Origin of the sequence: Rhodovulum sp. BSW8 (genome assembly GCF_003314725.1) — a bacterium.
GTDB classification, from domain to species: Bacteria; Pseudomonadota; Alphaproteobacteria; order Rhodobacterales; family Rhodobacteraceae; genus Rhodovulum; species Rhodovulum visakhapatnamense.
In genome coordinates, this window is sequence record NZ_QNVX01000036.1 from 166,280 (window position 1) to 267,746 (window position 101,467).

The 101,467-nt window shown below is 69.0% G+C and carries 95 protein-coding genes, 1 tRNA gene and 1 pseudogene (1 of these 97 only partly in view); 45 read left to right on the forward strand and 52 right to left on the reverse strand.

The features are described 5' to 3' along the window. The 3 genes in view from paaK to paaG are tightly spaced (at most 24 nt apart) and all read right to left on the reverse strand, a layout consistent with a single transcriptional unit that may run on beyond the window. Positions 1-639, reverse strand: the 5' end (the start) of a protein-coding gene (gene paaK, locus DSD19_RS14970; RefSeq protein WP_113670159.1) for a phenylacetate--CoA ligase PaaK. 672 nt of this gene lie to the left of the window's left edge; the window shows 639 of its 1,311 coding nt (coding positions 1-639); it begins with the start codon at positions 637-639; the stop codon falls past the left edge of the window. Positions 640-663: 24 nt separating this feature from the next. Then, positions 664-1,110, reverse strand: a complete 447-nt coding sequence (gene paaI / locus DSD19_RS14975; RefSeq protein ID WP_207802475.1) for a hydroxyphenylacetyl-CoA thioesterase PaaI — start codon at positions 1,108-1,110, stop codon at positions 664-666. A 16-nt stretch (positions 1,111-1,126) separates the two neighbouring features. Further along, the gene (paaG, locus tag DSD19_RS14980; protein WP_113670161.1) at positions 1,127-1,921 is read right to left on the reverse strand and encodes a 2-(1,2-epoxy-1,2-dihydrophenyl)acetyl-CoA isomerase PaaG; all 795 of its coding nucleotides are present in this window, start codon (positions 1,919-1,921) and stop codon (positions 1,127-1,129) included. Between the two features lie 215 nt (positions 1,922-2,136). Here paaG and DSD19_RS14985 point away from each other — a divergent pair, with 215 nt between their 5' ends. From DSD19_RS14985 to DSD19_RS15010, 6 genes are all read left to right on the forward strand, one after another. Continuing rightward, complete coding sequence (locus tag DSD19_RS14985; protein WP_113670237.1) at positions 2,137-3,279, forward strand: ABC transporter substrate-binding protein; 1,143 nt, start codon at positions 2,137-2,139, stop codon at positions 3,277-3,279. Positions 3,280-3,361: 82 nt separating this feature from the next. Next, the gene (locus tag DSD19_RS14990; protein WP_113670162.1) at positions 3,362-4,234 is read left to right on the forward strand and encodes a branched-chain amino acid ABC transporter permease; all 873 of its coding nucleotides are present in this window, start codon (positions 3,362-3,364) and stop codon (positions 4,232-4,234) included. 5 nt (positions 4,235-4,239) lie between these two features. Continuing rightward, positions 4,240-5,196 (forward strand): branched-chain amino acid ABC transporter permease, encoded by a 957-nt coding sequence (locus DSD19_RS14995; protein ID WP_113670238.1) that lies wholly within the window; start codon positions 4,240-4,242, stop codon positions 5,194-5,196. Next, positions 5,193-5,984 (forward strand): ABC transporter ATP-binding protein, encoded by a 792-nt coding sequence (locus DSD19_RS15000; protein ID WP_113670163.1) that lies wholly within the window; start codon positions 5,193-5,195, stop codon positions 5,982-5,984. The genes DSD19_RS14995 and DSD19_RS15000 overlap by 4 nt, the downstream gene beginning before the upstream one ends. Further along, entirely contained in the window at positions 5,971-6,672 is a 702-nt protein-coding gene (locus DSD19_RS15005; RefSeq protein ID WP_113670164.1) for an ABC transporter ATP-binding protein, read from the forward strand. The genes DSD19_RS15000 and DSD19_RS15005 overlap by 14 nt, the downstream gene beginning before the upstream one ends. A 6-nt stretch (positions 6,673-6,678) precedes the next feature. Continuing rightward, positions 6,679-8,613: a 3-hydroxyacyl-CoA dehydrogenase NAD-binding domain-containing protein gene (locus DSD19_RS15010; RefSeq protein WP_113670165.1), complete on the forward strand. Its 1,935-nt coding sequence runs from the start codon at positions 6,679-6,681 to the stop codon at positions 8,611-8,613. A 6-nt stretch (positions 8,614-8,619) separates the two neighbouring features. Here DSD19_RS15010 and DSD19_RS15015 read toward each other — a convergent pair whose 3' ends face one another. The 7 genes from DSD19_RS15015 to DSD19_RS15045 all read right to left on the reverse strand — a co-directional run bounded on the left by DSD19_RS15015 (position 8,620) and on the right by DSD19_RS15045 (position 15,696). Further along, positions 8,620-9,150: a 2-oxoacid:acceptor oxidoreductase family protein gene (locus DSD19_RS15015; RefSeq protein ID WP_113670166.1), complete on the reverse strand. Its 531-nt coding sequence runs from the start codon at positions 9,148-9,150 to the stop codon at positions 8,620-8,622. A gap of 3 nt (positions 9,151-9,153) precedes the next feature. Then, positions 9,154-9,999 carry a 2-oxoacid:ferredoxin oxidoreductase subunit beta gene (locus DSD19_RS15020; RefSeq protein ID WP_113670167.1) on the reverse strand — a complete coding sequence of 282 codons (846 nt, stop codon included), beginning with the start codon at positions 9,997-9,999 and terminating at the stop codon, positions 9,154-9,156. Next, complete coding sequence (locus DSD19_RS15025) at positions 9,996-11,171, reverse strand: 2-oxoacid:acceptor oxidoreductase subunit alpha (protein WP_075784732.1); 1,176 nt, start codon at positions 11,169-11,171, stop codon at positions 9,996-9,998. The genes DSD19_RS15020 and DSD19_RS15025 overlap by 4 nt, the downstream gene beginning before the upstream one ends. After that, on the reverse strand, positions 11,168-12,058 hold the full coding sequence (locus tag DSD19_RS15030) for a 2-oxoacid:acceptor oxidoreductase family protein (protein ID WP_113670168.1): 891 nt from the start codon (positions 12,056-12,058) through the stop codon (positions 11,168-11,170). Before DSD19_RS15030 ends, DSD19_RS15025 begins: the two co-directional genes overlap by 4 nt. Before the next feature lie 3 nt (positions 12,059-12,061). Further along, positions 12,062-13,888, reverse strand: a complete 1,827-nt coding sequence (gene iorA, locus DSD19_RS15035) for an indolepyruvate ferredoxin oxidoreductase subunit alpha (RefSeq protein WP_113670169.1) — start codon at positions 13,886-13,888, stop codon at positions 12,062-12,064. 211 nt (positions 13,889-14,099) lie between these two features. Then, the gene (locus DSD19_RS15040) at positions 14,100-14,771 is read right to left on the reverse strand and encodes a GntR family transcriptional regulator (RefSeq protein ID WP_113670170.1); all 672 of its coding nucleotides are present in this window, start codon (positions 14,769-14,771) and stop codon (positions 14,100-14,102) included. A 22-nt stretch (positions 14,772-14,793) separates the two neighbouring features. Then, a complete protein-coding gene (locus tag DSD19_RS15045) occupies positions 14,794-15,696 on the reverse strand; it encodes a hydroxymethylglutaryl-CoA lyase (protein ID WP_113670171.1) in 903 nt (300 codons plus the stop codon). Positions 15,697-15,811: 115 nt separating this feature from the next. On the opposite strand from DSD19_RS15045, the gene DSD19_RS15050 reads away from it, so the two are divergent. The 7 genes from DSD19_RS15050 to DSD19_RS15080 all read left to right on the forward strand — a co-directional run bounded on the left by DSD19_RS15050 (position 15,812) and on the right by DSD19_RS15080 (position 22,940). Beyond that, on the forward strand, positions 15,812-17,029 hold the full coding sequence (locus DSD19_RS15050) for a CaiB/BaiF CoA-transferase family protein (RefSeq protein WP_113670172.1): 1,218 nt from the start codon (positions 15,812-15,814) through the stop codon (positions 17,027-17,029). A 111-nt stretch (positions 17,030-17,140) separates the two neighbouring features. Then, on the forward strand, positions 17,141-18,139 hold the full coding sequence (dctP, locus tag DSD19_RS15055) for a TRAP transporter substrate-binding protein DctP (protein ID WP_113670173.1): 999 nt from the start codon (positions 17,141-17,143) through the stop codon (positions 18,137-18,139). Between the two features lie 87 nt (positions 18,140-18,226). Then, positions 18,227-18,754 (forward strand): TRAP transporter small permease, encoded by a 528-nt coding sequence (locus tag DSD19_RS15060; protein WP_243628029.1) that lies wholly within the window; start codon positions 18,227-18,229, stop codon positions 18,752-18,754. Next, positions 18,751-20,022 carry a TRAP transporter large permease gene (locus DSD19_RS15065; protein WP_113670175.1) on the forward strand — a complete coding sequence of 424 codons (1,272 nt, stop codon included), beginning with the start codon at positions 18,751-18,753 and terminating at the stop codon, positions 20,020-20,022. Before DSD19_RS15060 ends, DSD19_RS15065 begins: the two co-directional genes overlap by 4 nt. Positions 20,023-20,062: 40 nt before the next feature. Further along, positions 20,063-21,358 (forward strand): TRAP transporter large permease, encoded by a 1,296-nt coding sequence (locus tag DSD19_RS15070; RefSeq protein WP_113670176.1) that lies wholly within the window; start codon positions 20,063-20,065, stop codon positions 21,356-21,358. 41 nt (positions 21,359-21,399) lie between these two features. Further along, entirely contained in the window at positions 21,400-22,434 is a 1,035-nt protein-coding gene (locus DSD19_RS15075; protein WP_113670177.1) for a TRAP transporter substrate-binding protein, read from the forward strand. A 14-nt stretch (positions 22,435-22,448) separates the two neighbouring features. Continuing rightward, positions 22,449-22,940 (forward strand): TRAP transporter small permease, encoded by a 492-nt coding sequence (locus DSD19_RS15080; protein WP_202241367.1) that lies wholly within the window; start codon positions 22,449-22,451, stop codon positions 22,938-22,940. Positions 22,941-23,612: 672 nt separating this feature from the next. Here the strand turns inward: DSD19_RS15080 and DSD19_RS15085 are convergent. After that, positions 23,613-24,059 (reverse strand): hypothetical protein, encoded by a 447-nt coding sequence (locus tag DSD19_RS15085; RefSeq protein WP_133260448.1) that lies wholly within the window; start codon positions 24,057-24,059, stop codon positions 23,613-23,615. A 72-nt stretch (positions 24,060-24,131) separates the two neighbouring features. Between DSD19_RS15085 and DSD19_RS15090 the strand changes: the two genes are divergently transcribed. Beyond that, entirely contained in the window at positions 24,132-24,800 is a 669-nt protein-coding gene (locus DSD19_RS15090; protein WP_113670179.1) for a tyrosine-type recombinase/integrase, read from the forward strand. Positions 24,801-24,820: 20 nt separating this feature from the next. Here the strand turns inward: DSD19_RS15090 and DSD19_RS15095 are convergent. The 3 genes from DSD19_RS15095 to glpX form a co-directional block, all read right to left on the reverse strand. Further along, positions 24,821-24,895 (reverse strand) — tRNA-Glu (locus DSD19_RS15095). A gap of 99 nt (positions 24,896-24,994) precedes the next feature. Then, positions 24,995-26,743 (reverse strand): single-stranded-DNA-specific exonuclease RecJ, encoded by a 1,749-nt coding sequence (gene recJ / locus DSD19_RS15100; RefSeq protein ID WP_113670180.1) that lies wholly within the window; start codon positions 26,741-26,743, stop codon positions 24,995-24,997. A gap of 3 nt (positions 26,744-26,746) precedes the next feature. Continuing rightward, the gene (gene glpX, locus DSD19_RS15105) at positions 26,747-27,718 is read right to left on the reverse strand and encodes a class II fructose-bisphosphatase (RefSeq protein ID WP_113670181.1); all 972 of its coding nucleotides are present in this window, start codon (positions 27,716-27,718) and stop codon (positions 26,747-26,749) included. A gap of 149 nt (positions 27,719-27,867) precedes the next feature. On the opposite strand from glpX, the gene DSD19_RS15110 reads away from it, so the two are divergent. Further along, positions 27,868-28,533, forward strand: coding sequence for an SOS response-associated peptidase (locus DSD19_RS15110; protein ID WP_113670182.1), 666 nt, complete (start codon positions 27,868-27,870; stop codon positions 28,531-28,533). A gap of 4 nt (positions 28,534-28,537) precedes the next feature. Here DSD19_RS15110 and DSD19_RS15115 read toward each other — a convergent pair whose 3' ends face one another. The 3 genes from DSD19_RS15115 to DSD19_RS15125 are packed head-to-tail and all read right to left on the reverse strand — an operon-like array spanning position 28,538 to position 36,530. Next, positions 28,538-31,849: a hypothetical protein gene (locus DSD19_RS15115; protein WP_113670183.1), complete on the reverse strand. Its 3,312-nt coding sequence runs from the start codon at positions 31,847-31,849 to the stop codon at positions 28,538-28,540. Further along, positions 31,846-33,762 (reverse strand): serine protease, encoded by a 1,917-nt coding sequence (locus DSD19_RS15120; protein WP_113670184.1) that lies wholly within the window; start codon positions 33,760-33,762, stop codon positions 31,846-31,848. Before DSD19_RS15120 ends, DSD19_RS15115 begins: the two co-directional genes overlap by 4 nt. Positions 33,763-33,767: 5 nt before the next feature. Beyond that, on the reverse strand, positions 33,768-36,530 hold the full coding sequence (locus DSD19_RS15125) for a S8 family serine peptidase (RefSeq protein WP_113670185.1): 2,763 nt from the start codon (positions 36,528-36,530) through the stop codon (positions 33,768-33,770). Between the two features lie 148 nt (positions 36,531-36,678). Here DSD19_RS15125 and DSD19_RS15130 point away from each other — a divergent pair, with 148 nt between their 5' ends. Further along, positions 36,679-37,935 (forward strand): Hsp70 family protein, encoded by a 1,257-nt coding sequence (locus DSD19_RS15130; protein WP_113670186.1) that lies wholly within the window; start codon positions 36,679-36,681, stop codon positions 37,933-37,935. A 131-nt stretch (positions 37,936-38,066) separates the two neighbouring features. Then, entirely contained in the window at positions 38,067-43,436 is a 5,370-nt protein-coding gene (locus DSD19_RS15135; protein WP_133260449.1) for an ExeM/NucH family extracellular endonuclease, read from the forward strand. A gap of 111 nt (positions 43,437-43,547) precedes the next feature. On the opposite strand, the gene DSD19_RS15140 is transcribed toward DSD19_RS15135, so the two are convergent. Genes DSD19_RS15140 through DSD19_RS15155 form a run of 4 tightly spaced genes read right to left on the reverse strand, consistent with a single transcriptional unit; the run spans position 43,548 to position 47,094 of the window. Beyond that, positions 43,548-44,807: a cysteine desulfurase-like protein gene (locus tag DSD19_RS15140; protein ID WP_243628031.1), complete on the reverse strand. Its 1,260-nt coding sequence runs from the start codon at positions 44,805-44,807 to the stop codon at positions 43,548-43,550. Between the two features lie 26 nt (positions 44,808-44,833). Continuing rightward, positions 44,834-45,571, reverse strand: a complete 738-nt coding sequence (locus DSD19_RS15145) for an amino acid ABC transporter ATP-binding protein (protein WP_113670187.1) — start codon at positions 45,569-45,571, stop codon at positions 44,834-44,836. Between the two features lies 1 nt (position 45,572). After that, positions 45,573-46,244, reverse strand: a complete 672-nt coding sequence (locus DSD19_RS15150) for an amino acid ABC transporter permease (RefSeq protein WP_113670188.1) — start codon at positions 46,242-46,244, stop codon at positions 45,573-45,575. A gap of 55 nt (positions 46,245-46,299) precedes the next feature. Then, a complete protein-coding gene (locus DSD19_RS15155; RefSeq protein ID WP_113670189.1) occupies positions 46,300-47,094 on the reverse strand; it encodes a transporter substrate-binding domain-containing protein in 795 nt (264 codons plus the stop codon). A 122-nt stretch (positions 47,095-47,216) separates the two neighbouring features. Between DSD19_RS15155 and DSD19_RS15160 the strand changes: the two genes are divergently transcribed. After that, the gene (locus tag DSD19_RS15160) at positions 47,217-47,936 is read left to right on the forward strand and encodes a FadR/GntR family transcriptional regulator (protein WP_243628035.1); all 720 of its coding nucleotides are present in this window, start codon (positions 47,217-47,219) and stop codon (positions 47,934-47,936) included. Between the two features lie 15 nt (positions 47,937-47,951). On the opposite strand, the gene DSD19_RS15165 is transcribed toward DSD19_RS15160, so the two are convergent. Together DSD19_RS15165 and DSD19_RS15170 are read right to left on the reverse strand one after the other, a co-directional pair. Then, entirely contained in the window at positions 47,952-49,385 is a 1,434-nt protein-coding gene (locus DSD19_RS15165) for a HAMP domain-containing sensor histidine kinase (RefSeq protein ID WP_113670190.1), read from the reverse strand. Continuing rightward, positions 49,382-50,041, reverse strand: a complete 660-nt coding sequence (locus DSD19_RS15170) for a response regulator transcription factor (RefSeq protein ID WP_113670191.1) — start codon at positions 50,039-50,041, stop codon at positions 49,382-49,384. Before DSD19_RS15170 ends, DSD19_RS15165 begins: the two co-directional genes overlap by 4 nt. A gap of 144 nt (positions 50,042-50,185) precedes the next feature. Here DSD19_RS15170 and DSD19_RS15175 point away from each other — a divergent pair, with 144 nt between their 5' ends. The 4 genes from DSD19_RS15175 to DSD19_RS15190 are packed head-to-tail and all read left to right on the forward strand — an operon-like array spanning position 50,186 to position 54,245. Further along, positions 50,186-50,596, forward strand: coding sequence for a hypothetical protein (locus DSD19_RS15175; protein ID WP_113670192.1), 411 nt, complete (start codon positions 50,186-50,188; stop codon positions 50,594-50,596). 32 nt (positions 50,597-50,628) lie between these two features. Further along, complete coding sequence (locus DSD19_RS15180; RefSeq protein ID WP_113670193.1) at positions 50,629-51,099, forward strand: DUF2271 domain-containing protein; 471 nt, start codon at positions 50,629-50,631, stop codon at positions 51,097-51,099. A gap of 10 nt (positions 51,100-51,109) precedes the next feature. Then, positions 51,110-53,314 carry a PepSY domain-containing protein gene (locus DSD19_RS15185; protein WP_113670194.1) on the forward strand — a complete coding sequence of 735 codons (2,205 nt, stop codon included), beginning with the start codon at positions 51,110-51,112 and terminating at the stop codon, positions 53,312-53,314. Continuing rightward, complete coding sequence (locus tag DSD19_RS15190; RefSeq protein ID WP_113670195.1) at positions 53,295-54,245, forward strand: FAD:protein FMN transferase; 951 nt, start codon at positions 53,295-53,297, stop codon at positions 54,243-54,245. The genes DSD19_RS15185 and DSD19_RS15190 overlap by 20 nt, the downstream gene beginning before the upstream one ends. A 76-nt stretch (positions 54,246-54,321) precedes the next feature. On the opposite strand, the gene DSD19_RS15195 is transcribed toward DSD19_RS15190, so the two are convergent. Beyond that, a complete protein-coding gene (locus tag DSD19_RS15195) occupies positions 54,322-54,816 on the reverse strand; it encodes a DUF4405 domain-containing protein (RefSeq protein ID WP_113670196.1) in 495 nt (164 codons plus the stop codon). 538 nt (positions 54,817-55,354) lie between these two features. Here DSD19_RS15195 and DSD19_RS22415 point away from each other — a divergent pair. Then, on the forward strand, positions 55,355-56,980 hold the full coding sequence (locus tag DSD19_RS22415) for a cytochrome c family protein (protein ID WP_243628037.1): 1,626 nt from the start codon (positions 55,355-55,357) through the stop codon (positions 56,978-56,980). A 90-nt stretch (positions 56,981-57,070) separates the two neighbouring features. On the opposite strand, the gene DSD19_RS15205 is transcribed toward DSD19_RS22415, so the two are convergent. The 4 genes from DSD19_RS15205 to DSD19_RS15220 form a co-directional block, all read right to left on the reverse strand. After that, complete coding sequence (locus DSD19_RS15205; protein WP_113670197.1) at positions 57,071-59,362, reverse strand: nitric oxide reductase activation protein NorD; 2,292 nt, start codon at positions 59,360-59,362, stop codon at positions 57,071-57,073. A 5-nt stretch (positions 59,363-59,367) separates the two neighbouring features. After that, positions 59,368-60,171 carry a CbbQ/NirQ/NorQ/GpvN family protein gene (locus tag DSD19_RS15210; RefSeq protein WP_075784762.1) on the reverse strand — a complete coding sequence of 268 codons (804 nt, stop codon included), beginning with the start codon at positions 60,169-60,171 and terminating at the stop codon, positions 59,368-59,370. Positions 60,172-60,256: 85 nt separating this feature from the next. Continuing rightward, positions 60,257-60,613 (reverse strand): ribulose bisphosphate carboxylase small subunit, encoded by a 357-nt coding sequence (locus tag DSD19_RS15215; protein ID WP_075784763.1) that lies wholly within the window; start codon positions 60,611-60,613, stop codon positions 60,257-60,259. 21 nt (positions 60,614-60,634) lie between these two features. After that, positions 60,635-62,053, reverse strand: a complete 1,419-nt coding sequence (locus tag DSD19_RS15220; RefSeq protein WP_075784764.1) for a form I ribulose bisphosphate carboxylase large subunit — start codon at positions 62,051-62,053, stop codon at positions 60,635-60,637. 114 nt (positions 62,054-62,167) lie between these two features. Between DSD19_RS15220 and DSD19_RS15225 the strand changes: the two genes are divergently transcribed. Then, positions 62,168-63,112 carry a LysR family transcriptional regulator gene (locus tag DSD19_RS15225; protein WP_113670198.1) on the forward strand — a complete coding sequence of 315 codons (945 nt, stop codon included), beginning with the start codon at positions 62,168-62,170 and terminating at the stop codon, positions 63,110-63,112. A 54-nt stretch (positions 63,113-63,166) separates the two neighbouring features. After that, positions 63,167-63,472, forward strand: a complete 306-nt coding sequence (locus DSD19_RS15230; RefSeq protein WP_075784766.1) for a hypothetical protein — start codon at positions 63,167-63,169, stop codon at positions 63,470-63,472. A gap of 17 nt (positions 63,473-63,489) precedes the next feature. Here DSD19_RS15230 and DSD19_RS15235 read toward each other — a convergent pair whose 3' ends face one another. The 15 genes from DSD19_RS15235 to ffh all read right to left on the reverse strand — a co-directional run bounded on the left by DSD19_RS15235 (position 63,490) and on the right by ffh (position 72,791). Beyond that, positions 63,490-64,299 (reverse strand): division plane positioning ATPase MipZ, encoded by an 810-nt coding sequence (locus DSD19_RS15235; protein ID WP_075784767.1) that lies wholly within the window; start codon positions 64,297-64,299, stop codon positions 63,490-63,492. A 118-nt stretch (positions 64,300-64,417) separates the two neighbouring features. Next, positions 64,418-64,813: a CZB domain-containing protein gene (locus tag DSD19_RS15240; RefSeq protein WP_075784768.1), complete on the reverse strand. Its 396-nt coding sequence runs from the start codon at positions 64,811-64,813 to the stop codon at positions 64,418-64,420. Positions 64,814-65,039: 226 nt separating this feature from the next. Continuing rightward, positions 65,040-65,261, reverse strand: coding sequence for a 50S ribosomal protein L31 (rpmE, locus tag DSD19_RS15245; RefSeq protein ID WP_075784769.1), 222 nt, complete (start codon positions 65,259-65,261; stop codon positions 65,040-65,042). A gap of 11 nt (positions 65,262-65,272) precedes the next feature. Further along, complete coding sequence (gene rplS, locus DSD19_RS15250) at positions 65,273-65,650, reverse strand: 50S ribosomal protein L19 (RefSeq protein ID WP_075784770.1); 378 nt, start codon at positions 65,648-65,650, stop codon at positions 65,273-65,275. A gap of 290 nt (positions 65,651-65,940) precedes the next feature. Then, positions 65,941-66,744 (reverse strand): tRNA (guanosine(37)-N1)-methyltransferase TrmD, encoded by an 804-nt coding sequence (trmD, locus tag DSD19_RS15255; RefSeq protein ID WP_113670199.1) that lies wholly within the window; start codon positions 66,742-66,744, stop codon positions 65,941-65,943. A 39-nt stretch (positions 66,745-66,783) separates the two neighbouring features. Next, positions 66,784-67,143 carry a hypothetical protein gene (locus DSD19_RS15260; RefSeq protein ID WP_113670200.1) on the reverse strand — a complete coding sequence of 120 codons (360 nt, stop codon included), beginning with the start codon at positions 67,141-67,143 and terminating at the stop codon, positions 66,784-66,786. 114 nt (positions 67,144-67,257) lie between these two features. Beyond that, on the reverse strand, positions 67,258-67,767 hold the full coding sequence (gene rimM / locus DSD19_RS15265) for a ribosome maturation factor RimM (protein WP_113670201.1): 510 nt from the start codon (positions 67,765-67,767) through the stop codon (positions 67,258-67,260). Positions 67,768-67,770: 3 nt separating this feature from the next. After that, on the reverse strand, positions 67,771-68,421 hold the full coding sequence (gene bluB, locus DSD19_RS15270) for a 5,6-dimethylbenzimidazole synthase (protein ID WP_113670202.1): 651 nt from the start codon (positions 68,419-68,421) through the stop codon (positions 67,771-67,773). 3 nt (positions 68,422-68,424) lie between these two features. After that, the gene (rpsP, locus tag DSD19_RS15275; RefSeq protein ID WP_075784775.1) at positions 68,425-68,781 is read right to left on the reverse strand and encodes a 30S ribosomal protein S16; all 357 of its coding nucleotides are present in this window, start codon (positions 68,779-68,781) and stop codon (positions 68,425-68,427) included. Positions 68,782-68,823: 42 nt separating this feature from the next. Then, entirely contained in the window at positions 68,824-69,120 is a 297-nt protein-coding gene (locus DSD19_RS15280) for a chorismate mutase (RefSeq protein ID WP_075784776.1), read from the reverse strand. Further along, complete coding sequence (locus DSD19_RS15285; protein ID WP_113670203.1) at positions 69,113-69,718, reverse strand: GNAT family N-acetyltransferase; 606 nt, start codon at positions 69,716-69,718, stop codon at positions 69,113-69,115. The genes DSD19_RS15280 and DSD19_RS15285 overlap by 8 nt, the downstream gene beginning before the upstream one ends. Next, positions 69,718-70,245 (reverse strand): GNAT family N-acetyltransferase, encoded by a 528-nt coding sequence (locus DSD19_RS15290; RefSeq protein WP_075784778.1) that lies wholly within the window; start codon positions 70,243-70,245, stop codon positions 69,718-69,720. Before DSD19_RS15290 ends, DSD19_RS15285 begins: the two co-directional genes overlap by 1 nt. Continuing rightward, the gene (locus DSD19_RS15295) at positions 70,242-70,769 is read right to left on the reverse strand and encodes a GNAT family N-acetyltransferase (RefSeq protein WP_113670204.1); all 528 of its coding nucleotides are present in this window, start codon (positions 70,767-70,769) and stop codon (positions 70,242-70,244) included. Before DSD19_RS15295 ends, DSD19_RS15290 begins: the two co-directional genes overlap by 4 nt. Beyond that, positions 70,766-71,281 (reverse strand): GNAT family N-acetyltransferase, encoded by a 516-nt coding sequence (locus DSD19_RS15300; RefSeq protein WP_075784780.1) that lies wholly within the window; start codon positions 71,279-71,281, stop codon positions 70,766-70,768. Before DSD19_RS15300 ends, DSD19_RS15295 begins: the two co-directional genes overlap by 4 nt. 1 nt (position 71,282) lies before the next feature. After that, positions 71,283-72,791, reverse strand: coding sequence for a signal recognition particle protein (gene ffh / locus DSD19_RS15305; protein WP_113670205.1), 1,509 nt, complete (start codon positions 72,789-72,791; stop codon positions 71,283-71,285). Positions 72,792-73,164: 373 nt separating this feature from the next. On the opposite strand from ffh, the gene DSD19_RS15310 reads away from it, so the two are divergent. Together DSD19_RS15310 and DSD19_RS15315 are read left to right on the forward strand one after the other, a co-directional pair. After that, positions 73,165-74,034: a LysR family transcriptional regulator gene (locus tag DSD19_RS15310; RefSeq protein ID WP_113670244.1), complete on the forward strand. Its 870-nt coding sequence runs from the start codon at positions 73,165-73,167 to the stop codon at positions 74,032-74,034. Further along, positions 74,025-74,930 carry a DMT family transporter gene (locus DSD19_RS15315; protein ID WP_256359788.1) on the forward strand — a complete coding sequence of 302 codons (906 nt, stop codon included), beginning with the start codon at positions 74,025-74,027 and terminating at the stop codon, positions 74,928-74,930. The genes DSD19_RS15310 and DSD19_RS15315 overlap by 10 nt, the downstream gene beginning before the upstream one ends. A gap of 11 nt (positions 74,931-74,941) precedes the next feature. Here DSD19_RS15315 and DSD19_RS15320 read toward each other — a convergent pair whose 3' ends face one another. Continuing rightward, positions 74,942-75,265: a metalloregulator ArsR/SmtB family transcription factor gene (locus tag DSD19_RS15320; protein ID WP_075787490.1), complete on the reverse strand. Its 324-nt coding sequence runs from the start codon at positions 75,263-75,265 to the stop codon at positions 74,942-74,944. 196 nt (positions 75,266-75,461) lie between these two features. On the opposite strand from DSD19_RS15320, the gene DSD19_RS15325 reads away from it, so the two are divergent. From DSD19_RS15325 to DSD19_RS15350, 6 genes are all read left to right on the forward strand, one after another. Continuing rightward, complete coding sequence (locus tag DSD19_RS15325) at positions 75,462-75,797, forward strand: AtpZ/AtpI family protein (protein ID WP_075784783.1); 336 nt, start codon at positions 75,462-75,464, stop codon at positions 75,795-75,797. Between the two features lie 2 nt (positions 75,798-75,799). Further along, positions 75,800-76,552 carry a F0F1 ATP synthase subunit A gene (locus DSD19_RS15330; protein WP_075784784.1) on the forward strand — a complete coding sequence of 251 codons (753 nt, stop codon included), beginning with the start codon at positions 75,800-75,802 and terminating at the stop codon, positions 76,550-76,552. A 57-nt stretch (positions 76,553-76,609) separates the two neighbouring features. Further along, positions 76,610-76,846 (forward strand): F0F1 ATP synthase subunit C, encoded by a 237-nt coding sequence (locus DSD19_RS15335; RefSeq protein ID WP_042456520.1) that lies wholly within the window; start codon positions 76,610-76,612, stop codon positions 76,844-76,846. A gap of 85 nt (positions 76,847-76,931) precedes the next feature. Next, positions 76,932-77,471 carry a F0F1 ATP synthase subunit B' gene (locus DSD19_RS15340; protein ID WP_075784785.1) on the forward strand — a complete coding sequence of 180 codons (540 nt, stop codon included), beginning with the start codon at positions 76,932-76,934 and terminating at the stop codon, positions 77,469-77,471. Positions 77,472-77,475: 4 nt separating this feature from the next. Then, positions 77,476-78,036: a F0F1 ATP synthase subunit B gene (locus tag DSD19_RS15345; protein WP_113670206.1), complete on the forward strand. Its 561-nt coding sequence runs from the start codon at positions 77,476-77,478 to the stop codon at positions 78,034-78,036. A 430-nt stretch (positions 78,037-78,466) separates the two neighbouring features. Continuing rightward, entirely contained in the window at positions 78,467-79,024 is a 558-nt protein-coding gene (locus DSD19_RS15350) for a hypothetical protein (protein ID WP_113670207.1), read from the forward strand. A gap of 19 nt (positions 79,025-79,043) precedes the next feature. On the opposite strand, the gene DSD19_RS15355 is transcribed toward DSD19_RS15350, so the two are convergent. From DSD19_RS15355 to DSD19_RS15365, 3 genes are all read right to left on the reverse strand, one after another. Then, positions 79,044-79,814, reverse strand: coding sequence for an FCD domain-containing protein (locus DSD19_RS15355; protein WP_075784788.1), 771 nt, complete (start codon positions 79,812-79,814; stop codon positions 79,044-79,046). Positions 79,815-79,915: 101 nt separating this feature from the next. After that, on the reverse strand, positions 79,916-80,581 hold the full coding sequence (locus DSD19_RS15360; RefSeq protein ID WP_113670208.1) for an OmpA family protein: 666 nt from the start codon (positions 80,579-80,581) through the stop codon (positions 79,916-79,918). Positions 80,582-80,727: 146 nt separating this feature from the next. Beyond that, the gene (locus tag DSD19_RS15365) at positions 80,728-81,597 is read right to left on the reverse strand and encodes a bifunctional helix-turn-helix domain-containing protein/methylated-DNA--[protein]-cysteine S-methyltransferase (protein ID WP_113670209.1); all 870 of its coding nucleotides are present in this window, start codon (positions 81,595-81,597) and stop codon (positions 80,728-80,730) included. A 129-nt stretch (positions 81,598-81,726) separates the two neighbouring features. Here DSD19_RS15365 and nth point away from each other — a divergent pair, with 129 nt between their 5' ends. Together nth and DSD19_RS15375 are read left to right on the forward strand one after the other, a co-directional pair. Next, positions 81,727-82,371, forward strand: a complete 645-nt coding sequence (gene nth, locus DSD19_RS15370) for an endonuclease III (RefSeq protein ID WP_113670210.1) — start codon at positions 81,727-81,729, stop codon at positions 82,369-82,371. Beyond that, positions 82,368-83,363: an adenosine kinase gene (locus DSD19_RS15375; RefSeq protein WP_113670211.1), complete on the forward strand. Its 996-nt coding sequence runs from the start codon at positions 82,368-82,370 to the stop codon at positions 83,361-83,363. The genes nth and DSD19_RS15375 overlap by 4 nt, the downstream gene beginning before the upstream one ends. Before the next feature lie 156 nt (positions 83,364-83,519). Here DSD19_RS15375 and DSD19_RS15380 read toward each other — a convergent pair. Next, positions 83,520-84,334, reverse strand: a pseudogene (locus tag DSD19_RS15380) (sulfotransferase family protein); the annotation flags it as partial. A gap of 120 nt (positions 84,335-84,454) precedes the next feature. On the opposite strand from DSD19_RS15380, the gene DSD19_RS15385 reads away from it, so the two are divergent. Beyond that, positions 84,455-86,029, forward strand: coding sequence for a DUF5928 domain-containing protein (locus DSD19_RS15385; protein WP_113670212.1), 1,575 nt, complete (start codon positions 84,455-84,457; stop codon positions 86,027-86,029). Between the two features lie 32 nt (positions 86,030-86,061). Next, the gene (locus tag DSD19_RS15390; RefSeq protein ID WP_113670213.1) at positions 86,062-86,427 is read left to right on the forward strand and encodes an HIT domain-containing protein; all 366 of its coding nucleotides are present in this window, start codon (positions 86,062-86,064) and stop codon (positions 86,425-86,427) included. 15 nt (positions 86,428-86,442) lie between these two features. On the opposite strand, the gene DSD19_RS15395 is transcribed toward DSD19_RS15390, so the two are convergent. Genes DSD19_RS15395 through DSD19_RS15405 form a run of 3 tightly spaced genes read right to left on the reverse strand, consistent with a single transcriptional unit; the run spans position 86,443 to position 88,414 of the window. Continuing rightward, positions 86,443-86,901 (reverse strand): DUF2267 domain-containing protein, encoded by a 459-nt coding sequence (locus DSD19_RS15395; protein ID WP_108028009.1) that lies wholly within the window; start codon positions 86,899-86,901, stop codon positions 86,443-86,445. 23 nt (positions 86,902-86,924) lie between these two features. Continuing rightward, positions 86,925-87,473: a pseudouridine synthase gene (locus DSD19_RS15400; protein WP_113670214.1), complete on the reverse strand. Its 549-nt coding sequence runs from the start codon at positions 87,471-87,473 to the stop codon at positions 86,925-86,927. Further along, positions 87,470-88,414, reverse strand: coding sequence for an ABC transporter ATP-binding protein (locus DSD19_RS15405; RefSeq protein WP_075784796.1), 945 nt, complete (start codon positions 88,412-88,414; stop codon positions 87,470-87,472). The genes DSD19_RS15400 and DSD19_RS15405 overlap by 4 nt, the downstream gene beginning before the upstream one ends. A gap of 99 nt (positions 88,415-88,513) precedes the next feature. On the opposite strand from DSD19_RS15405, the gene DSD19_RS15410 reads away from it, so the two are divergent. The 3 genes from DSD19_RS15410 (at position 88,514) to polA (ending at position 92,408) form a co-directional block, all read left to right on the forward strand. Continuing rightward, complete coding sequence (locus DSD19_RS15410) at positions 88,514-88,726, forward strand: zinc-finger domain-containing protein (protein ID WP_075784797.1); 213 nt, start codon at positions 88,514-88,516, stop codon at positions 88,724-88,726. 19 nt (positions 88,727-88,745) lie between these two features. After that, positions 88,746-89,489: a DsbA family protein gene (locus DSD19_RS15415; RefSeq protein ID WP_113670215.1), complete on the forward strand. Its 744-nt coding sequence runs from the start codon at positions 88,746-88,748 to the stop codon at positions 89,487-89,489. 111 nt (positions 89,490-89,600) lie between these two features. After that, on the forward strand, positions 89,601-92,408 hold the full coding sequence (gene polA, locus DSD19_RS15420) for a DNA polymerase I (RefSeq protein WP_113670216.1): 2,808 nt from the start codon (positions 89,601-89,603) through the stop codon (positions 92,406-92,408). Positions 92,409-92,540: 132 nt separating this feature from the next. Here the strand turns inward: polA and DSD19_RS15425 are convergent, their stop codons facing one another. After that, on the reverse strand, positions 92,541-93,140 hold the full coding sequence (locus tag DSD19_RS15425) for a DUF1285 domain-containing protein (RefSeq protein WP_113670217.1): 600 nt from the start codon (positions 93,138-93,140) through the stop codon (positions 92,541-92,543). 59 nt (positions 93,141-93,199) lie between these two features. Between DSD19_RS15425 and DSD19_RS15430 the strand changes: the two genes are divergently transcribed. The 5 genes from DSD19_RS15430 to DSD19_RS15450 all read left to right on the forward strand — a co-directional run bounded on the left by DSD19_RS15430 (position 93,200) and on the right by DSD19_RS15450 (position 101,423). Next, complete coding sequence (locus DSD19_RS15430; protein WP_113670218.1) at positions 93,200-94,207, forward strand: MoxR family ATPase; 1,008 nt, start codon at positions 93,200-93,202, stop codon at positions 94,205-94,207. Then, a complete protein-coding gene (locus DSD19_RS15435; RefSeq protein ID WP_113670219.1) occupies positions 94,204-95,076 on the forward strand; it encodes a DUF58 domain-containing protein in 873 nt (290 codons plus the stop codon). Before DSD19_RS15430 ends, DSD19_RS15435 begins: the two co-directional genes overlap by 4 nt. Further along, positions 95,076-97,859, forward strand: coding sequence for a DUF4159 domain-containing protein (locus DSD19_RS15440; RefSeq protein ID WP_113670220.1), 2,784 nt, complete (start codon positions 95,076-95,078; stop codon positions 97,857-97,859). The genes DSD19_RS15435 and DSD19_RS15440 overlap by 1 nt, the downstream gene beginning before the upstream one ends. Beyond that, positions 97,856-99,907, forward strand: coding sequence for a glutamine amidotransferase (locus DSD19_RS15445; RefSeq protein WP_113670221.1), 2,052 nt, complete (start codon positions 97,856-97,858; stop codon positions 99,905-99,907). The genes DSD19_RS15440 and DSD19_RS15445 overlap by 4 nt, the downstream gene beginning before the upstream one ends. A gap of 82 nt (positions 99,908-99,989) precedes the next feature. Beyond that, positions 99,990-101,423, forward strand: a complete 1,434-nt coding sequence (locus tag DSD19_RS15450; RefSeq protein ID WP_113670222.1) for an FAD-linked oxidase C-terminal domain-containing protein — start codon at positions 99,990-99,992, stop codon at positions 101,421-101,423. Positions 101,424-101,467: the final 44 nt, after the last annotated feature.

Here is a 101,467-nt window from a genome sequence, read left to right on the forward strand (position 1 = left end):
GACCTTGAGCGAACTGGCGCGCGGGTCGATCCCCTGGCGGCGGAACTCGTCGAGGATCGACAGCATGTAGGAGGGCGTGACCATGATGATCGAGGGGCGGAAGTCCTGGATCAGCGTGACCTGGCGTTCGGTCATGCCGCCCGACATCGGCACCACGGTACAACCCAGCCGCTCGGCGCCGTAATGCGCCCCGAGCCCGCCGGTGAAGAGCCCGTAGCCATAGGCGACATGGGCGATGTCGCCCTTGCGCCCGCCCGAGGCGCGGATCGAGCGGGCCATCAGATCGGCCCAGACGTCGATGTCGTGCTGGGTATAGCCCACCACCGTGGGTTTGCCGGTGGTGCCCGACGAGGCATGGATGCGCACGAGGGCCTCGCGCGGGGTGGCGAACATGCCGAACGGATAGCTGTCGCGCAGGTCGGTCTTTGTCGTGAACGGGAAGCGGGCCAGATCGGCGAGGCAGTGCAGCTCTTCGGGATGCACGCCATGATCGTCGAAGCGTTTGCGGTAGAAGGCGGAATTTTCATAGGCATGCTTCAGCGTCCGCTTCATGCGGTGGAACTGAAGCGCCGCGATCTCGTCGCGCGAGGCGGTCTCGATCGGATCGAGGATGTCCTTCGTCGGGGTCAGATCGGTCATTGGGTCCTCCCTTTCGGCCCAGGTCTAGGCATCGGTCCGGGGCAGCAGATGGCCCCGGATCGTGCGCGAGTTTCCGCGGAATTCGGCGATGGCGGTTCCGTCCTGATTGGTGACGCGCACATCGTAGAGGCCCGACCGCCCGCTGCGCGACAGCTCGCGCGCGGCGGCGGTCAGCCGATCGCCGACATGGCCGGGCGCCAGATAGGTGACCGCGCAGTGCTGCGCCACGGTCACCGCGTCATAGCTGTTGCAGGCATAGGCGAAGGCGGTGTCGGCCAGCGTGAAGATATAGCCGCCATGGGCGATGCCATGACCGTTGGTCATCGCCTCGGTCAGGGTCATCGACAGCGTCGCCTGCCCGGGCGCGATGTGCTCAAGCCGCATGTCGAGCCGCCGCGCCGCGCTGTCGTCGTTCCACATCGCGGCAGCGCAGGCCTCGGCCAGGTCCTGCGGGGTCTTTTCAGGTTTCATATCGGGGGCCTCCATCCTACTGCCCCCGGAAGACAGGCGCGCGTTTTTCCAGAAAGGCGGTGACGCCCTCGGCATAATCGGCGCTTTGCCCGGCGCGGCGCTGGGCGTCGCGTTCCAGATCGAGCTGGGCATCGAAGCTGCCGCCCGAGGCGGTCTGGATCAGCCGCTTGGTCAGCCCAAGCCCCAGCGTCGGACCGGCCGCCAGCCGTTCGGCCAGCGCGGTCGCCTCGTCCATCAGCGCCTCGTCCTCGACCGCCTTCCAGATCAGCCCCCATTCGGCGGCGGTCTCGGCTGGCAGGGGCTCGGCGGTCATCGCCAGCGCCTTGGCGCGGGGCTCGCCCAGAATTCGGGTCAGCGACCAGCTGCCTCCGGCGTCGGGCACCAGTCCGATTTTCGAAAAGGCCTGGATGAATGTCGCCGAGCGCGCGGCCAGCACGATGTCGCAGGCCAGCGCGATATTCGCCCCGGCCCCGGCCGCGACCCCGTTCACCGCGCAGATCACCGGTTTTTCAAGGCTGCGCAGACGGCGGAGCATGGGGTTGTAGAAGGTCTCGAGCGTATGGCCCAGATCGGGCGGCGGCCCGCCCCGGCGCGGATCGCGGTCGCCCAGATCCTGCCCCGCCGAAAAGCCGCGCCCGGCCCCGGTCAGCAGCACGGCCCGGACCGTGGCCTCCTCATGCGCGCGGTCCAGCTGCGACCGGAGCGCCCTATGCATGTCCTCGTTGAAGGCGTTAAGCTTCTGTGGCCGGTTCAGCACCAGCCGAAGCACCCCCCGGTCCAGCGTCGCCAGAACGCTGTGCGAGTCTGCCATCTCTCTCCTCCCGTCTTCCTCAAAATCTTCTTGCATAAACCGTCCGGTCGGTCAATAATATCCGTCAGGAGGATCGGGGCAGATCGGCACGGCCGTGTGGGGAGGAACGCGTTGGCCATGGTGTGGCCCGCGCGCGCATCGGCCCTTGGCGCGACGCGGTTTCGCCCTGCCGGGAGCGCAGGACCAAAAAAGATCTGATCTGGGAGGACAGAACCTTGAAGACCCTCACGACGACAGCCCTGGCGCTGATCGCCGCGCTTGGCGCGGCCGGGCCAGGCCTTGCCGAGATCCGGCTGGGCGCAAGCCTGTCGGCCACCGGCCCCGCCTCGTTTCTCGGCGATCCCGAGGCCAAGACGCTGGAAATGATGGTCGAGGCGCTGAATGCCGCGGGCGGCATCGACGGCGAGCCGGTCGAGCTGGTGCTGTATGACGATGGCGGCGATCCGAACAAGGCGCTGACCTTCGCCACCCGGCTGGTCGAGGATGACGAGGTGGTGGCGATCATCGGCGGCTCGACCACCGGCACCACCATGTCGATCCTGTCGGTGGCCGAAGACAACGAGATCCCCTTCGTGTCGCTGGCGGGTGCTGTCAGCATCGTCGATCCGGTGCGGCCCTTCGTCTTCAAGACGCCCCATACCGACCGCATGGCCTGCGAGAAGATCTTCACCGACATGGCGGCGCGGGGCATCGAAAAGATCGGCATGATCTCGGGCACGGACGGGTTCGGGGCCTCGATGCAGGCCCAGTGCAAGGACGTGGTGGGCCAGTTCGGCATCGAGATCGTCGCCGACGAGACCTATGGCCCCAAGGATGCCGACGTGACGCCCCAGCTGACCAAGATCCGCGGCACCGGGGGCGTGCAGGCGGTGCTGAACCCGGGCTTCGGCCAGGGCCCGGCCATCGTCACCCGCAACTACCACCAGCTTGGCATCGACCTGCCCTTCTACCAGTCGCACGGGGTGGCCTCGGACGCCTTCATCGAGCTGGCGGGCGCAGATGCGGCCGAGGGGCTGCGGCTGCCGGGCACCGCGCTGCTGATCGCGGGCCAGCTGGCCGAGGACGATCCGCAGCGCGCCGTGGTGCAGGCCTACAAGGCCGAGTTCGAGGCCGCCTACGGCATGGATGTCTCGACCTTCGGCGGCTATGCCCATGACGCCTTCGCGCTTCTGGTCGATGCCATCTCGCGGGCGGGCGGCGACGATCCGGTCGCGATCCGCGACGCGCTCGAGGCGACCTCGGGGCTGGTCGGCACCACCGGCACCTACAGCTTCAGCGCCGACGACCATCTGGGGCTCGATTTGTCGGCCTTCCGCCTGCTCGAGATCCGGGACGGCGGCTGGGTGCCCGTCGACTGACATCCTGTCGACAGAGGCCCCTCCGGGCGGCGCCGGGTCCGCGCCGCCCCCTTCCCCGAACGCCCGAGGCACGGAGACGTCCATGGACGCGCTGATGCAGTTTGTCTTTTCCGGGGTGACGGTCGGCGCGGTCTATGCGCTGGTCGCCCTCGGCTTCACCATCATCTACAACGCCTCCGACGTGGTGAATTTCGCCCAGGGCGAATTCGTCATGCTGGGGGGCATGATCACGGTCTTCGCGCATCTCGCGGGGCTGCCGCTGCCGCTGGCGGCGCTTGGGGCGATCCTTGCGACAGCCGCGCTGGGGGTCGCGCTCAATCGGCTCGCCATCGAGCCCGCGCGCGGCGCGCCGGTCGTGTCGGTCATCATCATCACCATCGGCGCCTCGATCCTGATCCGGGGCGCGGCCCAGCTGATCTTCGACAAGCAGTTGCACGGGCTGCCGGCCTTTTCGGGCGACGATCCGATCCGGGTGATGGGGGCGACGATCCTGCCGCAAAGCCTCTGGGTGATCGGCGGGGCGCTGGCGGTCTTCGTCGGGCTCTGGGCCTTCTTCACCCGCACGCTGACCGGCAAGGCGGTGCTGGCGACCTCGAACAACCGGACGGCGGCGCAGCTTGTCGGCATCAATACCGGTTGGGTGATGACGTTGGCCTTCGGGCTGTCGGCCGCGATCGGGGCGCTGGCGGGCGTTCTCGTCACCCCGATCACGCTGGTCAGCTACGATGTGGGTGTGGGCCTTGCGCTGAAGGGGTTCGCGGCCGCCATGCTGGGCGGCATGGGCAATCCCAAGGGGGCGCTGGCGGGCGGGATCCTGCTGGGGCTCTTCGAGGCGCTGACGGCGGGCTATGTCAGTTCGCACTACAAGGAGGCGGTGGCCTTCATCGTCATCCTCGGGGTGCTGTTCGCCATGCCGCAGGGCCTGTTCGGCCGCGCCGGGACCGAGAGGGTGTGACCGGCATGCGCCCTTCCGCGAAATGGACCCAGCTTCTGATCCTCTTCCTGCTGATCGCGCTTTTGCCGCTGTTCTTTCCTTCGGGCTATTACTTCCGGGTCGGTGCGCTGATCTTCGTCAACGGGCTGGCGGTGATCGGCATCGTGATCCTGACGGGCTATGCCGGGCAGATCAGCCTCGGCCATGCCGGGTTCGCCGGGATCGGAGCCTATGCCTCGGCGCTGGCGCCGGGGCATCTGGGGCTGCATCCGCTGCTGGCGGTGGTCCTCGGCGCCCTCGTCTCGGCCGCGGTGGCCTGGCTCGTCGGCCGCCCGATCCTGAGGCTCAGGGGCTATTATCTCGCCGTCGCGAGCCTCGGCTTCGGCATCCTCGTCGCTATGGTGCTGAGCAACGAACGTGCGCTGACCGGCGGGCCCGATGGCATGATGGTGCCCGATCCGGGGCTGCGCGATCTGCTGAAGGATCTGGGGCTCAGGCTGACCGGCGGCGAGTTCTGGTACTGGTGCTGCGGGCTGTGCCTGCTGATCGGCGCATGGCTCGCGCTGAACCTGCAGACAAGCCCGACCGGCCGGGCGCTGCGGGCGCTGCACGGGTCCGAGGTGGCGGCGCGGACCGTCGGCATCGACGTCGCCCGGCTGAAACTGCAGGCCTTCACCATTTCGGCGGTCTATGCCTCGGTCGCGGGCTCGCTGCTGGCGATGCAGAACCGGTTCATCACGCCCGATGTGGCGGGCTTCATGCATTCGATCGAGATGGTCACAATGGCGGTGCTGGGCGGCGTCGGCTCGGTCATCGGCGCGATCTTCGGCGCGGTGATCCTGACGCTGCTGCCGCAGGTGCTGACGGTCTTTGCCGACTACGAACAGATGGTGCTGGGCGCGGTGATGATCCTCGTCATGATCTTCCTGCCCGAGGGGCTGATCCCGTCGCTGGCACGCAAGCTGAGGGGGAGGGGCGAATGAGCCTTCTGTCTGTCGAGGGTCTGGGCATCGCCTTTGGCGGCGTGCGCGCCGTCCATGATGTGGGCCTCACTGTCGCGCCGGGCGAGATCGTGTCGATCATCGGGCCGAACGGGGCGGGCAAGACCACGCTTTTCAACATGATCTCGGGCGTCTACCTGCCCGGCGCGGGAAGGGTGCGGCTTGACGGCGAGGACGTGACCGGCATGGCGCCGCATCTTCTGGCGCGCCGTGGTCTGTCGCGCACCTTCCAGAACCTGCAGATCTTTCCGGCGATGAGCGTGCTGGAAAACGCCGCGACCGGGTTTCATCTGCGCGAACGCGGGGCCTTGATGGCCGACCTGCTGGCGCTGCCGGGCGCGCGCCGCCGGTCGGCCGGGGCGCTTGCGGGCGCGCGCGATCTGCTGGCCCGGGTCGGGCTCGACCGCGCGGCCGACCGCGAGGCGGGCGAGCTGTCCTATGGCGCGCTCAAGCGGCTGGAAATCGCCCGCGCGCTGGCCACCGCGCCGCGGCTTTTGCTGCTGGACGAACCGGCCGCGGGCTGCAACGCGGTCGAGACCGAGGAAATCGACCGGCTGATCGCCGGGATGGCGCAATCGGGCATCGCCATCCTGCTGGTCGAACATGACATGAAGCTGGTGATGCGGATCTCGACCCATATCGTGGTGCTCGACCATGGCGAGAAGATCGCCGAGGGCGACCCGGCCACGGTCAGCCGCAACCCCGATGTGATCGCCGCCTATCTGGGCGCGCCCGTCGCCGAGCCGGAGGCCGCCCATGCTGACGGTTGAGAGCCTGCGCGCGCGCTATGGCCGGATCGAGGTGCTGCACGGCATCGACCTGACGGTCAACTCGGGCGAGATCGTCACCGTCGTCGGGGCCAATGGCGCGGGCAAGACCACCCTTCTGCGCTGTCTGTCGGGCATCCAGCCGATCACCGACGGCCGCGTCGTCTTTCGCGGCGAGACCTATGTGACCACGCCCCCGCACAAGCGGCTGCGCCACGGTCTGGCGCATTCGCCCGAGGGGCGGCAGATCTTCACCAATCTCTCGGTCGAGGAAAACCTGCGGCTTGGCGCCTTCCTGTACGACGACGACCGCGTGGCGCGTGACATGAACGAGGCCTTCGCCCTGTTCCCGGTGCTGCGCGAGAAACGCAACCTCGCCGCGGGCGGGCTGTCGGGCGGGCAGCAGCAGATGCTGGCCATCGCCCGCGCGCTGATGGGGCGGCCCGCCTGCCTGCTGCTTGACGAGCCCTCGATGGGTCTGGCGCCGCTGCTGGTGCGGCAGATCTTCGACGTGGTCACCGGGCTCAAGGCGCTGGGGGTGACCGTGCTGCTGGTCGAACAGAATGCCTTCGGGGCGTTGAAGGTCGCCGACCGGGGCTATGTGATGGAAACCGGGCGGATCGCGATGGAGGGGCCGGCCGAGGCGCTGATCGCCGATCCGCGCATCCGCGAAGCCTATCTGGGGATCTGATCCGACATGTCCGTACTGACCATCGACCGCGAGGGCGAAATTGCCGTAGCGATCCTCGACAACCCGCCCGTGAATGCGATCTCGGCCGAGGTCCGCTGCGCGCTCTGGCAGGCGGTCGAGACGCTCGATGCCGACCCCGGGATCCGCGCCGTGGTGCTGGTCTGCGCCGGGCGCAGCTTCATCGCCGGGGCCGATGTGAAGGAATTCGGCCTGCCGCCAGTCGAACCGCACCTGCCCGATCTGGTGGCCCGGATCGAGGCTGCCGCCAAGCCCTGGACCGCCGCCATTCATGGCGCGGCGCTGGGGGGCGGGCTGGAAATCGCGCTGGGCTGCCGGTTCCGGCTGATCGACGCCGAGGCCCGCGTGGGGTTCCCCGAGGTCGGTCTGGGCATCATTCCGGGCGCCTCGGGCACGGTGCGCACGCCCCGCCTCGCGGGCATCGAGGCGGCGGTCGAGATGGTCACCTCTGGCAAGCCCGTGCCCGCGCCCGAGGCGCTGCGGCTGGGGCTGGTCGATGCGATGGTGACGGGCGATCTGCGCGGCGCGGCGGTGTCCTATGCCGCCTCGATGATCGGGGGGCCGCTGCCCGAGCCGGTCTCGGCCCGGCCGGTCGAGACCCGGCCCGACAGCTATTGGTCCGAGCGCCGCACGCGGCTGGAAAAGGCGGGCGAGGCGGCGCCGCTCCGGGCGCTCGAGGCGGTCCGGAAGGCGACCGAGGCGTCCTTCGACGAGGCCATGGCTTTCGAGCGCGCCACTTTCCTTGCGTTGCGCGACAGCCCCGAGGCGGCGGCGCTGCGCCATGTCTTCTTTGCCGAACGGGCCGCCCTGCGTCCCGCCGCGCTGAAGGGTGTCGCGCCGCGCAATATCGGCTCGGTCGGGGTGGTCGGTGGCGGGACCATGGGGGCGGGCATCGCCGCGGCCTTCCGCATGGCGGGGATGCCGGTGACGCTGATCGAGCGCGACGCCGGTGCCGCCGCCCGCGCCCATGCCGCCGTTTCCCGCATCTTCGATGGCGCGGCCGCGCGCGGCAAGCTGACCGGGGACGAGGCCAAGGCGCTGTCGGACGGGCTGATCTGCACCGATGACCCTACGGCGCTTGGCGATGTCGATCTGGCCATCGAGGCGGTTTTCGAGGATCTGGCGGTCAAGCGGGCGGTCTTTGACGACCTGGCCCGGGTCTGCCGTCCGGATGCGATCCTGGCCACCAACACCTCCTATCTCGACCCGCGCCGTCTCGCCGAGGGGGTGCCCGCGCCCGAGCGTCTGATCGGGCTGCATTTCTTCAGTCCGGCCCATGTGATGAAGCTTCTGGAAATCGTGCCGCTGCCCGGCACCGCGCCCGAGGTGCTGGCCACGGCCTTCGATCTGGCGCGGCGGCTTGGCAAGATGCCGGTCAGGGCCGGGATCTGCGAGGGCTTCATCGGCAACCGCATCCTGAAACGCCATCGCGCCGCGGCCGAGGACCTGCTGGCCGAGGGCGTGCCGGTGGCGGCGGTCGATGCCGCGATGCGCGGCTTCGGCTTCCGGATGGGGCCGTTCGAGGCGCAGGATCTGGGCGGGCTCGACATCGCCTTCCTGCAGCGCGAGGCGGCCCGCGCCGAAGGCCGGGATGTGCCCGAAACGCTGGCCGACATCCTCGTCCGCGCCGGGCGCAAGGGCCAGAAGACCGGAGGCGGCTGGTACGACTATCCCGAGGGCGGCCGCATGCCGGTCGCCTCGGACGCGGTCGCGCGGCTTCTGACGGACCGGATCGCCGGGGGCGAGGTGCCTGCGCCCGACGCGATTGCCGAGAGGCTGGTCGGCGCCATGGCCGACGAGGGTGCGACGATCCTTGCGGAAGGGATTGCAGACAGCGCGGCCGAGATCGATCTGGTCGAGATCCACGGCTATGGCTTCCCGCGCAGCAAGGGCGGGCCGATGCACTGGACCGGCCGGGGCTGAGCGGCCTCAGGCCGGTTCGGTTTCACCCATCGCCAGCCCCGCCGCGAAGGCCTCGCGGTTCAGCCGCTCGAACCGGGCGGGGGTCTGGGCGACGATCACGGCCAGCAGGGCCTCGGGCGGGCAGATGGACGTCTGCGCGGTCAGCGCGCCGAGCGCCACGATATTCGTCACGCGAGGGGTGCCGAGGGTGCGCGCGGTCTCGGTGAAGGGCAGGCACAGCGTGCGGAACGGACCCTGAGGGGGCGTCGTCACCCGCTCGGCATCGCACAGGACCAGCGACGCCGGGGTCAGAAGCCCGGTCGAGACCGTGGCCGCCGCCTCGTCGAGGATCAGCAGGACATCGAGCCGCCGGGCCAGCGGGTAATCGGCCTCGGCCTCGCCGATCACCAGATCGGACCGCGACAGCCCCCCGCGCGAGACCGGCTCGTAGGCGTTCGACTGCGCGACGGTCAGCCCGGCCTCGGTCAGGGCCGCGGCCAGAATGCGCGCCGACAGCAAAAGCCCCTGACCGCCGCTGCCGCTGAAACGGATCTCCATCGCTTACTCCTCCTCGCGGATACGGGCGGCCATGGCGCGCCAGGCGGCGCCGTATTCGGGCCGGTCGGTCCGGGTCAGCACGCCGGTCCGCAGCGCGTTCGGCCGGAACGGCACATCGACCGTGTTGCGATAGGCATAGGGCCGCATCGCGCTTTTCTTGGCCAGCATCATCTCGGGCGAGGCGCCAAGATCGTTCTTGCGGCCATAGATCTCGGTGCAGTCCGACAGCACCTCGACAAAGGAGAACCCCTCATGCGCGATGGCCTGTCCCAGCAGCGTCTTCAAGGCCAGAACCTGCGCCGTCACCTCGCGCCCGACAAAGCTGGCCCCGGCCGCGGCGGCCAGCGCGCAGGCGTCGAAATTGGGTTCTGTATTGCCCTCGGGCGTCGTGGTGGTGAAGCGGCCCTCGGCCGTCATCGGCGAGACCTGACCGCCGGTCATGCCGTAGATCTCGTTGTTCAGCATCACGCAGGTGATGTCGAGATTGCGGCGGCAGGCATGGATCAGATGGTTGCCGCCGATGGCCAGACAATCGCCGTCGCCGGTGATGACGATGACATGCAGGTCGGGTCGGGCCAGCTTGAGCCCGGTGGCGAAGGTCAGCGGCCGGCCATGGGTGGTGTGGAAGGTATTGGCGTCGATATAGGCCGACAGCCGGCCCGAACAGCCGATGCCCGAGACGACTGCCAGCCGGTCCTTCGGAATGCCCTGCTCATGCACCGCCCAAAGCAGCGCCCGCAGCGCGATGCCATGGCCGCAGCCGGGGCAGAGGAAATGCGGCATCCGGTCCTGCCGCAGGTAGTCGTTGACATCGAAGCTCGCGGCGGTTTCGGTCTTGGTGTCCTTCATTTCAGCGCCTCCCGCGCCGCCCCGGCGATCTCGTCCGGGGTCAGGGTTTCGCCGTCGATGCGGGACAGCCCCGTGACCTCGGCCCGGCCCGCCAGCACCCGCTCGACCTCCAGCACCAATTGGCCCTGGTTCATCTCGGGGACCAGAACCTTGCGTGTGCCCGCCGCCGCGACCGCCTCGCGCAGCGGCGTCTCGGGGAAGGGCCAGAGCGTGACCGGCCGGAACAGCCCCACCTTCAGTCCCTCGGCGCGCAGATCCTTCACCGCCTGCCGCGCGGCGCGGGCGGAAATGCCGATGGCGACGATCAGCAGATCGGCATCCTCGGTGGCCTGCTCGCGCCAGCTTTCGATCCGGGCGCGGTGCAGGACCAGCTTGTCGGTGGTCCGGGTCAGCGCGGCGGCAGCGACGGCGGGATTCTGGGTCGGAAAGCCGTCGGGGCCATGGGTCAGGCCGGTGCAATGGCTGCGATAGCCGTCGCCCGGGCGCGGCATCGGCGGCACCAGATCGGCGGTCTCGGCATAGGGCAGGAAGCCCTCGCGCGGGCCGGTGGCGAAGGGGCGGGCGATCCCGGGCGCCTCGGCCACGGCGCCCAGATCGACGGTTTCGGTCAGGTGGCCGATCACCTCGTCCAGCAGCACCACGACCGGCACCCGCAGGGTTTCCGACAGCTCGACCGCGCGGATCGTCTCGGAATAGGCCTCGCCGACCGAGGCCGGGGCCAGCACGATCACCGCGTGATCGCCATGGGTGCCCCAGCGCGCCTGCAGGATGTCGCCCTGCGCCGGGCGCGTGGGCATCCCGGTCGAGGGCCCGCCCCGCATCACATTGACGATCACGCAGGGGATCTCGGCGCCGCAGGCATAGCCGAGGTTTTCCTGCTTCAGCGAAAAGCCGGGGCCGGAGGTCGCGGTCATCGCCGTCACGCCCCCCATCGAGGCGCCGATCACCGCGCCCATCGAGGCGATTTCATCTTCCATCTGGATGAAGGTACCGCCCACTTTCGGCAGCTCGCGGGCCATGGTCTCGGCCACTTCCGAGGACGGCGTGATCGGATAGCCCGCGAAGAACCGGCATCCGGCCCGGATCGCGCCCAGCGCGCAGGCCTCGTTGCCTTCCAGATTGCGACGGCCGGTCAGGGCTGTCGGCGCAGCGGCGAGGGACGGGGCGGTCATAGGGCGGGCTCCTGAACGGGCGTGTTGGTGACGGAAATCGCCATGTCGGGGCACAGCCAGGAACAGAGCTGGCAGCCGGTGCACAGCTCGGGCAGCGCCAGTTCGGCCTTGAGCTGGTCGTTCAGCCGCAGGCAGCGTTCGGGGCAGCTTTTCACGCAGATGTCGCAGCCCTTGCACCAGTCGGCGGTGATCTCGACCACGGTCTCGACCTGCGGGTGATGGACCTCGGCGCGGGATTTCTGCAGCCCGCTGGCGGTGACGTCGATCCGCTTGGTCCCGCCCAGCGCCCAGGCCCGGCCCTCGGTGAAGGCCCGGGCGTTGATCTCGACCGATTTCGGCGGGACGGTGGCGGCGATGACCTGCGCCCAGGCCGCTTCGGGGAAGTCGAGCGCGGTCGACAGCGCCCCCAGCAGCACGGTATTGGCGGCGCGTGCATTGCCCAGATTGGCCGCAAGCCCGGTCGCGTCCATCACATAGCCCGCATGGACCTGATCGATGATTTCCTCGGGGGTCTGGGGCGCATAGGCGGGTTCGGCCCCGCGCTTGCGGCTGCGGCAGGCGAAGGGCGGCACGATCTTCTGGCAATCGGCGATGAAGGTGCCGGTCTCGGGCTTGAGGTGCCGGATCCAGCGCAGGCCCTCGGCCCATTCCAGCGCGACGAGGATGTCGACCTCGCCCTCGGGGATGGTCGGCGACCAGACCTTCGGCCCGAAGCGGACATGGCTGAAGACGCCGCCGCCGCGCTTGGCCATGCCATGGACCTCGCTTTGCTTCACGTCATGGCCGGCCTCCTGACAGAGCTGGGCCAGCACCTTCGAGACCATGATGACGCCCTGTCCGCCGACGCCGACGATCAGAACGTTTGTCGTCCGGTTGCGCTTGTCCATGGCTCAGACCTGTTCGGCAATGTCGGCGGGCTTGATCGAATGCGAGGCACAAAGCTGCGCGCAGAGGCTACAGCCGATGCAGGCCTCGGGGTCGATCTGCACCTTGTGGCGGCCCTCATGCCAGCCCTCGGCCCAGGTGATGGCCGGGCAGCCGAGGTTCATGCAGGCCTGGCAGGCGATGCAGCTGTCCTGATCGACCGCCATCGCCGGACCCTTGATCCGCACCGGGTCCAGCACACAGGGCCGGTCGGAAATCACGACCGACACGCCCTTGTGCGCGACCGCCTCGCGCAACTGGCGCTGCATCGAGGCGGTGTCGTAGCTGTCGACCTTCTGCACCCAGCGCACGCCCAGCGCCTTGACCAGCGCGAAGAAGTCGACGCGCGGCGCGGGATCGCCCCTCAGGGTGCGGCCGGTGCCGGGATGATCCTGCCCGCCGGTCATCGCGGTGATGTGGTTGTCGAGGATGAAGACGGTGATGTCGGCGTCGTTGTAGATGGCGTCGATCAGGGGCGGGATGCCCGAATGCAGGAAGGTAGAATCGCCGATGGTGGCGACGATCGGCCGGGTCTCGGTCCCGGCCTTGGCCATGCCGACCGCATTGGCGATGCTCGATCCCATCGAGACGCAGGTATCCATCGACTTCAGCGGCTCGACCACGGCCAGCGTATAGCAGCCGATATCGCCCGCGACCCGCGCGTCGATCGCGCCCAGCGCCATGAAGCAGGCCACATGCGGGCAGCCCGCGCACAGGACCGGCGGGCGCACCATCGGCGCGAATTCGAAAGGCGCCGCATGGACCCGCGCGGGCATCAGCCCGGCCTTCGCCAGCCCGTCATGGACGATCTCGGGCGAGAATTCGCCCTCGCGCGGGAAGAAGGCCTTGCCCTCGCAGGCAATTCCCATCGCCTTCAGCGCGTCCTCGATCAGGGGTTCCAGTTCCTCGACCACGATCACCCGCTCGACGCCCGCGCAGAACTCGCGGATCAGCCGGTCGGGCAGCGGCCAGGTGACGCCGAGCTTCAGCACCGAGACGTCGGGCAGGCATTCCTTCACATAGGTATAGGGGATGCCCGAGGTGATGATGCCGACCCGTGCATCGCCCGGCTCGACCCGGTTCAGGGGGCTGTCCGACAGCGCCTCGCGCAGCCGCGCCTCGCGCGCCAGCACATGGCCGTGGCGCATCCGGGCATGGGCCGGGATCATCACGTTCTTGCGGGGATTGTCCTCGAAGACCCGCGCGGCGGGCGTCTGGCGGGCGCCCAGGGTCACCGCGCTTCGGGTATGCGACAGCCGCGTGGTCGAGCGCACGAAGACCGGACAGTCGTATTCCTCGGACAGATCGAAGGCCGTTCGGGTAAATTCGAGCGCCTCCTGCCCGTCCGAGGGCTCCAGCACCGGCACATGGGCGAAGCGGGCATAGATCCGGCTGTCCTGTTCGTTCTGCGAGGAATGGATACCCGGATCGTCGCAGACCGCGACGACCAGCCCGCCATTGACCCCGATATAGGAAAACGACATCAGCGCATCGGCCGCGACATTCATGCCGACATGCTTCATCGCGGTGAAGGCGCGTGTCCCCGCGAAGGAGGCGCCGATGGCCACATCCATCGCGGTCTTCTCGTTGGTCGACCATTGCGCGTGGATGTCGGCGGCGGGATAGGCCGCGAGGCTTTCCAGGATCTCGGTCGAGGGCGTGCCGGGATAGGCGGCGGCGACCCTGGCGCCGGCCTCCCAGACGCCGCGGGCGATGGCTTCGTTGCCGGTCATCGGGCGGGACTGTCCCGCGCCAAGCGGCTCGGTGGCACCCTGCCGGAGGGCATGTGTCATTGGCGTCGTCCTGTGTCGCGCGCGGAATTGCACAAAATTGCCCAGCTTCTAGTCTTTGGGCAATTTTCGTACAAAGCGCGGATTGCCGCAGCAGTTTTGGTATGGCAATCCTCGGCGCGGACGACGGCGCGGTCCTTGATCTGGGGCAAGCCGCCCGCGGGCCGCGGGCCGGACGTGATGTCACACGCGGCCCTGCGGCGGTCCCGAAGGCTCAGGACCCGAAATTCCGGCGCGCGGCGGCCGTGGCCGCATGCAGATGGGTCTGCATCGCGGCGCCCGCCCAGTCGGGATCGCCCGCGAGGATCGCGTCGGCGATTTCCCGGTGATGCGCCGCCGACCGGCGGATCGCGGCCTCGTCGTAGCTTTTGAAGGTCAGCGAGACGAGCCCGAGATTGACCACCAGCGACAGCATCGCCTCGAGCCGGGGCGACCGCGCGGCGGTCAGGATCAGCTGGTGAAAGGCGCGGTTGGCCTCGGTGATGGCCTCGTAATCGGCATCGTTTCGCGGCGGCACATGGGCCTGCATCTGCAGGGCGAGATCGGCCAGCGTTGCGCGTTCCTCGGCGCTGGCAAAGCCCGCGGCGCGCCGGGCGGCGTAGGATTCAAGCAGCAGGCGCATCGCGAAGATCTGTTCGATCTCGTCCGCGCCCAGCCCCACCACGCGCAGCCCGGGCCCGGCCTCGCGGGTCAGCAAGCCCTCGAGGATCAGCCGCTTGACCGCCTCGCGGACCGGGGTGCGCGACATCGCAAGGCTTTCCGCGAATTCGGCCTCGGTCACGCGCTCGTTCTCGGCATAGCGGCCCGAGAAGATCCGCTTGCGGATCGCCCGATAGGCCAGTTCGGCCGCGCCGATCCGTTCGCCGCCATCCTCTGCCCGTGTCATCTTCCCCCACCCTCGGCTTAAGTCAGGCCACGGCGGTTGCCGGGAAGCCGCCCGCCTTCATCAGCATACCCGGAACCGGGTGTCCGAGGGCGGTCTCAAGCGCCGCAGCCCCCGCGATCGCCCGGTCCAGATCGTATCCGGTGGCAATCCCCGAGCGCTCGAACATGTAAACCAGATCCTCGGTCGGCAGGTTGCCGGTCGCCCGCGGCGCGAAGGGGCAGCCGCCGACGCCGCCCAGCGAGGCGTCGAAGGACCGGACCCCGGCGCAATACCCGGCCCAGGCATTGGCCAGCCCCGTGTTGCGGGTGTTGTGCAGATGCAGCCGGATCGGCAGGCCGGGAAAGCGCGCGCGCACCGCGCCCACGCGGTCCTCGATGTCGCGGGGCGTGGCCACGCCGATGGTGTCGGCCAGGGTCAGCTCGTCGGGCGCGGCCTCCATCACCTTCTCGAGCACCTCGATCATCCGCGCCACCGGGACCTCGCCCTCGAACGGGCAGCCGAAGGCGGCGGCCAGGGTGACATTGGTGCCGACCCGGCCCTCGGTCTCGGCCGCGAGGCGGTGCCAGAGCGCGATGCCCTCGGCGGTGGTCATGCCCTGATTGCGCTGGCTGAACGTGTCGCTGAGCACGATGGCATAATTCACCTCGTCGAGCCCGGCCGCCAGCGCGCGGGCAAAGCCGCGGTGGTTCAGTGCCAGACCGATATGGCGCAGCCCTTCGCGGGGCAGATCGGCACACAGGGCCTCGGCATCGGCCATCTGCGGCACCCGCGCGGGATTGACGAAGCTGGTGACCTCCATCCGGGTTGCTCCGGCGTCGATGATCGCGGCCAGCATCCGCTTTTTTGTATCCAGATCAAGCAACGTCTTCTCGTTTTGAATGCCATCTCGCAAGGTGACATCCACAATTTCAACGACATCCTTCATTTTTCCCTCCCCGAGCAAGAAATCCGTTGAGACCCTCTTTCAGATTTGTATACATTATTTCCAAAGAGAGTCGAGGCACGGCATGCTGCGCCGCGACAAGGGAGAGGGAAGACCAATGCCAAGCGAAGAAACGGCCGCGCGACGCGGGCCGCTGAACGATGTCCGCGTGCTGGAAATGGGGCAGCTGCTGGCGGGGCCGTTCTGCGGGCAGTTGCTGGCCGATTTCGGCGCCGAGGTGATCAAGTGCGAACAGCCGGGGGTGGGCGATCCGCTTCGGGTCTGGGGGCAGGAGAAACCCTATGGCAAGTCGCTCTGGTGGCCCATCGTGGCGCGCAACAAGAAATCGCTGACGCTGAACCTGCGCACCGAAGAGGGCCAGGAGATCGTGCGCGAGCTGATCCGCTCGACCGATATCCTGATCGAGAATTTTCGCCCCGGCACGATGGAACGCTGGAACCTCGGCTATGAGGATCTGAAGAAGATCAATCCGCGGCTGATCATGGTCCGCGTCACCGGCTTCGGCCAGACCGGGCCCTATTCCCGCCGCGCGGGCTATGGCGCCATCGGCGAGGCGATGGGGGGCTTGCGCTATGTGGTGGGCGACCCCTCGACCCCGCCCAGCCGGATGGGGATCTCGATCGGCGACGAGCTGGCGGCGGTCTATGCCTGCATGGGCGCGCTGATGGCGCTGCATGCGCGTGAGAGGACCGGTCAGGGCCAGGTCGTCGACAGCGCGATCTACGAGGCGGTTCTGGCGATGATGGAAAGCACCGTCAGCGAGTACCATGTCGCGGGCTATGTCCGCGAACGGACCGGCGCGACGCTGCCCAATGTCTCGCCCTCGAACGTGTTCGAGACCCGCGACGGCAAGCTTTTGCTGATCGCCGCCAATCAGGACACGGTGTTCCGCAGGCTCGCCTCGGCGATGGGTCGGCCCGACCTGGCCGAGGACCCGCGTTATGCCACCCATTCGGCGCGGGGCACGCACATGACCGAACTCGACGCCCTGATCAACGACTGGACCCGCACGCTGGATCTGAAGCCGCTGGAAGAGACGCTGCACGAGAACGGCGTGCCCTGCGGGCTGATCTACAGCGCGGCGGAAATGATGGACGACCCGCATTTCAAGGCGCGCGAGGCCATCGTCGAGCTGCCGCATCGCGATTTCGGCTCGATCAAGATGCAGAACGTGGCGCCGCGCCTGTCGGACACGCCGGGCGAGATCCGCCATGCCGGTCCCGAACTGGGCGAGCATACCGACGACATCCTGCTGAACGATCTGGGGCTTTCGCCCGACCGGCTGGACCGGCTGCGTGCGGAGGGCGTGATCTGACGTTCTGACGGGCTCCCGCGCTCCGGAGGAGGGCCGCGCGGGAGACATTGGGCGGCACCGACCGTCCGTCATTCGCCGGTCGAGGAACCGGCACATCCTGGGAGGATTACCATGAAACCCTATATTATTGCCGCCCTGCTGGCGGGAAGCGCGTTGGCGGGCACGGCCGGTCAGGCGCCGGCCGAAAAGACCCTGCGCGTGACCGTGCAGGTGGCCGTCGATCATCCGATCGGCGCCAATGTCGTCACCTTCAAGGAGGCGCTCGAAGAGCTTTCGGGCGGCGAGATCGAGGTCGAGATCTATGACAGCGCCCAGCTCTTCAAGGGCAGCGAGGTGCCGAAGGCGGTCGCCAGCGGGGCCATCGACATGGGGGTGGTGCTGGCCGACGAATATTCCGGCACCGTGCCTGCCGCGGGCATCTTCAGCGAGCCGTTCCTGTTTCCCAGCTACGAGGTGCTGGCCAAGGCCGCCGAGCCCGAAAGCCCGGTGCGCCAGACCTTCGACCGGCTGATCGGCGAGACCGGCACCAGGGTGCTGTGGTGGCAGGATTACGGGCCGGTCCAGATCCTGTCGAAGGGCCACCCGATCCGCACGCCCGCCGACATGAAGGGCAAGCTTGTGCGCGCGCTCGGCAAACCCGTGGGCGATTTCATCGAGGCCGTGGGCGGCACGCCGGTCGTCATGGGCGGGTCGGAACAGTTCATGGCCTATCAGCGCGGCACCGTCGATATCGGCATGAGCGGCACCACCGCCGTCAAGTCGCGCAAGCTTTACGAGGTGATGGACCACGTCACCATGACCAACCATTCTCTGGCCGAGTTCATCGTGGTGATCAACCCGGCGACCTATGACGGGCTCAGCGATCAGGAACGCGCCTGGGTCGACGAGGCCGCCCAGCGGGCCGAGGCCGACCTGCGCGCCAAGACCCGGCAGCAGAACGAGGAGGCCGCGGCCTGGCTGGTCGAGACCGGCAATGCGACGGTGACCGAGCTGACCCCGGAAGAGATCGCGCAATGGCAGAAGGCCTCCGCGCCCGCCATCGACATCTTCATCAAGGATGCAGGCGCCACCGGACAGCAGCTCGTCGACGACATCCGCGCGCTGTACTGATCGCGCTCCGCCATGACCGAAGGCACGCACGCGCCGCCGCCCCGGGACCCCGCGCGGGTCCCGGAACGCCTGGACGGACCCGCCCTGTTGCGGGCCGTCGACCGGCTGTCCGCCATCGCCGGGAGAGGCGCCGATCTGGCGCTCGTCGCGATCTGCGCGATGGTCACCTATGAGGCGCTGGCGCGCTATGTGCTGCACGCCCCCACGCGCTGGACCTCGGACGTGGCGACCACGCTTTTGCTGTGGCTGACCTTCGTCGCCATGGCGCAAAGCCTGCGGCAGCGGCGGATGATCCGCATCACCGCGCTGATCGGCGGGCGCAGCCCGACCGCGGCCCGGCTGATCGAGCTGTTCTCGCTGGTGGTCATCGGCGGGTTCTCGGCGATGGCGGTCTGGCTCTGCTGGGGCGAGATGCTGGAAAGCATCGCCATGGGGCGGCGCACCGCCAGCATGTTGCAACTGCCGCAATGGATCGTCGAGGCGCCGGTGGTGATCGGCTTCGCGCTGCTGGCGCTGCAGGCCTTCGCCGATGCGGCGCGGCTGTGGCTGCGGCCCGCACCCGATTTCGGCCATGGCGACGCAGGCGACCTGCCCGGCGAAAGGGATACCGCATGACCCCGGTTCTGATCATCGTCGGGCTGATCGCGCTTTTGCTGACCGGGCTGCCGGTCGCGTTCGGGCTGGCCTCGCTCGGGACGCTGCTGATCGTGCTGAAGGGGCTGCCGCTGGCGCTGATCCCCGCGAACCTCTTTGGCGGCGTCAACGATTTCGTGCTGATCGCGGTGCCGCTGTTCCTGTTCATGTCGAACATCCTGCTGAGAGGCGGGGTCGGGCGCGATCTGTTCGTGGCGCTGCAAAGCTGGGTCGGCCATTTCCCCGGCGGCCTCGGCATCGCGGCGCTTCTGTCCTGCGGGATCTTCGCGGCGATCTCGGGCAGTTCGGTCACGACCGCCGCCACCGTCGGCACCGTCGCCATCCCCGAGATGATCCGGCGCGGCTATGGCACCTCGTTCACGCTGGGGCTGCTGGCCGCGGGCGGGACGCTTGGCATCCTGATCCCGCCTTCGGTGCCGCTGATCGTCTACGGCGTCATCGCCGAGGAAAGCATCGGCAAGCTCTTCCTCGCGGGGATCGGGCCTGGTCTCGCGCTGATCCTGGTCTTCGGCATCTATGCGGTCTTCGCCGCCACCTTCGGCAGCCGCGCCACCCGGAGCGAGAAGGCCAGCTGGTCCGAGCGCCTTTCCGCCAGCCGCCGAGCCCTGCCGACCGCGCTTCTGGCGGTGCTGATGCTGGGCGGGATCTATTCGGGCGCCTTCACGCCCACGGAGGCCTCGGGCATCGGCGCCTCGGCCGCCCTTCTGATCACGGTGCTGCAACGCTCGCTGAGCTGGCAGGATTTCCTGGCGGCGCTGCGGGATTCGGTGATGACGACCTCGGTGATCTTCCTGATCGTCGTCGGCGCCAAGATCTTCGGCCGCGCGATCACGCTGTACCAGATCCCGGCCGAGGTCGCCGAGATGTTCTCGGTCGCGGGCGACAGCCGCTGGGTGTTCCTGCTGATCGTCTCGGCGATCCTGCTGTTCGTCGGACTGTTTCTCGAAAGCATGTCGATGCTTCTGATCATGGTGCCAGTGCTGTTGCCGACGGTGCTGGGCTTCGGCATCGACCCGGTCTGGTTCGGCGTCTATTTCGTCCTGCTGATCGAGATCGCGCTGATCACGCCGCCGGTCGGGCTGAACCTCTTCGTGATCCAGGCGATTGCCCGGACCGGGATCGGCACCGTGATCCGGGGCGTCACGCCCTTCGTCCTGCTGATGCTGCTGATCGCGGTCCTGATGTGCGCCCTGCCGGGGCTGGCCCTGCTGATCCCCTACGGGCTGTGATGCGCATGACCACCGATATTGAACCGAAAGGGACCGCCCGATGATCGAACCCGTCCTCGTGGTGGTCCTGCTGATCGGCCTGATCGGCATGGGCGCGCCGATCTTCCTGGCACTTGGCGCCAGCGGTCTTCTGGGGCTGTGGATGGCGCGCGGGCCGCTGGCCTTCTTCTTCGCGCCGACCTCGATCTTCGGCCAGCTCAATTCCTTCGAACTGATCGCGCTGCCGCTGTTCATCCTGATGGGCAACCTGCTGTCGGCAACGCCGGTCGGCACCAACCTCTTCCGCGCCGCAGCGATCTGGCTGTACTGGCTGAGGGGCGGGCTCGCCATCGCCACTGTGGGCGCCTCGGCGCTGTTCGGGGCGGTCTCGGGCGTGTCGGTGGCGGGTGTCGCCGCCGTGGGCTCGATCGCGGTGCCGCAGATGCTGGAACGCGGCTATTCGCGCGGGCTGGCGGCGGGGGCGGTGGTCTCGTCGGGGGCGCTGGCCATGCTGATCCCGCCCTCGGTGCCCTTCATCATCTATGGCGCGGTCTCGGGCGTGTCGGTCGGCGCGCTTTTCGTCGGCGGCATCGTGCCGGGACTGGCGCTGGCCGGGGCGCTGGCGCTTTACATCTACATCCGCGTGCGGCGGCACCCCGAACAGGCGCCCCGCGAAAGCGGTCCGCCGCCCCGCCCGGCCGAGATGCTGCGCGCGCTGGGCGGGATCTGGCATGCGCTGCTGCTGGTGGTGATCGTGCTGGGCGCGATCTACAAGGGCATCGCCACGCCCTCCGAGGCCGCGGCCTTCGGCGCCGCCGGGGCCTTCCTGATCGCGGCGCTGGTGTTCCGCACGCTGAGCTTGCGCAGCTTCGGGCAGATCCTGGCCTCGTCGGTCAAGGTGTCCTGCACGATCCTGCTGATCATCGGCTGCGCCAAGATCTTCGGCGACTACCTCAACCTCGTGCGCGTCCCCGAGATCGTGACCGAGCGGCTGACCGCGACCAGCCTGCCCGACTGGGCGATCCTCGTGGTTCTGATGCTGGCGCTCGTGCTTCTGGGGATGCTGGTCGACGCCGTGTCGCTGATCGTGGTGACGACGCCGATCCTTCTGCCGCTGATCCTGGCGCTGGGCTACGACCCGCTGTGGTTCGGCATCATCCTGGTGATGAACCTCGAGATCGCGGTGGTGACCCCGCCGGTCGGGCTGAACCTCTATGCGTTGCGCGGGGTCTGCCCGATGCTCAGCGTCGAGGAGATCGTCCGCGCGGTGCTGCCCTTCGTGGCGGTCCAGTTCGTGATGCTGATGATCTTCGTGCTGTTTCCGGGGCTGAGCCTCTGGCTGCCCGGACTTCTGTGACCCGTTTCACATCAGGATACCAAAAGGGGAGGAAACCAGAGATGACCCAGACCAGACGCACTTTCCTGAAGACCGGCACGGCGCTGATGGGTGCGGGAGCCCTGCTGGGCGCGACCGGCGGACCCGCGCTGGCCGCGACCCGGCTGACCGGCGTCAGCTACCTGCCGCCCAGCTATCGCGCGCTGTCCTTCGGCTCTGCCGGGTTCGTCGAGCGGTTGAATGCCAGCGACGCGGTCGATGTCGACTATTACGACAGCGGCAAGCTGCTGAAGGCCGACGAACAGCTGGCGGCGCTGAGGGCCGGCACCATCGACTTCATGTTCCATACCACAAGCTACATAACCCGCTCGGTGCCGATCTTGGGCATCACCGGCCTGCCCGGCGTGATCGAGGCGCTGTACGAGAACCCCGAGCGCCTGAGGAAGGGCAGCCCGCTGTTCGACCTGATCAACGAAGAGCTCGCCAAGGAAGACCTCTACATGGTCTCGATGATGGGCAATGTGCTCGAGCCCGAATATCTCTGGTCGAGCGCGGGCGCTCCGATCCGGTCCATCGCCGACGTGAAGGGCAAGAAGGTCCGCGTCGTCAGCTTCGAGGGCACCAAGGTCGTCGAGGGCTTCGACGGCGCGGCCGTGCGGCTGCCCTCGTCCGAGCTGTATCTGGGCCTGCAGCGCGGCACCGTCGATGCGGCGGTGGCCAATATCTCGACCATCATCGGCCGGTCGCTGCAGGAACAGCTGCACCATGTCTACCGCCTGCCGATCACCGGCTTCGGCATCGGGCTTTTCGTCACGCCGCAGCGCTGGGAAAAGATGGGCGACGAGGTGCGCGCGGCCTTCGAGACCGCGGCCGACTGGTTCGACGCCAATGGCGCGAAGGAGGCCAACGAGGTGATCTACCGCGACGATTACTGGCCTGCCATCGAGGCGGCCGGGATCGAGGTGATCGACCCGACCGGCGAGGATCTCGCCGCGCTCGACGCCGCCGCCGAAGAGGTGCGCGCGGCCTGGATCGCGGATGTCGGCGAAGAGACCGGCCACCGCGCCATCGCGCTGGCCACCGGCCAGGCCGGTTGAGCGAGGAGGGCGCCGTGAGACAGGTCTTCACCCGCATGGTTCAGGGCACCCGGATCGTGGGCCAGCTGGTGCTGGTCTTCATCGTCGTGACGATCTGCTATGACGCGATCCAGCGTTACGCCTTCGCGGCGCCCACCTCCTGGTCGCTGGAGGTCAACACCTTCCTGCTGATCTATGTCGCGGTCATGGTCGCGGCGGATGTCCAGCGCACCGACGGCCATATCCGCATCACCTTCTTCGTCGAGAATGCCGCGCCCCTGATCCGCCGCGCCGCACGCGCCGTTGTCGCGCTGACCGGTATCGCCTTCGCGGGCATCCTGACCTGGCGCGGCGCGCTGATGGCAGAGCAGGCCTGGGACTATGGCGAACGGGTCTCGTCCGGTTTCGGCACGCCGATGGTGTTGCCCTACGCGCTTTTGCCGCTCGGGTTCGGGACGCTGGCCCTGCAGTTCCTGTTCGACCTGATCGACGCGCTTTGGGGCGATTCCCCGGATCAGGCCGGATAACGGAGGCCGCCTCGCGACCATCGCAGATCGGACCCCGTCGGCGGCGCGGCCTTTCATTGCCGGGTCCCGGGGAAGAGCCGCAAGCCCGGTTCGCGGCTCTCGCGCACTGCGTGGCGGACGCGGTGGTATATTCCGCCATCGGTCCGTAAGGCGCTGAAGTGCTTGTTTGTGGGGGGTAGGGCCATAAGGCGCGGCATGCACTTGTGCGCTCAGCAGGTCACGCAGGGCATGCTGTTTCCAACTGGTCTGCACTGCGTGACGTTTCCGCCGGCCGACCTTGCTCTTTCTTCGTAGTTGGCAGCCACGCATGCCTCTGTGGCAGCGCGCCCCAACTCGGAAAGGTAGATCGGGCAACCTTCCTTGGTTGTCGCGGGTTGGCAGGCCACGAGCGGAAGGACCGAAGCCAGCAGCAGGAAAACTCGCATGGACCATCCCCTAAATTCCAACGCTGGTAGCCTGCAAGGATCAGGGAAAAATGGAAAATGAAAATTCGCGCGGCAGGGGGTGGAGTGCGTCAGCGCGAAGGCCCGATTTCCCCCCTCGGACAAAGCCCCCCCGGGGTCGGGGGAGCCTTCCGTTGCGCCGCAGTCAGCCGCCGACTGACTTGCTGCCTTCGGGCGCCAGCATCGCCGCCGGCGCCGCCAGCGTGCGGACGCAGGCCACCGGCAGCCCTTAGGTCAGGTCAGCCCAGAAATCCAGCGACCGGCCGGAGGCGCGACGGGCCGCAATCAGCAGGTCCAGCACTTCCTCCCGGTCGCCCTCAGCCCTCGCCCCGAAGCGGGTGAGCGCGGCCCATTCTTTCCCGCGGACCTCGGTCAGGTGCTCCGCGCGCCGCTCTGCCGAGCGAAGGATCGCATGGAAGGCGTCCCACTCCGGCGCGCCGCCGGTCGACCCGGGCAGACCCTCAGCCGCGGGCCGCAAGGCGGTCACCAGTCCGCTCAGGTTCGAGATCACGGCTTCGGAGCCGTTGTAGGCGTCGCGCACTTGCCGAAAAGGATCGCTCGTCCCTGTCCGATCCTTCCGCCCGTCGCGCGCGGGGCCGCGCCTCTGATGAGTCTGGCGGCTGAAGTCCGGCCAGCGCGCCCGCTCGTCTGAGGTGGCGGTCAGCAGCGCCGCCACAAGGGCGGCCTCGTCGCCGGTCGAGGCCGCCTCGCTGGCACGAGCGTTTGGCGGATTGAGGCTTCCTTGCCCATGCTCTTCAACTACGCGGCCAAGAAGCTCGGCTATACTGGCTCAAATCCTGCGCGGTATGCGCAGCGGATGAAGACGAACCCGGACGGGTTGCACACCTGGGCGGAAGAGGAGGTGGACCGCTTCCTCAAACGGCACGGGCCGGGAACCAAGGCACGCCTTGTCATGTTGCTGGCGCTCAATACGGGCATGGCACGGCAGGACCTCGCCTGCGTCGGCCGCCAGCACATCAAGAAAGAGGGTCGGATCGACTATCGTCGGCACAAGACCTCCGTGGCGGCCGATCTGCCGATTCTCCCGGAGCTGGCCGAGGAACTGCGCCATGTCCCCAAGGACAGGATGCTGTTTGTGACGCAGGACAACAGCGACAAGCCCTATGCCGTCGCGTCGCTGGGCAACTGGTTTCGGGACAGGTGCGTCAAAGCCAATGTGCCGGGCTCGCTGCATGGCTTGCGCAAGGCAGGGGCCACTCGGCTTGCGGATGCCGGGGCGAGTGAATGGGAGATCGCTTCCTACCTTGCCCACACCGATACGACCCAAGCGGCAGTCTACACCAAGAGGGCCAACCGGGCGCGTCTTGCGGACAGCGGATTTGCGAAGCTGAGGGCGGTGAAAATGTCCAACCTGTCGGAAGAGTCGGACGGGAAGGAGGAAAAAGCCAATGAATAACAAAGACTTAACTCACAAACTGGCAGCCCGTAGGGGAATCGAACCCCTCTTTCCAGGTTGAAAACCTGGCGTCCTAACCGATAGACGAACGGGCCAGCGTTGTGCGTGGCGCGGTAAGTAGGCAAATCCTCGGGGGGGCGCAAGAGGTTTTTTCGACCCGTGACACAGATTTTTCATGTGCCGCGGCGTGGATCTCAGTCCGCCAGCGCGGCGTCCTCCAGCCGAAGCTGAACCGACTGGCGGCCGTTCCAGATATTGACCTCGAGCCGCCCCGCCAGATGGACCCGGGCGCCGCCATGGCCTTCGAGAAACGGACCGAGCGGGCCGTCGAAGGCGCCGAAGGCGATGGCGCCGATGCGGGCGCCCAGCCCGTCGCCGAAGCTGATCTTAAGATGCGACTCGCCCACCCGGCGGACATGCTGGATGGCGCAGTCGGCAAAGGCAAAGCGGGGGGCGGGAGCCCCGGCACCGAAGGGCCCCGCGCGCTCGATCTCGTCGATCAGCTCGACCGTGGCGGCGCCCGGCATCAGCAGGGCATCGAGCCTCAGATCGGCCGGTCCCATCGTTCCCGCACCCTGCCGGGCCAGAAGCTCGCCCAGCCGCACCATGGCGGGCTCCAGCCGGTCGCGTGCGACCGTCAGCCCCGCCGCCATCCGGTGCCCGCCACCCTTGACGAGCAGCCCCTCGGCGGCAAGCCGGTGGATCGCAGCGCCCAGATCGACGCCTGAAACCGACCGGCCGGACCCCTTGCCCTCGCTGCCATCGAAACCGATCACCACGGCGGGGCGGTTGGTGGCCTCTTTCAGACGGCTCGCGACGATGCCGACGACGCCCGGATGCCAGCCCTCGCCCGCGGCCCAGACCAGAGGACCCTCGGTGCCGCGCGCCTCGGCCTGGTCGAGGGCTGCGGCCCGCACCGCGGCCTCGATCTCGCGCCGCTCGGTGTTGAGCTGGTCGAGCCGTTCGGCCAGCGCCGCGGCCTCGTCGGGGTCGGCGGTCGCCAGCAGCCGCGCGCCCAGATCGGCCTGGCCGATCCGCCCGCCCGCATTGACCCGGGGGCCGAGCAGGAAGCCCAGATGATAGGGCGTGGGGGCACTGTTCATCCGCGCCACGTCGGCCAGCGCCACCAGACCGGGGCGCTGGCGCCGGGCCATGATCTTCAACCCCTGGCGCACCAGCGCGCGGTTGACGCCGGTCAGCGGTGCGACGTCGGCCACGGTGGCCAGTGCCACCAGATCCAGCGATTGCAGCAGGTCGGGGCCGCGCAGCCCGCGCTCGCGCATCTGCCGGTTCACCTCGACCAGCAGCAGGAACACGACGCCAGCGGCGCAGAGATGGCCAAGGCTGCCATCCTCGTCCTGCCGGTTGGGGTTCACCACGGCCAGCGCGGGGGGCAGCGTCTCGGCGCCGAGGTGGTGATCCAGCACCACGACATCGGTGCCACCGGCCGCGGCGATGGGCTCGTGGCTGAGCGTGCCGCAATCGACGCAGACGATCAGATCGTGATCGCGCGCCAGGGCCTGCATCGCGGGCACGTTGGGGCCATAGCCCTCGTCGATGCGGTCGGGGATATACAGCGTGGCGCCGTGGCCCATGGCGCGCAGCCAGGTCAGCAGCAGCGCCGCCGAGGCGCCGCCATCGACGTCGTAATCGGCAAAGACCGCGATCCGCTGGCGCCCGATCAGCGCCTCCAGCAGCCGTTCGGCGGCCCGGCCCATGTCGCGCAGCGACAGAGGGTCGGGCAGCAGGTCCTTGAGGGTCGGGTCCAGAAAGGCGGGCACCGCCTCGGGCGCCACCCCGCGCCGGGCCAGCACGGCCGCGACGGCGGGCGACAGCAGGGCGGTCTGCGCCAGAGCCTCGGCCTGGCGCGCCTCTTCCTCCGACGGGCCGACCCAGCGCCGCCCGGTGGCCGATGTCTCGACCCCGAGATACGCGCGCGTCATGCCTTACTTGGTGGGGTTGCGGTAGAACATCCGCCGCACCGACCCGGTCTTCGACCGCATCAGCAGGGTTTCGGAGGTCAGATACCCTACCTCGCGCTTGATCCCCGGCAGAAGCGACCCGTCGGTGACGCCGGTCGCGGCGAAGATCACATCGGCCTGCACCAGGTCGTCGCGGGCATAGACCCGGTCCAGATCGGTGATCCCGGCCTTGGCCGCCCGGCCGCGCTCGTCGTCGTTGCGGAACAGGAGCTTGCCCCACATCTGCCCGCCCATGCATTTCAGCGCGGCGGCGGCCAGAACGCCCTCGGGGGCGCCGCCCGAGCCCATATACATGTCGATGCCGGTGCGGCCGCGATCGGCGCAATGCATGATGCCCGCGACATCGCCATCGGTGATCAGCCGGATCGCGGCGCCGGTCGCGCGGACCTCGGCGATCAGGTCCTCATGCCGGGGGCGTTCGAGGATGCAGACGGTGATGTCGTCGGCGCCGCCGCCCTTGGCCTCGGCCAGAACCCTGACCCGTTCCGAGGGCGACATGTCGAGCGTGACCAGATCCTCGGGATAGCCCGGCCCGATGGCCAGCTTTTCCATGTAGACGTCGGGGGCGTGCAGCATGGTGCCGCGCGGACCCATGGCGATCACCGCCAGCGCGTTCGGCATGTCCTTGGCGGTCAGCGTGGTGCCCTCCAGCGGGTCGAGCGCGATGTCGACCGCCGGGCCGTCGCCGGTGCCGACCTCTTCGCCGATGAACAGCATCGGCGCCTCGTCGCGCTCGCCCTCGCCGATGACCACGACGCCCTTGATGTCGAGTTCGTTCAGCCGCCGACGCATTGCATCCACCGCCGCCTGGTCGGCCGCCTTCTCGTCGCCGTGGCCGATCAGCTTGGCCGAGGCCATGGCCGCCGCTTCGGAGACCCGAGCCAGCCCGAGGGACAGCATCCGGTCGTTGAAATCGACAGGGGGGTTCTTGGTCATGGGAATGCCTTTTGGGACAGGAAATTTCTGTTGCACCCATCTAGCCCCCCGCTCCCTGCAAGGGCAAGGGGGCGCGCCGACGCGGTCGGCTGGGTTGCGCCGGGCGCGCGGCTGTTGACAGCCCGCGCGCGGCGCGGCTTCCATGGCGCATGTGCGGACGCTTCGCGATCACGATGCCGACAGAGGCGATGGCCGAGCTTTTCGGGGCGGTGCCCGGCAACGATCTTCCCGGCGGCCCCGATTACAACATCTGCCCCACCGACACGGTGGCCGCCGTGACCTCGGCCGAGGGGCTTCGGCGGCTGCGCCCGATGCGCTGGGGGTTCCTGCCGCATTGGTACAAGACGCCGACCGACGGGCCGCTTCTGATCAATGCCCGCGCCGATTCCGTGGCGCAGAAGCCCGCCTTCGCCGCCGCCGCGCGCCAGCGGCGCTGTCTGATCCCGGCTGCGGGCTTCTATGAATGGCAGAAAGGGCCGCAGGACGCCCGGCTGCCCTGGTACATCGCGCGCAGCGACGGCGCGCCCCTGGCCTTCGCCGCGATCTGGCAGGACTGGGAGCGCGACGGCCACAGCCTCACGACCTGCGCCATCGTCACCACCGAGGCCAACCGGGCGATGCAACCGGTCCATCACCGGATGCCGGTGATCCTCGACCCCGACGACTGGCCGCTCTGGCTGGGCGAGGCGGGGCATGGCGCGGCGGCGCTGATGCGTCCGGCAGACGATGGGGTGCTGTCTTTGCATCGGGTCGGGACGGCGGTGAATTCGAACCGCACTGACGGCCCCGAACTGATCGAACCGCTCGAGGCATGATCCCTCAGCCGGTCTCGCCGGGCCAGGTCCAGCGGCGGTCCATCTCGTCGAAAAGCGCCTTCAGGGCCTTCAGCTGGGGCGCCGGGCCGCGCGCGGCCATCTCGGTGACCAGCCGCGGCAGCAGCCCGCAAATATCGGCATAGCGGATCAGTTCAAGCGCGCGGTCGTGGCGGTCGAATTCGCTGGTGCGGGGGGCGGTCAGTTCTTCCAGAGACCGCGCGGCCCGCTTTGGCCAGACCGGGGCGGCCGCGGCCACCGGCTCGAAACAGGCGGCGGCACGGGCGCGGGGCAGACGGTTCAACAGCGCGGCGGCAACGGCGCGATGCAACTCGGGCGTCTGGCCGCGTGCGATCAGGCGCAGCACAGGGGCAGGGACAGGCCCGTCCAGCCGGACCAGCGCCCGGATCTCGGTATCGCCGGGCGCGAAGGCCGCGCCCGCGAAGATGCGCTCGGCCTCGCTCTCGACCCGGCCGGGATCGGCGGCCAGCGCCTCGGCCAAAGCCGCGAAATCGGGCTTGCCGGGATGGCCCTCGACCAGCCCGCTGACAAGCCGCGGGACGTCGCTGGACCGGGCGAGCCAGTCCAGCAGATCGCGTGCCAGAAGCGGCAGATGCGCGGGCACCGCGAGAAAGCTCTTGTCGGTCCGCGTCGCAGCCCGCAGCACGGCGCGCCCCAGCGTCGCGCCGGTCAGAACCCGCACCAGCCGCAGCCCGGAGGGCGATTGCAGCATCGGAGATGTCTCGACTTCGGGCAGGCCATGCGGGCGATCCTGGCAAAGCGCGTCGAAATCGTAGAACGCTGCGCCAAGATCCACGCCCTCGGCCGCGATCAGCTTGGCATCCACCTCGCCAGAGGCGATCAGGCCGAACGGCCCGATCTCGCGCCAGCCGGAGGGCGGGGGCACGATCATCCCGGCCAGGGTCAGCCGCCAGAGCCAGTGATCCTGCCAGGGCGTCTCGACCGGCAGCGGCCGGGTCAGGTCGGGCCATTGCCCGACCCGCGCCAGCGCGTCCCAGCCCATCGCCGAGACCTGTTCGAAATCGGCCTCGTCGAAGGCCAGTTCCATCGCATCCTGCAGGCGGCGGTCATTCAGCACCGCGCCGCCATCGCTATCGGGGGCGATCCAGTCGGCCAGGCGGGGCAGGGGATCTGCTGCGGCCGCCGCGTCTTCGGGCGGGAAGAGGTTCTGCATCGGCGGGTGCCGAATATCGCGGCGCCGGTTGACCACCACGAATTCGGACGCCTCGTGCAGGTCCGGCGGCGCGGACGCGCGGGGCGGGGGCATGGCGCGGGCGCCGGTCTGGCGCATGCTGCGCAGATCCTCCGCCTCGCGGGCCTCGCGGGCCAGATCTGGCGGCAGCGCGTCGATCTCGGCGCGCGACAGGGCCCCGGCCTGAGGCGCGAAATGCTTCAGCAGGGCGCGGACGGACAGGCGCATCACCTCAAGATCCTCGCCCGCCAGCGACAGCACCGCGCCCGCGCGCTCGGGATGGGCGCGCAGCCAGTCGGTATCGCCCTTCAGCGCCTGCAGATAGGCGGCCTCGTCGGGCAGGCCGTCGGCCTGATGCCGGGCGATGGCCGCGTCCAGCACCCGCAGATGGGAGGGCTCGGGCCGGCTCAGCATCATCGGCAGCATCACCCGGCGCACGTCGCGGCGGTGGCGGATGCGGGTGCCGCCCGGTTCGGTGCTGACCAGCCAGACCTGTTCGCCCAGCGCCCTGAAGGCGGCGGCGGCATGGCCCGGCGGGCTCAGGTCGACCCCGACCGCGGGCGCGATCACCTCGGCCAGCAGCGGTTCGGTCACCTCGCGCAGCAAGAGCCCCGGATGGGCCAGCGCCTTGATCGCGTCGCGGTCCAGCCCCTCGGGCAGGCCACGCACCCTGAGCCGGTCGAGAAACCGGCTGTAAAGCGTCCGCAGGACGGTTTCGGCAGGCATCCCGGCCAGACCCTCGCGGCCGAGATCGTCGATCACCCGGGCGCGGTCCTTCGCGGCAAGCCCGTCCAGATGGCGCCCGGTCAGCAGCAGGTGCAGCGGATGCCCGCCCACCGCCGCGACCAGCGCCGCCCGGGCCGGTTCGGGCAGTTCGGGGCAGCGCAGCGCCAGAAGCTCCCGCGCGTCTTCGGCCGCAAGCGCGGCCAGATCCAGCCAGGCGTCGAACCAGAGCGCGCGCAGGCGATCGTCGACCGGCGGCGCGGTGCGCCCCGAGGCGATGGCGGTGACCGCGCCCGGGCCTTCGCCGGCCAGCGACGCCAGCCGGTCGAGCCAGGCCAGCAGCCGGTAGAACAGCGTGAAGGTCGGGCTTTCGGCAAAGGCGTCGCGCATGTCCTGCGCGGTGATTTCCTCGATGGTATCCAGCACCACGGCGAAGGGCCGGGGCCCGGCCTCGGTCAGGATCGCGCGGGTATCTTCCAGCAGCAGGTCGGCCGCGCTGATGGTGGCCTCGCCGGTCATCGACTGGCGTTCCAGCGCGCGATTGCCGCGGGCGGCCGACAGCGGCCCGGCCAGATCGGGCGCCTGCATGCCGATCTGGCGGGTGACCTCCTCGGTCCAGGCGACCGGCCCCCCATGGGCCAGCGTCGTCTTGTCGAAATCGAAGCTTATGACCCAGCGCGGCGGCACCAGCCCGTCAAGCCGGGGCCTCAGATCGGCCAGAAAGGCCGATTTGCCCATGCCGGGCGAGCCGGTGATCAGCATCACCCGCGCGAGCCGCCCCGGATCGCCCGCCAGCGTTTCGGCCGGGGCGGGCGCCGCGGCCCCGGTCATGAAGGCCAGCGCCGCTGTCCGTTCGTCGGTGCGCCCGGACAGCGCGCGCGGCAGCACCAGCTTGCGCCGCGCCGCCTCGGCCAGCTCGAGCGAGCGGCGATAAAGCCCCATCTCGAAGGCGCGGACCTCGGCGCGGCGGTCGGCCGGGACCAGCGCCTGAGCCAGGATCGCCGCGCTGATTGCGGCGCGCAGCCGGGGCTGGCGGTCGTCGCCCTCGGGGCACAGCGCGTCGGCGTCGAGCGGCCCTGTCCCGGTCAGGCAGGCTTTCAGCGCGTGGCCGAAGGCGTCGTCCTTCAGGGGCGGGCGCTTGCGCCAGAGCCGCGCCAGCAGATCGGGCTGGCGGACCAGCGCCTTCAGGGTCTGGGCGCGCTCGGCGGTGTGCATGGTCCAGAGGATGTCCCCGTCGCGAACCACCTCGTGGCAAAGGGGCGCGAGCTGGCCCAGCGCCTCGGCGCGGCTGGCGGCATCGGTCGCGGCATAAAGGAACCGCGCCGGGGCGAAGGGGCCGGACAGCGCGGCATGGGCGATGGCACGGCGGGCTGGATCGGTCATGGCGCGCCGCCCGTGCCCAGAAAGGCCTTTTGCGCATGGCGGGTCAGCAACCGTGCCAGCGCCTCGGTCGGGCAGCCGGGCGGCACCATGTCATCCCCGGCCGCCAGCCCGGCCTCGGCCAGATCGCGCAAGAGCGCCGCCAGCCGCGGCGAGAATTCGTCGGGCGGCATGTCGCGGGTCAGAACCCCCTCGATCCAGGCGTTCAGCTCGGCCGGGCCGGGGGGCGCGGCCAGGTATTCGACCAGCGTCGCGTCCTGCAGATCGCCCAGCCCCTCCAGCCGCTTGGGCAGTCCGGCCAGCACGATCCTCAGCCGGGGCTCGCTGACCGCGCGGCGGTAAAGCGCGACCAGATAGTCCGATGCGCCCCACTGGGTGCCGATCGGGTCGGCGTCGATATCGTCGATCATCAGCCAGACCGTCTTGCCCGGCGCTGCCGTCAGCAGCGCCTGCACCGTGCGGTCGACCAGCACCCCGGTCGCATCGGCATCCAGCGTGGTCTCGCCCGAGGCGCCGGGCAGCTCGACCCGGGCCTCTGGACCCATCAGCCCGACGATCCGGCGCGCGGTGACGAAGGGGTCGGGGTCGATCTGCGAGGTCTCTATCAGCAGGACATGGTGGCGGTCGGGCGGCAGGCAGGCGGACAGTACCCGGTGGGTGAAGCTGCGCCCGATCCGGGGCCGCCGCGCGCCGGTCTGGTCGGGGCCGGTCAGCACCGCGATGATGCGCGCCCGCCCGTCGATCGCGCGGTGGATATGCTCCTGCAACTGGGTCCGCCCCAGGATCGGGAGGGCGCGGCCCGGGCTCCAGTAAAGCCGGGGCGGGGTCCGGACCAGTTCCGCTGTCAGCGCCGCCCCGGCATGGCGCGCGATCAGCGCCAGCGGGATCGCCCGGTTCACCCGGTCGCCGCCCAGCGCGCCCGCCTCGAACCCGGCATCGTGCATCGCGACCGGCCGCTTGTCGCCGTCAAGCACAAGCCCCCCCGAGGACCCGTGCAGCGCGTTCATCAGGTAGTGGATGCGGGGCGGCATCGGGTCCGCGTCGATCCCCAGGCCCTGCGGCGCGGGGGCACGGACATTGCCGACCACCTTCATCGGCTGGCCTTTCGGAAACTGCCACAGCTCAAGCCCCACGCCCACCGCGGGCGGGGCGGGGGCGGCGGCGATGTCGTAATGCCCGCGGGCATGCCCGGGCCGTCCGTCAAGCCGGAGGATCGCATAGTCGAGATGACCGGCCAGCGCGGCGGCGGTTTCGGCACTGGCGCCCGGCACGCTGGGGCTGGCGGTGAAAAGCCAGTCGGGACTGCCCCGGATATTGACCGGCGGCACCAGTTCGCGCTGGCCCATGTGATAGTCGAACCGCACCAGCGGCACGGCGTCAGGCTTTGGCGTCCCGGTGACCGGATCGAGCAACCCGGCCACGACATGGTGGTTGGTCAGCACCAGATGCGGGCCGATCAGAAAGCCCGATCCCAGCTCGTCGGCGATGGTCTTGCCGGGTGAATTCGGGTCGGGCCTTTCGCTGAGGATGAGACAGCAGCGCCGCAGCGCGTTCATCGTGCCGGTGGTGACGTCCAGCGCGGCGGCGAAATGCTGATGCGCATTGACCATGCTTTGCAGCTCGGGTCGGGCGTCGTCGCTGACCCCGGCCGAGAGATCGGAGAACTTCTGGAACACGAAGGCGACCAGCCAGCCATCGGCATTGGCCCGCTCCATCGCCGCGGCGAAATCCATCCGGTCGCGCTCGGCTCCGGCGGGCAACGGGTCGATCTGGTTGCGGGTCTCGGCCAGCTGCATGAAGCTCGGGGCCCGGTGCCGGGCGCCGATCTCGTCGAAGGCGGTCTCGAAGACGCTGCGCGAGACCCGCAGGCCCCGCGCAAGGCGCATGATCGCCGCCGTCGGAATGGCGTCGGGCATCGCCGTCAGATCCAGGCGGCGCCGGGGATCGGCCCAAGGCTGCTCTGGTCCACCCGTCCCAGCGCATGGGCCTTGTTGGCGGTCAGGGGCGCGCCGCTGAAATGCAGCCCCGCGACCGAGGGCGTCGCGGTGAACTGCACCAGCACCGAGCCCGAATTGCCGCCGAGCGTGGTGCAGTCATGGCTGGCGGCCCAGCCCTCGCTGTCGCCCGGCAGCATGCCCGGCCCCTGAATGACCCGGCCGGGCGCCACGTATTTGCGCCCGTAATCGGTGCCGAAGATCTCGCGCAGGCGATTGCCGATCTCGCGGCTGACCGCGCCGGTCGCGGGGTCCACGAAGGCCGACCGCCCCGGCCGGGCGGGATAGCCGATCACCACCATATCGGCCGCCTCGTCCATCTGCCGCGCCAGCGGCAACGCGCGCGGCAGGCCCGGGGCGGTCGCGTCAAGGCTCAGCAGCGCCATGTCCAGATGGCCCAGCCGCTCGACCCCGTTGATCGGATCGGGCCCGGCCATGACGACGCCGGTCAGGGCATGGCGCTGGCTGCCATCGGCGGTTTCGGAAAAGTCGATGGTGACCGCCCCGCGGCCCAGCCGCCAGAGACTGCCGCCGGGACCCGCCAGTTCGTCGGCGCAGGCTTCCAGCACATGGCGGTTGGTCATCACCCGGCCGCCGCCGATCAGGAAACCTGTGCCGATATGGGTGCCGTCAAGGTCGATCCGCCCGACCGAGCGGGTCCAGTCCGGCAGGTCGACCACCAGCCCGAGGAAGGGCGCCCAGTCGCCCGCCAGCGGGTCGTCGGTATCGACGCTGCCGTCGATCACCCGGAAGGCGGGGCGGTCCTGGATCCGCACAAGCGCCTCGAGCGTGATGCGGCCGGGCAGGTCCAACTCGTCCAGCCGGTTCTCGGCCGCCATGCGGATCACCTCCTCGGCGCCTTCCAGCATCCGGGCCTGCGCGTCGCGGTCGCCAAGCCCGGTGGCCTGCAGCCGGTCGAGACTGGCGCGGGTGCGCGCCATCAGCCGCCCCGCGCCCTCGCCCGCAAGGCGCGCCCGGGCCTCGTGCTCGGTCAGGTTCGCGCTCGATTCCGCAGTGCCGGGCTGGCCTGCCGCCAGCAGCTTCGCATATTGCGCCGAGGGGCCGGTGGCCGCGATCAGCGGCGGCGTGAAGGCGCCCGCGTCGGACCGCGCGGCCAGCCCGCGCATGACCGGCTCGGGCATGTGGCGGACAAGACCGGCGCTGGGGCGCGGGCTCGCCGTGGTCTCGACCGCGACACCGGCGGCCCGGTTCTCGCGCAGCCAGGCGTCGTTCAGCAGATAGACCGCCTCGGTTCCGACCCGGGGCCAGTCGCCGTCGCCCATCTCGATGGCGTCAAAGCTGTCCTCCAGCGCGGCAAGGATCGCATCGTCGTCGGGCGGGGGCGCGGATTCGGGGGCCGCGAGCGGGCTGATGCGCGACAGGTCGAGCCGCAGAAGCGCGTCGGCATCGACGATGCCCGCGCCCATGCCCTGCGGCCAGCCCGCGGGCCGCCGTGCCGTTGCCTTAAGAGCCGTGCGGAAGAGGTCGGTGACGGTGATGCCGATCCGCGCGGCCTCGTCGCGGACGCGCTGGCGCCCCAGATGCTGGACCCAAAGCGCGGCCACGCCCGCCGTCAGCGCGGTCGCGAAGGACGTGCCCTGACTGGGCTCGGTCGTGCCCTGACCGTTGTCGCCGGGCTTGCGGCGCGCGACGCGGACATTCTCGGCCGGGGCGGCGGCGGCCACCTGGCGGCCGCGGCTGGTGCCCTTCCAGGGCTTGTCCAGATGGTTGGTCCCGGCCATGCCCACCACGTTCGGGTCGCGCGCGGGGTAGACCACGATCGGCTGCACGCAATTGCCCGCAGCCGAGACGATCACGATCCCGGCCTGCGCGGCCGTCCGCAGCGCCGCCGCCATCGCCGGGGAATAAAGCGCGCCGCCCAGCGACATCGAGATCACGTCGGCGCCCGCATGCACCGCATGCAGGATCGCCCTGGCCACCGGCGTCGGGTCGAGCCCCAGAACCACCGCGTCGAGACAGCGGATCGGCGCCACCTTCGCCCCCGGCGCGGCGCCGAAGACCCGGCCCGCCGCGCGGCTGGCCACGGTCGAGGAGGTCGCGGTGCCATGGCCCGGATTGCCCATGGCCGTCGACAGCGGATCGGTCGGGTCGGCGGTGCCGGTCAGGGTGTTCCAGGCGTGTCCCAGATCCAGCGCCCCCGCCAGTTCGGGATGGTCGGCGACCCCGGTATCGGGCTGGGCCACCAGGACGCCCTGCCCGGTGATGCCGCGCGCCCAGACCGGCTTGACGTTGATCGCGCTTACCGCCCAGTCGTCGGGCAGCGCCTCGTCCTTCGCCACCCAGCAGGTGAGGGTGAGAAAGGCATCGGCCACGCTTTCGACCCGCTCGGGGTCCTCGGGCGCGCCGACGAAGCTGGCGCGGATGTCCGGCACCGCCGAGACCAGCTGCATCTCTTCGACCAGCGTGTCGGCCGCGTCGAACAGCGCCTCGGGCGAGACCCGCCGCCGCACCCCGGGAAACTGCAGCACCAGAAATTGCGGCAGCAGCGGGTCGAGCGGCTCAAGGCTGAAATGGTCGCCTCCCAGCATCCCCGCAAGGCGCGTGCGCTGGGCGTCGCAATCGGGCGGCGACGCGTATTCGAGCGTGAACCTCAAGCGATCCGGCGGCAGGCCGGGTTCGGCCTCGGGCGCCGCGACCGATTGCGCGGCAACAAGCAATTCCAGCGTCATCAAAAAATCCCCCCTGAAATCCCCTGCGGAAAGTATGCGCGCGAAAGCCCCAAAAACCAAGACTGGCTTCGGGCGGCGGGTGCCGCCCCTTGCGCCGCCGCGCGGTTTCCGCTACCTCGGCAGGCTTCGTGCGTCAGGGAGTCCCGCCATGTCCGCCCCGCTTGCCTCCGCTCCGCTTGCCATCGACTTCGGAACTTCGAACTCGGCCGCGGCGATGCTGGCCGGGGGTCAGGTCCGCAGGCTGGCCATCGAGCCCGGCGCCGAGACCCTGCCCACCGCCATCTTCTTTCCCGAGGACCGGTCGGCGATGCGGATCGGTTCGGCCGCCGCCGAGGCGCTGATCGCGGGCGAGGAAGGGCGCTACATGCGCGCGCTGAAAAGCGTGCTGGGCACGCCGCTCTTTCACGAGGCGCGCCCGATCGGCGGCAAGCGGCGGACGCTGGCCGAGATCGTCACCGGTTTTCTGGCCGAGCTGAAGGCCCGGGCCGAGGCCGATGCGGGCACCCGCTTCGACCGGGTCCTGTCGGGCCGTCCGGTGCATTTCCACAGCGCCGATCCGGCCCGCGACGCCGCCGCCGAGGCCGATCTGCGCGGCTGCTACGAGGCGGCGGGCTTTCGCGAGGTGGGTTTCCGCTTCGAGCCCGAGGCCGCGGCGCTGGCCGCCCGCGCCGATGCCCGGGCGGACGAGCTGGGACTGATTGTCGATATCGGCGGCGGCACCTCGGATTTCTCCGTCTTCCGCGCGGCGCCGGGCGGCATCGAGATCCTCGCCAGCCACGGGATCCGGCTGGGCGGCACCGATTTCGACCATGCCGTCTCGATGGCCCATGCGATGCCGCTGCTGGGGCTTGGCGGCGACCTGCGCCGCAGCTTCGGCGAGGGGCTGTTGCCGGTGCCGAAGGCGATCTATGTCGATCTGTCGACCTGGGCGATGATCCCCTTTCTTTACACGCGCGAGACCGAACGGGCGGTGGCCGACATGGAACGCCACGCGGTCGACGCGGCGGCGATGGGGCGGCTTGGCCATGTGATCGGCGCGCGGCTGGGCCACGAACTGGCCTTCGCGGTCGAGGCGGGCAAGATCGCGGCCAATGGCGGCGGTGCGGCCGCGCGGATCGAGATGGGCCGGATCGAACGCGGCCTTGGCGCCCCGATCACGGCGGGCTCGCTGAACGCGGCGCTCGCGCCTTGCCGCGAGCCGCTCAGGATGGCGATCTATGAAACCCTGATGCTGGCCCAGGCGCGCCCCGACCAGATCGGCGCGGTGGTGCTGGTCGGCGGGTCGAGCCTGATGGGGCTGGTCGAGGCCGAGGCCCGCGCGGTCTGCCCCGGCGCCGCGCTGCGCCGGTCCGAGGCCTTTACCGCCGTCGTCGACGGGCTGGCCCTGGCCACCGCCGAGGCCTGACGCGGCGGCCTGTTCGCCGGGCGTTAACCTTCTCATTTCCGTCATGTGTCGCTGCTAGGGCTGGCTTCGGCCCCGAAAGGGGGTGCGCAGGGGGTCGCGGGGGGCGGTCCTCGCAACGGGGAGAATTCACCATGCCTGAACTCGCATCGACCGGGTCCGGTCTTGTGCTGACCGCCATCGTCGACGGCCCGCTGAGCGGCGGGCTGCCCAAGGCCATCGAGCTTTATGCCCTTGAAGACATTGCCGATCTTTCGGTCTACGGGCTTGGCTCTGCCAATAATGGCGGTGGTACGGACGGGCAGGAATTCGTGTTTCCCCCCGTTTCGGTGCAGGCGGGCAGCTATCTTCACGTTGCGACCGAATCGACCGGCTTTGCCGCCTTCTTCGGATTTGCCCCGGACTTCGTCGCGCCAAGCGCCGCCTCGATCAACGGCGATGACGCGATCGAGCTGTTCCTGAACGGCACCGTGGTCGATACCTTCGGCACGCCGGACGCCTCGGGCAGCGGCACCGTCTGGGACTATCGCGACGGCTGGGCCGCGCGCAATCCGGGCACCGGCCCGAGCCCGGTCTTCAAGCCCGCCGACTGGACCTTCTCGGGCGCAGACGCGCTGGACGACGCGACCGCCAATGCCACCGCCGCCGCGCCGGTGCCGCTGGCAGGTTACGGCGGCGCCGCGCAGGCGCTGGTGATCAACGAGGTGCTGGGCAGCACCACCGGCACCGATGTCGAATATGTCGAGCTTTACGGCGCGCCCGGTCAGTCGCTGGCGGGGCTGAGCCTGATCGTGGTCGAAAGCGACGCGCAGTCGGATAACGGCCATATCGATGCCCGGATCGACTTCGGTGCCGGGGACGCGCTGGGCACCAACGGTTTCTTCCTGGTCGGCACCGCGTCGGTCGCGCAGGTCTATGGCGTGACGCCCGATCTGGTGATTGCGACGAACACCATCGAGAATTCCAGCTACACGCTGGCGCTGGTCGAGACCGCCTTGCTGTCGGGCGACAGCGTCACCGGCGCCGAGACCGTGATCGACAGCCTCGGCGTGACCGATGGCGAGGGCGCGGGGTCCTTCGCCTTCGGCGCGCCGGTCGTCGGCCCCGATGGCAGCTTCCTGCCCGCGGGCGCGCGCCGCGCCGAGGATGGCGTCGATACCGACAGCGCGGCCGATTTCGTGCTGGCCGATTTCAACCTCGGCCCGGCCAACACCCCCACCGCCGCCACGCGCGAGATCGGCGGGGACTATGCCGATGTCCTCATCCACGACATTCAGGGCGAAACCGATCTGGCCGACGGCACGCTGGTCGGGCTGGCCGGGGCGGCCGACGATAGCCCGCTGCTGGGGGCGGCGGTCCGGGTGCAGGCGGTCGTGACCCAGGTCATGCCGGGGCTTGGCGGCTTCTACATCCAGGAAGAGGACAGCGATGCCGATGGCAATTCGAAGACCTCGGAAGGGATCTTCGTTGCCTCGACGCGGGCGGTTTCGGCGGGCGATCTGGTGACGGTCGAGGGCCTTGTTGCCGAAACCGGCGGCGAGACCCGGATCAACGCCGATGCCGTTTCGGTCGACGGCACGGCGGCGCTGCCCGAGGCCACGGTGATCCAGTTCCCCACCGCGACGGTGCTGGTCGATGCCGATGGCGACTATGTGGCCAATCTCGAGGCCTACGAGGGCATGCTGGTCGCCATTCCCGAAGAGATGAGCGTGACCGAGATGTTCCAGCTGGACCGGTTCGGCACGATCCGGATCAGCTCGGAGGGCCAACTGGCCACCTATACCGAGATCTTCGAGCCCGGCGTCGAGGGCTATGCCGCCTATCTGAAAGAGGTGGCGGCGCGGTCGCTGGTGCTGGATGACGGGTCGGACGTGCAGAACCCGGCCGAGATCCTGGTGCCCTTCCTCGGCGAGGACGGCAGGCTCGATGGGGGCGACGTGATCCGGATGGGCGATGTCTATACCGGGCTGACCGGCGTTCTCAGCTATTCCGAGGACAGCGCCTCGAGTTCGGAAGAGCCTGAATACCGCATCCACCTGCCGCAGGCGGGCGAACTGACCGCCACCAATCCGCGCAGCGAAGCGCCCGAGGATGTGGGCGGTAGCCTGACCGTCGCGTCCTTCAACGTGCTGAACTACTTCACCACCATCGACACCACTCCCGGCAGCTACAACGGCCCCTACAATACCGGGCCTGCGGGCGACCTGGAGCCGCGCGGTGCAAATGCGTTCTCCTATGACGGGATGTCCGAGTTCGACCGCCAGGAAGCCAAGCTGGTGGCCGCGATCAAGGCGGTGGCGGCCGATGTGGTGGGCCTGATCGAGATCGAGAACGACCCGCTGGGCTCGACCTCGCTGGCGGCGCTGGTCGCGGCGCTGAACGCCGAGGGCTGCAGCTATGCCTATGTCGAGACCGGCCCGATCGAGGGCGCCATGGGCGGCGCGCTTGAAGGCGACGCGATCAAGGTGGGCTTCCTCTACAACACCGATACCGTGTCGCTGACCGGCGATTTCGCCCTGCTCGACGAAACCGTCGACAGCCGCTTCGCGACCGAGGGCGTACAGCGCCCGGCACTGGCCCAGACCTTCACCGAGACCGCCAGCGGCGAAAGCTTCACCGCCGTCGTCACGCATCTGAAATCCAAGGGCTCGGTGCTGCCGGGCGATGAGGACATTGGCGACGGGCAGGGGGCCAACAACGCGACCCGCACCGAGGCCGCCAAGGCGCTGGCCGACTGGCTGGCCTCCGATCCGACCGGCTCGGGCGACCCGGATGTCCTGATCATCGGAGATCTGAACGCCTATACGAAGGAAGACCCGGTGCGCGCCATCGAGGCGGGCGCCGACGACATCGCGGGCACCGCGGACGACTATGTCAACGTGGTCACCCGATACGACCCGGACGGCTATTCCTATGTCTTCGATGGCATGACCGGCTCGCTCGACCATGCGCTGGCCAGCGGCAGCCTTGCCGGTCAGGTGACCGGCGCCACGATCTGGAACATCAATGCCGACGAGGCCGACGCGCTCGACTACAACCTCGATTACGGGCGCGACGGATCGCTTTACACCGCCGACCCCTACCGCGCCTCGGATCACGATCCGGTGGTGGTCGGGCTCGACCTGCAAAGCGCGCCCCGCATCTTCACACTGGAAATCCTGCATGTCTCGGACCAGGAGGGCAGCGCCTCTTCGGTCGCGGCGGCGCCCAACCTCTCGGCGGTGATGAACGCGCTTGAGGCGCAGGATCTGGGCCATGACGGAGTGGCCGACAACACCATCCGGCTGAGTTCCGGCGACGCCTTCATCCCGGGCGTCTTCTTCGAGGCCTCGGCCGCTGTCTTCGGGTCGGGCGGGATCGCGGATATCCAGATCCAGAACGAGCTTGGCTTTGCGGCCGTCGCGCTGGGCAACCACGAATTCGACAAGGGCACGGCGGTCCTGGCCGGTCTGATCTCGGGCGATGCGGCGGGCGATTTCTCGGCGCTGACGGGCTCGGCTCTGGCCGGGCAGGACTTCGCCGGCACGCTCTTCCCCTATCTCTCGGCCAATCTCGACGTCTCGACCGACGCGAACCTCGGCCCGCTTGCCGTGGCGGGCGGGCAGGCGCCGCAGGGCAACTCGATCACCTCGTCGACCGTTCTAGACGTCAATGGCGAGCTGATCGGTGTCGTGGGCGCGACCACGCCGACGCTGGGCCGGATCTCGAGCCCCGGCGGCGTGACCATCTCGCCCGACTGGGCCGGGACCCAGCCGACCGGGGCCGAGCTTGACGCTCTGGCCGCGGTGATCCAGGCCGAGGTCGACGCGGTGCTGGCCGCCAATCCGGGGATGAACAAGGTCATCCTGATGGCGCATATGCAGATCCTCGGGATCGAGCTGGCGCTGGCCTCGCGGCTGTCGGATGTCGATGTGATCCTGGCGGGCGGGTCGAACACGCTGCTGGCGGACGAGACCGACCGGCTGCGCGATGACGACGCGGCGCAGGGCACCTATCCGCAATTCGTCACCGATGCGGATGGCAACACCGTCGCCGTGGTCAATACCGACGGGTCCTACAAATACGTGGGCCGGCTGGTCATCGACTTCGACGAGGACGGGCACATCCTGGCCGACAGCTACGACGCCGAGGTCTCGGGCGCCTATGCAACCGACGATCAGGGCGTGGCGGATCTGGGCGCCGGGGATCTTGTCGATCCCGAGATCCAGGCGATTGCCGATGCCATCGGCGCGCAGATCGTGGCGACCGAGGGCAATGTCTTCGGCATCTCGGAGGTGTTCCTGAACGGCAACCGCTCGGGCTCCGGCGCCGAGGGCGACGCCGACGGGGTCCGCACCCAGGAAACCAACCTGGGCGACCTGACCGCCGATGCCAACCTCGCGGCGGCCAGGGCGGTCGACGATACGGTGCTGGTCTCGATCAAGAACGGCGGCGGCATCCGCGCCTCGATCGGCGAGACCGTGGTGCCTCCGGGCGGCACCGACTATGTGCGCCAGGCCAATGGCGAGATTGTCGATGCCGACGGCGAAATCGTCAAACCCGAGGGCGGCATCAGCGAGACCGACATCAAGGCGACGCTGGCCTTCAACAACGCGCTGTCGCTGGTCACGGTGACCCGGGCCGATCTGGTCGCGATCCTCGAACATGGGGTCGCCGCGGCACCCTCGGCGGCGGGCCAGTTCCCGCAGATCTCGGGCGTGCAGTTCAGCTTCGACCCCGACCTGCCGGCGGGGGCGCGGATCGTCTCGGCCGCGATCACCGATGCCGATGGCAACGACATCGACGTGCTGGTGCGCGACGGCCAACTGGTGGGCGATGCCGACGGGCTTGTCCGCGTCGTGACTCTGAACTTCATGGCCGATGGCGGCGACGGCTATCCCTTCCCGCAGGAGGCGGCCTATACCGACCGGGTCGATCTGGCCGATCTCGATGGCGACGGCACCACGGACGGCACCCTGTCGGGCGTCGCCACCTTCGCGGCAGACGGCACCGAACAGGATGCGCTGGCCGAGTATCTGGCCGCCAATTTCGGCGATGCCGACAGCGCCTTCGATCTGGCCGATACCGGGGCCGAGGGCGACGAGCGGATCCAGAACCTCAACTACCGCGACGACACGGTGATCGACGCCCCGGCGCTGACGCTGGTGATGGGTACCGCGGGCAACGACCGCCTGACGGGCACCGATGGCGACGATCTGGTGGTCTCGGGCGCGGGCTTCTACGAAACCATGCTGGGCGGGGCCGGGGCCGATCTGTTCTACTTCGGCGACGAGGCGCTGAACGGCAGCCGCGAGCGCGATATCGTGCTGGACTACGAGGTCGGGGTCGACCGGATCGCGCTGGGCCAGGGGGTCGAGATCGCCGGGATCGTCCAGTCCGGAACCAGCGTCGTGGTCTATCTCGACGATCCGCTGGGCCAGGACGACGCCATCTATATCCGCGGCAGCGGCGTGACGGCGGCGAATATCGACTTCGTGCACGACTACACGTTCATGGGCGCCTGAACCGGGCCCGGGCCGGGGAAAGTCCTCCGGCCCGGGTCCTTCCGGCAGGCCGCGCCGCGCGACCAGGGGGTGGGCCGCAGGACCGGCGGGCGCTGCTGAAGCGCGTACGGTTCAGGCCGCGGCGGCCTGAACGATCTCGGCCAGGGCGGCGGTCAGGCGGTCGACCTCGGCCAGCGTGTTGTAATGCACCATCGACACCCGCAGGACGCCGCCATCGCCGGTCTCGCCCAGGGCCTCGACCAGCCGCCGGGCGTGGAAGTCGCCATGGCGGATGGCGATGCCGTGACCGTCCATCGCCCGCGTCACCGCCCCCGAATCGAGCCCGTCGAAGCGGAAGGACACGGTCGGAACTCGCGCCGCGTCGCCCGTCCGGGCGGGGCCGATCACCCGGCAGTCGTTGCGGGCGTTCAGCCAGGACAGCAGCCGGTCGGTCAGCAGGGCCTCGTGGCGCTCGATCGCCGCGTAACCGGCGGCCACCCGGTCGCGCAGGCTGGCATCGGCGGCCGCCCCGGCGCGGGTGCCCAGCGCCGCCAGATACTCGACCACCCCTTCGGTGCTGTAGGCGAGTTCGTAATTCGGGTTGCCGGGTTCGAGTTTGCCGGGGACTTTGTCCTTGCCGTAGAAGTAGTGATAAAGCCCGTCGAGCCGCAACAGCAGGTCGTACTTGCCATACATGATCGCGGTATGCGGCCCGTAGGTCTTGTAGAGGCTGAAGACGTAGTAATCGACATCCCAGCCCTGCACGTCGATCAGCCGGTGCGGCGCATAGGCGACGGCATCGACGACGATCTGCGCGCCATGGTCATGGACGAACCGCGCGATCCTGACCACCGGGGTGATATGGCCGAGGATGTTCGAGACATGGGTGACGCAGACCAGCCGCGTCCGGTCGGACATCAGCGGCGCGAGATCCTCCAGCTTCAGTTCATGGGTCTCGGGGTCGAGCGGCCAGACCCTGACCTCGACCCCGAATTCGCGCAGCCGCATCCAGGGGCCGATATTGCTTTCATGATCGGCCATGGTCACGACGATCTCGTCGCCGGGCCGGAACTGGCTGCGCATCGCGGCGGCAAGCGTCTGCATCAGCACCGTGGTCGAGGGGCCGAAGACGATCTCTTCGGGGCGCGCGGCATTGACCAGGGTCGCCGCCGCCCGGCGTCCGCGCATCAGCGCCTCGGCCGCGTCGAGCGAGACCTGATAGCTGCCGCCGATCTGAACGTTGCGATGGGTCAGGAACTCGGTCACCCGCTCGATGGCGCCGCGCGCGGTCTGCGCGCCCCCGGCATTGTCGAAGAACACCCAGTCGTCGCGCAGGCCGGGAAACTGGCTTTGCACGAACGCCATGTCGAGCGGGTCGGTCGGTTCGGTCATCGTCTGTCCTTGTCGGTAAGATCGCGTCAGTGGTTCAGCACCGCGCTGAGGAAATTCCGGGTCCGGGGCTCTTGCGGCGCGCCCAGCACCTGATCGGGCGGTCCGACCTCAAGCACGCGGCCGCCATCCATGAAGATCACCCGGTCGGCGACTTGCGAGGCAAAGCCCATCTCGTGGGTCACGATCACCATGGTCACCCCGGTCCCGGCCAGCGCGCGCATCACGTCCAGCACCTCGCCCACCATCTCGGGGTCAAGCGCCGAGGTGGGTTCGTCGAACAACAGCACCTGCGGCTCCATCGCCAGCGCCCGGGCGATGGCCACGCGCTGCTGCTGGCCGCCCGACAGAAGCTCGGGATATTTGTCGGCCTGCTCGGCGATGCCGACCCGGGCCAGCAGCCGGTCGGCCTGCGCGCGGGCCGCGGCGCGGGGGGTGCGGCGGACCCGGCGCGGCGCCAGCATGACGTTCTCGCGCACGGTCAGATGCGGAAAGAGGTTGAAGGACTGGAACACCATCCCGACCTCGGCGCGGACCCGGGCCAGCGAGCGGCCGGGCGTCACATGGATCCCGTCCACAAGGATCGCGCTGTCCTCGGAAAACTCCTCCAGCCGGTTGATGCAGCGGATCAGGGTCGACTTGCCGGACCCCGAGGGGCCGATCACGCAGACGACCTCGCCCTTCTCGATTTCCAGATCAATGCCCTTCAGCACCTCGAAATCGCCGTAGAACTTGCGCAGGTTGCGGATGCTCACAAAGCCGGACATCTCAGCGCCTCCTCGCGCCGAAGCGGCGCTCCATCCGGGAGACCAGCGCGACCAGCGGCCAGAGGAAGGCCAGATAGATCAGCGCCGCCCCGATCAGCGGTGTCGGGTTGGCGGCCAGCGCCTGGGCCTGGGTCGCCTGTTTCAGCAGGTCGGGCATCGCCACCACCGAGGCCAGCGCCGTGTCCTTGACGACGTTGATCGAATTGTTCGTCAGGGGCGGGATCACCACCCGGATCGCCTGCGGCAGGATCACGTCGATCATGGTCTGGCGCGCGGTCAGACCCAGCGCGGCCGAGGCCTCGAACTGGCCGCGCGGGATCGCCTCGATCCCGGCCCGGAAGATCTCGGCGGCATAGGCGCCCGAGACCAGCGACAGAGCGGTCATGGCCGACACGAAGGGCGACAGCCGGATGCCGACGAAGGGCAGCGCGTAATAGACCACGATCAGCAGCACCAGCACCGGGATCGAGCGGAACACGTCGATATAGATCCGGGCCAGCAGCCGCAGCGGCCACAGCGCGTAAAGCCGGACCATCGACAGGCCGAGGCCCAGCGCCAGCCCGGCAAGGATGCTCGACGCGCCGAGCTGCAGCGTCACCCAGAGCCCCTTGACCAGCAGCGGCCAGGTCCGGACGAACACCTCGGCGTTCAGGAAGGTCTCGACGATTCCCATGGGTGTCTTTCTCTGGAAGGGGGCCGCGCGGCGGTGGCGCGGCCCCGGTCTTCGGTCAGTCGAGCGACGGAATCGGCAGGACGCGCACCGTCGAGGTGGTGTCCTCCGGCGCCTTGCCGAACCATTTCTCGTGCAGCGCGGCGATGGCGCCCTCGTCCTTCAGCGCGGTGATCGCATCGTTCACGGTCTGGGCCAGCGGGGCGTCCTTGGCGAACATCATCGAGTATTTCTCGCCGGTCTCGATGCGCTGGACGACTTCGAGGTTGGGCTTGTCCTTGACGTAGTAAAGCAGCGCCGGAATGTCCGAGATATAGCCGTCGATCCGGCCCGCGGTCAGGTCCAGCATGGCGGGCGCAAGACCTTCGTACCGGCGGATATCGCCAAAGCCGTATTCGGCGTTGTGTTCGGTCGCCCACATGTCGCCGGTCGAGCCGGTATCGACGCCCACGGTCTTGCCCGACATCTCGTCCAGCGAGGCCGGGCCGCCCGCGACGACGGTCAGCGACTGGTCGCTGTCATAATAGGGCTGGGCGAAGGTGACCGACGTCAACCGCTCGTCGGTGATGGTGATCGAGGACGTGGCGATGTCGATCCGGCCCGACTGGACTGCCGAGAAAAGCCCGTTGAACGGGATGTTCACGATCTCGACCTCGGCGCCCAGCTTTTCGGCGACGGCATTCACCAGGTCGATCTCGAAGCCCACGAAGGCGCCGGTCTCGTCCTGAAACTCCCACGGAACGTTGCCGATATTGGCGCCGACGGTCAGCGTGTCCTGCGCCGCCGCGGGCAGTGCGCCGCCCGCCAGTACCGCCAGCCCGAGCGCGGCGGCGGTCATCCCTGTCTTGGTCATTGTCGATCCCCGTTGGTTATGATTCTGGATTGACCGGACAAACCGGTCTGACCAGTATGGGACCATGAGGCCGGTCCGAATGCAAGAGCCCAAGTTGCGGACCTTGCGGCGCGGGCGATAGGATGGCCGGGCTGGAGGGTGCGATGATTTCCCATGACGACAAGGTGCCGGTCGCGCAGGCCACGGCGCGGCATCTGCAGGAGATGATCCGGTCGGGCGAACTGAAGCGCGGCGAGAAAATGCCGTCGCAGCGGGTGCTGTCGGACCGGCTGAAGGTGTCGCGCCCGACGCTGCGCGAGGCGCTTCTGACGCTCGAGACGCTGGGTCTGGTGCGCACGCTGCCCGCGCGCGGGACCTTCGTGGTCGATCCCGAGGGCGAGGACCGGCTGCCCTCGCCCTGGCGCTATGACGGGGCGTTCAGCATCGGCGACGTGTTCCAGTCGCGCCTGCTGATCGAGACCGAGCTGTGCCGGCTGGCGGCCGGGCATCTGGGCGCGGCCGATCTCGACGCGCTGGAGCATGCCAACGCGACCTTCGAAAGCGCCTGGAACCAGGGCGATCTGGTGGCCCATGTCGAGGCCGACCTGCGGCTGCACGAAACCATCGCCCGGGCCTGCCCGAACCGGATGCTGTGGCGGCTGTACCAGTCGGTGCAGAGCCTTCTGACCGAAAGCCAGCGCCAGCCTGTTCCCAATACCGCCTGCGCCCGCATGGCGCAGTCGATCGCCGAACACCGCCAGATCATCGCGGCGCTTCGGGCGGGCGACGGGGCGGGCAGCGCGGCGGCGATGGGCGCGCATATCCGCAACACCGCCAGCAGCGCCGGGATCGTTCTGGCCTGAGGCCGCGCGCCCGGCTCAGGGCCGGGCGGGCAGGGTGAACCGCGCCTCGAACCCGTCGCTTTTGCCGGGGCGGGGCGACAGGAGCTCGATCCGGCCCGCGGCCCGGTCGGCGATGGTGCGTACGATGGCAAGCCCCAGCCCCGCGCCCTCGGCCCGGCCATTCGAGCGGGCGAAGCGCGCGGTCAGCCGCGCCAGTTCCTCTGGCGGGACCGGCGCGCCGTCATTGGCGACCGACAGCACGCCGCCCGGGCCGAGCGCGACCTCGACCGGGCCCTGGGGCGTGCCGTGTTTCAGCGCGTTCTCGATCAGGTTGCGGCAGAGGATGCCGAAGGCGTCCGGGTCGAGATCGGACAGCACCGGCGTCTCGGGCATCGTCAGGGCGATGCGCCCGGCCGAGCCCAGCCGTTCGAGATCGTCCGCCACGATCCGCAGCACCGGGCGCAGGTCCGAGGGCTCGGCCACGCGCAGTCGCGCACCCTCGGCGCGGGCCAGCTGCATCAGCTTTTCGGACAGGCGGTTCAGCCGTTTCAGGGTGGTCTCGATCTCGGCGGCGCGGGCTGCGGCGCTGCGGTCGGCGGTCTCGGCGCGCAGCCGCTGGGCCTGGGCGATGGCGCCCGCGACCGGGGTACGCAGCTCGTGCGCGGCATTGGCGGCAAAGCTGCGTTCGGCCTCGAAGGCGGCGCGCAGGCGGGACAGCAGGTCGTTGATGCTGCCGACGATGGGGCGCAGCTCGGTCGGCAGGCCGCCATCGCCCAGCGCCGAAAGATTGCGCGAGCCGCGTTCCGCCAGCTGCTGGCGAAGGCTGCGCACCGGGCGCAGGCTGGTGCCCACCGCGATCACGATGGCCAGCAGGCTGAGCGGGATCACCACCGCCAGAGGCAAAGCGAGGTTCGTCGCAATCTCGCGCGCAATGTCCCTGCGGCGCGACAGGGGTTCCGCCACGGCGATGGTCACGTCCTCGCCGCGCGCGGATTCGTAGAACAGGCGGTGGGTCGCGGTGCGGCTGAAGCCCTCGCGCCGGAATGGCGGGAAATCGTCGGGTTCGGCATCCTCGGAAATCAGCAGGATCGAGCCGTCGCCGTCGCGCACCACATAGCTCAGATCCTCGACATCGCCGTTGAACTGCCGGATGCGTTCCGACCATTCCTCGGCATGCCGGTTGCGGCGGTCCTCGTGCCAGTCGTCGTCATCGTCATCCTTGCGGCGATGTCCGTCCCGCTCGCCCCGGACCAGCGGCCCCAGCGCCAGCCCCCGGTCGCGGCCCTCATGGACGCGCACCGCCAGCGGCAGCAGCCGGTGCGCCGCATCGCGCAGGGCGCCGTCGAAGACCTCGTCCATCTCGTGGCTCAGTTCGCGCAGCGTGGCGCCCGCCGCGGCGATCCACAGCACGGTCACCGCCAGCCCCACCGCCAGCGCCAGCCGCCCCTGCAACGAGCGCGGCGCCCTCACGGGCTGCCCAGCCGGTAGCCGAGCCCGCGCTCGGTATCGATTACGCTGCGGCCGAGTTTCTTGCGCAACCGGCTGACATGCACCTCGATGGTGTTGCTTTCGATGCTGTCGTCGAAGGAATAAAGCCGCTCCTCAAGCTGCGCCTTGGACAAAAGCCGCCCGGGCGCCTGCACGAAGGCCTCGAACAGCGCCCATTCGCGATGGGTCAGCGTCACCGGGCGGCCGTCGCGACGCACCGCCTTGGCAGCCAGGTCGATTTCCAGCGGCCCCAGATTGATCAACGGGTTCGGGTTGCCCGCATAGCGCCGGGCGACCGACCCGATCCGGGCCGACAGCTCGTCCAGATCGAAGGGCTTCACCATGTAGTCGTCGGCGCCAGCGTTCAGCCCCTCGATCCGGTCCGACACCTGGTCGAGCGCGGTCAGGATGATGACCGGCGTCGCGTCGCCCCGCGCCCGCATCCGGCGCAGGAAGGGAATGCCGCGCCCGTCGGGCAGCATCAGGTCCAGAAGCACCAGATCGAAGGCCCCGACCGCCAGCGTGTCGTCGGCCGCGTCCAGCCGTTTGGCCCAGTCGGCGCAGTGGCCGTCGGCCCGCAGCTGGTCGGCCACCGCGGCCCCCAGTACCGTATCGTCCTCGATCAGCAGGATGCGCATCGGTTCGTCCTTCGTGCTGGGGCCAGTCTATAGCCCCCCCTCCCTGACGGGAAGCTGAAGCGGAATTCGCACAGGCGTCAGGCGCCGATCAGGCGCGGGGCGGAAAACGGTCCCATCGAAGGTTCACCTGAAAGGGACAAAGCCATGACACCGACCCTCAAATCCGCCCCGCTGCTGGCCGCGATTCTCGCCCTCGGGATGACCGGGACCGCACTCGCCCAGGCGGATGGAACCACCCGGATCGCTCCGCGCCCGGCCGCGCCGATGGCGCAGCAGAACGGAGGCGGTCAGGCCTACTGGGGCACCGGGCGCAGCGACCGTCATCATGGCCGCTGGGCCGAGGATGATGACGACGACCGTGGCTGGTTCGGCTTCGGCCGCGACGATGACGACCGAGGCCGCCGCGACCGGTCGCATGCGACGCGCCGCTCGGGCGACTGCGACACGCGCGGTGGCCGGGCCCGCGCCCAAGCGCAGCCCGCGCCGGGATCTGTCGCGCCGCCCGCCAACGGCTTGTTCAACAACGGCGCCGCGCCGCGCGCGCAGTCCAACTGATCCCGGCTCGCCCGGCCAAAGGAGATCCGACCATGAAGACCCTGCTTTCTGCCCTTGCCCTGACCACGGCGCTGACCGCGCCCGGTCTGGCCTTTGCCAAGGAGGTGACCTTTACCACCCGGATGGCGAATTACGGCGGCGACGGCGCCTATCTGGCCTATTACGTCACCGATGCCTCCGGCGCCTATGTGGGCTCGCTCTGGATGGCCGGGGCCAAGGCCAAATACTACAAGAGCCTCTCGGACTGGTACCGCGCCACCGGCGGCAATGCCGCCGAGGTGGCCGGGATCACCGGCGCCAGCGTCGGCGCCGGACGGACGCTGACCGTCAGTTTCGATCTGGCCGATGCGCCTTTCGACGCGGGCTATCAGCTGCATGTGGACGCGGCGGTCGAGGACATGCGCGACAGCCCCTCCGAGATCGTGGTGCCGCTGACCACCGGGGGCGCGGGCCAGCCGGTCGCGGGCCGCGGCTATATTGCCAGCTTCGCCTACGAGATGTGAGGAGACCCCGATGATCCGTCCGCTGCATCGCTGGGCCGGGCTTGGCGCGGCCCTGATCCTGTCCGTGACCGCGCTTAGCGGGGCGGCATTGTCGCTTTATCCCGCGGCGGGGGCGCTGAGTGCCGTGCCCTTGCCCGATATATCCGCGGGCCACCTGGCCGCGACCCTGCAGGACAGTGTGCCGGGCCTAGAAGAGATCCGGGTCTCGGCCGCGGGCGGCATCACCGCCTATGCCTTTCAGGACGGCGCGGCCCTGCGCTGGGCTGTCGATGGCGCGACCGGCGAGATCCTTGCCCCGGCCAAGCGGTCGGCGCTGCAGCTTTGGCTGACCAACCTGCACCGGTCGCTGTTTCTGGGCGATGCCGGGCGGCTGGTGGTGGCAGCGGCAAGCCTTGCCATGCTGGCGCTGACGCTGTCGGGGCTGGCACTGACCGCGCGGCGTCTGGGCGGCTGGTCGCGGCTGCTGGCGCCCGCGCGCGGGCCCCTGTCGCGGCGGCTGCATCTCGATCTGGCGCGGCTGGGCGGCGCGGCGCTGACCCTCTCCGCGCTGACCGGGATCTGGCTGGCGGCGGGCACCTTCGGGCTTTTGCCGGAGACCGGCCTGCCCGGCTTCGTGCCGGGCGGCGGGGCGGAGATGTCTCCGTCCGCGATGGCGGCGCTGCGCGATCTGCCGCTGGCCGATCTGCGGCAACTGACCTTTCCGCGCCCGGGAAGTGCGGGCGACGTCTTCACGCTGAGGACCGTGGCCGGGACCGGCTATGTCGATCCGGCCAGCGGCCAGATGCTGGCCTGGACCGCGCGCGGCTGGGCCGACCGGCTGGGCGATCTGGCGATGATGCTTCATACCGGTCGGGGCGCCGCCCTGCTGGGGCTTCTGCTGGGGCTGGCCGCGCTGAGCGTGCCGGTGCTGGGTCTGACCGGGCTTGCGCAGCAGGCGGGCCGCCGCACCGCCGGGGCGGCCGGGCGGCGGGTTCGCGCGGTCGCGCCCGAGGCGGCCGACACGATCCTTCTGGTCGGGTCCGAGGGCGGCACCACCTGGGGCTTTGCCGAGCGCCTGCGCGCCGCGCTGACCCACGCCGGAAGCAGCGTCCATGTCGGGCCGATGTCCGGTTTCGCGCCCGAACGGTATCTGCGCGCGCAGCGGGTTCTGATCCTGGCCGCGACCTCGGGCGATGGCGACGCGCCGGGCTCGGCGCAGGGCTTTCTCGACCGGGTGGCCGCTCTGGGCGTGGCGCCCGCGGCCCCCTTTGCTGTGCTGGGCTTCGGCGACAGCGCCTTTCCCGCCTTCTGCGGTTATGCCGACAAGGTGCGCGCGGCCGCCCGCGCGGCGGGCTGGGCCGAGCTCATGACCCCCGCCCGCGTCGATCGCCAGTCGCCGCAGGATTTCGCCCGCTGGGTCCGGGCTCTGGCCGATCGTCTGGGCATCGCGCTGGATCTTCTGCCCGCCAGCGCCGGTCCCGAACCGGTGCGTCTTCGGCTGGTCTCGCGCCGCGATTACGGCGCCGAGGTGCAGGCGCCGACGGCGATCCTGCGCTTTGTCCTGCCGCGCCGCACCCTCTGGCAGCGCCTGACCGGCGGCGGCTTCGGCCCGTTCCTTGCGGGCGATCTGCTGGCCGTGCTGCCCGAGGGCGACAGCCGTCCGCGGTACTATTCGCTGGCCTCGGGGTCGTCCGACGGGTTCGCCGAGATCTGCGTGCGCAAGCATCCGGGCGGGCTGTGCTCGGGGCAGCTGATGGATCTGGCGCCCGGCGACAGCGTGGCGGCGGTGCTGCGCCCGAACCCGGCCTTCCATGCCGGGCAGGACGAGGCGCCGCTGATCCTGATCGGGGCCGGGACCGGCATCGGGCCGCTTGCGGGCTTTGCCCGGGGCAACCGCGCGCAACGGCCGCTGCACCTTTATTTCGGGGCGCGTGCGCCGGAAAGCGATCTTCTCTTCGGCGAGGATCTGGTGGAGTGGCAGAAGGACGGGCGTCTTGCCTCGGTCGCGACGGCGTTCTCGCGCACCGCCGACCGGGCCTATGTGCAGGATCTGCTGCGCCGCGATGCCGACCGGGTGGCCGCGCTGGTGTCCCAGGGCGCACGGATCATGGTCTGCGGCGGCCGCGAGATGGCAAGGGGCGTGGCCGAGGCGCTGGAGGATATCCTCGATCAGGCGGGGTCCGGCGCCCTGGTGCGGCTGAAGGCGGAGGGGCGCTATGTCGAAGACGTCTACTGACCCCGAACGGCTGGTCCTGAACGGGCCGGCCATGGGCGCGCGCTGGTCGGCGGTGCTGCATGTCGGGGCGGGGGTCGATCCGGCCCCGCTGCATGCAGCCCTTGCCGCGGCGGTCGCCGAGGTCGAGGCGCAGATGACGACCCGCCGCGCCGACAGCGACCTGATGCGGCTGAACCGCGCCGGGCCGGATCGCTGGATCGACCTTCCCGAGCATCTGGTCGAGGTGCTGGCGGCCGGGCTTGCCATCGGCCAAGCCTCGGGCGGCGCCTTCGAGATCGGGATGGGCGATGCGGTCGCGGCCTGGGGCTTTTCCGGCGCCGCGGCCGATCCGGGACGCATTCGCGCGGCCCTCAAGGAGCCGCGTCGGCCTGCCTGCGAGGTACTGGAACTCGACTGCGCCAACCGGCGGGCGCGCAAGCACGGGCCGCTGGCGCTCGATCTGTGCGGCATCGCCAAGGGCTACGGGGTCGACCGGCTGGCCGAGACTGCGCGGGCCTTCGGCATCGGCAGCGCGCTCATGTCGATCGACGGCGAACTGCGCGCGCTGGGCCCGCGGCCCGGTGGCCAGCCCTGGGCGGTGGCGGTCGAACGCCCCGATCCCGGCCAGCGGGCGGCGCATGCGGTTCTGGCGCTCGAGTCCGGGGCGGTGGCGACCTCGGGCGACTATCGGCATTGGGTCGATCTGGGCGGGCGGCGGCTGTCGCATACCATGGACCCGCGGCGGGGCGCGCCGCTTGCGGCCTCTCCGGCCTCGGTCACGGTGCTGGCGGCGCGCTGCATGGAGGCCGACGCCTGGGCGACCGCGCTGATGGTGCTGGGCCGCAAAGAGGGCGCGGCGCTGGCGCGGCGGCTGGGGCTTTCGGTGCTTTTTCTGGAGCGCGACGGCGCCGGTCTGGCCGAGACTGCCATCGGGCCGGGCTTTGCCGCCTGATCCCCGGTCCCATCGAAACCAAAACGCCTGCCCAGGACGGGCAGGCGTTTCGCTGTCGGCATCTGTGTGGGCGGGATCAGCGCGCGCTGCTGATCAACGTGGCGGCAAGATCCATCGTCGAGCGGCCCGAGGCGCTGGCGATTTCGGCCAGCGGCTGGTCGGGGCCGCCCACGGTATAGCCTGCGGCCGTCAGCCGCGCGATCAGCGCGTCGGGCGTGGTGCCCAGCGCCGGGGCGACCTCGGTCGCGGAATGCGCCATGACCTGGGCCGCCAGTCCGAAGACCGGAGGGCCGCCTTCGCTGCGGCCGGGCAGGAAGAAGACCGCCGAGAGCAGCAGGGACACCACCAGCGACACCGCCAGCGGCTTGCCCTTCATATAGGCCAGCATCGGGCGCCAGTTGCGCCAGACATGCAGCGCGAAGCCGAGGATCAGCACCATGCTGAGCCATTCGTGGATGCCATGAAAGGCCGACGGGCCGACATGGAAGAAAAGGGCGGTCCCGGTGACCAGCGACACCAGGAAGAGGCCGATGATCGACGGGGTGGCGTAGCGCATGAGAAGGCTGCGCATGGTCGTTCTCCTTTGCAGTTTTATTCCGGCAGCGGTCGCCTGATGCGGGGCCGGGCCGATGCGCGCATATGGCGTCGCCTGCCTGACGGCTGGCTGAAGCGGCTGACGAAAACCGGCGGGAAAGACGCATCTTTTCAGGCGCGACCCGCTGCGGCGCGGGGAATCGACACCTGCCGCCCGGCTCTCGCCGTGCAAGCGATTCGGGGGCGAAATGCCGCGTTTCGCCCGGCCGCATCCGGCGCGAACCTGATCGGACCGGGCCGAAACCCGGTGCCGGGTCACCCTCTGCGGGCTGACAAGGGGGTTCGCCCGCGTATCAGAGTCGCAGGCGACGACAAAAGGCTGCCATCCCGTGCGCCGTTGGGTATGGTCCTGCATGGCGGCCAAGGGACGCCGGTATGCCTTTTGCGGGCGGTCCGGCGGGTCTTCTGGCCGATGCGGGAGGCATCAGGGGCTCCCGTCGGAACCCGCAGGAGGACGTCCTGCCGCGGAGGGGGTGGTCCCAGCCGTGGGCAGCGGAACGAAAAAAGGATGAACCATGTCCAATAATTCGCAGAACCTGATCCGGCTGATCGTCGCCGCGCCGGCGCTTGGCATCGCGATCGCCGCCGTCAGCTTCAGCGGCGGCAAGGAACCCACGACCGAGCCCGCGATCGAGACGCCGGTCGCCGAAGCTCCCGCCGCCGAAGCCACCGAAGCGGCAGCGCCCGAAGCCACCGCCGAAGAGGCAGTGACCGAGGAAGCCACCGCAGAAGCGACCGAAGAAGCTGCGGCCGAAGCGCCCGCCGCTGACGTTGCCGAAGCCACCGAAGCTGCCGCCGAACCGGCCGCCGAGGAAGCTGCTGCCGCTGAAGATCCGGCCGCCGAGGAACCCGCCGCTGTCGAAGAGCCGGCCGCCGAAGCGCCCGCCGCCGAAGAGCCGGCCGCCGAAGAGGCTGCCGCTGCCGAGGAACCGGCCGCCGAAGCCCCGGCCGAGGAAGCCCCCGCCGCGGAAGAACCCGCCGCCGAGGCCGAAGCCGTCGAAGCGCCTGCGGTCGACACCCCCGAGGCCGTCGCCTCGGCGCTGACCCTGGCTGACCAGGCGGCTGCTCTTGCTGCCGAATATGCCGATCTCGCCGAGCGTGCCGCCGCGCTGGCTGGCAAGTCCGCGGCCCTGACCGCTGCCGCCGAAGAGCCTGCCGAAGCTGCGGCCGAAGCGCCTGCGACCGTTGAGGAAGCCTTCGACGCCATCGCCGCTGCCGGGGAAGAAGCCGCTGCCGAACCGGCTGCCGAAGAAGCCGCTGCTGCCGAAGAACCCGCCGCCGAAGAACCCGCTGCGGCTGAAGAGCCAGCGGCCGAGGAAGCTCCCGCCGCCGAGGAACCGGCTGCCGCGGAAGAACCGGCTGCCGAGGAGCCCAGCGTCGTCGATCAGACGGCCGAAGCCGCGTCCGACGTGGCCGATAACGCCGAAGCCGCTGCCGAGACCGTCGGGGACGCCGTGGCCGATGCGGTCGATACCGCCGAAGCCGCTGCCGACAGCGCGGGCGAAGCCGTGACCGAAGCCGTGCAGGACACCCGTGAAGCCCTGACCGGCAGCGAAGAGCCCCTGATCGGCGGCGACGCGACCGAGGAAACCGCAGCCGAACCGGCCGCCGAGGCGCCCGCTGCGGAAGAACCGGCTGCTGCCGAACCGGCCGCCGAAGCGCCTGCTGCCGAGGAAGCTGCCGCGACCGAAGAGCCCGCCGCTGCGGAAGAGCCCGCGGCTGACGATGCCGCTGCCGCTGCCGCTGCCGGGGCTGTCGCCGCCGCCGCCGCGATCACCGGCGATGCCGCCAAGGGCGAAAAGGCCTTCATCCAGTGCGCCACCTGCCACAGCGTCGTCAGCCCCTCGGGCGAGATGCTGGCCGGTCGCGGCCTGAAGGTCGGTCCGAACCTCTATGGCATGCCGGGCCGCCATGCGGGCATCGTCGAGGGCTTCCGCTACTCGAAATCTATGACCGCCGCCGGTGAAGCCGGTCTGGTCTGGGACGAGGAACAGGTGTCGGTCTATGCTCAGGACCCGACCGGTTTCCTGCGCGGTTATCTCGACGATCCCAAGGCGCGCGGTCTGATGACCTACAACGCCAAGGACCCGCAAGAGGTCAAGGACATCTACGCCTATATCGCGAAGCTGTCCGAAGAGTGAGGCCGCACCGGGTCTGACGCCCGGCGCCGACCGCGAAAGCCCCGTCCCGGCCGCGCTGCCGGGGCGGGGTTTTCGTTTTCAGTCAGAAGGCTACCGGGTCAGGCCCGCGTAAAGCTGGGGCAGGCGTTCGGGCAGACGCTCGACGTTTTCCAGCACGAGGAAGTTCCGCTGTCCGAAGGTCTGCGCGACATATTGATCGGCGCGGGGGTCGAGCGTCAGGCAGAAGGGAATGACGCCGGTCCTGGCGACCTCCTGCACGGCGGCGCGGGCATCCTGGCGCAGGTATTGCGGGTCGCGTTCGTCGATGTCGGACGGCGCGCCGTCGGTGATCACCAGCATCAGCTTCTTGGCGGCGGCGACCCGGCCCAGATGCGCGCCCGCGTGGCGGATCGCGGCGCCCATGCGGGTCGACAGGCGGCCCTCCATCCCCGCCAGCCGCGCCTTCGGGATCTCGCCCCAGGGCTGGTCGAAATCCTTGTAGCGCGCATAGAAGACGTTGTGCCGCCCGTCCGAGCAGAAGCCGTGCAGCGCGAAGGCGTCGCCCACCTTCGCGATGGCCTCGGCCAGAAGGGCGGTCGCGGTGCGGGTCAGGTCCAGCACCGTCCGCTCCTGCCCCGCCACCGGATCGTTGGTCGATTGCGACAGGTCCAGAAGCGCCATCACCGCGATGTCGCGGGTCTTGCGGACCGACCGCATCATCACCCGCGGGTCGGGTTGCAGCCCCATGCGGATGTCGATCAGGGCCTGGGTCGCGGCGTTCAGGTCGATCTCGTCTCCGTCCTCGAGCTTGCGGATGCGCTGGACGCCCTGCGGCTGCATTGCGTCCAGCAGATGCCGCATCCGCTGGGTGAGCTTGCGGTTTTCGGTCAGGATCGCGTCGATATCGGCCGGATCGCCCAGGCGCGGGCGCTTTTCCAGCACCGTGGCCCAGGCCGGGCGGTGCATCTGGATCTTGTAGTCGAACTCGTCATAGGGGACCGGCGGCGCGGTCGGTTCCTTGCCCTCTTTCTCGTTGAACGAGACACCGTCATCGTCGAACAGCTCGGTCTCGGCGACCCAGATCTCCTGCGCGTCGTCACCGGCGGTTTCGACCTCGACCTCGTTCACCATTTCCGAGACCGAGACATATCTGCGAACCTGCTGGTCGGGGGCCATGCCCTTTTCCCAGTCGACCGACTCCTCGAATTCCCAGATATAGCGGTTGTCGTCGCGATAGGGCGCAGCCTGTCCGTCGCGCCAGGCAGAATAGGGCTCGTTGCGCAGACGATGCGCCAGTTGCAGGCCCAGATCGAAGGATGTCCGTGCGGTGCCCAGATCGGCCCCGGCAAAGGCCGCCCGCGCCCAGTCCGCGATCTCGTCGCCGGTGGCGGCGTCGGGATCCAGCAGCGCCAGCGCGATCCGGCCGAAACGCGCGGTCATCGAGCCATCCTGCGCGGGTCTGTGAAACCTCAGCCACAGGTCGCGCAGACGCGGAAAGCGGGCGATGGCCAGCGCCTCTACGCGGGCATCCTCGATCAGGCCGATAGCGGCACGTTGCAACGCGTTCAGCTCGTCGCCCTTCAAGGGCGCGGTCGTGGCCGCCACATGGGCCGCGGCATGGGCGGCGGCGGCGCGGTAAAGGTCGAGCCCCGGCACGCCCTCCCAGTCGTCATAGGCGTCGGGCAGGTGCAGGAAATAGTCCGCGATATGCGGGCGGATGCCTTCGCGGGCCTCGAAATCGCCGGCCGTCGGGCGCATCAGGAAATCGCGGCCCCAAAGCGCGCGCAGATACATCCCGATCCGGCGGTGGATGTCGACGAACAGCGTGCCCTTGCGTTCGTTTTGCAGGATTGCCTGCGATTCCGCGCTTTCGAGGCCGAAATAGCGGGTCAGCTCCTCGTAATCGGTGCGATGCGCCTCGGCGCCCCAGCTGGCCCAGCGGCGAAGGCCGCCCAGCGTCAGCACGCCCAGAAGCTCTTCGAGATGGTCCAGCATCGGCCGCAGGCCCCGGGGCGCCTGCGCCAGCAACTGGTTCAGCAATTGCAGATAGGCGCGGAACAGATCGGGGTCGGACAGGCGGCGCGAGGCCACGGGGGCGGTCGCCAGCACCCGTTCGATCACCGCGCCCGAGGTGCGCGAAGCAAAGCCCAGACAGGCCTGCGCCAGATCGGGGATGATATCCTCGCCCAGATCGCGGGCGACGGTGGGCACGGTCTCGATCCAGGTGCGGACGATATGGTCGCCGCGCCCCATATGTGACAGCGCCGCGGTGCCCTTCAGCCAGTTGTCGAGCCCGCGCGGGCTGAGCTGGCGCACCGCCTCGGGCCAGACGTCCTCCAGCTTTTCGCGCTGGGGCGCGTCGAGATCGGCCAGGAGCTCTGCATAGTCCTCAAGCGTGGCCATGGCGGTCAGAAATAGGTGGCGACGGCGGCGTCCAGCGCGTCGCGCATGTCGGGATCGTCGGTGATCGGGCGGACCAGCGCCATGCGGCAGGCGGCGGGCGGTTCGATCCCGCGGGCCATCAGGCTTCCCGCATGGATCAGCATCCGGGTGGAAATCCCTTCGTCCAGCCCGTGGCCCTTGAGGTTGCGGGCCCGTTCCGCGATCGAGACCAGCTTGTCGGCATCCCCGGGGTCCGCGCCAGATTCATGCGAGACGATCTCGACCTCGGTCGCATGGTCGGGATAGCTGAAATCGAGCGCGCCGAAGCGCTGCTTGGTGGACTGTTTGAGGTCCTTCATCAGGCTCTGATAGCCGGGGTTGTACGAGATCACGAGGTGGAAGTCCTCGTGCGCGCGCAAGAGTTCCCCTTTCTTTTCAAGGGGCAGGACGCGGCGGTTGTCGGTCAGCGGGTGGATGACGACGGTGGTGTCCTGCCGCGCCTCGACGATCTCGTCGAGATAGCAGATCGCACCATGCCGCGCGGCGAAGGCCAGCGGCCCGTCCTGCCAGCGCGTGCCCTCGGCATCCAGCAGGAACCGGCCCACGATGTCGGACGCGGTCATGTCCTCGTTGCAGGCGACGGTGATCAGCGGCTTGCCCAGCCGCCAGGCCATGTGCTCGACAAAGCGGGTCTTGCCGCAGCCCGTCGGGCCTTTCAGCATCACCGGCATCTTGGCAGCATAGGCGGCCTCGTAAAGCGCCACCTCGTCGGCGACGGGCCGGTAATAGGGTTCTTCCGCGACGCGGTACTGGTCGAGCATATCCGTCATGGTCCGTCCTCCCCCGGGAGTGCGTTCGCAGGTTCGGACCGCGCCCTTCGGGGCACGGTCTTTCGGTCTACGGTCGTGGGTCCGGTCAGACCGGCGTGCCGCGATAGACCACCATGTTGGCGCCCTGGCTCTGGGTGTAGTTGTTGTAGCCGATCAGGCGGACATGGTTGTCTGGGTTCGCCTCGTGGCAGGCTTTCAGCTCGGCCAGGATGGTGTCGACATCGGTTTCCCCGAACATCGGCAGCTTCCACATGTACCAGTAGTTGGACTTGGCGAATTGCGGCTCGGTATGTTCGATGGCCGGGTTCCAGCCATGTTTCACGATCCATTCGACCTGCTTGCGGATCTGCGCGTCGTCCATCTCGGGCAGGTAGGAAAAGGTGCCCATCTTGCGGCTCGCGGGGTCCGACAGCCGCGAGGTGTAGTCCTGAACGTTGCTCATTCTCTCTCTTCCTCCGGGCGCTCAGCGGTGCTGGGTGTCGAGCTTGTCGACGGTGTCGAATTCGAACTTGATCTCTTTCCAGGTCTCCATCGCGACCTTCAGCTCGGGGCTGTGCTTCGCGGCATTGGTCAGGATCTCCTTGCCTTCCTTTTCCAGTTCGCGGCCCTCGTTGCGGGCCTGCACGCAGGCCTCGAGCGCCACCCGGTTCGCCGCGGCGCCAGCCGCGTTGCCCCAGGGGTGGCCAAGCGTCCCGCCGCCGAACTGCAGCACCGAGTCGTTGCCGAAGATCGAGACCAGCGCCGGCATGTGCCAGACATGGATGCCGCCCGAGGCGACCGGGAAGACCCCGGGCATCGCGCCCCAGTCCTGATCGAAGAAGATCCCGCGCGAGCGGTCCTCCTTGATATGGCGGTCGCGCAGAAGGTCGATCCAGCCCAGCGTCGCCTCGCGGTCGCCTTCGAGCTTGCCGACGACAGTGCCCGAATGCAGGTGATCGCCGCCGAGCAACCGCAGCATCTTGGCCAGCACCCGGAAGTTGATGCCGTGATTGGGGTTGCGGTCCATAACCGCGTGCATGGCACGGTGAACGTGCAGCAGCAGGCCGTTGTCCCGGCACCATTTCGACAGCGAGTTATGCGCGGCCCAGCCCAGTGTCAGGTAGTCCGACATGATGATCGGGGTCTTCAGCTCCTTGGCGAATTCGGCGCGCTTGTAGACCTCTTCCATGGTGGGCGCGGTCACGTTCATGTAGTGACCCTTGCGCTCGCCGGTCTCGGCCTCGGCCTTGTCGATGGCCTCCTGGCAGAACAGGAACCGGTCGCGCCAGCGCATGAAGGGCTGGGAATTGACGTTCTCGTCATCCTTGGTGAAGTCCAGCCCGCCCCGCAGGCATTCATAGACCGCGCGGCCATAGTTCTTGGCCGAAAGTCCCAGCTTGGGCTTGATGGTGCAGCCCAGCAGGGGCCGGCCGTACTTGTCCATCTTGTCGCGTTCGACCTGAATGCCGTGGGGCGGGCCGAAGCAGGTGGCGACGAACCACAGCGGGAAGCGCACGTCTTCGAGACGCAGCGAGCGCACCGCCTTGAAGCCGAAGACATTGCCCACGATCGAGGTGAAGACGTTGACGACCGAGCCTTCCTCGAACAGGTCCATCGGATAGGCGATGAAGGCATAGAAGGCCTCGTCGCTGCCCGGCACGTCCTCGATGGCGTAGGCGCGGCCCTTGTAATAGTCGAGATCGGTCAGCAGGTCGGTCCAGACCGTGGTCCAGGTCCCGGTCGAGCTTTCGGCGGCGACGGCGGCCGCGGCCTCTTCGCGCGACACGCCGGGCTGCGGGATCACCTTGAAGACAGCGAGGATGTCGCTGTCCTTCAGCGTGTAGTCGGGTTCCCAATAGGTCGACCGGTATTCCTTGACACCGGCGTCATAGGTCTTGGCCATCTGTCCTCCTCCGCGGTTCATGGCGGGCCGTTTTCGGCTCGGGGGGACTATGGGCGCTTGAATGCCTCTATAAAACTGAATAGTTTTTAGGTTGATAATAGAGAATTACCTAGTATGCGGATCAGCCTGCGGCAATTGTCGGTGTTCCTGTCGGTGGCCCGGCACCAAAGCTATACCCGCGCGGCCGAAGAGCTGAACCTGACCCAGCCGGCGGTCTTCACCCAGGTCAAGCAGCTGGAAGACAGCCTGGGCGTCGCGCTGCTGGACCGGATCGGCAAGCGGATGCAGCCGACCGATGCGGGGCGCGTGGTGGTCGAGGGCGCGCGCGAGACGCTGGATGCGGTCGGCCGGATGGAGATGCGGCTGGCCGACATGCGCGGCCTGCGCGAGGGGCGGCTGACGCTGGCCATCGTCTCGACCGCGCAATATTTCCTGCCGCGCCTGCTGGGCCAGTTCTGCGATGCCAATCCCGGCATCGAGGTGGCGCTGACCGTCACCAACCGGCAGGCGGTGCTGGCCCGGCTTGCCGCCAGCGAGGATGATCTGTGCATCCTCGGCACCCCGCCCGAGGGGCTCGACGTCGTCGCGCGGGCCATTGCCGACAACCCGCTGGTGCTGATCGCGCGGCCCGATCATCCCTTGGCCGCCGAGGTCAACATTCCGCCCGAACGGGTCGCGCGCGAGCCGTTCCTTCTGCGCGAACGCGGGTCGGGCACGCGGCTGACGGTCGAACGGTTCTTCCGGGCGCGGGGGCTGACGCTGCCGATGCGGATGGAGCTGGGGTCGAACGAGGCGATCAAGCAGGCGGTGATCGGCGGCCTGGGCCTCGGCGCCCTGTCGCGCGACACGCTGGCGCTGGAAGGCGCGACCGGGGCGCTGAAGGTGCTGGATGTCGCGGGCTTTCCGCTTTTGCGGCAATGGCAGGTCGCCTATCCGCGCGGCAAGCATCTGTCGGTGGTGGCAGAGGCGTTTCTCGACCATCTGGTCGCCCATGCCCGGCAAGCGGTCGAGGCGGGGCCGGCCATAGCGCGCATTGCGAAAGAGGCCGCACAGGAGTAACCCTTTCGCGAAAGGCCGGGGCGGGGGCCGGCCGCAAGAGAAAGGATGTCAGGGATGATGCAGGTCTTCGCCTTGTATCTTGGCTTTTCGCTGGTGCTGCTGCTGGGCGCCGCCGAGCTTGAACGCCGCGCCATCGTCGCCCGGAGGCTGGGTCCGAACGGCCGGGCGATGCTGATCGCGCTGGTGGTTTCGGCGGTGTCGTCGCTCTTTGTGGTGGTCGCGGCGGGTGTTTCGGGCGGCTGGATCTTCATGCTGCACGTGCTGGGCGGCGCAATCCTCTATCACGCGCTGATGGGCATCTTCCTCGTTCACGGGCTGCAGGAGGTCTCGGCCCGGGTCGCGGGCCACGGCATGTCCTGAACCGGGCCGGGCGCTCGTCAGGCGACCTGTTCGACCTCGGGCAGTTTCAGGGCGGCCATCAGGTCGCGCAGCTCCTGCCGGGCGGCCACGTTCGAGATGTTCAGCGTGGTGACCCCGGTATCCTTGAGATCGAGCAGCGTCAGCCCGTTCGGGAACAGTTCGCGGAAGATCACTCGTTCCGAAAAGCCGGGTGCCACGCGGAACCCGATCCGGCGCGAGAGATTGTCCAGCGCCTTGCCCATCTTGCGCTTGTTGTGCATCTGCTGGGCGCCCAGCCGGTTGCGCAGCACCACCCAGTCGATGGGTTTCAGCCCGGCCTGCGCGCGCATCTGCCGGGCGTTCCAGACCATTTCCGAATAGATCGACGGGCCGAGGATCTTGCCGGTCGCGCCGTCATGGCGCGCCAGCAGGTCGAAGTCGATGAAGCTGTCATTGAGCGGCGTGATCAGGGTGTCGGCCAGCGTATGCGCGACCTGGCTGAGGCGCGTATGCGAGCCGGGACAGTCGATCAGGATGAAGTCCTTTTCGCGTTCCAGCTCGGCGATCGCGGTCGACAGCCGCCGGTCGTGGACGTTTTCGCTTTCGTCCAGGGTCGCCGCGTCGATCTCGGGCAGCTCGCGGAAATCGGGCGAGGGCAGATCGACGCCGGTCTGGGCCAGATAGGCGCTGCGGTTGTCGAAGAAGCGGCCCAGCGAACGCTGCCGCACGTCGAGATCGAGCGCGCCGACCCGGAAGCCCTGGCGCGCCAGCGCCGTCGCCACATGCATCGACACGGTGGATTTTCCCGCGCCGCCCTTCTCATTGCCGACGACGATGATATGCGCCACTGCCAACCTCGCTTTTCTGCCGGTCCCAACCCCCGAAAGACCCGCCCTCACCTTACGGTGAGGGGGCAGGGATTGGAAGCGGCCGCAGGGCCGCTTGCGCCATGTCTTCGTCCGGTCGTCACGCGCCGGTCGGGGCTTTCAGTTCGTCCTGCAACGCCTCGATTTCGGCGATCATCCGGTTCGAGATGTCGCGCAGTTCGACCCCCAGCGCGCGTTCGGCCGTGCCGACCCGCCGGTCGGCCACCAGCCGCAGGATGCGCCCCGCGCAGGCGTGAAATTCGGCATGGCTGCGGGCGATCTCGCGGACATGTCGGGCGCCGCGCGCCGCGGCGGCCAGATCGCCGCCGCCCAGCAGCCGGTCGAGGTCGCAGCCGCCCTGGGCGCTGGCCTCTTCCGGAGAAATTCCGGCCCGGCCGGTCTGCACCGCCTGGCGCAGCCGGCCCCTCAAGAGCAAATGAGACTGGATGGCGGCCTCCAGGGCCTCGGCCGTCGAACGGGAAATGGGGAGGGACATCGGCTGAACCTCATCAATCTGAATAAACTTTTATGTTCGTGAGAGGGCGCCCGGATTGTGGCGCGATTGCGGCGTTCCAAGGGAAAAAGCCGGGAATTTGTCCGAGGAAGGGCGCAAGGACGTCAGAAAGTAGAATAATTTTAAATCAAAACGCGTTACAGCCCAGGGCGTGAAACGAAAACGCCGCCCCGAGGGGCGGCGTTCGGCAATCTTCGAAGGGCTGGGCTCAGAAGCCGAGGCCCTCGTATTTCTTCTTGAACTTCGACACGCGGCCGCCGGTATCCATCAGACGCGAGCTGCCGCCGGTCCAGGCCGGGTGCACGCTGGGGTCGATGTCGAGCGACAGGGTGTCGCCTTCCTTGCCATAGGTCGATTTCATCTGGACCACGGTGCCGTCGGTCAGCTTGACGTCGATGGCATGGTAATCGGGGTGGATGTCCTTGCGCATGGGCCTGTTCCTTATTCCGCGGACTTGGGCTTGTAGTTCGAGACCTCGGCGATCCGGGCCGATTTGCCCCGACGCGAGCGCAGGTAGTAAAGCTTGGCCCGGCGAACGCGGCCGCGGCGGACGACCTCGATCGAGTCGATATTGGTCGAGAAGAGGGGGAACACCCGTTCCACGCCTTCGCCGAAAGAGATCTTGCGCACGGTGAACGAGCCGGCAATGCCCTTGCCGTTCTTGCGCGAGATGCAGACGCCTTCGTAGTTCTGCACACGGGTGCGGGTGCCCTCGGTCACCTTGTAGCCCACCCGGATGGTGTCGCCCGGCTTGAAGTCGGGAATGGTCTTGCCGAGCGCGGCGATCTGCTCGGCCTCCAGTTGCGCGATCAGGTCCATCGCATGTCTCCGGTTTCGCTCGCGGTTCTGGTCCGCGAAGTTTTCTTGCCGCCTCAGAGCTCTGTGCCTTCGTCCGGGTCCGCCTTCGTCCCATTCGGGGGCGCCCGCCAGAGTTTCAGGTTGCGTTTCCTGTTCGATGGTCCTTTCCCCGGCCCGGGCCGTGCCGAAGAAGCACGAGGCCAAAAAGAAAGTGCCCGGCCGACTCGCGAAAGCCCCGGACGGGCGGTGTATAGACAAGGCGGGGACTGCAATCAAGCCGTTTGGCGCCTTGTTCTGAAGGCGCAAGCGGTCTAGTCGGGCTTCCGGCGATAGGCCGCCCAAAGGTCGGGGCGCCGGGACTCGGTCAGCCGCTCGGCCATGTCGCGGCGCCAGCGCTCGACCGCGCCGTGATTGCCCGACAGCAGCACCTCGGGAATGGCCCGGCCGCGCCATTCCGCGGGGCGGGTGTATTGCGGATGTTCCAGCAGCCCGGCCGAGTGGCTTTCCTCTTCGGTCGAGGCGGCATTGCCCAGCACGCCCGGCAAAAGCCGCACGGTCGCGTCGATCAGCGCCTCGGCCGCGATCTCGCCCCCCGTGAGGACGAAATCGCCCAGCGAGACCTCCTCGACCGCGTATTCCTCCAGCACCCGCTCGTCGACGCCCTCGAACCGGCCGCAAAGAAGGGTCAGCCCCTCGGCCGCGGCGAAGCGGCGGGCCGTGGCCTGCGTGAACGGCGCGCCCCGGGGCGAGAGATAGACGACCGGCCAGCGGGCGCGGTCGGGCGGCGTGCCGATGGCCGCCTGATCGAGCGCCTTCGCCACCACGTCGGCGCGCAGCACCATCCCGGCCCCGCCGCCCGCGGGCGTGTCGTCGACATTGCGATGCCTGCCCTCGCCGAAGGGGCGCAGGTCGATGGGTTCGAGCGCCCAGAGCCCCTGATCGAGCGCCTTGCCGGTCAGCGACAGGCCGAGAATGCCGGGAAAGGCTTCGGGGAACAGCGTGATGACGCGCGCGGTCCAGGCGCCCCTCAGGCGCGGACGTTCGGCCATCAGGTCGCGGGGCTTGAGGCTGGCCGACACCGACAGCCGCCCATGGGATCTGGCATTCTCCGTCATGGGCGGGTCTCTAGCGGGTTTTCAGAGGCGGCGGAAGGCTCAGCCTTTGACGCCGGGCTTCATGCCCATGGCCAGCGCACCGGCGCAGCCGACGCCCGAGACGATCAGCGGCACCAGAAGGGGCAGCGCGAGGATGCTGCCGCCGAAGGGCCAGGCCAGGCCGAGGCCGATCAGGAAGGCGAGGTTCGCCCAGATCACCTGGTTGACGACGATCATCGGCAGCGCCTTGGTCAGGGTCTTGCCCTCGGCGGTGCGTTTGGCCTTGGCGGCCGGGTCGAAGACGGTCGCGACGACCGCGAAGGCGGCGATCACGAGGATGACCCAGGCATCGATCCCGGCAGTGCCGCCGAGAAAGGCGCCGAACAGGATCACGGCGTAGAAGATCTGGGGCAGGTTCATGGGCTTGACGCTCCTTGTGGTCGGATATGGGGCGCGGGCAGGGGAACACCCGATCGGGCGGAACCGCAATGAGGCGCCCCGCCGCAATTCGCGCGGCGCCCGCAGGTCATCGCCTCAGGTCTCGAAAAGCCCGTCGGGCGGGTCGATGACCATCCGCCCGGCCTCAAGATCGACGGTGGGCACGATGGCGTTGGTGAAGGGCACCAGAACGGCGGCCTTGAGGCCCGGGCCGCGCACCTCGATCAGGTCGCCCGCGCCATGGTCGAAGACCGCATGGACAGTGCCCAGCACCTTGCCGCCCGGATCGACCACGGTCAGCCCGATCAGGTCGGCATGATAGAATTCGTCGTCGGGCAGCGAGGGCAGCCGGTCGCGGTCGGCGTAAAGCCGCAGGCCCTTCAGCGCATCGGCCTCTTCCTTGGTGACGACACCCGAAAGGCGGGCGGCGAAGCCCTCCTTGACCGCGCGGGTGATCTCCAGATCGAAGCTTCGCGCGCCGTCCTCGGAATAGAGCGGCGCGTAATCGGCAATGGCGGCGGGATCGGCGCAGAAGCTTTTCAGCCGCACCTCGCCCCGGACCCCGAAGGACCCGGAGACCGCCCCGACGCAGACCCTGTCGGTCATGTCCTAACGCTCCTCGACGATCAGGCCGGCGGCACGGCTTTCCCAGCCGACCTCTTCCAGTTCGGGGCTGTCGCGTTCGACCTCGGGCCAGCCGAGGCAGAGATAGGCGACGAGGCTCCAGCCCTCGGGCGCGCCCAGATCGCGGGCCAGCCGGTCGGGGTCAAGCACCGACACCCAGCCAAGCCCCAGCCCCTCGGCCCGGACGGCAAGCCAGAACATCGAGATGGCCGCGACCACCGAATAGCGCCGCATCTCGGGCATGGTGGCGGCGCCAAGGCCTGCGCCCTGCGCGGTTTCCTCGTCGCAGAAGACCGCAAGCTGCACCGGCGCGCGGTCCATGCCCGACAGTTTCAGCCGCGGGTAAAGCGCGGCCTTCTCGCCCTTATAGCCCTTGAGGGCCGCGGCATTGGCGTCCTCGAAATTGGCCCGCGCGGCGGCGCGGGCGGCCGGGCTTTCGACCCGGATCAGCCGCCAGGGTTCCGACAGGCCCACAGAGGGGGCCAGCCGGAACGCCGAAAGGCAGCGGTCGAGCAGCTCGGGCGCGACCGGATCGGTGCGGAAATGGCGCACGTCGCGCCGCCACCGCATCAGCTCGAAAAGCTCGTCGCGGAAGGCGGGCGCGAACCGGTCGGCCCGGGCTGTCTCGGAGGCCATGACTTATTCGGCCTCGGCGGCGGCAGCGGCCTTGGCGGCCTTCTCTTCGGCGCGTTTCTTCGCCTTGTCGCCGGGCTCGGCCTTCTTGGGGTTGCTGCGTTCGGTCTTGGCCAGCACGCCCGCGGCTTCCAGCATCCGGGCGACACGGTCGGTCGGCTGGGCGCCCTGGCCGAGCCAGTACTGGGCGCGCTCGGTATCCATCTTCACGCGCTCTTCGCTGTCCTTGGCCAGCAGCGGGTTGTAGACGCCCAGCTTCTCGATGAAGCGGCCGTCCCGCGGCATGCGGCTGTCGGTGACGACGATGCGGTAGAAGGGACGCTTTTTCGAGCCGCCGCGGGCGAGACGAAGTTTCAGAGCCATGTCAGTTTCTCCTGTTCGTTGGCTTGGGGGGCAGGGGTCTGCCTATTTCTGGTGTTCGAAGTGGTGACGGATCACTTCCTGAATGATGAAGTTCAGGAATTTCTTGGCGAATTCCGGGTCGAGATCGGCCTGGTGGGCCAGATCCTCGAGCCGCGCGATCTGCTGGTCCTCGCGCGCCGGGTCCGAGGGCGGCAGCCCGTGCGCGGCCTTCAGCCGGCCGACCGCCTGGGTGTGCTTGAACCGCTCGCCCAGGGTGTAGACGAGGATGGCGTCAAGCCGGTCGATGCTGGCGCGGTGCTCCTTCAGAAGCTCGGCGGCGCGGCGGACGTCGTCAGTCAAGGGGCACTCCTTTCGGCTTGCACGAGGGGTCGATATGGTCGGCCAGTTCGGCCGCGATCCGGGCGGCAAGGGGCGCCGCCGCCAGCGCCGCGGGGCTGGGATGGCGATAGACGATGTCATGGCTGTCGACGGTGCGGGCGTCTGCGTCGAGCGTCGCGCCAAGCCGTTCGCACAGCCGGACCGAACTGGCGTTCTTCGGATCGACATAGGTGACGGCGGTGGTCCAGCCGAGCCGGTCGTAGCACCAGCCGCGCACGGCATGGACGGCCTCGAGCGCGATGCCCCGGCCCTCGACCCGCGGCCAGATCACCCAGGCGATCTCGCGCTCGGGCCAGCCCTTGGGATACCAGCCGCCCGCCATGCCCAGCGTCGCGTCGGTCTCGCGGTCGTGGATCATCCACATGCCGAAGCCGTGGATCTGCCAATGCCCGATCTCGGCGGCATACAGCATCCAGGATTCGTATTCGCTGAGCGGCCCGCCCATGAAGCGCGCGCGGTAGCTGGTGAAGGTCGCCTCGAAATTCGGATAGTCCTCGGGGGCGGGGCCCTTCAGCACCAGCCGCTCGGTTTCCAGGACGGGAATCGCGGAATGGGCCATCAACGACACGCCTCCGGAGCCGGATGGCGGTAGACGCCGATGCTGCCATAGGTTTCGTGGGTGACCTCGCCCTCATAGACCGCGCCCAGCCGTTCGGCGACCCGGGCCGAGGCAATGTTGGCGCGGTTGACCAGGCTGATCGCCGTGGGCCAGCCGAGCGCGCCGTAGGCATGGCTGCGGGCGGCGCGGGCGGCCTCGGTGGCATAGCCCTTGCCCTCGAACCCCTCGAAGAGATCCCAGGCGACCTCGGGCTCGGGCCAGCCCTCGGGATTCCAGAGCCCGACCATGCCGACGGTGTGGCCGGTTCCGCGCTCGGTCACGATCCAGCGCCCGTAGCCGCGCAGCGCCCAGTGGCCGATTTCGGTGGCAAGCTGGCGCCAGGCGCCCTCGGGGCTTTTCGGGCCCCCGACAAAGCCCGACCGGTCCGAGGCATAGAAGGCGCGGAGCACCGGAAAGTCGCGCGGTTCGGGACCGCGCAGCGTGAGCCGCGCCGTGGTCAGCGCGGGAACGACGGGCAGAAAGGTCATGCGGCGGCCTCCGGTCCGGGATGGCGGTAGACCACGCAATCCTCGTCGAAAGGATAGGGCACCGACGGATCGAGGCGGCAGCCCAGCCGTTCGGCCAGCGCCCGCGAGCGGTCGTTCCGGGCGTCGATATAGCTGATCGCGGTGGTCCAGCCGAGCGTGTCATAGGCAAAGCGGCGGCAGGCCAGCGCGGCCTCGCGCGCCAGGCCCTGACCCTCGGCCTCGGGATAGAGGATCCAGCCCAGTTCCGGTTCCGCCCAGCCTTCGGGGAAATGCGGCCCGATCACGCCGATGGCGGCGTCCGAGCCCTTCCGGGTGACGGTGAACATGCCATAGCCATGCAGCGCCCAATGGCCCCAGCGCGAGGCGAATTTCGTCCAGGCGTCGCGCCGCGAGAACGGCCCGCCGATATAGCGTGCGCGTTCGGACCCGGCGAAGGCGGCATGGGCCTCCCAGTCGGCCGCCCTGGGGCCGCGCAGGATCAGACGCTCGGTCTCGATCTCGGGGCAGTCGATCGTGATCTTCATGCCGCTGCCTCCGGGCGCGGGTGACGATAGACCAGATCGCCCGGATCGGGCCGGGCGGCGGTCGCGTCGGGTCTTGCGCAAAGCCGTTCGGCCAGCGCGACCGAGCGGCGGTTTTCGGGCGAGATGTAGCTGACCAGCGTGTCGAAGCCGAGCGCGCCGAAAGCATGGTCGCGGGCAGCCTCTGCGGCCTCGGTGGCATAACCCCGGCCCTCATGGCCGTCGAAGACCAGCCAGCCCAGTTCGCGCTCGGGGAAGTGGTCGGGCTTGTTCAGCGCCACCTGTCCCACCGCCACGCCATCCTCGCGGCGCTCGACGCCCCAGGCGCCGAAGCCCATCAGCGACCATTGCCCGACATCGGCGGCAAAGACCTGCCAGGCCTGTCGGCGCGACAGCGGCCCGCCCATGAAGCGCGCGCGTTCCGAGGCGAACAGTGCCGCATAGGGGCCGAAATCCTCGACCCGGTGCGGGCGCAGGCGAAGCCGCGCGGTGTCTATGATGGGTGCTGCGGTCACGTCACTTCTTCTTGCCGAACCCGCCAAGCCCGCCGAGCCCCGGGGGCAGGCTCATGCCGCCCCCCATGCCGCCCATGCCACCGGGCAGACCCGCGCCCATCTTGCGCGCGGCCTCTTCCAGCTGGGCCTGGTCCATATTGGCCATGTCGGGCATGCCGCCCTTGCCGAACATGCCGCCCAGCGCCTTCTTCAGCATCGCGCGGCCGCCCTTCTGGCCGAGCTTCTTCATCATGTCCGACATCTGCCGGTGCAGCTTCAGAAGCTTGTTCAGTTCCGGCACTTCAAGGCCCGCACCCGCCGCGATCCGCTTCTTGCGGCTGGCCTGCAAGAGCTGCGGATTGGCGCGTTCCTTCTTGGTCATCGAATTGATCAGCGCGATCTGGCGGCGCAGGATCGAATCGTCGAAGCCCGCATCGGCCATCTGCTTGGACATCTTGCCCATGCCGGGCATCATTCCCATGATGCCTTCCATCCCGCCCATCTTCAGCATCTGTTCCAGCTGCATCTTCAGGTCGTTCATGTTGAACTGACCCTTCTGCATGCGCTTCATCATCCGCTCGGCCTGCTCGGCCTCGATGGTGGCCTGCGCCTTTTCCACCAGCGAAACGATGTCGCCCATGCCGAGGATGCGGCCCGCGATCCGTTCGGGGTGGAATTCCTCGATCGCGTCGAGCTTTTCGCCCAGACCCACATACTTGATCGGCTTGCCGGTGACCGCGCGCATCGACAGCGCCGCGCCGCCGCGGCCGTCGCCGTCCATCCGGGTCAGGATCACGCCGGTGATGCCGATCCGTTCGTCGAAATTCTCGGCGGTGTGGACGGCATCCTGGCCGGTCAGGCCGTCGACCACCAGAAGCGTCTCGCGCGGCGTCGCGACATCGCGGACGGCCTCGACCTCGGCCATCAGCTCTTCGTCGATGGACAGACGGCCGGCGGTGTCCAGCATGTAGACGTCATAGCCGCCCATCGCCGCCTGCTGCTTGGCGCGTCTGGCGATGTCGACGGGCTTCTGGCCCTTGACGATGGGCAGGGTGTCGACGCCGATCTGCACACCGAGGATCGCCAGCTGTTCCATGGCCGCCGGGCGGTTCACGTCGAGCGAGGCCATCAGCACGCGCTTGCCGTTGATCTCTTTCAGGCGAAGGGCCAGCTTGGCGGTGGTGGTGGTCTTGCCACCGCCCTGAAGGCCGACCATCAGGATCGGCGCGGGCGGGTTGTCGATCTTGAGATAACCCGGCTCGCCCTCGCCGGTCAGCACCTCGACCAGCGCATCGTGGACGATCTTGACGACCTGCTGGCCCGGCGTGACCGACTTGGTCACCTCCTGGCCGGTGGCCTTGTCCTGCACCGACTTGACGAAATCGCGGGCGACCGGCAGCGACACGTCGGCTTCCAGAAGCGCGACGCGGACCTCGCGCAGCGCGGTCGCGACATCCTCCTCGGTCAGCGCCCCTTGCCGGGTCAGCCGGTCGAATACGCCGGAAAGGCGGTCGGAAAGACTTTCGAACATGGCCCTGGCCCTCCTTCGACCGTTGCACCTGTCCCCGCAATGTGGGCGGGAACGACCGGTTTGTCAGCGCGTCGCGATGCGCAAAACGCGATTTGCCCCCGTGGGCGAAACCTCGCTGACGGGGGGGCGATCCCGGACAGGGGCCGGGACCGGAAGGGTTTGCACCGTTCCGGAATGGCCGCGCTTAAGCCACGAAACGCCGTCCGAGTCAAGCTGGACCCGGTCCGGGGTCCCGCCCGGCCGGGCCGAGAGGGCCGCCGATCGAAGGGGCGCCCGGAACATCGCCCTTGCCTTGGTGAACGCAATTGGCCAGCATCGCCGCGAACTGTGACTTTTTGCACAGGTTGCGTTACCAAGATGGATCGAGATGGATATCGACAACTGGGATGAGATCCGCACCGCCTATCATGTGGCGCGGCTGGGCACGGTCAGCGGTGCCGCCGATGCGCTGGGGGTGCACCATGCCACGGTGATCCGCCATGTGGACGCGCTGGAGGACCGGCTGGGCGTCAAGCTCTTCCAGCGCCATGCCCGCGGTTACACCCCGACCGAGGCGGGCGAGGAGCTTCTGCGCGTGGCGCAGGTCACCGCCGATCAGTTCAGCCAGCTTGCCGGGCGGCTGAGGGGGCGCGGCGCGGCGATGACCGGCGATCTGACGGTGACGACGGTCGACAGCCTGACGCCGCTTCTGGTGCCGGTGCTGTCCGGGTTCCAGGCCGAACATCCCGAACTGACCCTGCGCCTGATGGCCGATTCCCGGCTGTACCGGTTGGAATATGGCGAGGCCCATGTCGCGGTCCGCGCCGGAGGGCAGCCGGACGAGCCCGACAACATCGTGCAACGGCTCTATACGCTGCGCTACGCGCTTTATGCCAGCAACGGCTATGTCGCCGCGCATGGCCGACTGGGGGAGGACATGTCGGCGCATTTCTATGTGGGCCCGTCCGACGAGGATCACCGGGCGCCCTTCAATCGTTGGCTCAAGGCCAGGGCGCCGTCGGACCGGGTGGGCTTTCGCGCCTCGGACGCGCGGGCGCAGGTCGAGGCCGTGGTTGCGGGCGCGGGCATCGGCTTCGTGCCGGTCTGGTGGGCCGAGCGGCTGCCCGGGCTCGAACAGATGCACCCGCCGCTGGCCGAATGGGATGTGCCGCTCTGGCTTGTGACCCATGTCGATCTGCATCGCACCGCCAAGGTGCAGTCCCTGACCACGCGGCTGAAGGATGCGGCGAAGGAGTGGCCCTGAGCCCGGCCGCGGTCCCGCGCGGCGCGGCTCTGCGCGGCCATCTGGCGATGCTGAGCTTCTCGGCGCTGGTGGCGGGATCGTTCAGCTTCGGCAGCCTGATTGCCAATGACATCGACCCGGTGGCGCTGACCGCCCTGCGCTTCCTGCTGGCCGGGGTGCTGATCGGGGCGGCCGCGGCGCTGGGCCCGGGGCTGAGGCGCAGGCAGTTCCGCGCGCCCTGGCGCTTTCTGGTGCTGGGCACGGTCTTTGCGCTGTATTTCGTCTTGATGTTCGAGGGGCTGAAGACGGCCGCGCCGGTGCCGACGGCGGCGGTCTTCACCCTGACGCCGGTCATGTCGGCGGGCTTCGGCTGGCTGTTCCTGCGCCAGCGGGCAACGCCCCGGGTGGCGGCGGCGCTGGCGATCGGCGGGGCCGGGGCGGTTTGGGTGATCTTCCGCGCCGATCTCGGGGCGCTGTTGCGGTTCGAGATCGGGCGGGGCGAGGCGGTCTTCTTCATCGGCTGCATCGCGCATGCCGCCTATACGCCGCTGGTGCGCAAGCTGAACCGGGGCGAGCCCGCGCTGGTCTTCACCTTCGGGATGATGCTGGCGGCCCTGCTGGTGCTGACGCTTTACGGCGCGCCCGCGCTGGTCGCGACCGACTGGGGTGCGCTGCCGCCGCTGGTCTGGGCGGTGCTGGCCTATCTGGCGGTCTGCGCCAGCGCGATGACTTTCGTGCTGTTGCAATACGCGGCGCTCAGGCTGCCCGCGGCCAAGGTGATGGCCTATACCTACCTGACGCCGTCCTGGGTGATCCTGTGGGAATTCGCGCTGGGCCACGGGGCGCCGCGCGCGCTGGTGCTGGGCGGGGTCGCGCTGACCGTGCTGGCGCTGGCGATGCTGCTGAAGGACGACTAGGCCGCCCGGCCTCAGCCGTTCAGTTCCGCCGCGAGGAAGCGCTCGAAGGCGTCGAGGTTTACCGCCTCGAACTGGCCGAAGCTCTGCATCCAGATCGAGGCGTCCTTCAACGCGTCGGGTTCAAGCTTGCACCATTTCACCCGCCCGCGCTTTTCCTGGCTGATCAGGCCGGCCCGGGTCAGGATCGCCAGATGTTTGGAAACGGCGGCCAGAGACATCTGAAACGGCTCGGCCACATCGGTCACCGCCATGTCGTCTTCCAGCAGCATGGCGAGGATCGCCCGGCGGGTCGGGTCGGCGAGCGCCGCAAAGACGATGTCGAGCCGGTCTTCCATCGCCGCAGGATGCGCCTGCACCGGCCTGATCGTCAACCGTCCGGTTGAATATGGCAAAGCCGTGCCGGGGCCGGGTTCCGCGCGGCAGCATTCGGCAAAACCATGTTTTTTCAATGGCTTGATGGCGTCGCAATCCGCTTGACTCATTTCCCCCCGCTGACTAGCTTCGCCGCGACTGTCCGAGGGGGACGTTCGCATGATGGACCCGGCCGAAAAGGAACGGCTCGCCCGGCTGGAAGCCAGGCTGGCCGAGTTGAAGAAGGCCAAGGCCGATCCCGCGCCCTCTCACATGGACTCGCATTACACCCAGGCGCAGCTGGCCTGGCGAATGGTGATAGAGCTGGTCTCCGGTCTGGGGATCGGCTTCGGCATCGGGTTCGGCATCGACTCCTGGCTGGGGACAAAGCCGATCTTTCTGGTGCTGTTCATATTGTTGGGCCTTGCGGCGGGCATCCGGGTGATGCTGCGCACCGCGCAGGAGGTCCAGGGCCAACAGGCGGCGGCCGCCGCTGAGGACGAGAAGAGGGATTGAACGTGGCGAGCGAAGACGCGACCGGCGGAGTGAACATCGATACCATGCACCAGTTCATGGTGCGCCCGCTCTTCGGCGAGGGGGCGGTGCACTGGTACACCCCCACCAACGTGACCCTCTGGATGGGCATCGCTGTGTTGTGCACGGTGCTGCTGCTGGTGATGGGCACCCGGGGCCGCGCGATCGTGCCCTCGCGCATCCAGTCGGTGGCCGAACTGGCCTATGGCTTCGTCTACAAGATGGTCGAGGACGTGTCGGGCCGCGACGGCCTGAAATACTTTCCCTACATCATGTCGCTCTTCATCTTCATCGTCTTCGCGAACTTCCTCGGCCTGATCCCCGGCGCCTTCACCACCACCTCGCATCTTGCGGTCACCGGGACCATGGCGCTGGCGGTCTTCATCGGCGTGACGGTTCTGGGCTTCGTCAAGCACGGCGCGAGCTTCCTCAGCCTGTTCTGGATCACCGCCGCGCCGCTGGCGCTGCGCCCGATCCTGGCGGTCATCGAGGTGATTTCCTACTTCGTCCGCCCCGTCAGCCACTCGATCCGGCTTATGGGCAACATGATGGCCGGCCACGCCGTGATGAAGGTGTTCGCGGGCTTCGCCGGCGTTCTGGGCGTGGGCGCGGTGTTCCCGGTCGTGGCGATCGGGGCGATCTACGCGCTCGAATTCCTGGTGGCTTTCATCCAGGCCTATGTCTTCGCGATCCTCACCTGCGTCTACCTGCGCGATGCGCTGCATCCGCACCACTGACACCGGTCTGAGTATCACACACTGAATCTGCCAATTCCAACGTAAGGAGAAATCGACATGGAAGGCGATATCGTTCAAATGGGTGCCTATATCGGTGCTGGTCTGGCCTGTACCGGCATGGGCGGCGCCTCGGTCGGCATCGGCCACGTCGTCGGCAACTACATCTCCGGCGCCCTGCGCAACCCCTCGGCGGCTGCCTCGCAAACCGCCACCATGTTCATCGGTATCGCGTTCGCCGAAGCGCTGGGGATCTTCTCGTTCCTCGTCGCGCTTCTGCTGATGTTCGCCGTCTGATCTCCGACTGAACCGATCCTTACGGCCGGGTGGGGCGTGACAAGACGCACCCACCCGGTGTGATCCGGGGTTCCAGGGGGACGACATGGCAACAGAACTAGAGACCGCCGCAGCTGCCGGTCACGCCGCCGAAGCCGTCGGCATGCCGCAGCTCGACTTCTCGACCTATCCCAACCAGATCTTCTGGCTGGTCGTCACGCTGTTCGCGATCTACTTCGTGCTGTCGCGCATCGCGCTGCCGCGGATCGGAGCGGTTCTGGCCGAGCGCCAGGGCACGATCTCGAACGACATCGCCGCCGCCGAAGAGCTGAAGCTGCGGGCCCAGGAGGCCGAGCGCGCCTATGAGAAGGCGCTGGCCGATGCCCGCGCCGAGGCGCAGCGGATCGTCGCCGAGACCAAGGCCGAGATCAAGGCCGACCTCGACGCCGCAACCGCCAAGGCCGATGCGGAAATCGCGGCGCGGTCCGCCGAGGCCGAAAAGCAGATCGCCGAGATCCGCGCGGGCGCGCTGGAAAGCGTCAGCGAGGTTGCCCGTGCGACCACGGCCGACGTGATCGCCGCGATGGGCTTCCGGGCCGAGTCGGGGGCTGTCGACGCCGCCGTCGACGGCAAGCTGAAAGGGTGATCCGATGAAGAAACTCGCAGTCGCTCTGATGCTGTCGGCTTCGCCGGCGCTGGCGGCGGAAGGCCCGTTCTTCTCGCTGAACAACGCCGAATTCGTCGTCACCATCAGCTTCGTCGCCTTCCTTGCCCTGCTCGTTTACCTGCGGGTGCCGGGCAAGCTGATGGCGATGCTCGACAAGCGCGCGGCCGAGATCAAGTCCGATCTCGACGAGGCGCGGGCCCTGCGCGAAGAGGCGCAGACCGTGCTGGCGTCCTACGAGCGCAAGCAGAAGGAAGTGCAGGCCCAGGCCGAGCGGATCGTCGAGACCGCGCGGACCGAAGCCGAAGCGGCCGCCGCCAAGGCCAAGGACGACCTTAAGGTCGCCATCGCCCGCCGTCTGGCCGCCGCCGACGAACAGATCGAGTCGGCCAAGTCCGGGGCGGTCAAGGAAGTGCGCGACCGGGCCATCGCGGTCGCCGTTGCGGCCGCGCGCGAGGTGATCGTGCGCCAGATGACCGACCAGACCAACGACAAGCTGGTGCAGGACGCCATCGGCGAGGTTCGCGGCAAGCTCCATCTGCACTGATCCGAACCGGCGGGGCCATCGCGCCCGGCTGCCGGTCCCGATAGAACCCCGGCCGAAAGGCTGGGGTTTTTCGCTTCAGGGGAACGCGCCGGAACCCGAATGCACGTGACGCGGGAAATACGTGCGAATGATCGCTTTAATCGCGATTTGTCCTGTCCGGGGCATGACCCTGCCACATTCGCGGTTTCTACTGTCGAACGCGCGGGGACTCGCCCCGGCGCAGTTTCGCAGGGAGTCCCGTGATGACCGCCGTCCTCATCCTCGCCCCAACACCTCTCGCGCTGTTCGTCGGGTTGCTCGCCCTGACGCTCTTCCCGTCCCTCGGAGGAGGCTTGCGCCGGTCGCTGCGGGTTCCGGTGCGGGCGGCGGTCCGCGGGCGCCGATCGGGGTAGTGCCCGCTTTTTCCATTTTACCGGTTCCGGAGCCTCCTATGTCCAGCCTGACCCATACCCCGCCCCGCCCCGCGGCCCTTTCGGCCCGGCATCCGCGTGCGGACAGCGGTGCGGCGGCCGTCCCGCCGCCCGGGGCCCCGGCGCGGAACCTGTTCCGGCCCGGCACCTTTTCGGCGATCCTGCTGGGGCTGGGTCTTTGCGCCCTGCTGGCGCTTTACGGAGTCGGCCCTGCGCAGCGCTTCCTGGAAGATCACAACAGCGGTGTCCGCGCCGCCCAGCATGCGGTGGCGATCGAGGCGGTGATGGCCACCGACCCGATCAATCAGCGCCGCCAGGACATGACCGAACGCGCGCGCCGCTTTGCCGGGGCCAAGGTCGATGCGGGGTTCTTCATCCGCACGCCCACGCCCGAAAAGCTGGCCTGCATCACCTTCCGGGGCGGCGACATGCATGCGCCCGAACCCTATCTGGTGCGGATGAACCTTGATTCGCTGCGGAGGATGCTGGCGGTTCAGGACGAGCTGGACTTCGCGACCTACTGGGCGCTGCACAAACGCTGCCGGATTCACGCGAACCTGGCGACCAGCGTCAACTGACGGCGCCTGCGGATCGCGGTCAGCCCTTGCCCAGCGCCTGTTCCAGCCGCTGGCGGGCGACCTCCTCGTTGCGGGCGACGGCCTGATCTGCACGCAGCGCCTCGGCCACAAAGTCCAGATGCCGCTCGACCGCCGCGCGCGCGGCGGCGCCGTCGCGGGCCTGTAGTGCTGCGTTGATCGCCCGGTGCTGGTCCAGCAGGCTCGTGCGCGTGGTCCGCTGGCGGAACATGATCTGGCGGTTGTAAAAGACCCCTTCGCGCAGAAGGTCGAACATCGCCCGCATCATGTGGGTCATGACCACATTGTGGCTGGCCTCGATGATCGACAGGTGAAATTCGGCATCGAGCCGCGCCTCGTCCGCCGGGTTGCGCTTGGCATGGGCGGCCTCCATCCGCGCGAACAGCGTGTCGACGACCTTGAGGTCGGTGTCTGATGCGGTGCGGGCGGCGCGGTCGGCAGCCAGCCCTTCGAGGTCGCGGCGGAAGGCGATATAGTCGAACAACGCCTCGTCATGGCTGGCGAAGAGGCGCACCAGCGCGTCGGAAAAGGCCGCGCCCAGCACCTCGGCCACAAAGATCCCGGCGCCGGCCTTGCGCACCAGAAGCCCGCGCGCCTCGAGCGCCTCGATGGCCTCGCGCAGCGACGGCCGCGACACGCCAAGCCGGTCCGAAAGATCGCGTTCGGCCGGAAGCCGTTCGCCGGGCCGCAGCACGCCGCGCAGGATCAAAAGCTCGATCTGGCGCACCACCGCCGCCGACAGCTTTTCGGGCAGGACTTTCTGGAAGGGCATGGCGCCGCGCGGTCTCCGTTGAACCGGTCAGAAGATATGACCGCGGACGCCCGGCGGCAATGGCCGTGCCCCCGGGCCGGAACCCGGGGGCCCGGACCGCGTCAGGACATCGGGCGAATGACGATCTCGACCCGGCGGTTCTGGGCCCGGCCCTCGGGCGAGAGGTTCGAGGCGATGGGCTGTTCCTCGCCCCGGCCATAGGCGCGGAGGCGGCCGGAATTGACGCCCGCCCCGGTCAGGATCGACGACACGGCGGTGGCGCGGCGGGTCGACAGCTGCTGGTTGTAGCTGGCCGAGCCGGTATTGTCGGTATGCCCGATGATATCGACGGTGGTGTTGGGATAGTCGTTCAGGCTGTAGGCCAGCGTCTGCAGGTCGGCGCGCAGCCCCGAACGCACCGCGGCGCTGTCGGTGTCGAACAGGATATCCTGCGGCATCGTCACGATCAGCGCGTTGCCGGTATTGACCACGCCGATCTGGTTGTTGTCGAAGCTCTGGCGCAACTCGGCGGCCTGCTTGTCGAGGTTGTTGCCGATGGCCGCGCCCGCCGCCGCGCCGACCGCCGCGCCGATCAGCGCGCTCTTGGCGTCGTTGCCGCCCCGGTTCGAGGCCAAAAGCCCGGTCACGGCGCCAAGGCCCGCGCCGATAGCCGCCCCTTCCTTGGTGCGCTGCCGGGCATCGCCGGTCTGGACCGAGGGATCGGTACAGGCGCCGAGCGCAAGCGCCCCGGCGATGGTCAGAAGGATAGGTTTGCTGGCGCGGATCATGACTGCCTCTCTGCTTGAGTCCCGTTCGGGGACCGTTGCCCGCGAATATAGTCGGATGGCGGCGGTCTTCGAGGGGGGCGAGACGGGCAGAGGGGCAGATCGGGCGGCAAATGGCCGATCGGCGGGGGACGGGGGGCGGGGGGCGGTCAGGGGCCGCTCGCCGCGGCCTCGGCCCGGGCCGATTCCCAGGCCAGAAGGGCGCGCTTGACCGGCAGGCCCCAGTGATAGCCGCCCAGCGCGCCGGTCTTGCGCAAGGCCCGGTGGCAGGGGATCAGATAGCTGATCGGGTTGCGCCCGACCGCGGTGCCGACCGCGCGCACCGCCGCCGGATGGCCGATGGCGCGGGCGATTTCGGAATAGGTCGTGACCTGGCCCGAGGGCACGCTCAGCAGGGCCTCCCAGACCTTGATCTGGAAGGGCGCCCCGATCAGGTGCAGGCGCGCCTCGCCGCCCCGCCGCCCGAAGGCGGCCTCGGCCCAGGGCGCCAGCGCCATCGGGTCCTCGACGAAGCTGGCGCGCGGCCAGCGCGATTTCAGGTCGGCCATCGCGGGCTCGGGCCCGGTCTCGGCTGCAAAGCCGATGCCGCAGATCCCGCGCGCGGTGGCCATCACCAGCGCCGGGCCGAACGGGCTGTCGACCCAGCCCCAGCGAATCTCGAGCCCGGCGCCGCCCTTGGCATAGTCGCCCGGGCTCATCGCTTCCCAGCGCAGGAACAGATCGTGCAGCCGCCCCGCGCCCGAAAGCCCCAGCGCGTCGGCGGTCTCGAGCGTGGTGAAGCGCTCGCGCATCAACGCCCGGGCGTGGCCGAGCGTCAGATACTGCTGATAGCGCTTGGGCGAGACGCCGACCCAGCGCGAGAAGACGCGCTGAAAATGCGCGGGGCTCATGTTCATCTCGGCTGCCAGGGCGTCAAGCGGCAGCGCCTCGGCGCCGGCCGCGTCGATCCGGTCGATGGCCCGCCGGATCACCGAGAAATGATAGGCCTGGCTGTCGTCCCGGTCCGTGTCCTTCGGCATGGTCCTTCCTTTCGGATGCTGACCCTCAGGATAGGCCCGGTTGCCTGCCCGCGCGACCCGGAACCTGCGCCAAAAGGCGGCCCCGCTGCGGCCTTGCCTCTGCCCCGCCGCACGGGCATAGGAAGGCCGATGGCCCAGGCTCTGCCCTATCATACGATCCGCGAGATCTTTGCCCGCTTTCAGGCGGCCGAGCCCGAGCCGAAGGGCGAGCTTGAACATGTCAACGCCTATACCCTGCTGGTCGCGGTGGCGCTGTCGGCGCAGGCGACCGATGCCGGGGTGAACCGGGCGACGCGGGCGCTGTTCGCCCGGGTCGACACGCCCGAAAAGATGCTGGCTTTGGGCGAGGAGGGGCTGATCCAGCATATCCGCACGATCGGGCTTTTTCGCAACAAGGCGAAGAATGTCATCAAGCTGAGCCGGATCCTCGTCGAGGAGTATGGCGGCGAGGTGCCGTCCTCGCGCGCGGCGCTGCAGGCGCTGCCCGGGGTCGGGCGCAAGACCGCGAATGTGGTGCTGAACATGTGGTGGGGGCTGCCCGCCCAGGCGGTCGACACCCATATCTTCCGGGTCGGCAATCGCACCCTGATCGCGCCGGGCAAGACCGTCGAGGCGGTCGAGCGCGCGATCGAGGACAATGTGCCGGCCGAATTCCAGCGCCATGCGCATCACTGGCTGATCCTGCACGGCCGTTACCTGTGCAAGGCGCGCAAGCCGATCTGCGGGACCTGCCCGATCCGGGATCTCTGCCCATACGAGGACAAGACAGTATGACCAAGACCTATCACGTCGTCGGCATCGGCAATGCGCTGGTCGACGTTCTGGCCCATGCCGATGAGGCTTTCCTGACCGACCACGGTGTCGAGAAGGGCATCATGCAGCTCATCGACACCGAGCGCGCCGTCGAGCTTTACGGCCGGATCGGCCCGGCGCAGGAGATCTCGGGCGGGTCGGCCGCGAACACGATCGCGGGCATCGCGCATCTGGGCGGGCGCACCGCCTATGTCGGCAAGGTCAAGGACGACCAGCTGGGCGCGATCTTCGCCCATGACCTGCGCGCGCAGGGTGCCGATTTCGCGACGCCCATGGCGCCGGAAGCAGAACCGGGCGAGACCGGGCGTTGCATCATTCTGGTCACGCCCGATGGCGAACGGTCGATGAACACCTATCTGGGGCTGTCCGAGCGGCTGTCGGCGGCCGATATCGACGCGGCGCAGATCGCCGATGCCGAGTGGATCTATCTGGAGGGCTACCGTTTCGACGGGGCCGAGAGCCATGCGGCCTTCGCCAAGGCCATTGCGGCCGCGAAGGCCGCGGGCGGCAAGGTGGCGCTGACCCTGTCCGACCCGTTCTGCGTGGATCGCCACCGCGACGCCTTCCGCCGGATGATCCGCGAGGATGTGGACCTGCTGTTCGCGAACCGGGCCGAGATCCTGTCGATGTACCAGACCGAGGTCTTCGACGACGCGCTGGCCCATGCCGCGGCCGAGATCGGGCTGGTGGCCTGCACCGACAGCGCCGATGGTGCGCATATCCTGTCGGGGACCGGGCGCTGGCATGCACCGGCGCTGAACACCCGGGTGGTCGATGCGACCGGCGCGGGCGATCTGTTCGCCGGGGCGTTTCTGTGGGGGCTGACGCAGGGCCACGATCTGGAAAGCTGCGGCCGCATGGGCTGCGTGGCGGCCAGCGAGATCATCAGCCATATCGGCGCGCGTGCCGAGGCCGATCTGACCCATCTGTTCCGCACCCATGGACTGATCTGAAGGCGGCGGGGGCGCTCCCGCCCCCGGCCCGCACGGGGCGCGCGCGCTGCGCGCGCCCCGCTTGTCCGGCCTTGGGCCGGGCGCGCTGACGCGCGCGCCTCCGGCGGGGGTATTTCGGCCAAGAAGAAGGCCGCGACGGGATGAGCCCGGGGCTCGGTCGCCGAGATGGGCGTGGACCGCGTCGAGGTCGATCTCGCCCAGCGGACGCTGATTGGCGGGGTGTTCCGCGTCGTAGCGAAAGAGCCGGAAGTCGCGATGTCAGATCTCGTAGACGAGATGGCGCGACAGGTCGTCGAAATAGGCCCCGACCGGGTGGGCGCGGCGCGGCCCGTAGCCTTCGGATTCGTTGAAGCGGGGGATTTGGGCGAGGTCGACCGGGTGACGGATCGGCGCGGCGACGAGCACCGCCTGCATCCTTGTATCGGCGCATTCGGTGGCGAAGATCCGGTCGTGGCGGCCGCCATTGGCGATGAAGGTCGCCACATGGCCCGACATGTCGGACCAGTGGATGTCGGGCTCCATCGGGCGGCGCCAGCGGATCGGGTCGCGGGCAGACAGCAGAAAGCGGTGCAAGCTGGCGATCTGGTCGAATTCCTGCTGGCCGTCGGGGCCGCCGAGCTCGATGCCGTAGGGTTCGATCAGCGTCGGCACCAGCTTGCCGCGGTAACGGGTGCCGCTGCGCTGGATACCGCAGATCTTGTCGAAGAAGGAGGACAGCACCCGGGCATAGGGCGTGCGCATGCAGGTGAAGGCCAGCGTGTCCCGCGCGCAGGCGCGGCGGTCGATCGCGGGCTGGCTGTCCTCGGACGCCCATTTGTGCAGACCCTCGGCGGCCTCGTGGATAACGCCGTCATAGAACCGGCCGCGATCCCAGAAATACATGATCTGGCCGATGGTCGAGCAGGCGCATTTCGGCACCACGCGGCAAGCATGCTTTCGCTCAAGGTCATCCAGGGGCCGGGAAAGCCCATCTTCCGCCTGGTCGATGCGGGCGGAACCGAACCGCCTGCGGTGACTTCTGTCCTCAGAGCCCGTAATAATCGGCAAATGCGGCCCTGGCGACACTGCGGCCGCCCGTTCGGGGGATCTGCATGGCGACCGTCGCCTATTTGCTGCTCTGTCACAGGGACCCGGACACGATCGTCGCTCAGGCCGAGCGGCTGACGGCGGCGGGCGATCTGGTCGCCATCCATCTGGACCGCCGCGCGCCGGATGCCGATTTCGCCGAGATTCGTGCCGCGCTGGCGGGAAATCCTTCGGCCGTCTTCGCCCGGCGGGTGCGCTGTGGCTGGGGCGACTGGTCGCCGGTGCAGGCGACGCTGAACGCGGCCCGCGCCGCGCTGGCGGCGTTTCCGCAGGCCACGCATCTTTACCTGCTGTCAGGCGACTGCCTCCCGATCAAGCCTGCAGTGCGGCTGCGCGCGGATCTGGACGACAGCGGGTCGGATCACATCGAAAGCGTCGATTTCTTCGAGTCGGGCTGGATCCGGACCGGGCTGAAGGACGAACGGCTGATCTACCGGCATTTCTTCAACGAGCGCCGCCAGAGGCGGCTGTTCCATGCCTCGATGGCGGTGCAGAAGGCGCTGGGCTTACAGCGGGCGCCGCCGGCCGATCTGCAGGTGATGATCGGCAGCCAGTGGTGGTGTCTGCGCCGGTCTACGGTCGAGGCGATCCTGGCCTTCCTGGTGCGGCGGCCCGATGTGATCCGGTTCTTCCGCAGCAGCTGGATCCCGGACGAGACCTTTTTCCAGACGCTCGTGCGTCATCTGGTGCCGACCGGCCAGATCCGGTCGCGCGCGCCGACCTTCCTCATGTTCACCGATTACGGGATGCCGGTGACCTTCTACAACGACCACTACGACCTGCTGGTGGCGCAGGAGGGTTATTTTGCCCGCAAGATCTCGGTCGAGGCCGTGCCGTTGCGGGCGCGGCTGGCGGCGGTCTATGCCTCGGCCGATCCGGGACCCGCGGCCTCGGGCGGCGGCCCCGAGGTCTACCGGTTCCTGACCGGGCGCGGCCGGATCGGACAGCGCTTTGGCGGCCGCGCCTGGGAACGTGGCGCGGGTCTGGGGCAGGGGCGCCAGTTGATGCTGGTGACCTGCAAGAAATGGCATGTCGCACGCCGTCTGGTCGAACGGGTGCGTCAGGCCACGGGGCTGGCTTCCGCCGATTTCGCCTTCGATGACGAGACGGTCGACCTGCCCGATCTGGGCGGGATAGAACGCAGTCGGGCCAAGCGCAGCCGCCACCCCCGCGCCTTTCTGCGGCTGGTCTATGAAAGCCTTGGCACCGACCGGCTGATCCTCTGCCTCGACCCGGCCGATCTGGAGATCATGGCCGATTTTCAGGCCGACGGGGCGACCGTGCGGGTGCTGGAAATCGTCTGCCCGTTCAGCCAGGCCGACCTTCTGGGCCATGCCCGGCGGCTGGGGCTTCTGTCGGACGCAAGCCCGCCGGGGGTGGCCGCGCGGGTCTTGCCGGCGCTGGCCCAGGACCTGGAGCGCGAGACCGCGCGGCTCAGGGCGGCCGGGTTTCCGGCGCTGTACCGTCTGAGCCCGGGCCAGAAGCTGAGCGAGGCGGCGCTGGTGCTGGCGCAATTCCTTGCAATCCCTTATGACACGGCCCGCGGGATCGCCGATACGGCGACCCTGTTCGACGATTGAGCCCTTTCGACAGCGCGTGAGTGAGGACCGACATGACCTATGCCTATGACGACCAGAACGTCTTTGCCCGGATCCTGCGGGGCGAGATCCCGAACGACACCGTGCTGGAAACCGGGATGAGCCTTGCGTTCAACGACATCGCGCCGCAGGCGCCGGTGCATGTTCTGGTGATCCCGAAGGGCCCCTATGTCTGCTACGATCATTTCGCGGCCGAGGCGAGCGATGCCGAGATCGTCGATTTCACCCGCACCATCGCCCGGGTCTGCGAGATGAAGGGGCTTGAGGACGGTTTCCGGGTGATCTCGAACGCGGGCGAGCATGGGGTGCAGGAAGTGCCGCACCTGCATGTGCACATCCTCGGCGGGCGCGTGCTGGGGCGGATGCTGGCGAAGGGCTGAGGCGAGGCCCCCGGCTCAGACGATCCGCGGCGCCAGTTCCGACGGGTCGTCGACCTCGACATGCCAGAAGGCGCGGGCCTCGGGCGGCAGGCGGGACAGCACGTCTTCCAACGCCCTGGCATCGGTTGCCCGTCGCAAGGCCCAGGCGGTGGCCTCGATGGCGTTGTCGGGCGTCAGGTTGTGATGCGGGCGCAGGGCTTTCGCCTCGGCGGTCAGGGCGGCGCGGTCGGCGAAGGGCAGGGGCGGGGTGGTCACGTCCCAGCCCGCCACGAAGATCGCGCGCGGAACGGACGGCAGGACGCTGGCGAAATCGAGCCCCGCTTGCGCCGTCAACCGCCGCCGGAACACCTGGAAGACGCCGTCCACCGCCGTGTAGGCCATGTTGTCGGAGGTCAGGTTCATCCGGTCCCGGGCATCGTCGAGAAATGCGCGGAATTCGCGCGAGGCATGGCGGTAGGTCCAGGGCATCGGCATTGGGGTCTCTCCGTCGCGGGGGATCAGGCCGCGCGCCAGGTCCCGGTTTCGATCCCGTCGAGGGTCCAGTCGGCCACCCGGTAGCGGATCAGTCGCAGCGTCGGGTGGCCCACGGCGGCCGTCATGCGGCGGACCTGACGGTTGCGGCCTTCGGAAATGGTCAGCTCGATCCAGCAATCGGGAACCGACTTGCGGACCCTGACCGGCGGGTCGCGCGGCCAGAGCCCGGCCGGTGCGTCGATCCGCCGGACCCGCGCCGGACGGGTCGGCCCGTCCTTCAGGGTCACGCCGCGCCCCAGCGCTTCGAGCGCCTCGTCCATGGGCAGGCCCTCGATCTGGGCCCAATAGGTCTTTTCGGTCTTTGCCTTCGGGTTCGCGATCCGGGCCTGCAGGCGCCCGTCATCGGTCAGCACCAGAAGCCCCTCGCTGTCGCGGTCGAGACGTCCGGCCGGATAGACCCCGGGCTGGTCGATGAAGGCGGCCAGCGTCCGGCGGTCGGGCCGGGGCGGGCCGTCATCGGTGAATTGCGACAGCACCCCCCAGGGCTTGTTGAAAAGGATCACCCGGCTCACGCGGCGCCCTTGTGCGAGGTCAACGCGACGAAGACGTCCTCGAGGTTGGGTTCCTCGGTGGCGATGTCGCGGATCGAGATGCCCGCGTTTCGGACCGCCTCGATCACCGCGCCGGTGCCGATTTCGCTCCGGCGATAGGTAAAGCGAAGCGCGCCGTCGGGCCGAAGGCAGGTTTCGACCGGGGCGGGCATCTCGGGCGGGGCCGCGACCTCGTCCTCGGGCTGGATCACCAGGGTCTTGGCATCCATCCGCCCGATCAGGGCCGAAGTCGAATCGCGCGCGATCAGCTCGCCATGGTTGATGATGGCGATCTCGCCGCACATCTCCTGCGCCTCTTCCAGGTAATGCGTGGTCAGGATGATCGTCGTGCCCTGTTCCTCGTTCAGCCGCCGGATATTGGCCCAGAGCATCTGGCGCAGCTCGATATCGACGCCCGCCGTGGGCTCGTCCAGCACCAGCACCTGCGGCCGGTGGACCAGCGCCTTGCCCAGCAACAGCCGCCGCCGCATGCCGCCCGACAGGTTCCGGGCATAGGCGTCGGCCTTGTCCTCGAGACCGATCGCCTTCAGCACCCGGTCGGTGACGCGCTGGGATTTCGGCACCCCGTAAAGCCCCGCCTGCACCTCGAGCGCTGCGCGCGGCGTGAAGAAAGGGTCGATGTTCAGTTCCTGCGGCATCACCCCGATCGAGGCGCGGGACTGGCGCGGGTTCACGTCCTGATCGAAGCCCCAGATGCTGACCTTACCGCTGGTTTTCAGCACCAGACCGGCCAGGATGTTGATCAGCGTCGACTTGCCCGCGCCGTTCGGCCCCAGCAACCCGAAGATCGACCCGGCAGGGATGTCGAGGTCGATGCCCTTCAATGCCTGTTTCGGCGGCTGGCTGCCGCTGGCGGCATAGGTCTTGGTCAATCCCTCGATCTCGATCGCGTTCCCAGTCATTTCCCTGCCTCTGACGCTTGCCCGTGCCGCTTCATTCGCTATCATGGCCCCGGACATAAGGCGATCCGGTCGCCTCGGCAACGCGCGGAGCTTAATCGCATGCCCCCAGAAGCCCCCGGACAGGACACCGACAGCATCCCTCCCGAAACGACATACACCAGCGAATGGCGGGTCTGTTGCGATGGCAGCGGGCCGGGTCTGGGTCATCCGCGGGTCTGGCTGTCGATCCCGCCCGAGACGGGCTTTGTCGAATGCGGCTATTGCGACCGCAAGTTCGTGCATCAGAGCTTTGCCGACAAGGTCAGGACCTGACCGGCCGCGCGCTGGTCCGATGACCGTCACCCGCCGCGGGCTGGCCTGGCTGATCGGGGCCGTGGGCTTGACCGCTGGCCTTTCGGCCGGGCCGGGGCTCTGGCGGCTGGCCTTCCCTCCCGAGATCGAGACCGAACCGGTGCCGGGCCTGCCCGGCTTTCGCCGCGTGCCGAGGCCCGGCCCTGCGCTGTCGCCTCTGATCGGCTTGACCGCCGAGCCCCCGCCGCCGCTGCCCGAAGACCCCTGCGCCGCGCTTTTCGGTCCCGCGCCTGAGGTCCCGGAAGCGGTGCCGGTCGCCTGTTTCACCGACATCCGCTGCCCCTGGTGCCGCCAGCTGACGCCCCTGCTGATCGCGCGCGCGGCGCGCCGACCGGCCGCGATCCGCATCGCCTGGCAGCCGCTGCCCTTGTTGGGCGAAAGCTCGGTCCTGGCCGCGCGGGCGGCGCTGGCGGCCGAGGTGCAGGGCGCGGCGCTCGACTGGCAGGAACGCACCATGGGCGGGGCGCTGGTGCCGACCCCCAGGGGCATGCGCGAGATTGCCGCCGGGATGGGGCTCGATATTGCCGCCTTCGAGCGGGACATGGCCCATCCGCGCACCGAGGCGCGGCTGGCCGAGGCCCGGGCGCTGGCCGCGGCTTTCGGCTTTGTCGGCACTCCCGGCCTTGTGGTCGGTCGCGTGGCGATCCTTGGCGGGGTCGACGGGCCGATGCTGGACCGGCTGATCGCCGAAGGACGCGCGGCGCCCGGCTCCGCCTGTGGCTGAGCGCGTCCGGCACTGGCGAAGCCGTGCGCTTCATGGCAAGACCGCAGGCAGGTCCGGCAGGCGGGCCGGTGACACGGGCCAGTGACACGGGCCAGCGACGGGGAGAACGACATGACCGAGGGTTTCGGCACCGGCTGCCATCTGCATCTGATCGACGGCTCGGCCTTTATCTTCCGCGCTTTCCACGCGCTGCCGCCGCTGACGCGGAAATCCGACGGGCTGCCCATCGGGGCCGTCGCGGGGTTCTGCAACATGATCCACAAATACGTGCAGGACAATCGCGGCCCGGACGCGCCGACCCATGTGGCGGTGATCTTCGACAAGGGCAGCCACACCTTCCGCACCGATCTTTACCCCGACTACAAGGCCAATCGCGACGAGATGCCCGCCGATCTGCGCCCGCAGATCCCGCTGACCCGCGAGGCCACGCGCGCTTTCAACATCGCCTGCATCGAAAAGGAGAATTACGAGGCCGACGACATCATCGCCACCTATGCGCGGCTGGCGGTCGAGAAGGGCGGCCGGGTGACCATCGTCAGTTCCGACAAGGACCTGATGCAGCTGGTCGGCAACGGGGTCGAGATGCTGGACGCCATGAAGAACAAGCGGATCGGCGTCGAGGAGGTCGAAGAGAAATTCGGCGTCGGCCCCGACCGGGTGGTCGATGTGCAGGCGCTGGCGGGCGATTCGGTCGACAACGTGCCGGGCGCGCCGGGGATCGGGATCAAGACCGCGGCCCAGCTGATCCAGGACTATGGCGATCTCGAAACGCTGCTGGACCGGGCCGAGGAGATCAAGCAGCCCAAGCGCCGCCAGACCCTGATCGAGCACCGCGCCCAGATCGAGCTGTCGAAGAAGCTGGTGACGCTCGATGCCGAGACGCCGCTTGACGAGACTCTGGACGATCTCGAGGTCAAAGAGCCCGATGCCGGGACCCTGCTGGGGTTTCTGGCACAGATGGAGTTCCGCACCCTGCTGAAGCGGGTCGCCGATGCGCTGGGCGCCGAGCCGCCCGTTCTGTCCGAGCCAAGCTCCGCCGCGGCGCCCGACGTGCCCGCGGCGCCGGCCGCGCTGCCTTTCGACCCCGAGGGGTATGAGTGCGTGCGCGACGCGGCCGCGCTTGAGGTCTGGATCGCGCGCGCGCAGGCCCGGGGCTGGGTCGCGGTCGATACCGAGACCACCGGGCTGGACGAGATGCGGGTGGATCTGGTGGGGATCTCGCTGGCGGTCGAGCCGGGGCAGGCCTGCTACATCCCGCTTGGCCATCGCGAGGGAGAGGGCGATCTTTTCGGCTCGGCGGCGCTGGCGCCGGGGCAGATGCCGATGGACGAGGCTCTGGCCCTGCTCAAGCCGCTGCTGGAGGACCCGGCGGTGATGAAGATCGGGCAGAACATGAAATACGATGCCAAGATCCTTGCCCGTCACGGCATCGCGGTGGCGCCGATCGACGACACGATGCTGATGTCCTACGCGATGCATGCGGGGCTGCACGGCCATTCGATGGATGCGCTGTCGGAACGCTATCTCGGGCACGAGCCGATCCCGATCAAGTCGCTGCTGGGCTCGGGCAAGTCGCAGATCACCTTCGACAAGGTGCCGGTCGCCGAGGCCGTGAAATATGCGGCCGAGGATGCCGATGTGACGCTGAGGCTGGCGCAGCTCTTCAAGCCGCAGCTGCATCGGGCGAAGGTCGCGACCGTCTACGAGACGCTCGAACGCCCGCTGGTGCCGGTGCTGGCCGAAATGGAGATGACCGGGATCAAGGTCGACCGCGACACGCTTTCACGGATGTCGAACGCCTTTGCCCAGAAGATGGCCGCGCTCGAGGCCGAGATCCACGAGCTGGCGGGCGAGAGCTTCAATGTGGGCAGCCCCAAGCAACTGGGCGAGATCCTCTTTGACAAGATGAGCCTCCCGGGTGGCAAGAAGGGCAAGACCGGCGCCTATGGCACCGGCGCCGATGTGCTGGAGGATCTGGCGGCCGAGGGCCATGACCTGCCCGCGCGTGTACTGGACTGGCGCCAGCTGTCGAAGCTGAAATCGACCTATACGGACGCGCTTCAGGACCACATCAACCCCGAGACGGGCCGCGTGCATACCTCTTACGTGATCACCGGGGCGGTGACCGGGCGGCTCGCCTCGACCGATCCGAACCTGCAGAACATTCCCGTGCGTTCCGAAGAGGGGCGCCGCATCCGCGAGGCGTTCGTGGCCGATGAGGGCAAGGTGCTGCTGAGCCTCGACTATTCGCAGATCGAGCTGCGCATCCTGGCCCATGTCGCCGGGATCGATGCGCTCAAGGCGGCGTTCCGCGAGGGCCAGGACATCCATGCGATGACGGCGTCCGAGATGTTCGACGTGCCGATGGCCGAGATGACGCCCGAGGTCCGCCGCCGCGCCAAGGCGATCAATTTCGGGGTGATCTACGGGATTTCGGGCTTTGGCCTCGCGCGGAACCTGCGCATTCCGCGCGGCGAGGCGCAGGGCTTCATCGACCGCTATTTCGAGCGGTTTCCGGGCATCCGCGACTACATGGACGCGACGGTCGCCTTCGCGAAGGAGCACGGCTATGTGCAGACCCTGTTCGGGCGGCGGATCCATACGCCCGAGATCGGCGCCAAGGGGCCGCAGGCGGGCTTTGCGAAGCGTGCGGCGATCAACGCTCCGATCCAGGGGACGGCGGCCGACATCATCCGCCGCGCCATGATCCGGATGCCTGCGGCGATCGCGGGGCTACCTGCGAAGATGCTGCTGCAGGTCCATGACGAATTGATCTTCGAGGTCGAGGCGGGGGCGGCAGAAGATGTCGCCGAGTGCGCGCGCGCGGTCATGGAACGCGCCGGGCTTCCTGCCGTGGCGCTGGACGTGCCGCTGGTCGTCGATGCCGGGCAGGGGCCGAACTGGGCCGCGGCGCATTAGGCGCAATTCTTCTGCGAAGAATTGGGGCCTCGCCCATAGGTTCTGCGGGGGCGGGGAGCTTTGGCGAAGACCCATTGCCGGTTTCTTCTTGGCTCAAATACCCATGTCGCGCGCGTGCAGCATGGCTTGCGCTCAGGTCAGTTCCTCGGCGGGAATCGCCGGAAAGAAAAGGCCCTTGGAGCGGAACCCGAACCAGTCCCGGCCCTCGTGCCGGACGGTGTCGCCGATCTCGGCCATCCGGTAGAAGCTTTTGCGGTCGATCAGGGCCTCCAGCCCCGCGCGGACATGGAGATAGGGCGCGGGCTCGCCGGTTCCAGGATCGCGCGTCACCCGGATCTCGTGGCCCGGGCCAGCCGCAACGCGGTCGCCGACATTGGTCGTGAAGGTCAGGACAGGTTCGCCACCCTCATCCGAACGGTCCACATCGACCGCGACGAAAGGGGCGTCGTCGACGGTGATGCCGACCTTCTCGACCGGGGTGACGAGGAAATGGCGGTCGCCCTCGCGTTTCAGGATGGTCGAGAACAGCCGCACCAGCGGGGCCCGGCCGATCGGCGTGCCGAGGTAGAACCAGGTCCCGTCCCGGGCGATCCGCATGTCGATGTCGCCGCAGAAGGGCGGGTTCCACAGGTGCACCGGCGGCAGACCCTTGCCCGAGGCCGCGCGGGCCGCTTCGGCGAGGCTTTCGGTAACAGGTTTCACGATCATTTGTCCCTGTCGGTTTTTTGCCATTTGAGGTGAACAGGATATCTGCCGATAATGGCTCATGTAAGCCGGACAGGAGAGAAGTCATGCCCGACGAGACCGAACTGGTGGCCGCGATCGAGGCGCTGGGCGAGAAGCTGGCCGAGGCGAAGGCCTCGATCACCAAGCGGTTCATCGGTCAGGAACGGGTGGTCGACCTGACCCTGTCCGCATTGCTTTGCGGCGGGCACGGGCTGTTGATCGGCCTGCCCGGGCTGGGCAAGACCCGGCTGGTGGCCACGCTGTCGACGGTGATGGGGCTGAACGGGGGGCGCATCCAGTTCACGCCCGATCTGATGCCCGCGGACATTCTGGGCTCGGAGGTTCTGGAGACGGCGCCTGACGGCTCGCGCGCCTTCCGGTTCATCGAGGGGCCGATTTTCTGCCAGATGCTGATGGCCGACGAGATCAACCGGGCCAGCCCCCGGACGCAATCGGCGCTTTTGCAGGCGATGCAGGAGAAATCCGTCACCATCGCGGGCGAGTCGCATGCGCTGACCCCGCCCTTCCATGTGCTGGCCACCCAGAACCCCATCGAGCAGGAGGGCACCTATCCGCTGCCCGAAGCCCAGCTCGACCGGTTTCTGGTGCGCATCGACGTGCCTTATCCCGACCGCCGCACCGAGCATGACATCCTGATGGCGACCACCGGGGTCGCCGAGGAAGAGGCCCATCCGGTCTTCACCGCCGCCGAGTTGATCGCCGCCCAGAAGGTCGTGCGGCAGATGCCGGTGGGCGAGGGCGTGGTCGAGCTGATCCTCGATCTGGTCCGGGCCTGCCGTCCGAACGAACCCGAGGCGCCGCAGGCCGTGCGCGAGAACGTGGCCTGGGGGCCGGGGCCGCGCGCGGCCCAGGCGCTGATGCTGACGGTGCGCGCGCAGGCGCTGCTGGACGGACGTCTGGCGCCTTCGGCCGACGATGTGCTGAAGATGGCCGGGCCGGTCCTGATCCACCGCATGGCGCTGAGCTTCGCCGCCCGCGCCCGGGGCGAGGACCTGCCCCGGATCATCGAAAAGGTCGCGCGCGACACCGTGCGGGTCGAGGCCGCCGCGTGATCTCTGCCGCCGCCCTCCGCGCCCGTGCCGAGGGGCTGGCCGAGGCCCTGCCGCCGCTTCTGGCCGAGGCCGAGCATCTGGCCCAGGCGGTCTTGCTGGGCGAGCATGGCAGACGCCGGGCAGGCCAGGGCGACGAGTTCTGGCAATACCGCCCGGCCCATGCGGGCGACGAGGCGCGGATGATCGACTGGCGCCGGTCGGCCCGGTCGGATGCGCATTTCGTGCGCGAGAAGGAATGGCAGGCGGCGCAAAGCGTGCTGCTTTGGGTCGACGACGCGGCCTCGATGGGCTTTTCGGGCGGGAACCACCCGCCGAAGGCGATGCGCGCGCGGGTGCTGGCGCTGGCGCTGGCGGTTCTGCTGATTCGGGGCGGCGAACGGGTGGGGCTTCTGGGGTCCGACCTGCCGCCCCGGCGCGGTCAGCATCAGATCCTCAGGCTGACCGAGGTGCTGGGCCGCGACCTGTCGCAAAGCGATTACGGCGTGCCCGCGACCCGGGGCATGCCGCCCCATTCCCGCGCGGTCTTCCTGTCCGATTTTCTCGGCGATCTGGCTCCGGTCGAGACCGCGCTGACCGAGGCCGCCGACCGCGGCGTCAAGGGCGCGCTGCTGCAGGTGCTGGACCCCGCCGAAGAGGCCTTTCCCTTCGACGGGCGGACCATCTTCGAAAGCATGGGCGGCACCTTGCGCCATGAAACGCTGAAAGCGGGTGATCTGCGCGGCCGCTATCTGGCGCGGCTGGCCGAGCGCAAGGCGCGGCTGGCCGATCTGGCGCGGGTCACCGGCTGGCATTATTCGGCCCATCACACCGGCGAGGGCGCGCAGGGCGCGCTTTTGTGGTTGTTCCGCGCGCTGGAGCGCGGGCGCTGATGTGGACCGTCGGGGCCTTCGGTTTCACCGCGCCGCTGCTGCTTTGGGGGCTGGTGCTGCTGCCCGCGCTGTGGCTGTTGCTGCGGGCGGTGCCGCCCGCGCCGATCCGGCGGCGGTTTCCGGGGGTGGCGCTGCTGCTGGGGCTGGCCGATGACGAGACCCAGACCGACCGCACGCCCTGGTGGCTTCTGCTGCTTCGGATGCTGGCGGTGGCCGCGCTGATTGTCGGCTTTGCCGGGCCGGTCTTGAACCCGCAGGACCGCATGCCCGGTCGCGGGCCGCTTCTGGTGATGATCGACGGCGGCTGGGCCGATGCCCGCGACTGGCCCCGCCGGATCGACCGCATCGAGGCGATGCTGGACGAGGCCGCCCGCGACGGACGGCCGGTCGCGGTGGTGCAGGCGACCGACCTGCCCGGCGACGGGCTGCCTTTCCAGGCGGCCGAGGTCTGGTCGGCGCGGCTTGCGGGCTTCCACCCGGCGGCCTGGCTGCCCGATGCGGATGCGCTGGCTGACTGGACCCGGACGCTCGAGGGACGGTTCGATACGTTCTGGCTGTCGGGCGGGCTCGACTGGCCCGGGCGCACGACGTTGTTGACGGCGCTTGAACGGCACGGGCAGGTCAGCGTCTTCGAAAGCCCCCGGCCGCTTGTGGCGCTGCGCCCGGCTGCGTTCCGGGACGGGGCCATCGGGCTCACGGCGCTGCGTGCCCGGCCCGGCCCCGCGACCGAGGCCACGCTGGCCGCCACGGGTCGTGACCCCGCCGGGGTCGAGCGGGTGCTGGCGCGGGTTCCGTTTGCCTTCGCGCCCGGCGAGACCGAGGCTGCGACCGATCTGGTTCTGCCGCCCGAGCTGCGCAACCGGATCAGCCGCTTTGCCATCGAGGGCGTCCGCTCGGCCGGGGCGGTCAGCCTGACGGATGACAGCCTCAAGCGGCGCGAGGTGGCGCTGATCGCGGGCAACGAGAACCGCGAGGGGCTGCAACTGCTGTCGCCGCTGCACTATCTGCACAAGGCGCTGGACCCCACCGCCGATCTGATCGAGGGCACCCTGTCGGATGTGGTGCTGGCCAATCCCGATGTGATCGTGCTGGCCGATGTGGCGACCCTCTCACCGGCCGAATCCGAGGCGCTGCAAGGCTGGGTCGAGAAGGGCGGGCTGTTGCTGCGCTTTGCCGGGCCGCGGCTTGCCGCCTCGGATGTCAGCCGTGCCGAGGAAGATCCGCTGATGCCGGTGCGGCTGCGCGCGGGCGGGCGCACGGTCGGCGGGGCGATGAGCTGGGGCGAGCCCAAGACGCTGCGGCCCTTCGGCGAGGGCTCGCCCTTCTTCGGGCTCGCGGTGCCCGACGATGTGAGGGTCAATGCCCAGGTGATGGCCCAGCCCGACCCGGCGCTGGCCGACCGGTCCATCGCGGCGCTCAGCGACGGCACGCCCCTGGTCACCCGCAAGAAGATGGGGCAGGGGCAGGTGGTGCTGTTCCATGTCACCGCCAATGCCGAATGGTCGACCCTGCCGCTGTCGGGGCTGTTCGTTCAGATGCTGGAACGGCTGGCAGTCTCGACCCGGCCTGCACGGCCCGATGCGGCCGAACTGACGGGGACGACCTGGGTGCCGCAAGCGGTGATCGACGCCTTTGGCGAGCTGGCCGAGGCCGGCAAGTTGCCCGGGGTGCCGGGCGAAACGCTGGCCAGAGCGGTGCCGGGGCCGGATCTGCCGCCCGGGCTTTATGCGGGCGAGGACCGGCGGCTGGCGCTGAACGTGATCGGCACGGACACGGTGCTGAGCCCCGCCGCCTGGCCCGCCCGGATCGCGGTCGAGGGGCTGACTGTCGCGCGCGAGACGGTGCTGAAGGGCTGGGTTCTGGCCGCGGCGCTGGCGATCTTCGCAGCCGACATCCTGGCCTCGCTCTGGCTGTCGGGGCGGCTTCGGGGCGGGCGCGTCGCGGGCCGCGCGGCGGTTCTGGCGCTGGGGCTTGTGATGCTGGTGCCGCAGGGGGCTTGGGCGCAGGAGCCCGGTACGCCCGCCGACGACGCGCTGGCACTGCGCGCCACCAGCGAGGTTGTCCTGGCCCATGTCCTGACCGGTGATGCCCGGGTCGACCAGATCGCCGATGCGGGGCTTCGGGGCCTGTCGGAAAAGCTGACCCAGCGCACCTCGATCGAGCCCGCCGAGCCCATCGCCGTCAATCTCGAGACCGATGAGCTGTCGTTCTTTCCCTTCCTCTACTGGCCGGTGACCGCCGGGCAGCCGATGCCCTCGCCCGCGGCCTATGCCCGGCTCAACCGCTATCTGCGGACCGGGGGCATGATCCTCTTCGACACGCGCGATGCCGATGTCGCGGCCTATGGCGGCGGCTCGCCCGAGGGGCGGCGGCTGCAGCAACTGGCGCGCCCGCTCGACATTCCGCCGCTGGAACCGATCCCTTCCGATCATGTGCTGACCCGCACCTTCTACCTGTTGCAGGACTTTCCCGGCCGCAATGCCGGGCGCGACGTGTGGGTCGAGGCAGCACCCCCCGATGCCGAACAGGCCGAGGGCATGCCCTTCCGCGATCTCAATGACGGGGTGACGCCGGTGGTGATCGGCGGCAATGACTGGGCCTCGGCCTGGGCCATCGACGGGCAGGGCGCGGCGATGTTCCCGGTCGGACGCGGCTATGCGGGCGAGCGCCAGCGCGAGATCGCCTTCCGCTTCGGGATCAACCTCATCATGCATGTGCTGACCGGCAACTACAAATCCGACCAGGTCCATGTGCCCGCGCTGCTCGACAGGCTCGGCCAATGACCGGCGAGGTGATCTTCGACCCGCTGGTGCCGCTGCTCTTGCTTTGGGCGGCGGCGGCGCTGGCCGCTCTGATGGTGGGCTTCGCGCTCTGGCGCGGGCTTGCGGGCTGGTGGCTGCGCGGGCTTGCCGCCGTGGCGATCCTGGCCGCGCTGGCCAACCCGTCATTGCAGACCGAAGAGCGGACACCGCTGTCCGACATCGTGGTTCTGGTGGTTGACGAAAGCGCCTCGCAGCGGCTGGCGGACCGGCCCGACCAGACCGCCCGCGCGGTCGAGAGGGTCCGCGCCGAGGTGGCCGCGCTCGACAATACCGAGCTTCGGATCGTGCGTTTCGGGGATGGCGCGGGCGACGAGGGCACGATGCTGATGACGGCCCTGTCCGAGGCGCTGGCCGAGGTGCCGCGGTCGCGGCTTGCGGGCGCGATCCTGCTGACCGACGGGCAGCTGCACGATCTGGACCGCGCGCCGTCGCTGCCCGCGCCGCTTCATGCGCTCCTGACCGGGCAGGAGGACGACTGGGACCGGCGGCTGGTGGTCAGGAACGCGCCCGCCTTCGCGATCCTCGGCGAGGAGGTCACGCTGACCCTGAAGATCGAGGATCAGGGCGCGGTGCCCGAGACCATGGGCGGCACGACCTCTGTCGCCGTCTCGGTCGATGGCGGCGAGCCGCAAAGCTATCGCGTGCCGATCGGCGAGGATCTCGACGTGCCGGTGGTGCTGGACCATGCCGGGCGCAACGTGATCCAGTTCTCGGTGGCCGAGCAGCCGGGCGAGCTGACCGACCGCAACAACGCGGCCGTGGTGCAGATCAACGGCGTGCGCGACCGGCTGCGGGTGCTGCTGGTGTCGGGCGAGCCGCATCCCGGCGAACGGACCTGGCGGAACCTGCTGAAATCGGACAGTTCCGTCGATCTGGTGCATTTCACCATCCTGCGCCCGCCGGACAAGCATGACGGCGTGCCGGTGTCGGAACTGTCGCTGATCGCCTTTCCGACGCGCGAACTGTTCCTCGACAAGATCGACGAGTTCGACCTGATCATCTTCGACCGCTACAAGCGGCGCGGCATTCTTCCGGCGGTCTATTTCGACAATGTGCGCAACTATGTCGAGAAGGGCGGCGCGCTGCTGATCGCGGCCGGACCCGATTTCGCCGGGGCCGAGTCGATCTACCGTTCGCCCCTGGCCGACATCCTGCCCGCCGAGCCCAGCGCCCGGGTGATCGAGCAGGGCTATCGTCCCGAGATCACCGATCTCGGCCAGCGCCATCCGGTAACCGAGGGGCTGAAGGCCGAGGCGGGCGGTGCCTGGGGCCGCTGGTTCCGGCTGATCGACCTGGTGCCGAAGCGGGGCGAGGTGGTGATGAGCGGCATCGACGACCGCCCGCTGCTGGTGCTTGACCGCGTCGGCGAGGGTCGGGTCGCGCTGCTGGGGTCGGACCATGCCTGGCTGTGGACCCGCGGCTTCGAGGGCGGCGGGCCGCAGCTCGAGCTGCTGCGGCGGCTCGCGCACTGGATGATGAAGGAGCCCGAGCTGGAGGAAGAGGCGTTGAGCGCCACGGCCGAGGGGCAGGTGATGACCGTCACCCGCCGGTCGCTGTCCGAGGAGCCGCGGAGCGTCGAGATCGCGCGCCCCGATGGCGGCACCGACCGGCTCGAACTGACCGAGACCGCGCCCGGCCGTTTCACCGCGACCTATGAAGGTCCCGAGATGGGGCTTTACCGCCTGACCGACGGCACGCTCGACACGGTGATTGCGCTGGGACCGGCCGCGCCGCGCGAGTTCGAGGAGACCATTGCCAGCGGTGCCCGGCTGGATGCGCCGGTTGCGGCCACGCGCGGCGGGATCCTGCCGCTTCATGCGGGCATGCCCGATCTGCGCACGGTGCGCGAGGGCCGCCGCGCCCATGGCCGGGGCTGGTTGGGCATCACCCCGCGCGGGGCCTATCTGACCAGCGATGTCACCGTCATGCCGCTGGCGCCCGCTTGGGCGTTCCTGCTTCTGGCTGCCCTGCTGAGCGTCGGGGCCTGGCTGCGCGAAGGGCGGCGCTGACCCGGGACGGGCGGGGAAAGGTCCTTGCCAAGCTGCAAAACTGGTCATATTTTTTGACCGGTTCGAGGGAGGAGAGCCGGACATGCAGATGCCCGCACCGGATGCCCGGGTGATGGCGAAGAAGGATCATGTGCTGCGCCGCCTGATGGCGGTGCTTCCCCAAGACGCCGTGATCCACGACCCCACCGCGACCCGCGCCTATGAATGCGATGCGCTGACCGCCTATCGCTGCCCGCCGCTGGCCGCGGTGCTGCCCGCATCGACCGCCGAGGTTTCGGCCGTTCTGAAGGTCTGCCACGAAGAGCGCGTGCCGGTGGTGCCGCGCGGGTCCGGCACGTCGCTGGCGGGCGGGGCGCTGCCCACCGCCGATAGCGTGATCCTGGGCGTGGCCCGTCTGAACGAGGTGCTGGAGGTCGACTACCCCAACCGGTTCATTCGGGTGCAGGCGGGGCGCACGAACCTGTCGGTCACCGGCGCGGTCGAGGGCGACGGCTGGTTCTATGCGCCCGATCCGTCCTCGCAGCTGGCCTGTGCCATCGCGGGCAATATCGGCATGAACTCGGGCGGTGCGCATTGCCTGAAATACGGGGTGACGACCAACAACCTGCTGGGCGTGACCCTGGTCCTGATGGACGGCACTGTGGTCGAGATCGGCGGCGCGCATCTGGATGCGGCGGGCTATGACTGGCTGGGGGTGATCTGCGGGTCCGAAGGCCAGCTTGGCGTGGTGACCGAGGCGACCTTGCGCATCCTGCCCAAGCCCGAAGGGGCGCGGCCGGTGCTGATGGGCTTTGACTGCTCGGAACGGGCTGGCGCCTGTGTCGCCGACATCATCCGCGCGGGCGTGCTGCCGGTCGCGATCGAGTTCATGGACCGGCCCTGCATCGCGGCGACCGAAGCTTTCGCGGGCGCGGGCTATCCAGATTGCGAGGCGCTTCTGATCGTCGAGGTCGAGGGCAGCCCGGCCGAGATCGACGAGCAGCTGGCGCTGATCAAGCGGATCGCTATGGCGCATGAACCCGTCGAGCTGCGCGAAAGCGGGTCGGCCGAGGAAAGCGCGCGGATCTGGCTGGGGCGAAAATCGGCCTTCGGGGCGATGGGGCAGCTGGGCGATTACATGTGTCTCGACGGCACGATCCCGGTTTCGGCGCTGCCCGAGGTGCTGCGGCGGATCGGCGAGCTGTCGGCCGAGGCCGGGCTCAGGGTGGCCAACGTCTTTCATGCGGGCGACGGCAACATGCATCCGCTGATCCTGTTCGATGCCAATGCGCCGGGCGATCTGGAGCGCTGCGAGGCGCTGGGGGCCGAGATCCTGAAGCTGTGTGTCGAGGCGGGCGGCTGTCTGACCGGCGAGCATGGCGTCGGCGTCGAGAAGCGCGATCTGATGGGGGTGCAGTACCGGCCCGAGGATCTGGACGCGCAGATGCGGGTGAAGGACGTGTTCGATCCGGGCTGGCTGCTGAACCCGGCGAAGGTGTTCCCGCTGGAGGTCAGCGCGGGGCGGCGCGCGGGGTAGGGGGGCTGTCTGCCCCCCTCTTGTCCTGACGGACAATTCACCCC

Coding starts and splice junctions, on each gene's coding strand:
- nth (WP_113670210.1), top strand. CDS start 81,727: ATGGCCCAGGCTCTGCCCTATCATACGATCCGCGAGATCTTTGCCCGC.
- rpmE (WP_075784769.1), bottom strand. CDS start 65,261: ATGCGCAAGGACATCCACCCCGATTACCATGCCATCGACGTCAAGCTG.
- DSD19_RS15320 (WP_075787490.1), bottom strand. CDS start 75,265: ATGGAAGACCGGCTCGACATCGTCTTTGCGGCGCTCGCCGACCCGACC.
- DSD19_RS15195 (WP_113670196.1), bottom strand. CDS start 54,816: ATGCGCAGCCTTCTCATGCGCTACGCCACCCCGTCGATCATCGGCCTC.
- DSD19_RS15015 (WP_113670166.1), bottom strand. CDS start 9,150: ATGGAGATCCGTTTCAGCGGCAGCGGCGGTCAGGGGCTTTTGCTGTCG.
- DSD19_RS15375 (WP_113670211.1), top strand. CDS start 82,368: ATGACCAAGACCTATCACGTCGTCGGCATCGGCAATGCGCTGGTCGAC.
- DSD19_RS15175 (WP_113670192.1), top strand. CDS start 50,186: ATGACACCGACCCTCAAATCCGCCCCGCTGCTGGCCGCGATTCTCGCC.
- DSD19_RS15005 (WP_113670164.1), top strand. CDS start 5,971: ATGCTGACGGTTGAGAGCCTGCGCGCGCGCTATGGCCGGATCGAGGTG.
- DSD19_RS15170 (WP_113670191.1), bottom strand. CDS start 50,041: ATGCGCATCCTGCTGATCGAGGACGATACGGTACTGGGGGCCGCGGTG.
- DSD19_RS15215 (WP_075784763.1), bottom strand. CDS start 60,613: ATGAGCAACGTTCAGGACTACACCTCGCGGCTGTCGGACCCCGCGAGC.
- DSD19_RS15430 (WP_113670218.1), top strand. CDS start 93,200: ATGCCCGACGAGACCGAACTGGTGGCCGCGATCGAGGCGCTGGGCGAG.
- rplS (WP_075784770.1), bottom strand. CDS start 65,650: ATGGACCTGATCGCGCAACTGGAGGCCGAGCAGATCGCCGCGCTCGGC.
- dctP (WP_113670173.1), top strand. CDS start 17,141: ATGAAACCCTATATTATTGCCGCCCTGCTGGCGGGAAGCGCGTTGGCG.
- glpX (WP_113670181.1), bottom strand. CDS start 27,718: ATGACCAAGAACCCCCCTGTCGATTTCAACGACCGGATGCTGTCCCTC.
- DSD19_RS15190 (WP_113670195.1), top strand. CDS start 53,295: ATGTCGAAGACGTCTACTGACCCCGAACGGCTGGTCCTGAACGGGCCG.
- DSD19_RS15000 (WP_113670163.1), top strand. CDS start 5,193: ATGAGCCTTCTGTCTGTCGAGGGTCTGGGCATCGCCTTTGGCGGCGTG.
- DSD19_RS15285 (WP_113670203.1), bottom strand. CDS start 69,718: ATGGCCCATTCCGCGATTCCCGTCCTGGAAACCGAGCGGCTGGTGCTG.
- DSD19_RS15110 (WP_113670182.1), top strand. CDS start 27,868: ATGTGCGGACGCTTCGCGATCACGATGCCGACAGAGGCGATGGCCGAG.
- DSD19_RS15050 (WP_113670172.1), top strand. CDS start 15,812: ATGCCAAGCGAAGAAACGGCCGCGCGACGCGGGCCGCTGAACGATGTC.
- DSD19_RS15295 (WP_113670204.1), bottom strand. CDS start 70,769: ATGAAGATCACGATCGACTGCCCCGAGATCGAGACCGAGCGTCTGATC.
- DSD19_RS15210 (WP_075784762.1), bottom strand. CDS start 60,171: ATGACGGATATGCTCGACCAGTACCGCGTCGCGGAAGAACCCTATTAC.
- DSD19_RS15010 (WP_113670165.1), top strand. CDS start 6,679: ATGTCCGTACTGACCATCGACCGCGAGGGCGAAATTGCCGTAGCGATC.
- DSD19_RS15180 (WP_113670193.1), top strand. CDS start 50,629: ATGAAGACCCTGCTTTCTGCCCTTGCCCTGACCACGGCGCTGACCGCG.
- DSD19_RS15075 (WP_113670177.1), top strand. CDS start 21,400: ATGACCCAGACCAGACGCACTTTCCTGAAGACCGGCACGGCGCTGATG.
- DSD19_RS15390 (WP_113670213.1), top strand. CDS start 86,062: ATGACCTATGCCTATGACGACCAGAACGTCTTTGCCCGGATCCTGCGG.
- DSD19_RS15020 (WP_113670167.1), bottom strand. CDS start 9,999: ATGAAGGACACCAAGACCGAAACCGCCGCGAGCTTCGATGTCAACGAC.
- DSD19_RS15145 (WP_113670187.1), bottom strand. CDS start 45,571: ATGTCCGGCTTTGTGAGCATCCGCAACCTGCGCAAGTTCTACGGCGAT.
- DSD19_RS15385 (WP_113670212.1), top strand. CDS start 84,455: ATGGCGACCGTCGCCTATTTGCTGCTCTGTCACAGGGACCCGGACACG.
- DSD19_RS15125 (WP_113670185.1), bottom strand. CDS start 36,530: ATGACGCTGGAATTGCTTGTTGCCGCGCAATCGGTCGCGGCGCCCGAG.
- DSD19_RS15335 (WP_042456520.1), top strand. CDS start 76,610: ATGGAAGGCGATATCGTTCAAATGGGTGCCTATATCGGTGCTGGTCTG.
- DSD19_RS15365 (WP_113670209.1), bottom strand. CDS start 81,597: ATGCCGAAGGACACGGACCGGGACGACAGCCAGGCCTATCATTTCTCG.
- DSD19_RS15345 (WP_113670206.1), top strand. CDS start 77,476: ATGAAGAAACTCGCAGTCGCTCTGATGCTGTCGGCTTCGCCGGCGCTG.
- DSD19_RS15135 (WP_133260449.1), top strand. CDS start 38,067: ATGCCTGAACTCGCATCGACCGGGTCCGGTCTTGTGCTGACCGCCATC.
- paaI (WP_207802475.1), bottom strand. CDS start 1,110: ATGAAACCTGAAAAGACCCCGCAGGACCTGGCCGAGGCCTGCGCTGCC.
- DSD19_RS15240 (WP_075784768.1), bottom strand. CDS start 64,813: ATGTCCCTCCCCATTTCCCGTTCGACGGCCGAGGCCCTGGAGGCCGCC.
- DSD19_RS15120 (WP_113670184.1), bottom strand. CDS start 33,762: ATGCCCGACGCCATTCCGACGGCGGCGATCATGCGCCTTGCGCGGGGC.
- recJ (WP_113670180.1), bottom strand. CDS start 26,743: ATGACGCGCGCGTATCTCGGGGTCGAGACATCGGCCACCGGGCGGCGC.
- DSD19_RS15360 (WP_113670208.1), bottom strand. CDS start 80,581: ATGATCCGCGCCAGCAAACCTATCCTTCTGACCATCGCCGGGGCGCTT.
- DSD19_RS15440 (WP_113670220.1), top strand. CDS start 95,076: ATGTGGACCGTCGGGGCCTTCGGTTTCACCGCGCCGCTGCTGCTTTGG.
- DSD19_RS15045 (WP_113670171.1), bottom strand. CDS start 15,696: ATGAAGGATGTCGTTGAAATTGTGGATGTCACCTTGCGAGATGGCATT.
- DSD19_RS15290 (WP_075784778.1), bottom strand. CDS start 70,245: ATGACCTTTCTGCCCGTCGTTCCCGCGCTGACCACGGCGCGGCTCACG.
- DSD19_RS15445 (WP_113670221.1), top strand. CDS start 97,856: ATGACCGGCGAGGTGATCTTCGACCCGCTGGTGCCGCTGCTCTTGCTT.
- DSD19_RS15155 (WP_113670189.1), bottom strand. CDS start 47,094: ATGACCAAGACAGGGATGACCGCCGCCGCGCTCGGGCTGGCGGTACTG.
- DSD19_RS15070 (WP_113670176.1), top strand. CDS start 20,063: ATGATCGAACCCGTCCTCGTGGTGGTCCTGCTGATCGGCCTGATCGGC.
- DSD19_RS15395 (WP_108028009.1), bottom strand. CDS start 86,901: ATGCCGATGCCCTGGACCTACCGCCATGCCTCGCGCGAATTCCGCGCA.
- polA (WP_113670216.1), top strand. CDS start 89,601: ATGACCGAGGGTTTCGGCACCGGCTGCCATCTGCATCTGATCGACGGC.
- DSD19_RS15355 (WP_075784788.1), bottom strand. CDS start 79,814: ATGCCCTTCCAGAAAGTCCTGCCCGAAAAGCTGTCGGCGGCGGTGGTG.
- DSD19_RS15025 (WP_075784732.1), bottom strand. CDS start 11,171: ATGACCGCCCCGTCCCTCGCCGCTGCGCCGACAGCCCTGACCGGCCGT.
- DSD19_RS15260 (WP_113670200.1), bottom strand. CDS start 67,143: ATGAACCTGCCCCAGATCTTCTACGCCGTGATCCTGTTCGGCGCCTTT.
- DSD19_RS15415 (WP_113670215.1), top strand. CDS start 88,746: ATGACCGTCACCCGCCGCGGGCTGGCCTGGCTGATCGGGGCCGTGGGC.
- DSD19_RS15185 (WP_113670194.1), top strand. CDS start 51,110: ATGATCCGTCCGCTGCATCGCTGGGCCGGGCTTGGCGCGGCCCTGATC.
- DSD19_RS15220 (WP_075784764.1), bottom strand. CDS start 62,053: ATGGCCAAGACCTATGACGCCGGTGTCAAGGAATACCGGTCGACCTAT.
- DSD19_RS15425 (WP_113670217.1), bottom strand. CDS start 93,140: ATGGCAAAAAACCGACAGGGACAAATGATCGTGAAACCTGTTACCGAA.
- paaG (WP_113670161.1), bottom strand. CDS start 1,921: ATGGCAGACTCGCACAGCGTTCTGGCGACGCTGGACCGGGGGGTGCTT.
- rpsP (WP_075784775.1), bottom strand. CDS start 68,781: ATGGCTCTGAAACTTCGTCTCGCCCGCGGCGGCTCGAAAAAGCGTCCC.
- DSD19_RS15350 (WP_113670207.1), top strand. CDS start 78,467: ATGTCCAGCCTGACCCATACCCCGCCCCGCCCCGCGGCCCTTTCGGCC.
- trmD (WP_113670199.1), bottom strand. CDS start 66,744: ATGACGGAGAATGCCAGATCCCATGGGCGGCTGTCGGTGTCGGCCAGC.
- DSD19_RS15140 (WP_243628031.1), bottom strand. CDS start 44,807: ATGACCGAACCGACCGACCCGCTCGACATGGCGTTCGTGCAAAGCCAG.
- DSD19_RS15130 (WP_113670186.1), top strand. CDS start 36,679: ATGTCCGCCCCGCTTGCCTCCGCTCCGCTTGCCATCGACTTCGGAACT.
- DSD19_RS14990 (WP_113670162.1), top strand. CDS start 3,362: ATGGACGCGCTGATGCAGTTTGTCTTTTCCGGGGTGACGGTCGGCGCG.
- DSD19_RS15040 (WP_113670170.1), bottom strand. CDS start 14,771: ATGACACGGGCAGAGGATGGCGGCGAACGGATCGGCGCGGCCGAACTG.
- DSD19_RS15230 (WP_075784766.1), top strand. CDS start 63,167: ATGATGCAGGTCTTCGCCTTGTATCTTGGCTTTTCGCTGGTGCTGCTG.
- DSD19_RS14995 (WP_113670238.1), top strand. CDS start 4,240: ATGCGCCCTTCCGCGAAATGGACCCAGCTTCTGATCCTCTTCCTGCTG.
- DSD19_RS15405 (WP_075784796.1), bottom strand. CDS start 88,414: ATGACTGGGAACGCGATCGAGATCGAGGGATTGACCAAGACCTATGCC.
- DSD19_RS15090 (WP_113670179.1), top strand. CDS start 24,132: ATGCTCTTCAACTACGCGGCCAAGAAGCTCGGCTATACTGGCTCAAAT.
- DSD19_RS15225 (WP_113670198.1), top strand. CDS start 62,168: ATGCGGATCAGCCTGCGGCAATTGTCGGTGTTCCTGTCGGTGGCCCGG.
- DSD19_RS15115 (WP_113670183.1), bottom strand. CDS start 31,849: ATGACCGATCCAGCCCGCCGTGCCATCGCCCATGCCGCGCTGTCCGGC.
- DSD19_RS15450 (WP_113670222.1), top strand. CDS start 99,990: ATGCAGATGCCCGCACCGGATGCCCGGGTGATGGCGAAGAAGGATCAT.
- bluB (WP_113670202.1), bottom strand. CDS start 68,421: ATGGCCTCCGAGACAGCCCGGGCCGACCGGTTCGCGCCCGCCTTCCGC.
- DSD19_RS15065 (WP_113670175.1), top strand. CDS start 18,751: ATGACCCCGGTTCTGATCATCGTCGGGCTGATCGCGCTTTTGCTGACC.
- DSD19_RS15030 (WP_113670168.1), bottom strand. CDS start 12,058: ATGGACAAGCGCAACCGGACGACAAACGTTCTGATCGTCGGCGTCGGC.
- DSD19_RS22415 (WP_243628037.1), top strand. CDS start 55,355: ATGTCCAATAATTCGCAGAACCTGATCCGGCTGATCGTCGCCGCGCCG.
- DSD19_RS15205 (WP_113670197.1), bottom strand. CDS start 59,362: ATGGCCACGCTTGAGGACTATGCAGAGCTCCTGGCCGATCTCGACGCG.
- rimM (WP_113670201.1), bottom strand. CDS start 67,767: ATGACCGACAGGGTCTGCGTCGGGGCGGTCTCCGGGTCCTTCGGGGTC.
- DSD19_RS15150 (WP_113670188.1), bottom strand. CDS start 46,244: ATGGGAATCGTCGAGACCTTCCTGAACGCCGAGGTGTTCGTCCGGACC.
- DSD19_RS15410 (WP_075784797.1), top strand. CDS start 88,514: ATGCCCCCAGAAGCCCCCGGACAGGACACCGACAGCATCCCTCCCGAA.
- DSD19_RS15160 (WP_243628035.1), top strand. CDS start 47,217: ATGGCCGGGCTGGAGGGTGCGATGATTTCCCATGACGACAAGGTGCCG.
- iorA (WP_113670169.1), bottom strand. CDS start 13,888: ATGACACATGCCCTCCGGCAGGGTGCCACCGAGCCGCTTGGCGCGGGA.
- ffh (WP_113670205.1), bottom strand. CDS start 72,791: ATGTTCGAAAGTCTTTCCGACCGCCTTTCCGGCGTATTCGACCGGCTG.
- DSD19_RS15340 (WP_075784785.1), top strand. CDS start 76,932: ATGGCAACAGAACTAGAGACCGCCGCAGCTGCCGGTCACGCCGCCGAA.
- DSD19_RS15325 (WP_075784783.1), top strand. CDS start 75,462: ATGATGGACCCGGCCGAAAAGGAACGGCTCGCCCGGCTGGAAGCCAGG.